Genomic DNA, 114,571 nt, shown 5'->3' on the forward strand with positions numbered 1-114,571 from the left:
GGGTCGTCACCGCCTATCTGCTGACCGGCACGGCGGTGACGCCGCTGGTGGGCAAGCTGGCCGATATTCACGGCCCCCGGCCGGTGCTGCTGGCGTCGATCGCGCTGTTTCTCATCGGCTCGGTGCTGTGCGCGCTGGCCCCCGGCATGATGTGGATGATCGCCGGGCGCGCCGTGCAGGGGCTCGGCGGGGGCGGGCTCATCGCGCTGGCGCAGACCATCATCGGGCTGCTCGTGGCCCCGCGCGAGCGTGGGCGCTACCAGGCCTATTTCGCCGCGGTGTTCATCACCTCCAGCATTGCCGGACCGATTCTCGGCGGATTCTTCGCCGAGCACCTGCACTGGTCGCTCATTTTCTGGATCAACGTTCCACTCGGCATCGGCGCGGCCGCCATGAGCGACCGGGCGCTGCGCCGGCTGCCGGCGCATCACCACCCGCACCGGCTGGACATTCTCGGTGCCGGGCTGATGTGCGTGGCGACCGTGCTGCTGCTGCTCGCTCTCACCTGGGGCGGGACGCGGTTTGCCTGGGCCTCGGCACCCATCATCGCCCTTCTGGCCGGATCGGCGGTGGTGTGGGCGGGCTTCGCCGTGCGCGTCGTCACGGCGGCCGAGCCGCTGCTGCCGGTCGCCGTGCTGTCCAACCAGGTGGTGCGCACCGGGGTGCCGGCGGCGGCCTTCGCGATGGGAACGCTGATCGGCCTGTCGATCCAGCTGCCGCTTTATCTCGAGGGTGTGCTGCGCCTCAGCGCCTCGGCCTCGGGCATGGCGCTGATTCCGCTGATGGGCGGCGTGGTGGTGGGGGCGACCGGCGCGGGCCGGATGATGAGCCGCGCAGTGCACTACAAGCGCCTGTCGTTCGTGGGGCTGCTGGCGGCGATCGCCGCGCTGCTGGTTCTGGCGGTGTGGCCGATCGGCCTGCACGTCTTCACGGTGTGCGCGGCGATGGGTGTGGTGGGCATCGGGCTTGGCACGGTGCTGCCGGTCTCCACCGTCGCCATCCAGAACGCCGTCCCGCTGCCGCAGATGGGCACGGCGACGGGGGTGGTCAATTTCTTCCGCTCGCTCGGCGGCGCGGTGCTGACGGCCGGATTCGGCGCCATCGTCATCGGCATGTCCGGCATCGAGGGCGGCTCGCTGCTGGAGGCTCTGCTGGCCGGGGAGACGCGGGTCGGCCCGCTCGCCGGCGCATTTCGCTGGGTGTTCGCCGCCGCCGCCGCCGCGCTGTCGATCTCGCTGGTCGCGCTGCTGCTGATGGAGGAGCGCCCGCTGCGCTCGGGCCATGCGCCGGCACCGACGCTGACCGAATAGCGCACCCGCTCCCGATCTCATTCCCGCGCAGGCCTTCGCGGGGAACGCTCCCGTGAAGGCGCTGGCGCGAGGCGCGGTGAAGGACGCTAGGCGCCCTTCACCGCCTTCTTGGCGGGAGCCTTGGTGGCTGCGGTTTTCGTTGCCGCGGTTTTGGTTGCCGTTTTCGTTGCCGTCTTGGCGGCGGTCTTCTTGGCCGCCGCTTTCTTCGCGGGAGCCTTCGAGGCCTTGCCCTCCGTCGCGCCGGTCGCGGCCTTGGCAGCCGCCGCGCGGCGCGGCGCCTTGGCCGGCACGGCGCCGCCCTTGGCGGTGATCATCTCCACTGCCTGATCCAGCGTGACGGTTTCGGGATCCATGTCCTTGGGCAGAGTCGCGTTGACCTTGCCGTGGTTGACATAGGCACCGAACCGCCCCGGACGCACCGTGATCGCCCCGCCAAGCGTGGGATGATCGCCCAGCGCCCGCCCGCCGGTGGCCCCGCGGCCGCGGCCCGGGCCCTTGTTCTGCTTGTCCGCGATCAGCGCCACGGCCCGGTTGATGCCGACCGACAGCACGTCGTCATCGGCTTCCAGATTGGCGTAGATCTTTCCGTACTGCACATAGGGACCGAACTTGCCGATGCCCGCCAGGATCGGGTCGCCGCTGTCGGGATGCCGGCCGATCTCGCGCGGCAGGGACAGCAGGGACAACGCGGTGGCGAGATCGACATCGGCCGGCGCGAGCCCCTTGGGCAGGCTGGAGCGCTTGGGCTTTTCCCCGTCCTTGGCCTCGCCAAGCTGAAGATAGGTGCCGAAGCGGCCATCGCGCACCGTCACTTCGAGACCCGTCGCCGGATCGGTGCCGAGCACGCGGGTGCCGTTCCCCTCCGCCGGCTTGTCGGGATCGCCGTTCTGCACCGCCAGCGGGCGGGTGTATTTGCATTCGGGATAGTTCGAGCAGCCGATGAAGGCGCCGTACTTGCCGACTTTCAGCGACAGCCGGCCGGTGCCGCAATGCGGGCACAGGCGCGGGTCGGTGCCGTCTTCCTTGGGCGGGAACATGTGCGCGGTCAGCAACTCGTCGAGCCGGTCGATCACCTCGGAGACGCGCAGGTCCTTGGTCTCGCCCACGGCGGCGGCGAAATCGCGCCAGAAGTCGCGCAGCACGTCCTTCCAGTCGAGTTCGCCGGCCGAGATCTTGTCCAGCTTTTCCTCGAGATCGGCCGTGAAGTCATATTCCACATAGCGGTCGAAGAAACTCTCCAGGAAGGCGGTGACCAGCCGGCCCTTGTCCTCGGGTACCAGCCGGCGCTTGTCGAGCCGCACATATTCGCGGTCGCGCAGCACGGCGAGCACGGACGCATAGGTCGAGGGGCGGCCGATGCCCAGTTCTTCCATGCGCTTGACCAGCGACGCCTCGGAATAGCGCGGCGGCGGCTCGGTGAAGTGCTGCTCGGCCTTGATGCCCTTGTTGGCGAGGCGCTCGCCGGCCGACATTCCGGGCAGGCGGCGATTCTCCTCCTCTTCCTCTTCGTCGTCGCGGCTCTCGCGATAGAGGGTGAGGAAGCCGTCGAACTTGATCACCGTGCCGGTGGCGCGCAGTTCCAGCGTCCGTCCGGCCGCCACGGCGTCGATGTCGACCGTGGTGCGCTCCATCTCGGCCGATTCCATCTGGCTCGCGATGGTGCGCAGCCAGATCAGCTCATAAAGCTTGGCCTGCTCGGGTTCGAGGTGGCGCATCACGTCCCGGGGCAGACGCGACATTTCGGTCGGGCGGATCGCCTCATGCGCTTCCTGCGCGTTCTTGGCCTTGGCGGTGTATTTGCGCGGGGCCGAGGGCAGGTAGCGATCGCCATAATCGCGCCCGATGAGCGAACGCGCCGCGGCGATGGCTTCCGGTGCCATGTCGACGCCGTCGGTTCGCATATAGGTGATCAGGCCGACCGTCTCGCCGCCCACATCCACGCCTTCATAGAGGCGCTGGGCGATGCGCATGGTGATGGCCGGCGCGAAGCCGAGCTTGCGGCTGGCTTCCTGCTGCAGGGTGGACGTGGTGAAGGGCGGGTAGGGGTGGCGCCGCGCGGGCTTGGCCTCGACGCTGCGCACCTTGTAATCGGCCGCCTCCAGCGCCTGACGGAAGGCGCCGGCCTCCTCGGCTGTGCCGACATCCAGCCGGGTGATCTTCTTGCCGTCGGCACCGACCAGCCGCGCCTCGAAGGTCTCGCTCCGAGGGGTGGCGAGCAGGGCCGCGATCGACCAGTACTCGCGCTGGACGAAGGTTTCGATCTCGCGTTCGCGGTCGCAGACGAGGCGCAGCGCCACCGATTGCACGCGCCCCGCGGAGCGCGCCCCGGGCAGCTTGCGCCACAGCACCGGCGAGAGCGTGAAGCCGACGAGATAGTCGAGCGCGCGCCGGGCGAGATAGGCGTCCACCAGCGCCGCGTCGATGGTGCGCGGATGCTTCATCGCCTCCAGCACCGACTGTTTGGTGATGGCGTTGAAGACCACGCGCGAAACCGGCGTGTCCTTGAGGGCGCGCTTTTCCTTCAGCACCTCCAGCACATGCCAGGAAATCGCCTCGCCTTCCCGATCCGGGTCGGTGGCGAGGATGAGACCATCGGCATCCTTCACGGCTCGGGCGATGTCGGAAAGCCGCTTCTGCGACTTGGGATCGACATCCCACAGCATGGTGAAATCCGTTTCGGGGTCGACAGAGCCGTCCTTCGCTGGAAGGTCGCGCACATGCCCATACGAGGCGAAAACCTCGTAGCCCGATCCAAGGTATTTATTGATCGTCTTCGCCTTTGCAGGCGATTCAACGATGACGACCTGCATGCGTCCGCCGCGTTCGTTATATGTTCATCCCAAAGCGGCCCGGAAAATGGGGTAGCTGTCCCGCCCTGTCAAATAGGGCGTCGCCGCTCCCCGGCCGAACAGGGCCTTTCGCCGTCATCGCCGATGACGATTTGCGGTTTCGCACGGCTTTTGGGACACACCTTTTGGCCGCGAGACTTCCGACGAATGACAATTAATGATAATTTATATCGACCATTTTGCACCTAAAGGTTGCACACATTGGTCGTCGGCCTGGCTGACGATCGTCCTCCCGATCCTCAGCGACAGGCGCCCCGTGCACGATATTGATCGCGATTTCCAACCGAAGCGCGAAGTCGTGAGCTATATCGCCGATATAGCTCACGAACTCGCGACATTGGCTGCGGGACACAACCTGCACGTTCTACGCTATCTGCTGGAGATGGCGCGGGACGAAGCCCGCGGACTGAAAAACCCGCGGCACGAGGACACGGAGGTCGATCGCTCCTGAAGCGGGCGCGCGCGGACGATCCACGCAATCACATGGCGGGAGCATCCGCCCGCGCGCATTCAGGGGAGCTCACGCAAGCAGCGAGACGCGCCCGCCGGCGTGGCGCTCCAGCCGCCCGGCAAGCTCAAGTTCGAGCAGCACGATCTGCGCCTCGGCGGCGCTGCAGCCGGCCATCGAGACGAGGTCGTCGACCGGCAGCGGAGTCGTGCCCAGAAGGCCGAGCAGCCGGCTGCGCGCATCGTCGCTCGGCTCGAACATGTCGAGCGCCATGTCGGGCTCCTCCTCGGCCCGGAAGGCCGGCGGGCGCCCACGCAGCGAGGACAGCACCTCGATCACGTCGTCGGCGCCCGTCACCAGCGCCGCCCCCTGCTTGATGAGGCCGTTGGTGCCGGCCGCGCGCGGATCGAGCGGCGAGCCGGGCACGGCCAGCACCTCGCGCCCCTGTTCGCCCGCCAGCCGGGCGGTGATGAGCGAGCCGGAGCGTTCCGCCGCCTCTACCACGACCACGCCGAGCGACATGCCCGACACCAGCCGGTTGCGGCGGGGGAAATCGCGCGCGCGCGGCTCCCAGCCCATCGGCATTTCGGTGAGCACCACGCCCTGCTCGACGATCCGGGCGTGCAGCGCGTCGTTCTCGCGCGGGTAGGGGCGATCGAGTCCACCGGCGATGACCGCTGCCGTGCCGGTGGCCAGGCTTGCCGCGTGGGCATCCGCGTCGATGCCGCGCGCCAGTCCGGACACCACCAGCCAGCCGGCCTCGCCAAGCCCGCGGGCGATCCGCGCGGTCATGGTCCGCCCGGCCCCGGAGGCATTGCGCGAGCCGACAATGGCCACTGCCGGCCGGGACAGGAGTTCGATCCGCCCGCGCAAGGCAATCAGCGGCGGCGCGTCGTCGATCTCGCGCAGCAGGGCAGGATATTCCGGCTCGCCAAGCGCCACCAGCCGCGCACCGATGCGCTCCAGCGCGGCGATCTCGGCCTCGACCTCGGCCAGGGTGGGAATGCGCGGGGGAATGAGCCGCCCGCCGCGCCGCGCCATGCCCGGCAGCGCCTCCAGCGCGGCAGCCGCGCCACCGAATCGGTTGATCAGGCCACGAAAGGCGCGCGGGCCGACATTTTCGGTGCGGATGAGGCGAAGCCAGTCGCGGCGCTGGTCGGGATCGAGGTGAACGCCGCGACCGGACAATGGCTCAGCCCTTCTTGCCGATCTTGCCTTCGGTGCCCGCGAGCAGCCGCGCGATGTTGGCACGGTGCATGAACCACAGCAGCACCGTGAGGATGCCCAGCACCAGCGCGGTGTGCGACGCGCCGAACATGAGCGCCGCCAGCGTCGTGAGCACGCTGGCGATCAGCGCGGAGAGCGAGGAATAGCGGGTGACGAAAGCGATCGCGATCCAGGACACGGCGAAGACCAGCGCGGCCTGCCAGATCAGCGCCAGCGTCACGCCGAGAAAGGTCGCCACGCCCTTGCCGCCCTTGAAACCCAGCCAGACCGGGAAGAGATGGCCCAGAAAGGCGCCGAAGGCCGCGGGGTAGGCCGCCTCGGGGCCGATGAGATAGCGGGCCAGCAGCACCGCCACCGTGCCTTTCAGCGCGTCGCCCAGCAGCGTGGCGGCGGCAAGGCCCTTGCGGCCGGTGCGCAGCACGTTGGTCGCGCCGATATTGCCCGAGCCGATGCTGCGAATATCCTGCGTGCCGGCCGCCCGCGTCAGCAGGAGGCCGAACGGTATGGAGCCGAGAAGATAGCCGAGCAGCAGCGCGGCATAGCTCGACAGCGTGGGCAGGGACCAGCTCATGCCTCGACCTTAATGGGTTTCGCGCGAAAGTGAATGACGCGGCGGCGCGCGCCGCCGCGTGGTTCACACGTATTCGAACACCGTCCGCCCGGCCACCAGCGTGCGCACCACCCGGCCCTCGAAACGGGCCTCGTGGAAGGGCGTGTTGCGGCTGCGCGACTTCAGCGTCGCGGCATCGAGCAGCCACGCCGCGTCCGGGTCGATGAGGGCGATGTCGGCCGCGCGGCCCGGCCGCAGCGTGCCGGCGGGCAGGCCGAGCAACTCGGCGGGCCGCGTGGACATGGCGCGGATGAGCGTCATCAGCTCCACGCTGCCGTCATTCACCAGCCGCAGGCCGGCCGCCAGCATGGTTTCCAGCCCGATCGCGCCGAACGCCGCCTCCGAGAAGGGCAGGCGCTTGACGTCGACATCCTGCGGGTCGTGATCGGAGACGATGACGTCGATCAGCCCGTCCGCCACCGCCTCGACCAGCGCGCGACGGTCCGGCTCGGCGCGCAGCGGCGGGGTCAGCTTGAAGAAGGTGCGGTAGCCGACCACGTCGCGCTCGTTGAGCGTCAGGTGGTTGATGGAGGCGGAGGCCGTCACCGGCAGGCCGGCTTGCTTGGCGCGGCGCAGCACGTCCAGCGATTCGGCGCAGGTCAGCGAGGCCGCGTGGTAGCGCCCGCCGGTCATGGCGGCGAGGCGCACGTCGCGCTCCAGCACGATCGCCTCGGCTGCTTTGGGCACGCCGGCAAGGCCCAGCCGCGAGGCGAGTTCGCCCTCGTTCATCACCCCTTCGCCGGCCAGCGAGGCGTCCTGCGTGTGATGCACGATCAGCGCGTCGAAATGGCGCCCGTAGACGAGGGCGCGGCGCAGCACCTGCGCGGTGGGCACCGAGCGCGTGCCATCGGTGAAGGCGACCGCGCCGGCCTCCCGCAGCAGGCCGATCTCGGTCATCTCGCGCCCTTCCAGCCCCTTGGTGAGGGCGGCCATGGGATGCACGTTGACGATGGCGGTGTCGCGCGCGCGGCGCAGCACGAAATCGACGATGGCCGGCTCGTCGATGATCGGGTCGGTATCGGGCTGGCAGATGATGGTGGTGACGCCGCCGGCCGCCGCCGCCTGGCTGGCCGAGGCCAGCGTCTCGCGGTGCTCGGCGCCGGGCTCGCCGACGAAGGCGCGCATGTCGACGAGGCCGGGCACGGCGATGAGGCCACGGCACTCGACGATCTCGGTGCCGTCGGGCAGGCCGGCATCGCGCAGGCTGCCGGCCATGTCCTTGATCACGCCGTCGGCGACCAGGATATCGCCATGGGTATCGAGGTCGCGCGAGGGGTCGAGGATGCGCGCGCCGGCGAGGAGAACGGGGCGAGGGTCACGCATTCGGCAGGTTCCCGGGCAATGTGCGCGACAGCGCGTCCAGCACGGCCATGCGGACGGCTACGCCCATCTCGACCTGCTCGCGAATCAGTGACTGGGCGCCGTCGGCCACCGCCGAATCGATCTCCACGCCCCGGTTCATCGGGCCGGGATGCATCACCAGTGCGTCGGGCTTGGCAAAGCGCAGCTTGGCCTCGTCGAGGCCCCAGAAGTGGAAATATTCCTTCACCGAGGGCACGAAGGAGCCGTTCATGCGCTCGCGCTGCAGGCGCAGCATCATGACGATGTCGACATCGGCGAGGCCGGCGCGCATGTCGTGGAACACGCCGACGCCGAAGCGCTCGATATCGCCCGGCAGCAGGGTGGGCGGGGCGATGACGCGCACCTGCGCGCCCAATGCCTGCAGCAGCAGGATGTTGGAGCGGGCGACGCGCGAATGGGTGATGTCGCCGCAGATGGCCACCGTGAGCCCCTGGATCCGCCCCTTGTTGCGGCGGATGGTGAGCGCGTCAAGCAGCGCCTGCGTCGGGTGCTCATGCGCGCCGTCGCCGGCATTCACCACCGAGCAGTCGACCTTGCGGGCGAGCAGTTCCACGGCGCCGGAAGCGCTGTGGCGCACGATCAGTACGTCCGGATGCATGGCGTTGAGCGTCGCCGCCGTGTCGATCAGCGTCTCGCCCTTCTTCAGCGAGGAATTGCCGACCGCCATGTTCATCACGTCCGCCCCGAGCCGCTTGCCGGCGATCTCGAAGGAGGACTGGGTGCGCGTCGACGCCTCGAAGAACAGGTTGATCTGCGTGCGGCCGCGCAGGGTCGCCCGCTTCTTCTCGACCTGGCGATTGAGGATCACGAACTCTTCGGCGAGGTCGAGCAGCCCGACGATTTCCTCGGGCGAAAGCCCCTCGATGCCGAGCAGGTGCCGGCGGGAGAGGGTGAAACTGGATGTGGGGTTCGATGTCATATCGAAGTCGGCTGGATAGACGCAGCGCGCCCGCGCCGCAAGCGATTTGGCACGCTTTCCCGCCCTTTCCGTGCGCCATGCCCGATCGCCGCCGGGGAACCCGCAGGAGGCTGGCGCGTTGCTTCCCCGATCATTCCGATCGCAGGACAGGAGCACAATGCGATGACGGAGACGACCTTTCACAAGGCCGGAATCGGCAAGCTTGCCGCTTTGGGCCTCGCCGCCGCCCTCACGATCGCCGCCGTTCCGGCCTCGGCCCTGCCGCTGGGCGGCGCCGGGGTAAACCGCGCCGCGACGGCAGCCCCCGCGCTGCCGGTGGAAAACGTAAAGTGCAACACGGGCTGCGCCGCGGCCATCGGCATCGGTGCCGGCGTCGTCACCGGCGCGATCATCGCCAACCAGGCACAGCGCAACCGTTCTTACGATGACGGTTATCGCGGCGGCTACCAGGGCGGCTATGATTCCGGGCCGGGCTATTACGGCGGGCGCCCCGCCTATCAGCGTTCGTCCGGCTATGGCCGCTGCTGGGTCGAGGTGAACCCCCATCGCGGCACCGGCTACTGGACGCAGTGCTGATCGATCCTTGGACGTGATCAGACCTGACGGGCGGCCGCGTGCCGCCCGTTTCGCGTGTCAGAGATGGCTGACGATGGCGATCACCACCGGCATGGTGAGCGCGGCGAGCAGCGTCTGCACGGTGAGCATTTCAGCCAGCAGCGGCGCGTCACCGCCCATCTGGCGGGCGAGCACATAGCCGTTCGGCGCTGAGGGCACCGAAGCTCCGACCGCGACGATCATCAGGTCGACATCCTTCAGCCCGAGCGCGAAGCCGATCGCCACCGCCACCGCCGGCAGGGCGATGAGCTTGACAAGGCAGGTGAACCAGGTGGCCGGGCGCGGGCGCCGCAGGTCGCCCAGCCGAAGCCCCGCGCCCACCACCAGCAGCCCCAGCGCCAACGAGGCGCGCCCGAGAATGTCGCCGAATGTGACGATCACCGGCGGGATGGGCACGGCCAGGGCGTTGATCGCCGCGCCGATGGCGCAGGACCAGATGAAGGGGTTGCGCGCCAGTTGCAGCAGCAGGCTGCGGGTGCCCGCCACGCTGTTTTCGCCATGGCGGGCCAGCACCAGCACGCTCATGGCATTGAGCGAGGGAATCAGCACCGCCAGCCCCACCGCCGCGACGGCGAGCCCCGCCGGCCCCGCGAGCGTGCCGGAGACGGCGAGCGCGATATAGGTGTTCCAGCGCAGCGCGCCCTGGAACAGTGACGTGTAGCCCGGCCCGGTCAAACCCAGCCCACGCGTGAGCGGCCGACGCAGGAGGCTCACCACGAGGCCGAGCAGGCAAACCGAGCCGAGCAGGGCGATCGACACTTCCAGCACCGCGACATTGCCGAGGCTCGCCCGCGAGATGCTGACGATGAGCAGCGCCGGGAACAGCACGTAATAGGTCAGCCGCTCTAGCGCGATCCAGTGCGAGGCCTCGGGCAGCAGCCCGCGCTTGAGCGCCGCGCCGAGCGCGATGATGAGGAACACCGGAACCAGCGCACCGAGCACCGCCGACATATTGGGTTCTCCGTGGTCAGCCGAGTTTGCCGTCGTCCTGGCCGGCCCTATCGGGAGCGGCGCCACCTTGCCCGGCGATGTGCCGCAGCCGGTCCAGCGCGCCCTGCAGGATGAAGGTGGCGGCCTGCTGGTCCACCACTTCCGCCCGGCGCGCGCGGCTCATGTCCATGGCGATCATGTCCCGCTCGACGGCGGCGGTGGAGAGCCGCTCGTCCCACAGGATGATCGGCAGTTCGGTGAGCCGCGCGAAATTGCGGGCGAAGGCGCGCGAGGACTGCGCGCGCGGCCCCTCGCTGCCATCCATGTTGACCGGCAGGCCGATGACGAAGCCCGCCGCCCCCCGCGCCGCGCCCAGCGCGAGGATGCGCGCGGCATCGGGGGTGAACTGCTTGCGGGTGATGGTTTCCACCGGCGCGGCGAGGCGGCGCTCGGGATCGCAACTGGCCACCCCGATGGTCTTGGTGCCGAGGTCGAGCCCGATCAGGCCTCCGCGCGGGGGCAGGAGAGGGGCGGCGTCGGTGACGGAAAGGATGGGGGCTGGCATGGCGCGAGCGCCTAGCACGCCTGCCGCGGCAAAGCCACTTCTCCGGCAATTGCAACGGGCGGGCCGGTGCAACGGGCGGGTCGGCAAGGCGCGCCTTGTGCGGCGAGGGAGCCGCATTATCTTGCCGCCGACTCTCCGCCGACATTCGCGAGGAAATGGCAATGAAGATCACGTGGTTCGGGCATGCGGCCTTTCGGCTGGAATTCGCGCAGAAGGTCGTGCTGATCGACCCTTTCCTCACGGGTAATCCGGCCTTCACCGGCAGTGTCGAGGCGGCCACCGCTGGCGTGACGCATATCCTGCTGACGCATGGCCATGGCGACCATGTCGGCGACACGGTGGCCATTGCCGAGCGGACGGGCGCCACCGTGGTGGCCAATGCGGACCTCGCCAGCTGGCTCGGCACGCAGGGCGTCGCCAAGCTGGAAATGATGAACACCGGCGGCACCATCCATCTCGACGGCTTCGCCATCAGCATGGTGCGGGCGGATCACTCCTCGGGGATGATCGTCAACGGCGCGTCGGTCTATCTCGGCAATGCCAACGGTCTCGTCGTGAAGGCGCCGGGCGAGCCGACCGTGTGGCACATGGGCGATACCGACCTGTTCTCGGACATGGCGCTGATCGCCGAACTGCACAAGCCGGACGTGGTGATCGTGCCGATCGGCGACCGTTTCACCATGGGCCCGGAATCGGCGGCGCTGGCGGTGACGCGCTATCTCGGCGGGCTGACCATCATTCCCGCGCATTACGCCACGTTCGGCCTGCTGGAGGCCAATGCCGACCGCTTCACGACGCTGGTAGGCGGCGAGGCGACGGTGGTGGTGCCGGAGAAGAACGTCGCGACGCCCTTCGCCCGGCTCTGACCGGCCGGCGGGACGGGTGCGTCCGATCGGAAAACCGGACGTGTTTCCCGACCCGGTAATGTGCGGCGATCGGGAAATGCTCTAACACTCCCGATCGAAGCCGCCGACCCGGAGACCGCCATGGACATCGCGACCGCCCTGCTGGCCTTCTCGTTCGCGGCCGCCCTGCTCACCCTCACGCCGGGCCTCGATACGGCGCTGGTGCTGCGCACGGCGGCGGTGGAGGGCGGGCGGCCGGCCTTTCAGGCCGGGCTCGGCATCTCCACCGGCTCGGTGCTGTGGGGAGCGATGGCCGGGCTGGGGCTCGGCGCGGTGCTCGCCGTTTCCGAACTTGCCTACACGATCCTTCAGTTCGCCGGCACCATCTATCTATTCTATCTCGGCATCGGCCTGCTGGCGAACGCGGTGCGCGGCGGCGCCCCCGGCCTTGCCGCCCCCGCCGGGCCATCCGTAAGCGGATCGGGAAACGGGTCGGCCAATGGGTTGGCCAACTGGTTCCTGCGCGGGCTGATGACCAATCTGCTCAACCCGAAGGTCGGCGTCTTCTATGTGAGCTTCCTGCCACAATTCATGCCGGCGGGCGTCAACGTGCCGCTCATGAGTGTCATCATGGCGTCCATCCATGCGGTGATGGGCATTGCGTGGTTTGCCGCATTGATCCTCGCGACCCGGCCGCTGTCGCGTCTGCTGCGCCGGCCCGGCGTGGCGCGGGGGCTGGATGCGCTCACCGGCGGCATCCTCATCGCCTTCGGCCTGCGGCTGGCGCTGGAGAAGCGGCTGGGCTGAGCCGGGGCGTTGGACCCACGCCCCGCGCTTATTCCGCCGCGTCGGCGTCGGGTTCTTCGAGCCGGGCGGGCTGGGCATCGCCGCTGAACGCCATGGCTTCGCGCACCGCGATGACCTGTATCGCCAATACGGTGGCAACGAAGGTTTCGATGCCCTCGACGAGCGCCGGCGTCGCCATCTGCCCCCCCGATCGTCCGAGGGGGCCCGAATCGCAGCGCGTCACCAGCCCGGCCGCCGCAGCTTTGACCAGTATGTCGGCGACGTGCGAGCGCGAGAGGCGGTAGGCGCGGGCGAGATGGGCAGCGGTGAGGGCCTCGCCGGTATGGGCGGCCTCGAACAGGGCGAAGGCGATCGCCAGCCCGCCGTCGCGCTCAATGAACGATTCCAGGACGGGCGCGTCGTGGACGAGGCGCCAGCCGCGGCGGAAGGGGCGCAGCAGCACGGCGACGTAGGGGGCGAGGAACGCCCGATCGTCGAGTCGGGCCAGCCCGATGGCGCCCTCGGGGGCAAGGGCGGCCAGGGCGTTCATCATGACGCGCCAGCGGTCACGGTGGAGGTTGAGCAGGCGATCGGTCACGTTGAGCCGTTTGCGCCGTCGGTCCGAATCGAGCGCGGGTTCCACCAGTCGCCGCAGGCGGCACAAGGCGAGGACCGCGGCGACCCGTCCCGGGCTGCACAGCCCGAGTCGCACCGCCTCGTCCTTGAGCCGACCCGCCGTCAGGCCCGGTGCGTCCGCCGGTTCGAAATGCATGTCGAGCATGAGCATGGCGAGCGTGATGCGGGCCCGGTCGTTCAGCAGCCGCGCCAGCAGGAACTGCCGGCGGTAGCCGCTCTCGAGGGCGGCGACGGTCCGGCGCGCGATCTCGGGAAACTGCGCATGCGCCCGTAGCCGGGCACACTCGTCCAGCTGCTCCGGCGGGGTCCTGCCCGGAGCAATCGTGGTATGTGTTGAATATGACGCCGTGCCGATGGAAATCATGGCCTCACGTTAGGCGAAATGAGACCAAAAATCGACATTGCGCCCGAACCTCGCCCCCCGAATATGCGCACCACTTGCGGTGCGGAGCAGTTGAAGGAAAAGCCCAGATGACCCTTTCCGACGTCGTTACGGTTCGTCCGGTTCGTGCGATGCGGTGGTTTGCCGGTGCGCTGCTGCTGACCGCAACGGCCCTGTCTTTCGCCGATACGCCCGCCGAGGCGGCGGTGATCTACTGCACGCGCCCGGGCTACCCGGCAGGCTGCGTGGCGGTGGCCACCCGGGCGCCGGCAGCTCGCGCCGTTGTCTATTGCACGCGGCCCGGTTTCCCCGTCGGCTGCGTTGCCGGCGCGGGCGCCCCGGCGGCGCGCGCGGCGGTCGCCTGCACGCGGCCGGGATTCCCGGCGGGCTGCGTGGCCGGTCCCGCCGGCGTCAATGCCAATGCCCGCGCCGTGGCACGGCCGGGTCCCGGAGTGAATGGCGGAGGCCCGGTCAACGGCCCCGGACTGCGCTGAGTTTTTCGACCCCAAGGGAGTGAACATCGTGAACGACATGCATACCCGTCTTGCCCGCCGCGTCCTCGGCGCAACCTGCCTCGCCGCGCTGCTGGCTGCCGGCTCGGCCGCCTATGCCAACCGCGCCGCCGGCGATGCCTGCGCCGCCGCGCTGCCGCCCGGCGCGCAGAGCATCTATGCCGCCGCCGTTGATCAGGTCGTTGCGGGCGGCGACCCGCGCACCGTCGTCACCGATGTGGTGAAGCCGATGGTCATGTCCGGCCAGATGGACCGCAACACCGCTCGCGCCAATGCCGAAGCGGCCGCCCCGTGCCTGAAGCAGGCGAAGTCCTGACGCGCGATCGGTCCTTGAATCGGGTGAATACTCGACGGGGACCGGACTGATGCGGGTTCCGGCCTGAACCGGGCCGGGCCCGTCGTCGAATCCAGCCTGTGCCGGGATGTTTTTGCCCCCGGCCCAGGCTCTCCCCGCATCGATCTCCACCGAAGCCCGGCGCTGCGCGTTGCGGGGCGCCGTGCCCGCCTGCTATAGGGCGCGTCTGTTTTCAGATGAACTGGGATTTCGGATGTCGGTGGATCAGGCGACGGTCCGGCGGGTGGCGCATCTGGCGCGCATCGCCGTGACGGAGGACGAGGTGGCCCATCTCCAGGGCGAGCTCAACGCCATTCTCGCCTTCGTGGACGAGCTCGGCGAGGTGGACACCACCGATGTCGAGCCGATGACCAGCGTCATCCCCATGCAGCTGCCGCTGCGGGCGGACGTGGTCGATGACGGCTTTTATCCCGATCGCGTGCTGGCCAACGCCCCGCTCGCCGAAGACGGCTTCTTCGCCGTTCCCAAGGTGGTGGAGTGAGCCCCATGTCGGATCTGACCCGTCTCACCGTCACCGCCGCCCGCGAGGGGCTGGCGCAGGGCCACTTCACCGCCACCGAACTGACCCGCGCCTATGTCGAGGCGGTCGAGGCCGCCGGCGCGCTCAACGCCTTTGTGCTCGCCACGCCCGAGAGGGCGCTGGACATGGCGCGGGCGAGCGATGAGCGCATCGCCAAGGGCGAGGCCGGCCGGCTGGAGGGCATTCCGCTCGGTATCAAGGACATGTTCGCGACCAATGGCGTGCGCACCACGGCCTGCTCGAACATCATCGGCAATTTCGTTCCGCCCTATGAGTCGACCGTCACCTCGCAGCTGTGGCGCGATGGCGCGGTGCTGCTCGGCAAGCTGAACCAGGACGAGTTCGCCATGGGCTCGTCCAACGAATCGAGCGCCTTCGGCCCGGTGGTGAACCCGTGGCGGCGTGGCGGGTCGACCCAGCCGCTGGTACCCGGCGGCTCCTCCGGCGGTTCGGCGGCGGCGGTGGCGGCGCATATCTGCGCGGCGGCGGCCGGCACGGACACCGGCGGCTCCATCCGCCAGCCGGCGGCCTTCACCGGCACGGTCGGCATTAAGCCGACCTATGGCCGCTGCTCGCGCTGGGGCATCATCGCCTATGCCTCCTCGCTCGATCAGGCCGGCCCCATTGCCCGCTCGGTGAACGACGCGGCGCTGCTGCTGGGCTCCATGGCCGGGCACGACCCCAAGGATTCGACCAGCGCCAACCTCGCCGTGCCCGATTACGAGGCGGCGGTGGGCGCCTCGGTGAAGGGCAAGCGCATCGGCATCCCGCGCGAATACCGCGTCGAGGGCATGTCGTCCGAGATCGTCAGCCTGTGGGACAAGGGCGCGCAGATGCTGCGCGACGCCGGGGCGGAAGTGGTCGAGATCAGCCTGCCGCACACCAAATACGCGCTGCCGGCCTATTACATCGTGGCGCTGGCGGAAGCCTCCTCCAATCTCGCGCGCTATGACGGCGTGCGCTATGGCGAGCGCGTGCCGGGCCGGGACATTGCCGAGCTGTACGAGAAGACCCGCGCGAGCGGCTTTGGTGCCGAGGTGCGGCGGCGCATCATGATCGGCACCTATGTGCTCTCGGCGGGCTATTACGACGCCTATTACCTCAAAGCCCAGAAGGTGCGCACGCTGATCAAGCGCGACTTCGAGAACGCCTTCGCCGAAGGCATCGACGCCGTGCTCGCCCCGGCGACGCCATCGGCTGCCTTCGGCATCGGCGAGAAGTCGAGCGGCGATCCGGTGGAGATGTATCTGCAGGACGTGTTCACCGTGACGCTGAACATGGCCGGCCTGCCGGGCATCGCCGTGCCGGCGGGGCTTTCCTCGGAAGGGCTGCCGCTCGGCCTGCAGCTGATCGGCCGCCCGTTCGGCGAGGAGAGCCTGTTCTCGCTGGCGCAGGTGATCGAGGACGCCGCCGGCCGCTTCGACGTGACGGACAAGTGGTGGCGGTGATGGCCCGCGTGCTGCCCGATAACGAGCGCTGCCTCGCCCCCTTCCGGGCGGAGATCGATATCATCGACGCGCAACTGGTGGATCTGCTCGCGCGCCGCTTCGAGGTGGTGAAGCACGTCATCGCCGTGAAACAGGCGGAAGGCCTCGCCGCGCTTCTGCCCGAGCGCGTCGAGGACGTGGTCGAGAAGGTGATGGCAACGGCCGAGACCAGGGGCGTGCCGCCCGAGCTGGTGGAAAAGCTCTGGCGCGTGCTGATCGAATGGGTGATCGCCTACGAGAACGAGCGGCTCGGCTGAGGCTGCCCGGTCTGCCGCGCTACACGGCGATCCCGTCCCGGTCTTCCGCGGCGCGGGCGGCTTCGAGCCGTCCGATGGAATCGTCGAGATAGGCGACTTCCGCCGCCACCTGCCGGCACACCCAGTCCCGGAAAGGCTCGGCATTGCGGCAGAAGCCGGGGAGCGGCTGCTCCGGCGGAACATCGCCGAGCCAGGAGCGACACTCGCCCGCCACGCGGCAGCCGAGGCAGCGCTGGGCGGCTGCGGCGAGTTCATCGGCCGCCAGCGAGGGCTCCTCCGGCGTCAGGCCGGCGTGCTCCATCATGTGGCGGAAAAGAGCCAGACGTTCGTCGATCGTGTCCACGCGCATGGGTGCCTCCTGTGTCCGATGCAGAATGGACGGGGGCGTCGCCCGCGCCTTGATCTGGCGCAAGCCGGCTAGGGAGCGGGGTGCCCGTTCGCCACCCAGTCCCGGAAGACGGCGAGGTCGATATTCCCGCCCGACAGCACGACGCCCACCCGCTTGCCGGCGAGACGGTGCTTTTCCTGGAGGAGCGCGGCGAGCGGCGCGGCGCCGGCGCCCTCCGCCAGATTGTGGGTGTCGGTCCAATAGATGCGGATGGCCTCCGCCACCTCGTCATCCTTCACCGTGACCATGCGCGCCACGCCCGCCCGTATCATGTCGAGGGCTGCCGAATCAGGAATGCGCACCGCGAGCCCGTCGGCCTTCGTGTCGGCGCTGGCGGTCTCGATCAGCCGGCCGGCCGCCACCGAGAGCGCATAGGCCGGCGCATGGGCACTCTGCACGCCGATGATCTCGGTGCTCAGCCCGAGCAGGTCGCGGGTGCGGATTGCGCCGCAGATGCCGGAGCCCAGGCCGATGGGCACATAGAGCACGTCGAGCGGCGGCGCGGCGCGGAACAGTTCCAGTGCCCAGGTCGCCACGCCGACAACGAGGTCGGGATGGAAGGACGGCGCGAAGGCGAGCCCGTCCCGCGCGGCGAGCGCCTTGGCGTGCTGGCGCGCGGCATCGAAATCCTCGCCATGTTCGATGAGGCGGGCTCCGAGCGCGACCATCGCGGCGTTCTTCTCCGCGCTGTTGCCGTGTGGCACGACGATGGTGACGGGCATTCCGAAGCGGCGACCGGCGAAGGCCAGGGACTGCCCATGATTGCCGCGCGTGGCGGAGATGATTCCGTGCGGCGCTCCGCCCTCGCGCGCCAGCCGGGCGAGATGGACCAGCCCGCCACGCACCTTGAAGGCGCCGGTCGGCGCGTGGTTCTCGTGTTTCACCCAGACATCCGCGCCAGCGCGCTGGCCCAGCAGCGGCCAGGCATATTGGTTTGTGCCGGGGAAAACCTCGTGGACCTGCCGGAGGGCGTCCTCCAGCGCGTCGAGACTGAACATGCACGGCTCCTTCGCGGAATTTCACGCAGCGCGCCGGGATCGATACGCCATCGCGACGCCCCGGCACAGCGCGAAGGAGCGGCGGCGGTTGCGGCTGTGCGGTGCACGGAGTAGGGAAACGGTCGACAAACCGCGTTCTGACGAGGCCCGCCCCATGAACATGCACGCCCGCCCCGCCGACCCGAAGAAGCTGATCAAGGGCGCGACCGGCGACTGGGAAGTGGTTATCGGCATGGAGATCCATGCGCAGGTGACCTCCAATTCCAAGCTGTTCTCCGGCGCTTCCACCGAATTCGGCGGTGAGCCGAACAGCCATGTCTCGCTGGTCGACGCGGCCATGCCGGGCATGCTGCCCGTCATCAACGCCGAATGCGTGAAGCAGGCGGTGCGCACCGGCCTCGGCCTGAAGGCGCAGATCAACAACCGCTCGGTGTTCGACCGGAAGAACTATTTCTACCCCGACCTGCCGCAGGGCTACCAGATCAGCCAGTTCAAGGACCCGATCGTCGGCGAGGGCGTGGTGCTGGTCGATACGGCGGACGGCCAGATCGAGGTCGGCATCGAGCGCCTGCATCTGGAGCAGGATGCCGGCAAGTCGATCCACGACCTGCACCCGACACAGTCTCTGGTCGACCTCAACCGCTCGGGCGTCGCGCTGATGGAGATCGTGTCGCGCCCGGATCTGCGCTCGTCGGAAGAAGCCAAGGCCTATGTGACCAAGCTGCGCACCATCCTGCGCTATCTCGGCACCTGCGACGGCGACATGGAAAAGGGCTCGCTGCGCGCGGACGTCAACGTCTCCGTGCGCAAGCCCGGCGATGATTTCGGCACGCGCTGCGAGATCAAGAACGTCAATTCCATCCGCTTCATCGGGCAGGCGATCGAGACCGAGGCGCGCCGGCAGATCGGCATCCTCGAGGATGGTGGGAAGATCGACCAGGAAACACGCCTGTTCGACCCTGGCCGTGGCGAGACGCGCTCCATGCGCTCCAAGGAAGAGGCGCACGACTACCGCTATTTCCCCGATCCCGACCTGCTGCCGCTCGAATTCGACGACGCCTTCGTCGCCGAGCTCGCCGCGCACCTGCCGGAGCTGCCGGACGAGAAGAAGGCGCGCTTCGTGACCCAGTATGGCCTGTCGGCCTATGACGCGGACGTGCTGGTCGCCGAGAAGGCGACGGCCGATTATTACGAGGCGGCGGTGGCTCATGCCGGCGCCACGCGCGACGCCAAGGCGGTAGCGAACTGGATTATGGGCGACGTGTCGGCCTATGCCAACTCGGTCGGCCTCCCGCTGGCCGAGACGCATATCCGCCCGGCGCAGATCGCCAGCCTTGTCGACCTCATCGCCGACCAGACCATCTCCGGCAAGATCGCCAAGGATGTGCTTCTCCTCATCATCGGCGAGGAAAAGGACGGCGACCCGCGCGCGATCGTCGAGGCCCGCGGCATGCGCCAGGTCACCGATACCGGAGCCATCGAGGCGGCGGTGGACGCCATCATCAAAGCCAACCCCGACAAGGTGGCGCAGGTGCAGGCCAAGCCGACCATGCTGGGCTGGTTCGTCGGCCAGGTAATGAAGCAGACCGGCGGCAAGGCCAATCCGCAGGCGGTGAACGACCTGCTCAAGGCCAAGCTCGGCATCTAGGCGCGTTCGGGCGCGGATTGCGGTTCGCGTCGGGAAAACATTTTTGAACAACAGGTTGGAGCCTTTCCGTGAGCGGTAGTTCAGCGGAAAGGCTCCAGCCTTCGGGCCGGGGTCGCGTCGTGTCGCTTTCCGTATGCATCGAGGAGGCCCGGTGGGACGACCTGCCGGCCATTGTCGGCATCCTCGCGCTCGAAACCAGGTTCGGCGTGCGCGACAGCGCGGACCCGGCCGACCGACCCGATTACGAGCGAGCCTTCGCGGAGATCGCGGAGGATCCGCGCACGACCCTCTACGTGGCGCGCGTGGGCGGGCGCGTGCTCGGCACCTTCCAGATCACCCTCATGCGCGCGCTGACCCGCCACGGCGCATTGCTGGCCATTGCCGAGGCGGTGCAGGTGCACCCGGATGCGCGGGGGCAGGGCGTGGGCAGCGCGATGATGGCCTTTGCCATCGAGGAGGCGCGGCGGCGCGGTGCCGGCTCGCTGCAGCTTGCCTCGAACAAGCAGCGCCTCGACGCTCACCGTTTCTATGAGCGCGCCGGCTTCGAGAAGCGGCTCGACGGCTTCAAGATCGACCTCGCGGACAAGGGCTGAGGGCCAGCCCGCCGGCTCACGGCAGGCAGCGCGCCATGAAGACGTGCCACGCCTTGGCGCCGGAGAGATTGTACCGCGCCTTGTAGGCCTGCCATTCGCCATTGCAGCGCTCGAGCGCCGCGCGGTCATTCTCGCCGGGCGGCTGCTGGAGCGCGGGCGGCGGCGCCGGAGCCGGCGTCGCGGCCGGGCGCGTGCCCACGCTGGGCACCGAGCTGCGCGTCCGGGCGGCCTCGGGAGGCTGCTGTTCGGCGCCCGGCGAACCGGCGAGGCACTGCTGGGCGAATTCGCGATAGGTGAGGCGGCCGGTCTGGTTCTTCGTCTTCATCTCGTTCCACAGGTCGGCGCACTGCTTCATCGAGGGTTGCGCCGCGGCCGCGGCCGGGCCGGTGGGCGGGCGTTGCCCGCCGGTGGACGGCGGATGGGCGGAGGAAGCGCCGGGCGGCGGGGCACTACCCCCCGCATCAGGCTTCGCGTCTCCCTGATTGACCTGCGCCATGCAGGTCTGCGCGAAATCGCGATAGGTCTGGTCGCCGGTCTGGCCCTTGGCCTTCATCTCGTTCCAGCGGTCGGCGCACAGCTTGGCCGGGGAGGGCGCCTGCGCCTGCGCGCCGGGTGCCAAAAGCGGCAGGCTGGCGAGAATCAGTGCCGCAAGCGCGAGGCGCGGCGCGGGGCGGCGGCGGGCCGAAGGGGGAACCGGGCGTTTCACAGCGACATCTGCTCCCTGGGGCGCTGGCCCCGTCCCCCGCGGCCGGGCGGCGACAAGGCCGGAAAATCACGGGGTTGGCGGCGGCTCGGGCCATCCTGGCGCGGCAAACCCTAACCCGTCCGGCACCATTGGGCGAGGCCGGAACATGCCGCTCCGGTGGGTCGGCTTGCCAGTGGGCCGCAGCGGTCCTAGTTCTGATGTAAAGACGCCCCGAGGGGTGTGGCGGCGGAAGGCTAACCCATGGCTCAGCTTCAGACCAAACCGATCCAGCTCTACTATTGGCCGACACCCAATGGGTGGAAGATCAGCATCATGCTGGAGGAGTGCGGGCTGCCCTACGAGGTGGTGCCGGTGAATATCGCCCGGGGCGAGCAGTTCAAGCCGGACTTCCTCGCCATCTCGCCGAACAACAAGGTGCCGGCGATCGTCGATCCGGAAGGGCCGGACGGCCTGCCGATCTCGATCTTCGAATCCGGCGCCATCCTGCAATATCTCGGGCGCAAGACCGGCCTGTTCTATCCCGCCGACGAGCGCGGCCGGGTCGAGGTGGACCAGTGGCTGTTCTGGCAGATGGGCGGCCTCGGGCCGATGGCGGGTCAGGCGCATCATTTCCGCATCTACGCGCCGGAAAAGATTGCCTACGCCATCGACCGCTACACCAACGAGGTGCACCGGCTCTACGCCGTGCTGAACAAGCGCCTGGCCGACCGCCCCTTCATCGCCGGCGACTACTCGATCGCCGACATGGCCTGCATCGGCTGGGCGAAGCTGTGGGAGCGGCAGGGGCAGACTATCGCCGAATTTCCCCATTTCGCGGCCTGGCTGGAGCGCGTGCTGGCGCGCCCCGGCGTCCGGCGCGGCATGTCGGTGAATGCCGAGGATCGTGGCCGGATCGACATCGCCACGGACAAGGAAGCGCAGAAGGTGATGTTCGGCCAGCGCGGGCAAGCGTGAGCGCTGTCACAATGGGCAGTGGGTGCCGCTGCCTTTGCCCTTGACCCGGGGGCGTCGGAAACCTAGACAGAGCGCCGCTGGATGACGCCCTTGGGCAACCAAGGGAGAGTCCCCCAGCTGGAGACGTGGCCGAGAGGCTGAAGGCACTCGTTTGCTAAATGAGCAGGCCCCCAAAAGGGCCTCGAGGGTTCGAATCCCTCCGTCTCCGCCATTTCAGTCCCAAACTGGGCGCCGAGTTTACACCATCACCCGATGCCGGCGTCTGGAGCAGCCGGGATTTCGATCCGATGTCTGTACAAGGCGACATCGATGATCCGGCAATCGGTGTCGCGAAGCCGCTGGCTCGCATTCTCGTACGTGGAGGTGTCGAGTATGTCCGAATAGGACAGGCCGACCGGGGCGAGCCTGCGTTGAAGCGCGGCGTGCTGACACCGGCGATCTCCGCAACGTCGGCAAGGGCTGTGGTGCCCTCGTCGAAATAGGCCGGTAGCATCGGCTTGAGCAGCTCGACGATGTTGTAGCCCGAAAGACCGTCCTCGGTGTCGCGCGGCGGCGCAAAACTGGCGGTCGAGCGGTTGGTGAGGCTGAGCAGCTTGATCGGCAGGCGGATCCAGGCGGTATGCGGGCCCGACAGAAACGGCATGTTCGGCCAGCAGGATGCCGGTCTGCGAGCCGGGCCGCACGACGCTCACCAGGGATGAGATCGGCACCCGCTACGGGCTTCGAGCGGCCCGTCTCCTCGTCGCCCCCAACGACGCCAAGGACCTCGCGCAGTTTCACGCCCTGCGGGATGCCTTGAAGGTGGAGCAGACGTCCGTCGGAAGGTTCGAAACCCCGAACTTGGGCCTTGCTCGACAGACGAAGATCCGCGAGGCGCTTGAAGCGCTGTCCGCTGCTTCCGGCAGCTTCACCCACGCTTTCGGCCCGAAGGGAGAGGTCGATCCGGTCAAGCATCGGATCGGTATGGCAGCCGGCTGGGGCGGCAACCCCGACAGGGACGCCTCCTAGCCCTCCGTGACCCCGGACAAGAACGACGGCAAGACGGTCGACACGCTCGTCAGGATGGAATTGTCGAGCTTGTGCCGCGTTCATGCCGGCGTCGCAGGCCGGCAGCGCGGCAATGTGGGCGTTGGCCGCCGGGCCCGTTGGAGACCGATTCGTTCCGCATCACCGGGCGCCTTCTGTCGTGCGTTGGCCGGCGAGGGCCGGGGCCGCCACCTTCCCGCTGGAAAGCAGGGCCTCGATAGCGGCCTCATCGAAATGCAATGCTCGAAGAACATCCCTGGAATGTTCCCCTACCGTTGGGGCAGGCGTCGTGCCGGTCAGGCGCTGGCCGTCGAGGATAAGCGGCAGGGCGGGCAGCTTGGACGCGATACCGCTCTGCAGTTGCATCGGAATCATGGCCCCGGACTCGTTGAGATGGACGTCATCGAGCAGGTCGATCGGCGTGCGAAGAGGCGCGAAGGGCAGCCCGATACGCTCGACGGTGGAGGCGACGTCCGCGGCGTCGCGGGACAGGAAGGCCTCGCGGATTGCGGGCAGAATGCGCGAGCGCGCCTTCTGGCGGAGATGGTTGGTCGCGAAGTCAGGGTCGGACAGCCAGGCCTCGAAGCCGAAGGCCTGACAGAAGGCACGCCATTGCTCATCGCCGACAATGCCGACAAACAGCTTCGAGCCATCCGCCAGATCGAAGAGGTCGTAGGCCGGCCAGGGGCGCTCGGTGATCGCAAACGGCGTGGCAGGCTCGCCGGTGATCACCTCGGCCAGCATGGCCGGAGCCATCAGGAAGGCGGTGTTCTCGAACAGCGAGGACTGCACCTGTTGGCCATTGCCCGTCCGGCGGCGTTCGAGGAGCGCGTTCTGAATGCCGATGACCCCGAACATCGCTCCCATGATGTCGTTGACCGACGCCCCGGTGCGTAGCGGGCGGCCGGGCAACCCTGTCATGTAGGCGAGGCCGCCCATCATCTGCACAACTTCATCGAGCGCGGTGCGGTGTTCATAGGGGCCCGGCAGGAAGCCCTTCAGCGAGCAATAGATCAGCCCCGGATTGAACTCCCGCAAATCGTCGTAGCCGAGGCCGAGATCGGCCATCATCCCCGGACGGAAATTTTCGATCACAACGTCGCAGTCGCTGACGAGCTTGCGCACGATGTCCATTCCTTCCTCGGATTTCATGTCGAGGGCGATTGACCGCTTGTTGCGGCTGAACGTGTCGAAGAAGCCGGCGGCCAGTCCGGGGAGATAGCGCGTGCGGTCACCCTTGACCGGCTCGACCTTCACGACATCGGCGCCGAGATCGGCGAGGATCAGGCCGGTGCACGGCCCCATGATCATCTGGGAGAATTCGATAACCTTTAGTCCCTTGAGGGCTCCCACGGTCATCGGTGCGCTCCATAGCTCTTGGGAAGGCCGGATTTGAACAGGTGACTGGCCAGCGGCTCAGCGGGAAGACCTGCGTGCAGAAGCGCGGTGACCGCGAGCAGCGCCTCGAGATCGATGCCGGTGGAGATGCCGGATCGCTCCATCAGGTAGACAAGATCTTCCGTCGAGATGTTGCCGGAGGCCCCCGCCGCGAAGGGGCAGCCGCCCAATCCGCCAAGGGATGCATCGAAAAGGGTGATGCCCTCTTCCATGGCCGCGAAGGCGCAGGCCATGCCGGTTCCGGTGGTGTCGTGCAGGTGCAGGCGAAGCGGGATATCGGTTCCCACCGCCGCGCGCACGGCGGAGATCACCTGCCGCACCCTCACCGGGTCGGCGTAGCCCACCGTATCGGAAAGGCAAATCTCGTCGGCGCCGGCCGCGCGCGCCTCGACGGCAAGGCGAGCGACCGCGTCGACGGCTATTTCGCCCTCGATCGAGCAGCCGAACACTGTCGCCAGCGCCAGGACGAGCCGTACCGGCTCTCCGTCGCGGCCGTTCAGAAAGGCGCGAACCTCGCGGGCCGCGGCGATCTGCTCGTCCGTGGTGCGGTTCACATTCGCCCGGTTGTGGCTCTCGCTCACCGACACCACGAAGCTGATCGCATTCACGCCAGCCGCTGCGGCGCGCTCGGCGCCCTTCGGGTTTGGTGCGAAGGCCGACAGGTCGAGGTCGGTGTAGCGGCGGGCATGGGCGACGATCTCGGACGCATCGGCGAACTGCGGAAAGCGCGCCGGCGGCACGAAACTGGTGATGTCGAGGTGACGCAGCCCGGCCCCGTAGAGGGCGTCGACGATGCGCTTCTTGTCCTCCGTCGGGAGGACCGAGCGGACGAGTTGCAACCCATCGCGAAGGATGACGTCGCTGATCTGCACGTGCGGGTAGGGCATGAGATTAGGCCACTCTAGAAGTCGTTGCGCTCGTGATAGGTCTGCAGGAATTGCCGCAGCCTCGGCTCGTCGCTCTTGCGCAGGATGTCGGGTGGGCCGCACTGGACGATGCGGCCTTTGTCGAGGAAGGCGATCTTGTCGGCGGCGCCCGCCGCGAAACCCATCTCGTGGGTAACGACCACCATCGTCATGCCCTCACTGGCGAGGGCCCGCATGACCTGGAGGACCTCGCCGACCAGTTCGGGATCGAGCGCGGAGGTCGGCTCGTCGAACAGCATGAGATGCGGCTCCATCGCCAGCGCGCGGGCGATGGCGACACGCTGCTGCTGGCCGCCGGACAGGTTCGCCGGATAGGAGGCCGCCTTGGCGGCCAGCCCGACCTTTTCCAGCACCGCAAGCGCCCTTTCGCGGGCCTGCGCCTTGGAGAACCCGCGCACGCGGATCAGCGGGTCGGCAACATTTCCGATGGCGGTCATGTGCGGCCAGAGATTGAATTGCTGGAACACCATGCCGATCTTGCGCCGCTGCTGCCGGAGCTTCGCGCCCGATGCCAATCGCCGCTGGCCTCCGCGCTCCTCGTAGCCGACGAGTTCGCCCTCCACGCGAACGTCGCCGGCCTCATAGCGCTCCAGAAAATTTATGCAGCGCAGCAGGGTGCTCTTGCCCGATCCGCTCGGCCCGATCAGGCACAGCACCTTGGAAGTCTCCGCGGTGAGCGAGACGTCGCTGAGGACCTCCACGGCGCCGAAGCGCTTGTGGAGATGGCGTATCTCAACCATGTGCTGGGTCATTGGGATCTCGCCGCATGGATGTGGAAGGTGACGCGCCGCTCGAACGCCGCGCCCAGCGTGCTGATGACGCTCACGAGCGCCCAGTAGCCAATGGCCAGGGCAAACAGGGATTCGAAGGACGCGAAGGTTTCGATGCCCATCTTCTGGACCTCGTAGGTCAGATCCGGGACCGAGATGATCGACAGGATCGAGGTTTCCTTGCTGAGCACGACCAGCGCATTCACCATGGACGGCGTGACCGCGACGAGGGCTTCGGGAAGCTGGACGCGCAGGAATGTGGCCACCGGGGACATGCCCAGGCTCGCCGCCGCCTCGACATGGCCGCGCGGCACGGCGTTGAAGCCGACCCGGTAGATCTCGGCGAAATAGGCGCTTGCATGAAGGGCAAGCGCGAGGATCCCGGCCGGCAGCGGCTCGAGCAGGAGGCCGAAGGCAGGCCCTCCGCCATAGATCAGGAAGGCGATCAGCAAGAGCGGGGTGCCGCGAATGGCCTCGATGTACAGCACGGCGGGGATGCGCAGCCACCGCACGGGCGACATCCGCAACAGGGCGATGGGCAGGCCGAGCGCCATCGCGCCGAGCGCCCCGGCCAGCCAGCAGAACACGGTATAGCCGAACCCGCTGGCGAGCAGGCCGAGATAGGGGACGACAATGGAAAGATCCATGGCTCAACGCCTCGCCCAGTGGCGCTCGAGCAGCCGCCCGGCCGTAAGAAGAATCTGGCTCATGACGATGTAGATGCCGGCGGCCACGAGATAGATTTCCACCGGACGAAACGTGGTCGCCACGATGTTCTGGCTGACGCGGGTAAGCTCGGCGATGCCGACGACCGAGATCAGTGAGGACGACTTCAGAAGCAGCGTTAATTCATTGAAAAGTGCTGGAATGGAAAGGCGGATTACCTGCGGAAGCAAAATATATTGCCACGTCGCGCGCGGGCCATAACCCAGGGCCGCGGCCGCCTCGCTTTGTCCGGGGGGAATGGAATGAAGCGTGCCGCGCAGAATCTCCGAGACATAGGCCGCCGTTATCAGGCCGAGCGCGGTGACGGCGGCGGCGGTCGCCGAGATGTCGAACTTTATCCAGGGCAGGAAATTGAACAGGACCAGCAACTGCACCAGCAGCGGGACACCGCGGAAATAGCTGACATAGATCTTCGTGAAGAGACGGCCCGCCGTGCCCAGCGTTCCGGTGATGAGAACCAGGATTCCGATCGGAACGCCGACCAGCACGCCCAGAAGCGAGACGTAGACCGTCATGAGCGCCCCTTCGAAAAGAAGGGGCGCCGAACTGAGGATGGCTGACATGAAGCGGCGCGCTCCGATGCCGACTCAGATCTGCGGCGGCGGCAGGACCGCGGGCAGCGTGTAGGAGGCGCCGAACCACTTCTCCTGGATCTTGGCGAGACGGCCGTCGGCGATGATGGCGGCCAGCGCCTTGTTGACCTCCTCGATCAGCCGCTTGCTGTCGTCATCTTTGCGCGCGATCCAGCAATAATAGGTCGGTACCCCGAAATTGGGCTGCACCACATCGAACGCCTCGGGGCGCTGCTTGGCGGCGTAGGAGACGTTGGCGTGCGAGCTTGCCGCGGCGTCCACCCGGCCGATCGCGAGGTCGGCATAGAGCTGGTTGTTGTCGGTATATTCGCGGATCGTGACCGGGGTCGTCTCGTTGAAGAGCTGAACCTGCTTCAGGATCGCGCTGGCCTTCACGACGCCGACGGTCTTGCCCTTCAGGTCTTCCGGCTTGCTGATCGTGGCATCGCCCTTGCGCTTCATGAAGGCGCTACCGGAATAGGCGAACGGATTGGTGAAGGCATAGCGTTCGAGCCGCGCCTTGGTCGCGTTGATCGGCGCGGAGACGAAATCATACTTGCCGGATTCGAGGCCGGGCAGGACGCTGGTCCAGGGCAGGTCGACATAGACCATCTCGACTTTCAGCTCCTTGCCGATCTCGTCGAGAATGTCCCTGTTCACGCCGGTATATTTACCGTCCACCAGCATGTCGAACGGGGCGAACTGCATCTCCGTCACCGCGGTGAGCTTGCCGGAACTCTTGACCTTGTCCCAGGCGTCCGCCGAAGCCGGACCCGCCGCAAAAACCGCCGAGGCGACCAGCGCTGAAGCCGTCAGGCGCTTGAGCAAGCTGCGTATATCGACCGCATATGTCTTGAACATCGAAACGAGTCCTTCTTCCGCGACTTTGCCGCGCCTCTGGATTTTTGTGGAGCCTGCGCCCCTGCCTAAAAACATAGCGATACAATTTGTGTTGACGAAGTGGGCATGGGCTGCTTTCTCATTTAGCTCAGCTAAAGGAGTAGCCCGGTGAAGGATCTGCCCTACCTTCGCGCCATGCTGGCTTTCGAATGGTTCGGGCGCACCGGCAGCATGACCGACGCGGCGGTCGCGCTCGGTGTGACGACCGGCGCGATCAGCCAGCATATCCGCCATCTTGAAGAGGTGCTGGGCGTGAAGCTGGTGCATCGCCATGGCAATTCGGTGCGCCTCACCTTGCTCGGCCATACCTATCACGCGCAACTAGCCACCGGATTCGGCGCGCTGCGGAGCGCGCAGGATATCATCCGCGCAGCCAAGTCGAGTGCGGTACTCACCGTCAGCAGCCTTCGCTCGCTCGCCACGAAATGGCTCGGACCCAGGGTTTTCGACTGGCAGGGACAGAACAAGGACGCCAAGGTCCGACTGATCGGCGACGCCGCCGAACCGGATCTGGACCGCGAGGACATCGACTATCGGGTCACCTATGGCCCGAACGCCGCCCGGCACGCCCAGACGGCCGTCCTGTTCACCGACTACGTCGTGCCGGTCTGCACGCCGCAATTGTTGCGCGACAGCGCGCCCCGCAACCCCGCTGAACTGCTGCACGTCCTGCCACTGATCGGCATCGAGTGGCCCAATCCCGCAGGCCAGTCGCCGAACTGGACCCAATGGAGCCGTCATGTCGGGCTGGAGATGGGCGAGGTCGTACCGCACATGACCTTTTCCTTCTCCAACGCCGCGCTCGATGCCACGCTCTACGGCAAGGGTTGCGCGCTCGGGCAATTCTCCATGGTATCCGACGACATCGCGGCGGGACGGCTGATCGTCCCCTTCGACATTCGGATGCGCATGCCCGAGCCCTACTATCTGGCCTGGTCCGCCTCCGCCTTTGAGAAGCCGCACAGCCGCACCTTTCACCGCTGGCTCACCGCCCTCGGCAAGGCGCAGGACGAGGCCTATGGCGCTGGAAAAAGCGGAACGCCCGACCGCCAAGCGACCGCCACGAGATCTCTGACTTAGGAGATTTCTGATTTAGATTTACTAAATCAGACGTCAGCTTTCATCGGATTGTCGGCCTACGAGGCCAACCATATCGTCGGCCCCTGCAAGAAGTGCGCGGCAAGCACGCAGAGGGACTATCGATGGCCAGAACCGACAAGATGAAGCTCGGCACGTTCTGTTATACTTACGGCTTTCATGCCGCTGCTTGGCGACATCCGGCCAGCGATGTCCATGCGGCCAACGAGTTCGATCATTTTCGCGATATTGCCAAGAAATCGGAAGCGGCGAAATTCGATTTCATGTTCCTGGCCGATTCTGCGGCCGCCGGCGTGGGCGATCCCGACGCCCTGGCGCGGAGCCCCACCAAGGCCAACCGCTTCGAGCCGCTCTCGCTGATCTCCGCACTTGCGGTCGCGACCGAGCGCCTCGGCCTCGTGGCCACCGTCTCGACCAGCTATTACGAGCCGTACAACGTCGCGCGCATCTTCGCCTCCATCGACCAGCTCAGCAAGGGACGGGCCTGCTGGAACGTCGTCACGTCGGATCACGACGAGACCGGCTACAATTTCAACCGCGAGGGCCTCGACCCGCACGCACTTCGCTATGCGCGCGGCGCCGAGTTCGTCGACGTGGTTTTCGGCCTGTGGGACTCCTTCGAGCGCGATGCGTTGGTGCTCGATCGGGAAAGCGGGGTCTATTACGACAAGGATAAGGTTCACACGCTGAACCACAAGGGAACGCATTTCCAGGTGCGAGGGCCGCTCAATATCGCGCCGTCCGCGCAGGGCCGGCCCGTCATTGCGCAGGCCGGCGCCTCGGATCCGGGCATGCAACTTGCCGCCCGCACCGCCGAGATCGTCTTCTCGCTCGCGTCCAATATCGACCGAAATCGCGCCTTCTACCAAAACGTCAAAGGGCGAATGCCGGCCTTCGGCCGCAACCCCGACGATCTGAAGATCATGCCCGGCGTCGTCATCAATGTCGGCGAGACCCGCGCGGAGGCGCAGGCAAAGGTCGATTTCCTGATCGACCAGCTGCACCCCGATGTCGGTCGATTGATGCTCGGCGAATTCCTCGAAGCCGACCTTTCGGGGGTGCCGCTCGACAAGCCCTTCCCGATGGAACGCCTGCCGGAATCGCCGAAGGGCTCCAAGGCGATGTTCGAGGAACTGGTCGACTTCGTGAAGCAGGGCCGGACGGTCGGCGAACTGGTGCGGCACTATGCCGAGAAGCACACCGGCAACGGCATCACGGGCACGCCAACGGAGATCGCCGATTTCATGGAGGAATGGTTCGAGACCCGCGCCGCCGACGGCTTCATCCTCATGTTCCCCACGCTGCCCGCGAGCCTCGACGACTTCGTGAAGCTGGTCCTGCCGGAATTGCGCCGCCGCGGTCTGTTCCGCGAAGAATATGAAGGTGCCACGCTGCGCGAGAATCTCGGCCTTTCCATGCCCGAGAACCGCTACGCCGCGCGGCGTCGCCTCGCCGCGCCTTCCCCCTGATCGGGATGGACAGTTTCCCTCACGCCTCGCCGGAGTCGGTCGATTCGGACCGGTTCCGGCACGCCATGGCCTGCTTGCCGGCCATGTCTGCGTCATGACGGTGGGCAAGGGCACGGACCGCACGGGTTCTACCGCAAGCTCGGTTGCCGCGTTGTCCGTCGACGGGCCCACCGGCAAGCATGCACGGAACGCTGTCACCCCTCGAGTTCGCACGCCAGCACAAAGCGAAAGCCGACGGCGTCTGGAAAACTCGGGGCGGTTCAGATGGTGAGAAGCTTCACGCGGTTCTTCGCCAGCTTGCGGACGTAGAGTTCCAGATCGAAATGATCGCGGAAGAAGCCGCTGACGCGCGGGCTGTTCAAGGGATGTCACGCGGGACGTGGATGCGTTGCGGCTGCCGGATGTGCGCTCTTCCACCGCACCGCGCGCAGCGATGTGACGGCAGAATATGTGCAGCGGACCCGCCGAGTCGGTGCACGTGGTTTGCTGTGCAACAGGAGATTGTTGTTAAAACTAAACTGTTTCAATAATCTGATCGTCTTATGGGGGGAGTTCTATGGTCGGTCGGTGGGGTGTCGTTACTCCTTTTTGGGGGTATCCGGTCTCGTGGGCGCGTCGATGTGGCCAGTATCTGGCTCTTCTTTCAGCTCTGGCGGTCACCTCTGCCGCGCTGGCCGATATGGGGGCTTCCTTCTACCTCCAGTCGCCCTATCGCGCCGTGCCTGCACTGGTGCTGGAGACGGACGAGCAGCTTGCCGCGGCGATCTCCGCGTTGACCACCTTTCCAGCGACGCTCAATCCGCGCCTGTGGAACGCCGACGGAACGTTTCGCCAGGATGTGCGCGAGCGCACCCTTGCCTTGGTCCGATCGATGTTCGACCGCTTGGCGTTCCCCCCGGAGACGGTCCGCATCACCGACATTGACCTGCTCGGCAGCAATATTTCAAGGGAATGGGACGAGAAGGGGGATCTGGACGTCCACGTCTTCCTCGCGGCACCGGCCTCCGTCGCGCCGGCGGATTTCGAGAAGCTGCTCAGCTTCTACAACCGGTTGACCAAACTCGAACAGCAGGGCCAGATCACCTTCAACGGGGTTGCCGTCGAAGTGTTGTTCCGCGGCTCCCGCCGCCCCAGCGAGGCCGACGAGGGCGGCGTTCCCCATTTCGCCCTGTGGTCGCAGGACCCGGCCCGGGTCAATCGCTGGTTCTCCATGCCTGGCACGATCGAGGACCGTTTCGACCGCACGGACATGCAGGTGAAGACGAAGGAGGTCGTCGGAAAATACAATGCGCTGATGGTCACCTATTTCGCCGACAAGCCGGCCTTCCGCTGCGCGAATTTTTCGGACCTGCTCGCGCAGTTGCGGACCTATCGCAGCGGCGAGATCGTCGCGGCGGGCCAGCGCTCGACGGGTAATCTGGTCTATCGCTTGCTTCACCGGCTCAGTATGGACGTGCAGGAGGAGACCGATGCCGCCTACCGCGAATGCACCAATATTCAGTGGTCGCTGAGATAGCCGGTGCGCGCGCGTGGTGGCGTTCCACCGGACGCCGCCGAAAAGGCGTCGGCGCGTAGTACCTCGCTCGAAGGCCATCGCATCCCGTGGCGCAGGACGGAGGACGGGCCAGGCCATGCCCCCCGTAGCGCTCCGAGGCGCCTCGGAGAGAGGGCGCGTGGCAAGGGAGCCTCGCCACGCGCCGCCGCGATTGCGTTAGAACCGAACCGAGAAGCGCAGGCTGGCCTCCTGGCCGAGATAGTCGCTGCCGATCTGGGCGCGATACTCGCCGCGCAGCTCATAGGTATCGTTGGACATGAATTGCAGACCGGCTCCGATATCGAACAGCGTGTCGGGAAGCGGGGACTGGGTCGTGAAATCGATGCCCTGCGCCAGCGCCGTATCGAAGCTGGCCGTGACGCTGGTGTCATTCTCGAACAGGAAGGTCATGCCGGCCATGGCATAGGGCCGGAGCCATGAGCCGTCATCGAGGTCGATGCGCGCGCCGAATTCGAGCGCCGGGGTCAGTGCGAACGTCCAGTCCTGCAAGGTGCCGACGTTGAGATGGCTGCCGGCAGACAGTCCGACCTGATAGCCCGGCATGTGGGTGTAGATGGCATCGAGGTCGACATAGGGCCGCAGATAGAAGCTCTCATTGGGCAGGGGCAGTTCGTAGGCGGCGCGCAGACGCAGTCCCGCGGTCCAGATGTTGGATGTGCTGGTGTCGCTGGGGCTGGCCGATTCAAAGTTGAAATAACGCGTGGTGTCGAACACGCCGAAGCTGGCCTCGGCCGATGCCGCGAAGAGCCACGGCCCCACCTGGTGTTTGATGGAGACGGCGAGGTCGCCGCTGTCGCCGTCTGTGCGGGTATAGCCGTCATTGCTGTCGAGGCTTGTATTGGTGTAGGCGCCGGTGACGCCCATGAACCAGTTGTCGGCGACTTCCCACTGCGCGCCCAGCCGCATGGTGACGCCGGTCTGGGTGAAGCCGTCGGCAACCGCATTGTCCGAGGCATGGATGCGCGAGCCGGTCACACGGGCCCAGGCGCATTCGCTCTCGGTGATCATGACGCTGTTGTCGACGAAGATCGGGCAACTCAGCGCCGCATTCATCGCGCCGCGCGCGGCAAGCGTCTGCGTGGTCGCGGGGGACAGCTGTTCCTCGCTGGACAGGCTGTCCATGGCCTGACGATAGCTCCCGGCGGAGGTCAGATTGGCGAGCTGGGCGAAAACCGGCGCCTCGCCGGACGAGCTGGCGTTCCACGCCGTCTGATAGGTGGCGGCGAGATTGCGCTCGTTCGCGTTCCAGTTCGCCGTATCGGGGGTGAGGAAATTGGCGGACGGCGTCAGGATGACCGCGTTGCGCTGGATGCCCGAGTTCCAGGAGATGGGCACCCCACCATAATTGGTGACGGTCGGGGCGCCGCTGCCGCTCTTCATGAGCCATTCGATGACCCGGTAGCTCCCCGGCAGAAGCCCGTCCACCGCGCTGGGCCGGATGTTCACGCCATCGAAGGTCAGGTTATAGACCGAAAGGAGATCGGCGCTGGTGATGCCCTTGGCGGTGCTGCGGACATCGGCCAGCATCTGGCCCCCCAGCAGCGCGCGGCTGCTAACGGAGAGGTCGGAGACGCGACCGATTCCGCCGATATCGAGCGTCCCGCGATTGGTGAACAGGCCGGTCAGGCCCAGATCGAGCGTGCCCTTGCCGGCGCGGCTGCGATAGGTGCCGTTCGCCTCGTTGACGAACGGATTCGACGCGGAGCTCGACAGGAGCACATCGCCCTCGATCAGCCCGGCATTGGTGATCGTGGTCGTTCCGAGCCTGGAGATGATCGCGACGCCCGATTTCGCCCCCAGCGCCGAATTCCATGGCACGGTGATGCTGTTGCTGCCGGCGCCGTCGATGCGGATGCCGGCACCCGTGCCGGAGCCGCCCCAGATCGTTCCCTCGTTGCGGATCGAGACGGTGCCGCTCCAACCGGGCACGCGCGGATCGATCGAACCATCCGTCTTCTGGCGGCCATTCTGGACGAAGATGCCATAGGCATCCCGGCCGGTCGCGTTGATCGTGCCCTGGGTATCGATGCTCACCCGGCCGGCATGCCCGACGCCGAGGAGAGAGGCGGCGACCCCGTAAACGGCACCGGGATCATAGACATAGGGGCTGCCGTTCGCGGTAAAGGGAGCGTAGATATAATCAACCACGGCGGGTTGGCCGGCCGTGTCGGTCACGGGAGCCACGTTGGCGCCGTTCACGTCGAAGGCGGCACCGCCGCCTCCGGCGAGGCTCTGGATGTAGAGCCCGTGCGCACGCGCGCCGCTTGTTTCAATGGACATCGGGCCGTTCGGCCACCGTGCCATGCCGACCGAAATGTCGCCGCCGTTTCCGTAGGAAGCCGTCCGCAGACCGACATCCCGCCAATCGACGTCGGCGACGCTCTCGGCAAGGGACGCGCGGCTTATGGTGCCCGTGCCGACGCCGCCATAGCCGCCGCCGCCGCCGATCGACTGCAGCAGCACGCCATGGGCGCCGGCGCCCTTCGTGACGATCGACGCGCCCTTGCCGAAAGACAGGCTCACCGAACCCCCATCGCCGCTGGCCGGTGTGTCGTTTACCGCCAGCGGCACGCCTCCGAAGCTCAGTTCGAAGTGAACCGGCGTGGACAAGCCGCTCGCGTCCGCGCCAAGACCGCCGCCGCCGCCGATGCTCTGCCCGACGATGCCGATCGCACCCACTCCCGTCGTGCGGATCGAACCCAGATACTCGACGCTGACATTCGCGCCTGAGCCGCCGAAAGCATCCGTCCGATTGGCGCCGATGCCGCCAAACTGGGCCTTGACCGATGCCGACGGGACTTCGGAGGCAGCCGCCGCGGCAAGGGAGGCTCGCAGGTCGATATCCGCGTTACCCGTGCGCTCCGCCGCAAGGGCGAGAATATCCTCGAGATCGCTCAGCGCCTGTGCCTCGGTTTCACTCGTCGCGAGGGCTTCGGCACCCAGCACGCTCTGGCGGTTCACGATATACATGCCGCCTCCGCCACCGATACTTTGCGCAACAATGCCGTGCGCGTCCCGACCTGAGGTGGCAATGGCTCCGGTATTGGACACGGCGACGTCGCCGCCATTCGCCATTGCCGTGCTGGTCGAGCCGAGGGTCATGGTTACATTCATGGTCCCGGTCATGGCGGCATTGGACACCGCCGTCACGATGCCGCCACCGCCGCCGATGCTCTGGGCCACCATGCCGAAAGAGGCATTGCCCGATGTGCGCAGCAAGCCGGTGTTGTTCACCGTGACGCGGCCGCCATTGCCATCGGCACCCGCGGAACGACTGCCCAGCGTTCCCTTGACATCGAGCATGTCCGGCCCGAGCGTCACGCCGCCGCCCGCGGTGCCGCCGCCGCCGCCGATCGACTGAGCCAGCATGGCGGCGGCCGCGGCACCGCTCGTCTCGATGCCGCCATCGTTGCGCGCGGCAGCCGGGCCACCGTTTCCGCCATCGCCGCCGGTGCCGCCAACCTGCATGTCGAGCGTCAGGGGCAGGGGGATAGGGGACTTGAGCCGCCGGCTGCCGATCGCGCTCTTGAGCGCATTCTTGGCCCGGCTGGCGAAGTCGCCGATAATGTATTCCATGGCAGCCGCGCGAGATGACTCGCGTATGGAATCCAGGAAAATCTCAGCGGTGCTCTTCGCGCTGACGGTAGCGTCGTCGTCGTTGTCACGGGCGGCGGCAAAGGTCGATGGCGGCTTCACCGGGACGGGTCTGGCGGTCGCGTCCGCCGCCGAGCTAAGTGCCGACTTGATCGTCTTGACCGCGAAAGCCGCGTCGCTGACGCGCTGCTGGAAGAGGCTGTCGGAATCGAGGAAGGAGACCTTCTTGCCGAAGAGCTTGGCGGCGAGGTCATTTCCCTTGATCAGCGCGTCGGCCATCTTGAGCAGGAAACTGCCGCTCGCACTCGCGCCGGCACTCTTTTCCGTCTTCTGCGGCGTCGCGGCGCCATAGGCCCCGCCATTTCCGCCGCCGCCGCCGATGCTCTGGGCGTGAAGTCCGACCGAACCGTCTCCGCTCGTGGAGATGACGGCGCCGGTCGCGTTCGTCGCCGTGACAGCGCCGCCGTCTCCGCCCTTGCCGCCGCTGCCGCCGACGCCAATCCTTGCGGAGAACGACGTCTTGCCGCCCGAGACATAACCACCGCCGTTGCCACCGCCGCCGCCGACGCTTTGTGCCAGCATGCCTGTCGAGGATTCGCGCCGCGTGGTGATGCTGCCGAGGTTGTCGGCCGTCACCTCGCCGCCGTTTCCGCCGCCGCCGCCGCTGCCGCCCACGCTAACGTTGATGCCCAGCGAGGCGCCCGTCGGAACCGCGTCGGAAAGCGTCGAGAGGATCTCGCCCTGCTTGATGCCGGTGGACGAGGTGGCCTTTCCGGACCCGCCATTGCCACCGCCGCCGCCGATGCTGACCGCCTGGACACCGGGCGCGAACTCACCGGAGGTTTCGATCTTGCCGCCATTGCTGACGCGGACGGCTCCGCCGCCGCCGCCGCCGCCTCCCGAGCCGCCGACCCCGATGGTGACCCCGACATTCGCCGTGACCCCGAGCATTTCCGCGAGTGCGCTGGCCGTCGCGCCGTTGCCGCCGCCGCCGCCGATGCTGCTGGCGAGCAGGCCGATGGAGTTGTCGCCGGAGGTGGTCACGTCGGCGAGATTGAGCAGGTTGACCCCGCCGCCGGAGCCGCCATTGCCGCCGGCGCCGCCAATGGCGAATGTCACGCCCCCGGCCACTACGCCGGGCAGCCCGACGGCGGCGGTATAGGACGAGGCGTCGCCGCCGCGTCCGCCGCCGCCGCCGATGCTGCTCGCCTCGATGCCATGAGACGTATTTCCGGCGGTGCTTATGTCCGAGGTGTTGATGACACTGACCAGATCGCCTCTGCCGCCGTCGCCACCGCTTCCGCCGATGCCGATGGTGATGGCGATAGGCGCGCCCGGCGCCTTCGCGGCGGCGATTCCGCCCACGCCGCCGCCCCCACCGATGCTCTGGGCGACGATGCCGCTGGCATTGTCGCCGGTCGTCTCGATTTGTCCGCGGCTGTCGTAGGAGGGAAGGATCTCGACGACCCCGCCATTGCCGCCGGCCCCGCCCGCGCCGGCCCCGCCCCCGCCGGCGCCGCCCGAACTGGAGCCGGATGTGACGCGCGTGGCGGCCCCGAGCAGCACGGAGAAGGCCGTCGCGGAATCGCCGCCCGCACCGCCGCCGCCGCCCACGCTCTGCGCCAGAATGCCATGCGCACTGGCTCCCGACGTGGAGATCGTGCCCGCATTCCTGATCTGGACGTTGCCCCCGTTGCCGCCGGAGCCGCCTTGGCCGGCCTCGCCGTCGAGCGACAGGCCGATCAGCGAACCGCCGGCGCCGCCGCCGGTATAAGAGCCGGGCCTTATGTCCTCCGTCTGCAGCGCTCCAAGGGCCGAGCCGCCGCCGAGGCTTTGGGCGGCAATGCCAACGGAGCCCTTGCCGGCCGTCCTTACCTCGCCCGTATTGACGACGTCCACCTTGCCGCCATTTCCCGCATTGCCGCCATTTCCGGCGGAACCGACATGAATGCCCGTGGAATCGTTGCCGACACCGCCGACACCGCCCATCGACGCTGCGGAGACGCCGAAGGAATAGTCCTGCCGGGTGTCGATCGAGCCGGCCTGACCGACGCTGACGCGGCCGCCATTGCCGCCATTCGCGCCGGACCCGCCCGTGGCGTCGCCGATCTGGATGCCGAGCGGGACGTAGACCTGATCGCCGCCGTGACCGCCCACCGACTGAAGCAGCAATCCGGCCGAGCCGCTGCCGTTCGTGGCGATGAGGCCGGAATTGGCGAGCCGGACCTCCCCGCCATCGCCGCCGCGGGTGAGAACCTCGTCATGCTTGCGGCCGCCGTCGAGCCCCGATCCACCGATGGATTCGAGCACCACGGCGTGGGCGCCCTTGCCATGGGTGATCACGGACGCCTCCGCCCGGATGGTGACGTCCACCTTATTGCCGTTGGCACCGGCATATTCGCCGGCATCGGCGGGCTTCGCGAAGGCGAAGGGGACATAGAACTGGCCGTCATACGGCTGGTTGCGACCCGACTGTCCGCCCTTGGAGCGTGCCCAGACACCAAAGAAATTGTCTCCCTTGGTGCTGATATCCGCACCAAGGTCGAGCGTGACCGTTCCGGCTCGGCCTCCCTTGCCAATCCCCGGGGTTCCGACCCGCCCGTCGCCGCCGATCGAATAGAGGTAAACGAGCGCGGCGTTCTGCGACTGGCTACCGTCGCCCTTGAACGTGCCGAGAAGGGCCAGCCAGACGTTGCCGGCATTGCCGCCCGCCTTGCCCGCCGATGCGAAACTCGACGCGTAGATACCGCTGCTGGTGAGGGGAGCGCCCAAGGCTCCGTTGCCGCCTCGCGAGCCTATTTCCACCGCCGTGGTGGACGCAGGCGACAGCATTCGGAACGCCAGCCCTCGCGTCAGTGACCCGGCAGATGCGCCCTCCGTGGAATCGACCGGCTGGCCTGCAAGGATGGTAAATTCCCTGCCGTCCGCTCCGCTGACAACATCGCGAAGGACTGGATCCGCAGCGTGGGCGACCCGCCAGGGTGTCAAACAGGCGGACAGCGCGATAACGCTGACGCAGACGAGAAAGTTGGTGCGGGTGAGTTTATGAGAGCCACTCATCACCAGCCATTCCTCCATCTTCGCCATTGGCGGACACAGGATGCCCTTCATGGGCTCCCTTGGGTGACGTCTCATGATGTGATTGCATTCGCAAGACTGATGATCTTCAAGAGCGCGATTCTCTGGAGCCTTGCAATCGAAGTGCCACAGGCGCAGCATTCTGCGTGTCCGCAGGTGCGGCTTGTTGTTCGCGATGCATGGCCGATCATTGTGGGGTAAAGTTCCACCCGGCAGTTCGGGTGGACTACACTAGAAGGATCCTTAGCGGCGGAGTTTAACCATAGGTCTGACCATCGGACCTTCTCGGACCGTCCGCCCAGCGAATACGACCGGGCCGACATGAACAGGCTTTTACAGCTTGGGTAGCGGCCTGCGACCGCACGCCTTTAGCCGGCTGTCTTTATGTTCGATTCTTCCGCAATTCTATCGACGAGGCGCCGTGCCGTGCCGCAGCGCGATGTCGAGCCGTTCCGGGGCGGCTTCCAGCGCCGCGATCCGGTCGATCGGCGGCGGCATCGGCGAGATGTCGTGGCCGTTCGCGTCGGGCGTCGCCAATATGAGTTCGCCCGAGGGCACGAAGATCGCGCAGCACCCGCCATGGAGCCCGCCGCTGCGTGCCCGCGGCACATCGCTATGCCCCTCGCTTGCGCCCTCGCCCTGTTGCAGGATGGGGATGCCGCCCTGCGCGGCGGGCTCCCAAAGCCGCAGCCGCACATCGTTGGGACCATCGAAGACCGCCTGCTTCTGTAACGGCATGCCCCGGCTCACCCTCCAAATGTCTCACCTCTGGCGCATGAATGGCGGGGCCGGGCGCAGGGGTTCATGTTGGATTTCGGCCAACCTCTTTTCGTTTCCGCCATACCCGCCGGCTCAGGCCTATGGGCCAGGCGGCAGGCGCGGAAAACCGCGACGCGGCAGTCCCTTCGCGGCACAGATCGCCTCCATTCCGATCACGGTCTCGATCTTCGCAGCGACCGGCTGGATCGATGACGCATCGGCAACAGCACGGATGGCGACAGGCGTTCCGCGCGGCGTAGACTTGGCGGGTGAGCATACACTTGCTGACCTGTTCCATTGACGGGGTGTCGCCCAGCTTTGCACGAGCGCGGGCTGGACGGTGGTTCGAAACCCGTTCGGTTTCCGAGCGTGTGGCTTGATTGCGGGATACACGCCTGATGAAACCCTTGCTGCTCGATCGCCTCAACATCGCGCTTCTGGCCATTGCCGGGCTCGGCCTCGTCGCGGGCCTTGCCCTGCTGCTCGGCGGGCAGGCCCATCTCGCCAAACTGGCATGGACGGCGGGCGTCGCCCCGGTGCTGGCGGCGCTGGTGGTCGAGATCGTTCGTAGCCTTGCAAAGGGCGAGGTCGGGCTGGACATCGTCGCCGCCCTGTCGATGTCGGCCGCCTTGCTGGTCGGCGAGACGCTCGCGGCGGCCGTGGTCGCGCTGATGTATTCCGGCGGCACCTTCCTGGAGAGCTTCGCCGAGGGCCGTGCGCGGCGCGAGATGACCGATCTTCTGTCGCGCGTGCCAAGGACCGCGACGCGCAAGCGCGGCGGGGCGCTTGAGGACGTGCCGCTTGACGAGATCGAGCCCGGCGACCTTGTTCTGATCCGGCAGGGCGACATCGCGCCCGTCGACGGCACGGTCGAGAACGACCGCGCGATGCTCGACCAGTCGGCACTGACGGGCGAATCCATGCCCGTGCGGCTGGAGCGTGGCCAGGAGGTGATGAGCGGCTCGACCAATGCGGGTGACGCGTTCGATCTCCGGGTCAGCCGCCGCGCGGCCAACAGCACCTATGCCGGCATCGTCCGGCTGGTCGAGGCGGCACAGCATTCCAAGGCGCCGATGGCCCGGCTGGCGGACCGTTACTCGCTGCTGTTTCTGGCCGTCACGCTGGCGCTGGCAACGGCGGCCTGGTGGTTCACCGGCGATCCGATCCGCGCGGTGGCGGTTCTGGTGGTCGCCACCCCCTGTCCGCTGATCCTCGCCGTTCCTGTCGCGCTGGTGGCCGGCCTGTCGCGTGCCGCCCATTTCGGGGTGCTGATCAAGGGCGCGAAGCCGCTGGAATCGCTGGCGCGGATCCGGACGCTGATCCTCGACAAGACCGGCACCTTGACCGACGGGCGGCCGCAGGTGGTCTCGATCGACACGCTCGGCGCCTTGACCGAGGACGAGGTTCTGGCTTTCGCCGCCGCGCTGGATCAGGCCTCGAAACATCCCATCGCGCAGGCCATCGTTGCGGCGGCCCGGGCGCGCGGTGCCGTGCTGCCGCTCCCGGAGCAGATCGTGGAGACCGCGGGAGACGGCGTCAGCGGCATCATCAACGGCCGCAGGGTCGTGGTCGGCGGCGTGGGTTTCGTCGCCTCGCAGATCGGCACGGCCGAACCTGAAGGCGCGATCCGCAATGCTGGATCGGTCGTGGTGGCGCTCGCGGTAGACGGCAAGCTGATGGGCCATCTGGTCATGGCCGATGCGCTGCGGGCCGGCATCGCCGACCTGTTCGCCGAGCTGCGCCGACTGGGCATCCGCCGTATCCTGCTGGCGACGGGGGATCGCCGGGCGGTGGCGGAAGCCGTCACCGCCGGGCTTCGCCTCGACGCCATCCGCGCGGACCTGGCTCCGGACGAGAAGGTTGGGGTGGTCCTCGCCGAGCGCGCGAATGGCCCGGTCATGATGGTGGGCGACGGGGTCAACGATGCTCCCGCGCTGGCCGCCGCCGATATCGGGGTCGCCATGGGCGCGCGCGGTGCGGCCGCCTCGGCCGAGGCGGCCGATGTCGTCCTGCTGGTCGATCAGTTGGACCGGCTGCTGCCGGGGATGGACATCGCCCAGCGCTCTCGCCGCATCGCGCTCCAAAGCGTCGTGGTCGGGATTGGGCTGTCGATACTGGGCATGGTGGCGGCGGCGCTGGGATATCTCACCCCCGTGCAGGGCGCCCTGCTGCAGGAAGTGATCGACGTCGCGGTCATCCTCAACGCGCTGCGGGCGCTCCGGATCGTGCCGGAACCGGCCGGGCGACCCGCGCCCGCGCTTCCCGAGGCCTCATCCCGCTGACCCGTCCGCCCCGGACCCGGATCCACGCCCCTCATCGATGGTGTCCGGGTTGCCTCGCAGCGCAGGATGCGGCCGTGGGCGCGCGAGCGTGAGCGGGGCGCCGAGCCGACGTCTTGAAACTCTCTCGCGTTCTTGCCATGTCACGGCCTGAGTTTCCCTCGAACAGCGTGCCGCCATGACGACAGAGACCACCGAGAACCGCCCTTTCGAGGCCGATGTTTCCCGCCTGCTGCACATGATGGTGCACTCGGTCTATTCCGACCGCGACGTGTTCCTGCGCGAACTCGTCTCCAACGCCGCCGATGCCTGCGAGAAGCTGCGCTACGAGGCGATCGCCAGCCCCGCGCTGCTGGGCGACGATCCCAGGCTCGCCATCACCATCGCCGCCGACCCGGAGGCCAACACGCTCGCCATCGCCGATAACGGCATCGGCATGAGCCGGGACGAGATGATCGAGGCGCTCGGCACTATCGCCCGCTCCGGCACGCGCGGCTTCATGGATCGCATCGCGGAGGTCGAGGGCCAGGACGGCGCCAAGCGGGGCGCGCAGCTCATCGGCCAGTTCGGCGTGGGCTTCTATTCCGCCTTCATGGTGGCCTCGAAAGTCGAGGTCGTCAGCCGCCGCGCCGGCGCCTCGGAGGCCTGGGTGTGGGCCTCGGATGGCAAGGGCGAATATTCCGTCGCCCCCGTCGCTCTGGAGGAGGCCCCCGTGCGCGGCACGCGGGTGCTGCTGCACCTCACCGACGACGCCAAATCTTATGCCGAGCGCTGGACGCTGGAGCGCATCGTCAAGGAACAGTCCGGCCATGTGCCGGTGCCGATCACGCTGGTCGAGAAGCCGGGCGCGGAAGCCGCCTCGCTCTCCGACGGCGCCGCGCTGTGGACCAAGTCCAAGTCGGACATCAGCGCGCAGGACTACACCGATTTCTACCGCAGCGTTGCCGGCCAGTATGACGAGCCGGCACTCACCGTGCATTTCCGCGCGGAGGGCCGTTTCGAGTACACCGCGCTTGCCTTCATCCCCGGTGCGCGGCCGTTCGACCTGTTCGATGCCGACCGCAAGGGTCGCATCAAGCTTTATGTGAAGCGCGTCTTCATCACCGACGATGCCGAATTGCTGCCGCGTTACCTGCGCTTCGTGCGCGGCGTGGTCGACAGCGCCGACCTGCCGCTCAACGTCTCGCGCGAGATGATTCAGGACAGCCCGCTGCTCGGCGCGATCAAGAAGGGCGTGACCAACCGCGTGATTTCCGAACTCGCCAAGCTGGCCGAGCAGGATGGCGAGGCCTTCGGCAAGGTTTGGGAGAATTTCGGCGCGGTCATCAAGGAAGGCCTCTACGAGGATTTCGAGCGCCGCGAGCAACTGCTCGGCCTTGCCCGCTTCAAGACCACCGCCTCGGGCGAGGGCACGCGCAGCCTCAAGGATTATGTGGCCGTGCTGCGCGAGAACCAGACGGCGATCTATTACATAGCCGGCGACGATGCCGCCCGCATTGCCAGCTCGCCGCATCTGGAAGGCTTCCGCGCCCGCGGCATCGAGGTTCTGCTGCTGGCCGATCCGGTCGATGCCTTCTGGGTGGCGAGCGGGCTCGACCATGAGGGCAAGCCGTTCAAGTCGGTGACGCAGGGCGCCGCCGATCTCGGCCTCATACCGCTGCTGGACAGCGATACGCCGCCCCCGGCCGAGGCCAGCGCGGAAGTGACGGCGCTCATCGCGGCGATCAAGGAAACGCTCGCGGAAGACGTGGCGGATGTGCGCGCCTCCGACCGCCTGACCGACAGCGCGGTGTGCCTCATCGCCGCCGAGAGCGGGCCGGACCGGCAGTTCGAGCGCATGCTCGCCGCCGCCGGCCGCATCGGCAGCGCCGCCAAGCCGATCCTCGAGGTGAACCCCCGTCACGCCATGATCGCGAGCCTCGCGGCGACGTCGGACGAGGCGGTGAAGGCCGATGTCGCGCATCTGCTGCTCGACACCGCCCGGGTGCTCGACGGCGAGAAGCCGACCGACGCCAATGCCTTCGCCACGAGACTTGGCCGGCTGATCGCCCGCGGCCTCACGGCCTCCTGAAGCCGGGCCCGATCCGCCTGGAGTGGGCGGATCGGGCCTTCTTGTCCAGCGGGGAGGGGGCTCCGCCGGATATCGGCTCGCCAGGGCGCACGGGCGGCAACAGCCCGATGGGCGGCGGCGGGGTAGGTCAGATTTTGCCGTCGAGGCCCATCTGGTAATATTTGTGGATGATCTTGTCCTGGTTCTCCAGCAGCCAGTCGATCGAGGGCTCGCCGGTCATCGCCTTGCGGATCGCCTCGGTGGTTCCCCGGCGGTGCAGGTCGAACAGGATCTTGTGGTCGAGATTGGGTTCGGTCACGACGGAAGGCGCGAGCCAGACCGAGCAGATGATGCCGAGATCATTGGCCTGTTCCTTCGGGATATAGCCCGCGCGCACCGCGTCGAGCACACCGTTGGCGATGGCGAACTGCACCGTGCCCATGAGGATGCTGGTGTAGCGGTTGTCCTCCACCGTCACCTTGGAAACGCACAGCGTGACCGGGCGCACCATGATATCGGTGTTGAGCAGCGCGAACACCTTGGTATGGCCGGCGACCTGCGAGCCGGTCAGCGTCGCCAGCGCGGTGCCGACCGGCCCGTCGAGCGCGCCGATCACCACTTCGGGCTCGGCGGCCGTGCCGGGCGGGCCGCCGGCGACAAGCGCCTCACCCGCGCGCAGAATGATGCGGTCGGTCATGTCGATCTTCCTCGTTGCTGAATAAGCCGGACGCGCTCAGGACGCGCCGCGACGCTGGAAAAGCTGGAGATAATTACCCGACGGATCGACCAGCGTCACCGTGCGACCGTGGCTGCCCATGTCGCGCGCGGCAAGGATGCGGATGCCGGCCGCGCTCAGCTCGGTCTGCCGAGCGTCGAGGTCGTCCACCTCGAACACCGCGACCGCGCCCGCCGCGCCGCCGGGATATTCGGCCGACGAGCCGATGGCGAAGTTCACCCCGCCCGCATCATATTGCACCCAGCGCTCCCCATCGGCGAATTTCGGGGTCAGGCCCAGCACCTGCTCGTAGAATTGGCGGCTCGCCGCCATGTCGCCGGCACCGACATAGACATTATGCAGTTTCTTGACGGTCATTGTCGTGTTTCCTCGCGGGGCGCCCGCGGCGGAGCCCCGCTCCTTTTGCCGCGTGCGTGCGCGCTCGTCCCCTCGGTCCTGTCGTGATGGCCGTCAGTTCGCTGGGGCGAACGCGCCGGCGCGGTAGAGCAGCGCGGCGCGCTGCGGCGAGACCGTGGTGGCCGTGACGGCACCGAGAAACACCGTATGCGTGCCGGCGTCGATCGCCTGGATCACCTGGCAGTCGAAGGCGGCGACGGCGTCCGCCAGCACCGGCGCGCCGGTGGCCAGCGAGCGCCATTCGCCATGCTCGAAGCGCTCCGCGCCGCGCGCCCCGTCCCGGCCGGCGAAGCGCTCCGCCAGGCATTGGTGCTCGGCGGCGATGACATTGACGCAGAAGGCACCGCTCTCGCGGATCGCCGCGTGCCCCTCGGCGCTGCGGTTGATGCAGACGAGGAGCGTCGGCGGGTCGGCCGATACCGAGCACACCGCGGTGGCGGTCAGTCCGCGGCGCCCACCGTCGCGTCCGGCGGTGATGATGGTGACGCCGGCGGCAAGCTCGCGCATCGCCGCGCGGAAGCCGGCCGAGTCCGGCGCCTGGGCCGAAGGGGCCGGTATTGTGGGGTCCGTGGGTGAGGGCATCATGCGTCATATCCCAGATAGGCACTGCGCACGCGCGGGTGGGTGATGAGGTCGGGTCCGTTGCCGGTGAGCGTGATCTCGCCCGATTCCAGCACGAAGGCACGGTCGGCGATTTCCAGCGCGCTATAGGCGTTCTGCTCCACCAGCAACACCGTCACGCCCTCGCCATTCACCCGGCGCACCGCATCGATGACGAGGTCGACGATCTGCGGCGCCAGCCCCATGGTCGGCTCGTCGAGGAGCAGCACCTTGGGCGCGGTCATCAGGGCGCGTCCCATCGCCACCATCTGCTGCTCGCCGCCCGAGAGCGTGCCGGCCAGCTGGCGGTAGCGCTCGCGCAGGCGCGGGAACAGCTCCAGCACATGGTCGAGGTCGTGCCGGCGCGCGGCGTGGTCGCGCCGGGCATAGGCGCCGATCTCGAGGTTCTCCGCCACGCTCATGCGGCCGAACAGCCGGCGCCCCTCGGGCACCTGCGAGAGCCCGTGGCGCACCCGCTCATGCGGGGGCAGGGCGGTGATGTCGTCCTCGCCGAGTCGGATGGAGCCGGAGCGAACGTCGCGCAGGCCGCACAACGCGTTGAGGATGGTCGTCTTGCCCGCGCCATTGGCGCCGATGATGGTGGCGATCTCGCCGGCTTCGACGGTGAAGCTCACCTCGCGCACGGCGGCGATCTCGCCATAGGCGATGGTGAGGTTGGAGACGTCCAGCGCCTTGCTCATGCGATGCGGGCCTCCATCTGGCGCTGCGGTTCGGGGGACGCGGCAGGGGCGGCGATCTGCCCGCTGCGGCGGCCGAGATAGGCCTCGATCACCCGCTCATCCGCCTGGATCTCACCCGGCGTGCCCTCGGTGAGGATGGCGCCGCGATTGAACACGGTGATCCGCTCGGCCACCGCCATCACCACGCGCATGTGATGCTCGATCAGCACGACGGTGACGCCCAGCTCGGTGCGGATGCGCTCGATCAGCTCGACCAGCGCGCGGCCCTCGGCCGGGTTCATGCCGGCCGCTGGTTCGTCGAGCATCAGGATGCGCGGCCCGGCCACCAGCGCACGGGCGATCTCCAGCCGACGCTGGTCGCCATAGGGCATGTGGCGGGCAAGATCGCCGGCCCGCTGCGGGATGCCGACAAAGGCGAGGTAGTGGTGCGCCCGCGCGCGTGCCTCCGCCTCCTCGCGGCGGAAGCGCCCGCTGCCCAGGATGGCTTCCCAGAACGTGGCGTGCAGCCGGCGGTGCTGGCCGACCAGCACGTTCTCCAACGCCGTCATGTTGGGGAACAGCCGGACATTCTGGTAGGTGCGCGCCACGCCATGCCGCGCCACCACATGCGCCGGCAATCCATCGATACGCTCGCCGCCGAGGTAGATCGTGCCGGCCGTGGGTTGCACGAAGGCGGTGATGCAGTTGAAGGCGGTGGTCTTGCCCGCGCCGTTCGGCCCGATAATGGCGTGAACGCTGCCCTCGGCAATGCGGAGATCGACATTCTGGATGGCGATCATGCCACCGAACGCCTTCTTCAGGCCATGCACGTCCAAGAGCGGCGCGCGCGGGGGGATGGCGAGCGGGAGATTGGGGGGGAGGACGTCAGGCACGGGCGTTCTCCTGGGTCTGGGTCGTGGCCGGCCACAGGCCTTCGGCCCGCACATGCATCATCGCCACCAGCGCGATGCCGTAGAACAGGTAGCGGAACTCGCCGAACTCGCGCAGCAGCTCCGGAAGTCCGATCAGCACGATCGCCCCCACCAGCACGCCGGGAAGCGAGCCGAGACCCCCGATGACCAGGATGGCCAGAACGTTGATCGACACCAGCAGCTGGAAGGAATGGGGATAGACCGACCCGACCAGCGCCGCGAACACCGCGCCCGCCGCCCCGGCGAAGGCCGCGCCGATCGTGTAGGCGAGCAGCTTGGACGCCACGGGATCGATGCCGAGCGCCTGCGCCACGTCCTCGTCCTCGCGCATGGCGAGCCACGCCCGGCCGATACGGGCGTGCTGCAGCCGCCAGGATATGAAGGCGACCACGCCGGCCAGCGCCAGGGCGAGGTAGTAGAGCGCGGCCGGCGATTGCAGCGAGACGCCGAAGATGCGCGGATGGTCGATCTCGATGATGCCCTGCGAGCCCCCGAGATAGGGCGCCAGCGCATCGGACAGCACCAGCACGCGGATGATTTCGCCAAGCCCCAGCGTCGCCATGGCGAGGTAGTCGCCGCGCACCCGCAGAACCGGCAGGCCGAACAGCATGCCCGCGCCGGCGGCAAGTACCACCGCCACCGGCAGCGCCACCCAGAACGACACGTCGGCGACGGCCAGCGGGCCGGACGAGCACATGAGCGCGACCGTGTAGGCGCCAACCGCGAAGAAGGCGACGAAGCCGAGATCGACCAGCCCGGCAAGGCCCAGCTCGATGTTCAGCCCCATGCCCATCAGCATGTAGAGCGCCACCAGCATGGCGACCTGCGCCACGAAATCGTTGGTGACCAGCGGCAGGACGAGAACGCCCACCAGCAGCAAGGCGAGCCCGGCTTTCGAGGAGCGCGCCCGGCGTGCCGGATCGATCTGTGCGTTCCAGCGATCCCGAACCAGGCAGAACAGCGCGCCCCCCACCAGCAACAGCAGCGCCGAGCCGCGATTGAGCCCGCCGGGGCCGAACACCTCCCAATCCGGCCCGTTCAGGTCGGGCAGGTTGTCCAGCACGCTGACGAAGACATCGCGGAACAGGCCGGCGATGAGGACGAATGCAAAGCCATAGGTCAGCGCACGGCGGTAGCGGCTGGGCATGGCCGCGAACAGCCCGCCGATCACCCCGAGAAGGGCGCCGAGCGCGGGCAGTTGCACCAGCGCCTGCAGCGAGCCGATGGGCGCGCCAAGGCTCAGCGCCTTGATCAGCATCGGGCTGGCCGCCACCAGCGTGGCGCGCAGGCTGACGGACCCCATGAGCAGAACGAGAGCCGAGACGCACAGCCCCGCCGTGAGCCCCGCCACCGCGCCGTGAACGACGACGCGGGTGCCCGAGGGTCGGCCTTGCCGGTCACGCCCGGCGACATAGCCGGCGGCGATGGCCATCAGCGCGAAGGCGATCTGCGACAGGGTCAGCGTGTCTTCCACCACATGGCGCTTGTCCATCGCCACATAGGCACCGATCAGCGCGAAGCCGATCGCTGCAAAGCCGGCGAGGGCACCGACCTGAAGGGTCTCGGCCAGCGGCGTCTTGCGCCGCCGCGTGACCTTGAAGGAGCTGGTAACGGCGTTGAAGGACATGGCGTCAGGCCCGCTTCGAGGCGAGTCGCTCGCCGAGCAACCCCTGGGGACGGAAGATCAGGATCATCACCAGCATGCCGTAGCCGATCACGTCCTTGAGCTGGTAGGGCGCGGGCAGGCCGAAGCCTTCCAGCACCAGCGCCGGGCCGAGCGCCTCGGCCAGCCCCAGCACCAGCCCGCCGAGCAGCGCGCCGCCCAGATTGCCGATGCCGCCGAGAATGGCCGCCGCGAAGCCCTTGACGCCGAGCGCGAAGCCCATGAAGACGGTGATCTGCTTGAACACCAGCGCGTAGAGCACGCCGGCGACCCCGGCCATGGCGCCGCCAATGGCGAAGGTGGCGACGATGACGGCGCCGACATTGATGCCGACCAGCGCCGCCGCATCGCGATCCTCCGCCACCGCCCGCATCGCCTTGCCCAGCGGGCTCAGCTTCACCAGCGCCAGCAGGCCGGCCAGCACAATGAGCGCGGCGATGAAGGCGACGATCTGCGGGATCGGCACGATGAGCCCGAACAGGCTCACCGTCCCCTCCATCCAGCCGAAGCCGGGATAGGCGCGGTTACGCGTGCCGAACAGGCCGCGCGCGGCATATTGCAGGACAAAGGACATGCCGATGGCGCAGATGAGCGGCGCCAGCGAGCGCACATGCAGGAAAGGCCGGTAGGCGATGCGCTCGATGATGAGCGACATCGTCGCGCCCCCCGCCATGCCGGCGGCAAGCACCAAGGGCAGCGCCAGCAGCGGCAGGGCGTTGAGCAGCCCCGCATCGTTCAGCGCTCCCGCCGCGAACAGCCCGGCGAAGGACCCGATCATCATCACGTCGCCATGGGCGAAGTTGATCATGCGCAGGATGCCGTAGACCATGGTGTAGCCCAGCGCGATCAGCGCGTAGATGCTGCCAATGGTGAGGCCGAACATCGTGAAGGACACGAAATCGGCGGCGGAGTAGGTGCCGGCGGTGAGACCGCCGGCAAGACCCACCAGGACGAGAGCCGCGACACTGATCCGGATGGCGAGAAGCACATGATCGACCCAGGTCGACCGGCGCAGCCATTCGGAGAATGCCCCCGGCTCCGTCGCGGAGCGCGGGACCTCGCTCACGGAAAGATCCGCTTGGGGTTGGTGCCGGGCGCGAAGGACGACTGGTCGTCGCTGGTGAACTCCCAGATCGCGTAGGTCGCGGCACCGCAATCGCCGTAGGTGTCGCAGGTCAGCGCGCCGGTGAGGCCGGGCAGGGCCTTGGTCGCCATCATCGCGTCGTGCAGCGCCTGGCGGCCGATATAGAGATTGCCCTCGGCATCCGTCTTGCCGACTTCCTTGATGGCCGCCATGGTCAGCAGCGCGGCGTCATAGCCATAGGCGCTGAAGCCGCCGATCGGCGCCTCGCCATATTCCGCGGTGAAGTTCTTCACGAACACCGGGAACCGCTCGGAGAACAGGTCGGTCGAGGGACCGACAATGTGGAAGCCGATGATCTTCGGGCCGACCGCCTCGATCACGTTGGCGCTGAACACGCCTTCGCCGCCGATCACCTTGGTCCCGGCAAGCCCGGCCACTTCGTCCTTCTGGCGCATCAGGAAGCCGACGGTGGAGGTGAAGACCGGGGTGAAGATGAGTTCCGGCTTCTTGGTGGCGATGCGCGTCAGCACCGGGCGCAGGTCGGTGTCGGTCGGGGAGACCGCCTCGCTGGCGACGATGGTGCCGCCCTTGGCGATGAAGTCTTTCTCGAAGGCGCGCACCAGCTGCTCGGTATAGGGGCTGCCGTCATGGATGGTGGCGGCGGTCTTCACGCCCAGCTTGTCATGGGCGTAGCTGGCGGTGAAGGCCGCGCTCTTGAGGTCGTTCGGCACCACGCGCAGGAAGCCCTTGAACCCGTCCGGCCGGTCGGCGGCGGTCAGCGCCGGCGCGGTGGCTCCGATCGCGACGCTCGGAATGCCGAGCTTCCACAGGATGGGGGCGCCGACGCGCGCGCCCGAGGAGCAGCTCGGGCCGAGCACGGCGACGATCTGCTTGTTGCCCGCGAGCTTGGTGGCGGCGGTCTGGCCGCCCTCGGCGGTGCACTGGGCATCCTCGCCGAGCAGCTTCACCGGGAAGCCGAGCACCTTGCCGCCGGCGTCCTTGATGGCGATCTCGGCGCCGCGCAGCTCGTCGATGCCCTGGTTGGTGTCGCCGCCCGACTGGGAGGAATAGCCGCCGATCTGGATCGGCTGGCCCTTGGTGATCTTCACCACGCCGAGCGCGTCGGTAACGGGGCCGAGCGTTTCCGCCCGGCTGCCGGATGCGGCGAGAAGCACCGCGGCGAGGGTCGCCGCGGAGAAGAATACCTTGTTCATCGTCGTCCATCCTCTGGTTGGCGCGCGGCCTTTTGCCGGCCGCGTCGTTCGAAAGATCGGTTGGGGCTACACCTCTCCGAAGCGGTTCCGGAGTGAATGGCCGGTCACTCGGCCGCGACCGGGACAGGCTTTCCGATGGCCGACAGCGGGCCTACCTCGCGCTCGACGAGGGGCAGCACCTCGGCGCCGAAGCGCTCCAGCGCGCGCCGCGCGCGGGCCACCGGCATGTCGCCGAACTGGAAGAAGCAGTTATAGTGCTGCGGGTTGAGCCGGCGGATTTCCGAGACCAGCCGCTCGGCCACATGATGCGGATCGCCGATCAGCAGGTTGTCGCGGAAGGTCTCCAGCGGCGGCTCGTCGGGAATGGGGGCCGCTTCCACGAAGGAGCCGTTCAGCGTCAGCACGTTGCTGCGCAGGCCGTGCACCATGCGCCCGACATAGCGCGCGCGCTCGGCCGCCTCCAGCGCTTCGCTCGCGCTGTCGGTGACGTGGATATATTGCTGCAGCGCCACCGGCATGGTCGGGCCGTCCAGCCCGCCCTGCACCCAGGAGGCGCGCACCTGCTCGGCAATGCCGAACAGCGCCTCCGAGCCGCGCCAGCCGGCCGTGATGAAGGGCACGCCGCCCCATTTCGACAGCGCCTTGAGGATCGGCGGGTGCGGCGAGGTGCAATAGACCGGCGGCATGGGCTGCTGCACCGGGCGCACGGTGATGGCGGTCTCGGGCACGGTGATATGCTTGCCCTCGAACGCGACGCGGCCCTCCGCCAGCACCTGCTCGACCACCGACCAGTATTCGAGGAAGATCTCGGTCTTCTTGGCGACCTCGGCGCCGTAGCGCTCGAATTCATAGGCCTGGTAGCCGGTGCCGACGCCGAGCACCGCCCGCCCGCCGCTGATCTGGTCGAGCAGGCCGATCTCCTGCGCCACCCGCAGCGGATGATAGAGCGGTAGCACCACCACGCCGGCCCCGAGCCGGATGCGGCTGGTGTGGCCGGCCATGTGCGCCGCCACCATCAGGGGCGACACGCTGACGGAATAATTGGTGAAGTGATGCTCGGCGAACCAGGCGATCTCGAAGCCGATATCCTCGGCGAGCGTCACCATGCTGCGCGTATCGTCGATGACGCCCGCGACCCCGCCGGGATTATCGCGCAGGCCCATCAGGTTGAATATGCCGAAGTGCATGTTCGTACTCTTGTTCTCAAATAAAGGGCGAAAGATCAGGCGATGAAGTAACCGCCGCTGATCGCGACCGTCTCGCCGACCATGTATCTGTTCTTTTCCGAGACCAGGAAGATCACCACGTCGGCGACATCTTCCGGCTCCGCGGCGCGGCCCAGCGCGGTCTGCGCCGCCAGTTCCGGCAGGAAGCCGGCGGCGCGCGCCTTCTCGGTGGCGATGCCGGCCGGCGCCACGCCGTTGATGAGGATGTTGTCGGGCGCCACGGCCAGCGCCATGCTCTTGGTGAGGCTGACCACCGCCGCCTTCATCGCCGCGTAATGCGCGTTCTTCGGGTGCGCCTTCAGCGCGTCGATCGAGGCGATGTTGACGATGCGCCCGCCGCCCTGCGCCTGCATGTGGGTGATGGCGGCCACCGAGACATTGTAGAGCCCGCGCACATTCACCGCGAAGCTGAAGTCCCAGTCGGCGTCGGTGATCTCGAGGATCGGCCGGCGCGGATACACCCCGGCGCAGTTGATCAGGCCGTGCACGCGCCCGGCCGTCGCGATCGCGCTGTCCACCAGCGCCTTCGCGCTGTCGCGGGTGGTGATGTCGCCGATCACCGAGAAGGCCTTCCCGCCCTTGGCCGTGATTTCGTCGACCACGACCTGCGCGGATTCGGCGTTGATCTCGAGGATGGCCACCTGCGCGCCGGCATCGGCGAGGCCCAGACAGATGGCGCGGCCCAGGCCGCTGCCCCCACCGGTGACGATAATGGTTTGACCCTGCATGGAGGCTCCGATGTCTGGAAAGGTGGCATCGCCGCTTGAGGCATGACGACGTTCTTGTGACGGAGTGTTCCCGACCGGGGGCACCGATCACAAACGATGAATTCTCATGGAACGATAAGGAAAGACGCCGCCGGCCCGGGCCGCCAAGTCCGGCTTGGCCAAGCATAAGAACAGCTAATTTGCCGGGCGCCGGAGCTGTTCCTATGCTTTGAGATAACGAGCGCCATGCCTTGAGATGACGGGCATGCGAGCCACATGACAAGCCTGCGACGGATAGCGGGACAGGCGGCGGAAGGCGCGTGTCCGCATCGGCATCCGTGGCAATGGGGGAACGCCATGACCAAACTCGGCCTCTTCAACCTCATGGGCCTGTATGACCGAAATACCTCCCCCGCCTCGGTGCTGCGCACGACGGTCGACACGGTGAAGATGGCGGAGGATTTCGGCTTCGATGTCGCGTGGTTTGCCGAGCACCACTTCACCAATCACTCGATCTGCCCGTCATCCCTCGTGATGGTGGCCCATTGCGCGGCGGAGACGACGCATATCCGCCTTGGCCCCGCCGTTCTGGCGCTGCCCTTCTACGAGCCGCTGCGGCTGGTGCAGGAGGCCGCCTTCGCCGACCTGCTGACGCGTGGCCGGCTGATCCTCGGGCTGGGCTGTGGCTATCAGCCCTATGAGTTCGACCGCTTCCGCGTCGATCCGAACTATCGCTACCAGAAGATGCTGGAGACCTGGGACATATTGGAACAGGGGCTGACCAGCGGCGTGGTCGAGTATGCGGGCCAGTTCCACCGCATCCCGCGCACCGAGTTGTCGATGCGCCCGTTCGGGCTGGCCATGCCGGAAGTCTTCGTGGCCAGCAGCCATCCCGAAATCCTCGCCCGCATGGCGACGCGCGGCCACACGCCGTTCATGAGCTTCGGCCATCGCGGGCTGACGGCGGCGCAGGCGTTTCGCGACGTCATCGCCGAGCGCTGGGAGGCGGGCGGGGGCGATGCCGCCCACATGCCGCTGGCGGTGCAGCGCTATGTCTATGTCACCGACAATCCGGACGAAGCCCGCCACGCCGCCCAGTGCGTGCGCGACCTCGCCCGCGCCGCCGTGCCGCTCTCCACCGCGCAGCCCAGCAAGGATGGCCCGTTCCTGCGGCTCATGCCGCTCAATGACGAGCCGCCGCTCGACAATTTCCTCGACAACGCGGTGATCGGCTCGGCAAGCTACTGCGCCGACAAGCTGGCCGAGGAACTCGACAGCCTTCGCCCGACGCATCTGTCCTGTTTCATGGGTTTCGCCGGCATCGGCCGCCGCGAGACTCTGGCCTCGCTGGAGCGCTTCGGCTGCGATGTGATTCCTCAGCTCGACGGCCTCGTCGAACTGAGGGACATGGGCCTGCAGGATGCCGCATGAGATGACGAAGCCCCCGGACGAGCCCCTCCTGAGTGACGCCGCGGCCCTGGTGTCCGAGGCCGTCGCGCCGCGTGTTGCCCCGTCCGATCCGCGTCCCCTCCGCCGGGCCGCCCGGCTGCCGCCGCTCAATCTTTTCCGGGTGTTCGACGCCGCCGCGCGCAATGGCAATTTCACCACCGCCGCCGAGGAACTCTGCGTCACGCAATCGGCGGTGAGCCAGCAGATCCGCCAGCTGGAGGAGTTGCTGGAAGTGCGCCTGTTCCGGCGCATGCCGCGCCGGGTGGAGCTGACGCGCGAGGGCACCGCGCTCGCCAGCGCGGTGGGCGAATCCATGGCGCTGCTGGTGCGCGCCTGCGAGCGCATCGCCGACCCCAAGGCGCCGGTCGTGCTGTGCGTCAACGCGCCTCCCGCCATCGCCTCGCGCTGGCTGGTGTCGCGGCTGAAGCGCTTCATGCAGTTGCACCCGCAATTCAAGGTTACGCTGCTCGCCTCCAACGATCCCGTCGATTTCGACCGTCAGGACATCGATGTCGCCATCCGCTGGGGCCATGGCGACTGGCCCAATGCGCGCATCGAACTGCTGGCGCCCGACCGGCTGTTCCCGGTGTGCAGCCCGGCGCTGCTGCGCGAGGGGCCCCCGCTGCTGGTGCCGAGCGACATCATCCGCCACACGCTGCTGCAAGTGGTGAATGGCAGTTTCTGGGGCGCGTGGTTCGGCGCTGCCGGGGCGGGCGGCCTCGCCTTCGACGAGACGCTCTATTTCAACGATGCCGGCCTCATGCTCGATGCCGCCGTGCAGGGGCAGGGCGTGGCGCTGGCCAGCCGGCTGCTGGCGGAGAGCGACCTCAAGGCCGGGCGGCTGGTGCGGCCGTTCGATCTGGAGATCGAAACCGGCGCCGGCTTCCATGTGCTGACCAGCCCGGATTTCTCGGAGAAGCCGGCCGTGGCCGAATTCCGCCGCTGGATCGGCTTCGAGGGACGCGAAAGCGCCTGACGCAGGCTCGCCTCCCGCACGCATCTCACCCCCCCTATCCCCTCCGTTCAGCCCTCATCAGGAGCATGGTCATGTTGCGTCTCGGTTTCGTCGGTACGGGTACGCTGGTCAGCGCGGTGATCGACGGCCTTCAGGCGACCCATGGCGACCGCTGCACCATTCTGGTCTCGCCGCGTTCGCAGGAGACCTCGCAGGCGCTCGCCGCGCGCTACGCCAATGTCACGCGCGCGCCAAGCAGCGCGGCGGTGGTGGAGGGCAGCGACGTGGTGTTCCTCGGCATGCGCCCCAACCAGTTGGACGAGGCCACAGCCGGACTTCCCTTCCGCCCCGACCAGACGGTCGTCAGCTTCCTCGCCGGCGTGCCCCATGCGCGGGTGAGCGAGACGGTGCGGCCGGCGGGCCATGTGGTACGGGTCAACCCGCTGCCGCCGATCCGCCTGCGCAAGGGGCCGGTGGTCATCTATCCCGCCAACCCGATCGTCGAGGATCTGTTCGGCGGCCTCGGCGACCTCATCGTGGCGAGCAAGGAGAGCGACCTCGCGGCCATCGCGCATGGCAGCGCGATGATGTCCTCGCATTACGCGCTGCAGAACGCCATCATCGACTGGCTGGTGTCGCGCGAGATGGCGCCCGACACCGCGACGCATTATGTGCGCTCCATGTTCAGCGGCCTCGCCGCCGTCGGGCTCGATGCCTTCGCCAAGGGCGAGGCGGTCGATCCCGCCCATCACGAGACGAAGGGCGGGCTGAACGAGCGCGGGCGGCGCTATCTCACCGAAATCGGCTGGTTCGACGAGGTCGGCCGGGCGCTGGACGTGATCGAGGCCCACGTGCTCACCGCACGCCCGAAGAGCTGAGGTCATCCGCGCCTCGGGCTTACCGCGGCGGGCGCTCAGAGAAGCGACTTGCGCAGCATCATGTGCACGCCTTTGTTGCCGTCCACCATCTGCGTCACGCGCAGGTTGCCCGCCAGCGAGCACAGCATGTAGGCCTGGTTGCGCGAGAGGTTGGTGCGCTCGCATACATGCTTCACCATTTCGCGTGTTGCCTGCTTGGCGGCATCGTCGAGATCCTCGTCGAGGCCGATGGAGATCAGGTGCGTCGCGCTCTCGGCGAACGGCCAGGCGAGGTCCATGTCCTTGCGGACCGTCAGGCGGAACGTGCCAGTGACGCCGGTTTCCAGCGCGGTGATGCAGACCTCGCCGTCGCCCTGCACGCCGTGGCCATCGCCGGCGAAGAACAGCGCGCCCTCGTTGAACACCGGCAGGTACAGCGTGGTGCCGGCGCGCAGCTCCTTGTTGTCCATGTTGCCGCCGAAGGCACGCGGCACCGGCGAGCCGCAGCGGCCCCAGGCCGGGGGCGGGGCGGTGGCGATGATGCCGAAGAACGGGTCCAGCGGAATCTCCGTGCCCCACGGCATCACGCAGACATTCTTCGCGTGGTCGACCACGGGGTGGATGGTCTCGTAATCGGTGAACTCGTCGGGCAGCGTGCCGAGCAGTGGCAGGATGGAGACGAAGCCCCAGTCCTGTCGCACCTTCACGTCGAGAATGTCGACCTGCAGCACGTCGCCGGGCTTGGCGCCGGCCACATGGACTGGCCCGGTGATGAAGTGGGGGCCCGCACCCTGCGGCATCGTGTCGAGCGCCAGCTGGTAGTCTGCCGGCACCGGCAGCGTGTCGGGCAGCGTCTCCTTGCCGCCGGCGGGGAAGGAATGCAGCGTCACCACATCGCCCGAGGCGACTTCGAGGACGGGCGGGGTCGAGCTGTCGAGATAGCCCCAGACCATGTTTTCCGGTGTGGCGGGGATTTCAAAGCGGCGCGACATGCTGAACTCCTGATGCTGGCGCGGGTACGAAATCAGACGGCGATGAAACGGGTGAGATGTTCCCGGCTCATCGCTTCGGCGCGGCCGGTCTCGACGATCGAGCCACGCGAGAGAATGACGAAGGCGTCGGCGGTGTCGATGGCAAAATCGAGATACTGCTCCACCAGCAGGATCGACAGCCGGCCCTTGAGCATGCGCAGCACCTCGCCGATCAGCGCCACGATATTGGGCTGGATGCCCTCGGTCGGCTCGTCGAGGATAAGCAGGCGCGGCTGCGTGACCAGCGCGCGGGCGATGGCGAGTTGCTGCTGCTGGCCGCCCGAGAGCGCTCCGCCCGAGCGTTTCCACATTTCGCGCAACACGGGAAACAGGCTTACCGTCTCATCCGTCGCCGCGGTGCCGTAGGTGCCGTGGGCGCGGGCCGCGGCCTCGATATTCTCGCCCACCGTCAACTCGGCGAAGATCTCCCGCCCCTGCGGTACATAGGCGAGACCGGCCCGCGAACGGCGGTTCGGCGACCAGCCGGTGGCGTCGGTCTCATCGAGCAGGATCCGGCCCGCGCTCGGCGCGAGCAGGCCCATGATGCATTTGAGCAGGGTGGACTTCCCGGCGCCGTTGCGGCCGAGCACCGCCAGGCACTCGCCGGGCGCAATCTCGAAGCCGACATGGCGCAGAACCTGCGCCGAACCGTAATACTGGTCGAGATCCTCGACACGAAACCGCATGATCAGCGCCCCAGATAGACCTCGACGACCGCCTTGTCGGCCCGGACCTTGTCCATGGAGCCCTCGAACAGTGTACGGCCCTCGTGCAGCACGGTGACGCGGTCGGCGATGCGTTCGACGAAATCCATGTCGTGCTCGACCACGACGATGGCGCGGTCGGGGCGCACCAGCGCGCGCACGAGGCGGGCGGTGCGCTCGGTTTCCTCATCGGTCAGCCCCGCCACCGGCTCGTCCAGCATCAGCACGCGGGGATCGGACGCCAGCACCATGCCGATCTCCAGCCACTGCTTGTGCCCATGGCCGAGCTCCCCGGCCAGCCGCTCGCCCTGCTCGGTGAGGCCTACGGTCTCCAGTACCTCACTGATGCGGTCTTCCAACGCGGGTGCGTCGAGCCTGGAGCGGAAGCCGACATCGGCGCCGATGGCGATGTGCTGACGCACGGTGAGACCCTCGAACACGCTCGGCTTCTGGAACTTGCGGCGCAGACCGGCGCGGGCAATGGCGGATTCGCTCCAGCGGGTGATGTCGTGGGCGCCGTCGAACAGCACGCGCCCCTGCTTCGGCCGGGTAATGCCCGAAATTACGTCGAGCAGCGTGGTCTTGCCGGCACCGTTCGGGCCGATCACCGCGCGCACCTCGCCATAATCGATGGCGAGCGACAGGTCGTCGATGGCGCGGAAACTGCCGAAACGGACGGTGAGCCCATCGACCAGCAGGGCGGTGAGGCTCATGACCGGGCCTCCCCGATCCCGCGCGCCATACGCTTGGTCTCCATGCGCTTGGGCCCCATCGGGCGGGCCAGCCGGAACTTCGCGAGGTCCATCAGCCCGTTGGGGAATACCAGCACGACGAGGACGATGAGGCCGGAAAGAATGAAGGGCCACACGTCCGGCGCGGCGGAGGAGAGCCAGAATTTGAGGGCATTCACCAGCAGCGCGCCGATGACCGCGCCGACCAGATGGCCGCGCCCTCCAATGGCGACCCATACCGCGATTTCCAGCGACAGTTCGGGCGAGAGCACGCGCGGGTTGATGATGCCGACCTGCGGCACGTAGAGCATGCCGGCCAGCATGGCGAGGAGCGCGGAGAGGCACCACACGATGAGCTTCAGCCGCAGCGTCTCGTAGCCGAGCGTGCGCAGGCGGGTCTCGTCGTCGCGCGTCGCCAGCATCAGCGCGCCGAAGCGGCTGCCGACCAGCCAGCGGCACCCCACCAGCACCAGCGCGAGCGTCACCAGCGAGGCGACCGCCAGCGCGGTGATCATGCCGCTCGTTCCCATCGGCCAGCCGAGGATGACGGAAAACCCGGTCATGCCGTTATTGCCGCCGAAGCCGGTGTCGTTTCGGAACATCAGCAGCATGGCGACATAGACCAGCGCCTGGGTGATGATGGCGAAATACACGCCGCCCACACGCGAGCGGAACGAGACATAGCCGAACACGCCGGAGATCAGCAGCGTGACCGCCACCGCGACGCCAAACGCATAGGGAAAGAACTCGAACCCCGCCCAGTAGAACGGAAATTCCTTCCAGCCCATGAACTGGAGGAAATCCGGCACCGTGCCCGTGACCACGAAGGAGTGCTTGAGCAGGTACATGGCGACGACATAGCCGCCAATGGCGAAGAACAGCCCGTGGCCGAGCGAGAGGATGCCGAGATAGCCCCAGATCAGGTCGAGCGAGAGGGCGAGCACGGCGAAGGCGGCCAGCTGGCCGATGGCGTTGGTGAGGTAGCGCGACGGCGCCAGCCCCGTGCCGGACAGTAGCGGCATCGCCACCGAAAGCATCACGAGCAGCGCGACGAGAAGGAGGAAGGGGCGGTCTCGGGTGATGGGCGTCATTTGCGGCGGCCCTTCACGGCGAACAGGCCCTCGGGCCGCCATTGCAGGAAGGCGATGATCATCAGCAGCACGATGACCTTCGCGGCCACGGCGCCCCAGAGCGGCTCGATCAGCACGTTGATCTGGCCGATGCCCAAGGCCGCGACCACGGTGCCCGCGATGGTGCCGACACCGCCGAGCACCACCACCATGAAACTGTCGATGATGAAGTTCTGCCCCATTTGCGGGTTCACGCTGTAGATCGGCGAGAGCGCGAGGCCGGCGAGGCCGGCAAGTCCGGAGCCGAGCCCGAAGGCCATCCTGTCGACGCTGCGGGTGGGAATGCCGATGCAGGCGGCCATATCGCGGTTCTGCGTCACGGCGCGGATGTTGAGCCCGAGCGGGGTCTTGCGCACGATCGCCCAGGTCAGCGCCAGCGTGACCACCGCGAAGGCAATCGCGAACATGCGGTTCCAGGTGAAGATGAAGTCGCCGATGACCGGCACGCCGCCGGAAACGTAGAACGGCGTCTCGAATTGCATGTTCTGCGTGCCGAACACCACTCGCACCAGATTGACCAGGAACAGGCTCACCGCCCAGGTGGCCAGCAGGCTCATCAGCGGGCGCTTGTAGAGATGGCGCAGCAGCAGCGCTTCAAGCGCGATGCCGATCGCCGCCGTCACCACGAAGGCGACGGGGATGGCGAGGATCAGATACCAGTCGAGCAGGGCCGGGGCGACGGCGCGCAGGCCCTGCTGCACCATCCAGGTGACATAGGCGCCGATCATGATCAGCTCGCCCTGCGCCAGATTGATCACCCCCATCAGCCCGAAGATGATGGCGAGGCCGATCGCCGCCATGAACAGGATGGAGGCGAAGCTCAGTCCGTTATAGAGGGCGGCCAGCACGTCCCCGATGGCGATGCCGCGCTCGATGCGTCGCGTGGCGGCGTCAATGGCGGCGCGGAAGTCGGCATTCGTCGCATAGGCGGGGTCGCGGGTCAGTTCGGCCATCTGCGCCAGCGCCCGGCGGCTGGGATTCTCCGCGATGCGGCCGATGGCGCGCAGGCGGGCTGTCGGGTCGGAGGCGTTGAGAGCCGCCGTCTGCGCCAGCCCCTCGATCTGCGCCTTGAGGGCGGGATCGCTCTCGCGCGCGGCCGCGGCGTCCAGCAGGCCTTCCGGGATGGTGGCGGGGCGGCGCTCCAGCATCCTGAGCGCGGCCGCGCGCGCGCCGGCATCCGGCGTGCTGCGCAGGGCGAGGGCGGCGTCGGCCTGCTCGAACACGGCGCGGTTCTTCAGGCTCAGCACGGGCGCGCGGGCGTCGGGGGCGGGCTCGCGCACCACGCGGGAGACGGCATCGAGGCGGCCATTGCCCAGCACGGCGCCCGCGGCGTCGCAAGCGAGCGTCTTCTCGATCAGCGCACGCGGCAGCGCCAATGCCCAGGCGCGGTCCTCGTCGCTGCCAGTCGCCGCCGTGGCGGTGAGCGCGGCGGCGGCCTCGAACATCTGTCCGGCATTGCCGCACAGGCCGGCGACGACGGCCGCGCGGTCAAGCGCCGCCGCCGCGCCGGGTGTGGCCAGCACGGCGGAAACGAGAAGCCCGGCGAGGAAGGTCGGCAGGTGCCTGAATGTCATCAGCGGGATCACGACGGCCGCCCGGCGGGACGGCCGTCACTCATGCGAGAACGCGGGTGGAGCGGGGACGGCGCGGGCGATCAGCCGTAGGGGCTGAACGGCACCGGCTTGGGCGTGTCCTTGGACTGCCACAGGATGTCGAAGCCCTGCTTGTCGTTCACCGAGCCGATGAACACGCCGCGGGACACGTAATTGTTCTCGCCGGTCATGGCGATCTTGTAGCCCGACGGGCAATCGAAGGTGAGGCCGGCAAAGGCCTTGGAGACTTCCGGCACCTCGAACGAGCCCGCCTTCTGCGCCGCCATCGCCCAGAGGTGCACGGAATCATAGGCCGACACCATCGGGTCGATCGAGACGTCACCCTTGAAGGGCACGTTCTTCGCGGTCACGTAGCCGGCCCAGTTCTTCAGGAAGGTCTCGTTCGCCGGCCCCTTGGCGTTTTGCAGATAGGCCCAGCAATTGAGGTGGCCGACCAGCTTCGAGGTGTCGAGGCCTTCGAGATCGGCCTCCACCATGTCGAGGCCGAGCACCGGGATATCGGTGGCGAGAATGCCCTGGTTGGCGAATTCGCGCATGAAATCCGGGATCGAGTTACCCACCACGGTGAGCACCACCACCGGCTGCCCGCCACCCTGGTCGGCGAAGGCGCGGATCTGGTTCACCAGCGTCTGGAAATTGGAGAAGCCGAAGGGGACATATTCCTCCTTCCACGCGCTTTCGGGGATGCCCTTGGACTTCCAGTAGCCCTTGAGCTGCTTGTTGATGGTGCGCGGCCACACATAATCCGAACCGAGCATGAAGAAGCGCTTGGCCGAGACGCCTTCCTCGCTCATGAGGTAGTCCACGGCGGGCAGCACGGAGCTGGCTGGCGGCGAGTTCACGTAGACGACGTTCTTGGAGTTCTCGTCACCCTCGAAATGCAGGGGGTAATAGAGCAGGCCCTTCTCCTGCTCGACCACCGGCAGCACCGTCTTGCGCGAGACCGAGGTCCAGCAGCCGAACAGCGCCGATACCTTCTCCTGCTGCAGCATCTGCTTCGCGGTCTGGGCGTAGAGCGGCCAGTCGGAGGCGGGGTCGGAGACCAGCACGTCGATGGTGCGCCCGTTGACGCCGCCCTTCGCGTTGATCTCGTCGGCTGCCATCTTCACCACATAGTTCAGCCGGCCCTCGAGATTGGCCATGGTGCCGGAGGACGAGAACAGGCAGCCGAGCTTCACGGGGCCGGACTGCGCCTGCGCGCTGCGCAGCAGGGCGGGCATGCCGATGGGGGAGGCCAGACCGGCGGCGGCAACACCGCTCGCCTGTAGGAAGGAACGCCGCGTGAACTTGACCATGGCCGACACCTCAAGGTTCCAGGATGTCGCGAATTCTGTTGAGCGCGGGCTCGCGCGCAACTTCATATAATGCACAGCGCTGCCCAAACCCGCGCCAACCCGCCGGCCGGTCCGCGCTTTCTGGCACTATTGTCATATGCCCCGGCCAGCCCGGCCTCGCCGTGCCGCTCGCCCCCGCGCCGAGGCCGGGCGGCAAGAATCGGCATTCACGCGCGGGCCTGATGGGCTATAGTGCTGCCCACAATAAACGCATGCCTAGACGATGTGCGGCTGGCGGCCGCCGCGCGTTACGGGTCCGTGAGATAAGCCCAGGGGGAATGGCTCCTGCCCCACGGGAATGGACCGTCATCCGATCCGTCAACACATGCTGAGGACGATCCGATGCGACGTTCGCAATTCACCGACAACGAGATCATCCAGCTCATCCGCGAAGCCGATGCCGGTGTTCCGGTCGACGAAATCTGCCGCACCGCGCGGGTGTCGCTGCGCACCTTCTATCGCTGGCGCCGGCGCTTCGGCAGCCTGAGCGAGCCCGCCGTGCTGCAGATGAAGGAACTGGAGGCCGAGAATCGCCGGCTCCGCTCGCTGGTGAGCAACCTCTCCGAACGCCTGCACGCGCCTGCCGGCGAAGCGCCGCATCGGCCGGAGCATCCCACGGCTGGAGCGGCTGCCAGCCTTCCGCCCGGCCGGGCTTCCCTCCTGGCGGCGGAACGCTGCGGCGGCGCGGTGGTCGGGCGGTTCGCCTCGGTCCGCATCACCCGCTGAACGCTCGCGCGTCAGCGCCCGGCTGGCCTGCGAAGCGGCCCTTGGCGGAAAAGACCTCTGGCGGCCATCGGGGAGGCGGTCCAGAAAGGGGCGTCGGCACGCCTCGCGCCGGCGCGTTTTGGTAGTCAGTGGCGGACGTCCATGGATATCAGTGATCTCTACGAATCGAGCGACGCCGTCGCTCTGGCCGAGCATGTGCACAAGGGCGATGTCCGCCCGGGCGAACTGCTGGATGAAGCGCTGCGGCGTGTCGAGGCGCTCAATCCGCGCCTCAACGCCGTGACGCTGCTGCGCGAGGGCGTGGCGCGCCGGCTGATCGAGGAGGGGCTCCCGGAAGGACCGCTCAAGGGCGTGCCGTTCCTGCTGAAGGATCTCGGCGCCGAGGCCATCGACTTCCCGTCCAATAACGGCTCGAAACTGTTCGCCGACACGCATTACGGGCAGGATTCCTCGATCTATGCCCGGCTGCGGTCTGCCGGCCTCGTCACCTTCGGCCGCACCACCTCGCCGGAAGGCGGCGTCGGCCCCACCACCGAATCGGCGGTCTATGGCGGACCGACCCGCAACCCGTGGAATCTCGACCACACTCCCGGTGGCTCCTCCGGCGGCGCGGCGGCGGCGGTGGCGTCCGGGATCCTGCCCGCCGCGCATGGCTCGGATGGCGGCGGCTCGGTGCGCATCCCCGCCTCCAGCTGCGGGCTGTTCGGCTTCAAGGCCACGCGCGCCCGCACGCCCGATGGCCCCTATGTCGGCGAGGGCTGGGCGGGCATGGCGATCGACGGCTTCCTCACCCGCTCGGTGCGCGATACCGCCATGCTGCTCGACATCACCCAGGGCCCCGATCTCGGCGCGCCCTATGTCGCCCCGCCGCTGGAAGACTCCTACCGGGCGGCGCTGGCGCGGCGCGACAGCCCGCTGCACATCGCCTTCACCACCACCACGCTGACCGGCGAGCCGATTGCCCCCGAATGCCGCGCCGCGGTGGAAGAAGCCGCCCGGCTGCTGGAGAGCCTCGGCCACCGGCTGGAGGAGAAGCGCCCCACCGCCGACACGTCGGGCATGATGGCCGCGTGGACCAAGATCGTCGGCTGCGGCACCGCCCTGTCGGTGGAGAGCGCGGTGCGGCGGCGTGGCCGGCCGCTGGGCGATGACGAGATCGAGAGCGTGGCGCGCACCGCCATCGACTATGCCCGCACGGTGAGCGGGGCGGATTATCTCGAAGCCATCAACAAGGTGCACGCCTATGGCCGGGAGATGGCGGCGTTCTTCCAGCCCTACGACATCCTGCTGACGGCAACGCTGGCCGAGCCGCCGGCGAAGCTGGGGCGGTTCGACCATGTCGGCAAGGACTATGTCGACTACCGGATGGGGCCCGATGGCGTGTTCGCCTATTCGCCGTTCACCGCCGCCTTCAACGCCTCCGGCCAGCCGGCGGCCTCGCTGCCGCTGCACTGGACGGCGGACGGCCTGCCGGTCGGTGTGCACCTCGCCGCCGCGTTCGGGCGCGACGAACTGCTGATCGGGCTGTGCGCGCGCATCGAGGAGGCGGCGCCCTGGGCCGCCCGCCGCCCGCCCGTGAGCGCGTTCCGCAAAAGTTGAAGACTTTTGCGGAACGTACATGCTCAGCCAGAAGGGCACTTTCTCGTCGATCCGGCACATCGCCGGATCGAAAGGGGCCCTACGCTGCGTTGCGCTCGTAAGTGACGTGGCCGCCGCAGATCGTGGTGGCCACCTTGAGCGTGTCGATATCCTGCGGCGCCGTCGCCTCGATATCGCCGGTCAGGATGACGATATCGGCGGCAAGGCCCGGCGCCAGCCGTCCCTTGCTCGCCTCCGCGAACTCGGTGAAGGCCCCGTCGAGGGTGAAGCCCGCGATCGAATCGGCAAGGCTCTGGCGTTCGTCCGGGGCACCCTCGAAGACCGGCCCGCGCGTCATCGCCGTCTTGATGCCGAGCAGCGGGTCGAGCGGCGCCACCGGCCAGTCGCTGGCGAAGACAACGCGGGCGCCGCTGTTGCGCAGCGTCTGCCAGGGATAGGCGAGCCGCATCCGCTCGCGGCCGACCATGGAGAGGATCGGCTCGGGGGGATAATAGCCGCCCGGCGCGTGGGTCGGCTGCATCGAGGCGATGACGCCGAGTTCCGCGAAACGGGGCAGGTCGGCGGGCGCCAGGATTTCGATATGCTCGATGCGATGGCGGCTGTCGCGCACGCCATTGGCCCGCCGCGCCGCCTCATAGCCGTTCAGCGTGCGGTTGACGGCGGCATCGCCGATGGCATGGACGGTGATCTGGAAGCCGAGACGGTCGATCTCCGTGGCGATGGCGTCGAATTCCGCCGGCTCGAAATAGGAGGAGCCGCGCACGCCGGGCGCGGTGTCGTAATCGGCGAGCATGTGGGCGGTGGTGGATTCCACCACGCCATCCATGAAGATCTTGACGAAATCGGCCTTCAGCCGGTCGGAGTTCCAGCGCCGGCGCATCTCCACCGCCTTCTCCAGCTCGGACAGCGCCATGCCGGGGATGAAGCGGAACGGGACGCGGCCGCGCACGGTCAACTCGCCCGCCGCCTCGATCTCGCCCAGCAGCTCCAGCTGGTAGAAATTGCCGTCCATGTTGTGGAAGCTGGTAATGCCGAGCGAGGCGCAATAGGCGAGGGCCTGCTTGATGATGCCCTTGTCGATGGCGCGCTGCGCGGGCGTCGGCGGGAATGAGGGCTCGACGCCCTGCAGGCCGAGCATCTCGCGCCCGCCGGCCGGGGTGAGGCGGGCCACCGGCGCGAAACCCTCGAACTCGCGCAGCTCGCCGGTGGCGAGCCCGTCCGCGCCCATGACGATCTCGTTGCCGGGCGGCACCTGCCGGCCGTGCAGGATGCCAGCGAGCTTCAAGGCCGGTGTGTTCGCCCACATGGTGTGGTGGTCGCTGGCGAAGAAGGCGAGCGGCCGGTCCGGCAGCACGCGGTCGAGCACATGGCGGGTGATCGGCTCCTGCTCGCCGAACATGAAATAGGCTGCCTGCTCGACCACCAGCAGATCGTTCGACGGCTCCGCCGCTGCGCGCTCGCGCACCGCCCGGGCGATGGAATCGAAGCCGGTGACGCCGGCCAGCGAGAGGCTGTTCAGCTGCGCGCCGCCGGTGAACAGATGGATATGGCTGTCGATGAAGCCGGGCAGCACGGAGGCGCCGCCGGCATCGATGCGCCGGCGGGCGGTGGGCGCCGCTGCGGCAATGTCGGCACGGGAGCCGACCGCGAGTATGACCCCATCCTTCAGCGCAATCGCCTCGGCGAAGGGCTGGGCGGGGTTCATCGTGACGATGCGGGCGTTCTCGATGATGAGGTCGGCGGTCGACACGGGATGCTCCCAAATATGGCGGGCCAAAAATATGATCACATTCTTAGCCTCCCGCCTTGCCGGAAGCCAACCCGTCACATAGGCTCAGCGAAATCAGAAATGTGGACGCGCGGGTTCCCGCGTGTCTTCCAGAGATCGGCACTACAGCAACGGGTGAATGATGCCGGAGCCTGCCGCGGTACAGGGTAAGCGCATCGCCATTGAAGCCAGGGGTATCGTCAAGCAATTCGGTCAAGGACCGAGTGCGCTTCGTGCGCTCGACAATGTCTCGGTATCCATTCGCGAAAACGAATTCTTCACGTTGCTTGGCCCCTCTGGTTGCGGCAAGACGACGCTTCTAAGAATGATCGCTGGGTTCGAATACCCCACGGAAGGCGCGATCCTGCTCCATGGCGAGGACATTGCCGGCCTGCCGCCCTTCAAGCGGCCGATCAACACCGTGTTCCAGAGCTATGCGCTGTTTCCCCATCTGAGCGTCTGGGAGAATGTCGCGTTTGGCCTGCAGATGCTGGGGCGGCCCTCGGCGGAGATCGGCCCGCGCGTCGCCGAGATGCTCAAGCTGGTCCACATGGAGGAGCTGGCGCAGCGCCGCACCGACCAGATTTCCGGCGGCCAGGCCCAGCGCGTGGCGTTGGCCCGGGCGCTCGCCCCCGCGCCAAAGGTGCTGCTGCTCGACGAGCCGCTCTCGGCGCTGGACTACAAGCTGCGCAAGGAAATGCAGATCGAACTCAAGCGCATGCAGAGCGAGACCGGCATCACCTTCGTGTTCGTCACGCACGACCAGGAGGAGGCGCTGACCATGTCCGACCGCATCGCCGTGATGTCGAAGGGCAAGGTTCTGCAGATCGGCTCGCCCTGGGACATCTACGACAAGCCGGCCGAGCGCTTCGTCGCCGACTTCATCGGCGAGACCAACTTCCTCACCGCAGAAATGGTCGGCATCGGGGGTGGCACCGCGCGGGTGCGGCTCCGGTCCGGCATCGAGATCCCCGCCACCATCGCGGAGGGCTACACGCCCGGTCGCGAGGCGACCATCGTGGTGCGCCCCGAGCATGCGCGGGCGGTCAAGACCGGCGGTCAGCTGGCCGGCAAGGTCGAGAACGTCGTCTATTTCGGCACCGATACCCACATCTACATCGTCCTCGACGAGGGCGGCCCCTTCATGGTGCGCCAGCAGAACTCGCGCAGCCAGTCCTGCGGCTTCGAGGTCGGCGATCGCGTGGGCATCGACATCGCGGCGGATGCCGCGCAAGTGTTGCGGGACTGATCATGGCGAGCGCAGCAGACGTCGCGCGTCAGGAGGAGGGGCGGAAGATCCGGTCGCGCTGGCTGCTCTCGGCGCCGGCGCTGGTCATCGTCTTCATCGCCGCCATCGGGCCGCTTCTGGTGATGCTGGCCTATTCCTTCATGACCAAGGGCGATTATGGCGACGTGAAGCCGGCCTTCTCGCTGGATGGCTGGTTCTCCGTACTCTTTCAGCGCGACATGTTCGACGACACGCTCTCGCTGGCGGATGCCCACCTGTCGATCGTCTGGCGCTCGGTCCGGCTGTCGGTGATTACCACCTTCGCGACGCTGGTGCTGGGTTTTCCGACCGCCTATTTCATCGCCACAAGGCCGCGCAACACCCGCGAGGTATGGGTGTTCCTGGTGACGATCCCGTTCTGGACCAACCTGCTGATCCGCACCTTCGCGATGCAGCAGGTCATCCGCAACGAGGGTATCCTCAATTCCCTGCTGATCTGGCTCGGTATCATCCGAGAGCCGCTGCAGATCATGTATACCGACTGGGCGATCCTGTTCGGCATGGTCTATGTCTACCTGCCGCTCATGGTTCTGCCGCTCTATGCGAGCCTGGAGAAGCTGGATTTCCGGCTGATCGAGGCGGGGTACGATCTCTATGCCGGCCGGCTCGCCGTGCTGCGACGCATTATCCTGCCGCTGGTGAAGCCGGGCATCGTCGCCGGCTCGATCCTCGTGTTCATCCCCTCGCTCGGCGCCTATGTCATTCCGCGCGTGCTGGGCGGGGGCAAGAACCTGATGCTCGGCAATCTCATCGAGCTGCAGTTCGGCTCGGGCCGCAACTGGCCGCTGGGCGCGGCGCTGTCGATCACGCTGATGGTGCTGGTGATGGTCGCCATGCTGTTCTATGTCCGCAACGCCGCGCGTTCGGGAGGCGGGCATGGCTAGGGCACGCTTCGACGTCCGCTCGCAGCCGGGTTTCGGCACCATCGCGCTGTTCACCTTCGTGGTGCTCTACCTGCCGATCATCACGCTGGTGGCCTACGCGTTCAACGCCAGCGAATCGCTCACCGCGTGGGGCGGCTTCTCGCTGCACTGGTTTGGCGAGGCGGCGCGCAACACCGCCGTGCAGGATGCGGCCTGGCGCTCGCTGGTCATCGCGCTGAGCGCGGCCAGCGTGGCCACCGTTGCTGCCACCATGGCGGCGATCGCCACCACCCGCACCGCCCCCTATCGCGGCCTCGGCTTCAAATATGCCTTCATCAACCTGCCGCTGATGGTGCCCGAGATCGTCACCGCCGTGGCGCTGCTCATCGTCTTCGCGCGGGTGAAGGTGTGGACCGGCTATTCGGGCCTCGGCTATCTCATCCTCGCGCACACGGCCTTCTGCATCCCCTTCGCCTATCTGCCGATCCGCGCGCGGCTCGAGGGCATGGACGAGGCGCTGGAGCGCGCCGCGGCCGACCTTTACGCCCCGCCGTGGCAGGTGTTCCGAAGGGTGACGCTGCCTCTGCTGCGGCCGGGCATCATTGCCGGCTTCATGCTCGCCTTCGTCATCTCGCTCGACGACGTGGTCATTTCCGAGTTCGTGAAGTCGGGCGGTCAGGATACGCTGCCGACCTACATGCTCGGCCAGATGCGGCGCGAGATAACGCCGGAGGTCAACGCCATCGCGGCGGCTTTCCTGGCGCTGTCGGTGGTGCTCGTCACCATCTTCTTCTTCATCAACCGCAAGAAGACGTAGGCCAGAACGACGATCCGGCATCCAATAGCGAAGATCTCGAACCGAAAACGGACGGAGTGGGAACATGAACTGGAAATTGACGGCAGTCGCCTCGGCGATGGCCATTGTGGCGAGCGTCGGTGGCGCCTCGGCCGCAGGCTCGCTCAATATCTATAACTGGGGCGATTATACCAGCCCCGAGCTGATCAAGAAGTTCGAGCAGAAGTACGACGTCAAGGTAACGGTCACCGACTACGATTCGAACGATACCGCGCTGGCCAAGGTGCGCGCCGGCGGTCATGGCTTCGACATCGTGGTTCCCTCGGCCAATTACGTGCCGATCTGGGTGAAGGAGGGTCTGCTGCTGGAGGCCCGGCCGGACCAGATGTCCAACTTCAAGAATGTCGACGAGCGCTGGGTCAACGTTCCCTGGGATCCCGGCCGTCACTATTCGGTGCCGTGGCAGTGGGGCCTCACCGGCATCGGCGTGAACAAGAAGGTCTATGGCGGCGACATCAACACCTCCGCCATCTTCCTCGATCCGCCGAAGGAACTGGTCGGCAAGATCAACGTCGCGCCGGAAATGAACGACGTGCTGTTCGCCACGATCAAGTATTTCGGTGGCAATTGGTGCACGTCCGACAAGGAAGTGCTGAAGAAGGTGCGCGACAAGCTGGTCGAGGCCAAGCCGAAATGGCTGGCCATGGACTATAGCGTGACCGAGAAGCTGCCGGCCGGCGACTATGCGGGCGTGTATTACTGGAACGGCGCCATCATGCGCTCGCGCCTGAAGAATCCGGATATCGCCTTCGGCTATCCCAAGGAGGGTTTTCCCTTCTTCATGGACAGCGTCACCATCCTCAAGGATGCCAAGAACGTCGAGAACGCCAAGCTGTTCATGAACTTCATCATGGAGCCGGAGAACGCGGCGCTGATCTCGTCCTTCGCGAAATATGCGAACGGCATCAAGGGTTCGGCCGAATTCCTGCCGCCCGAGATGAAGACCGCTCCGGAGCTCTCCGTGCCGGCGCAGTTCGAGAAGGCCGGCGAGTTCCTCACCGCCTGCCCGCCGGAGGTCTCCCAGCTCTATACCCGCATCTGGACCGACGTGAACAAGTGATGCCATCTGCCGCCGCGCGCGGATAGGGTGCGCGGCGGTGAGGTTCCGTTTGTCATCCCCGGTCGGGCGCCGGGGGTGGCGAGGGGAGGCAAACCCTGACGGGGCGGCCTCTGCGCCACCGACCGAGACCGAGGCTTGTCCATGCACCTCATGGATCTGACGGCGACCGAGCTGTCCCGGCTGATCGCCACGCGCGCCATCAGCCCGTCCGAGACCATGGCGGCCTATCTTGAGCGGCTGCCGGCGGTGAATGGCGCCATTAACGCCATCGTCTCCCCGTGCGATCCCGATGCGCTGATGTCGCAGGCGCGGGCGATGGATGACGCGCCGCGTCGCGGCTGGCTGCATGGCTTGCCCTTCGCGGTGAAGGACCTCGTCGCGGTGCGCGGCGTGCGCACCACCTATGGCTCGCCGCTCCACCGCGACAACGTGCCGGAATATGACGACCTGCTGGCGGCGCGGCTGCGCGCGGCGGGCGCGATCTTTACCGGCAAGACCAACACCCCGGAATGGGGCCATGGCAGCCACAGTTTCAATCCTGTGTTCGGCGTGACCCGCAATCCGTACGACACGACGCGCAGCGCCGGCGGCTCCTCCGGGGGCGCGGCGGCGGCGCTGGCCGCCCGGCTGGTGCCGGTGGCCGACGGCTCCGACATGATGGGCAGCCTGCGCAACCCCGCCGCCTTCTGCAATGTCTACGGCTTTCGGCCGAGCTATGGGCGCGTGCCCGGCGATGCGGACGGCGACACGTTTCTCGCGACGCTGGCGACCGACGGGCCGATGGCGCGCACGGTCGAGGATCTGGCGCGGCTGCTCGACGTGCTGGCGGGCGAGAACCCCCAAGTGCCGTTCGGCCGGCCGGCCGGCGATTTCGCCGGACAGCTGAAGCGCGATGGGCGGCGCGACCTGCGCGGCCTGAGGGTCGGCTGGCTGGGCGACTGGGGCGGCGCCTATGGCTGCGAGCCCGGCATACTCGACCTCTGCGAAGAGGGGCTGGGCGTGCTGGAATCCCTCGGTGCCCGGGTGGAAAGGCTCGCGCCGCCCTTCCCGGCGGAAGACCTGTGGACGGCGTGGATCCACCTGCGCGGCTTCCTCAACGCGGGCGCGAAGGGCGCGCAGGCCGCGGATCCGGCCGTGTTCGCGCAGCTCAAACCGGAGACGCAGTGGGAAATCCGCACCGGCCAGGCCGTGAGCGCCGCGCAGGTTTACGCGGCGAGCGTCGTGCGCTCGCGCTGGTACGCGACTGCCGCAAACCTCTTCCGGCGCTTCGACATTCTGGCCATGCCGGCCGCGCAGGTGTGGCCGTTCCCCGCCGAGTGGCGCTGGCCGCAGGCCATTAACGGGCGCGCCATGGATACCTATCACCGCTGGATGGAGGTAGTGGTGCCGGTGAGCCTGCTCGGGCTGCCTTCACTGGCGGTGCCCTGCGGCTTCGGCCCGGGCGGACTGCCCACCGGCATGCAACTCATCGGGCCGGATGGCGGCGATGAAGCGGTTCTGGCGGTCGGCGCGCATTATCATCGCGCCACCGACTGGCCCGCGCGACGGCCGCCCCCATAGGCGGATCCCGCCGTGGGCAGGGCGTTCTGCCCGGCTCACGCGCCGAGCGTTGCGCTCCGCGCCTTGTCGTCGCGCCGGAGCCGGGACACGTCGTGCTGCAGCGTGAGCGCCCGCAGGGTCGGGTGATCCCATATCGTGCCGCCCGGCGCCGGCGCGAGCGGGGCGGCTGGCAATGGCAGGGCCTCGATCAGCGCATCGGCATCCGGCAGGTCGACCGGGTTCCAGTGCCTGTCGATGGCCCGCATCACCGCCGGCCAGTCGGTCAGTGCCTCGCGCGGCTGGGCATAGGCATGCAGCCGTGCGCGACCGAGGCCGCGATAGAGATCGATGATCCTGAGGTCGAGGGTCGGATCCGCGCCGAGATCGAGATCGACCACGCCCGCCTCCGTGCTGGCCGGCGAGAAATAGAGGCAGGGAATGCCGTAGCTCTCGGCGACGACCATGCCATGCAGGCTCATCGAAACGATGCGCTCGCAGGCGCGGATTTCATCGAGCTTGTCACGCAGACCATCGAGCGCGATCGGGGTCACGGTGGTGATCAGGCGAATGTCGTCGCGCAGTTCGTCGGGAATGAGATAGCGCGCATAGGCCTCCAGCGGATGGGCCTCCATCTCGCGGTCGGCCAGTTCCGACAAATGCAGGATGCAGCCAAGCTTCCATTTCTTCGCCACCGGACGGCTGTCGAAGCGCGGCAGCAGCCACACCGGATCGCCATAGATGCCGGTGCCACCGCTGCCACCGGTCAGCAACCGCTCGGACACCGGGCCGCGCGTGGCGCGCACATGGAAACGGGAGCCGGCCGGCGGCACGAACGGCTCGCGCTCCGCCTCTGGCCGGGTGGGGTTGCGCCAGTTCGAGCAGCCGGTGCCCCAGAACCAGACATCGCCGCCGGAAAATCCATGGCCGATCGTGCCGACCGCGGCCATGCGGGGCGTCATCGACTGGCTCGGCACGCGATGCACGGCAAGGCCGCTGATCAATGAAACCATGACCGGGCTCAAAGCATCGCCAAAATTGAGATAATTCATCTGCAATGTCGAACCGGCCCAGCCTAAGGGTATGCTGCCGGTGCGGGAGATGATGTCGTCCAGTATGTTCGGCATCAAATCGCCGGCTCCATTGTCCCGATGTTCGAGGGGGAGCAGGGTATAGCCTTCAGCCGCGATGTACAGCGGGTTCAATTCGTCGGGGCAGGGAAGGGGGATGCCTCAGCGCTCGCGCAGCATCTCGATCATCGAGCAGAGGCTTTGCTTGATCGTGATGAATCGCGGACGAAACGCGGGCGGCGCGATGAAAGCCGCCAGCTGAATCAGGATCAGCGACATATGGTAGCGAATTAGTTCCATTTTGCCCCCCAGCGGCGGGGACAATGGACAAGCTTTGCGGGTGGCTCAAGAGCGTTCCGCACTTTTTTACCGATAGGCGGCTGTGCCGGCCCGCTCTGCGCGAGCGGCCCGGCGGGGCCTGCTTGCGGCCGGATGGGGCTTCCCGCTCCATGCGCGCAGCTTGTTAAGCCAAAGTAGATGGGCGCTTCGGAGCGGAATATAGCCTGAAAGCCCGTCAGGATACCGTTGGTTACATTCGGAAACATTAGACAATATGAAGAAACTCGATATCCGGATCAAGTTCTGTTTATCTGCGCCCGTCTGGACCGATCCCTGCCCGGACGCGGCCAGGCCGGGCCGGCGCTGCCCTCACGGGTCCGCTGCCGGCCCGTTTTCTCGCTCCGTCGAAATGGCGGGGCTCCGCGGCGCCCACCGGACGGGCCGCCGCATCGGGCATGTGGGCGCTCCCTCCGCGCTCGGATCCACCCGCAGCTTGTCGCCGGCGCGGGCGGATGACCGACTCACCCCGGCCGGGTTCTGCCCGACCGGGCCGCTTCAGGCTTCACGTCTACGGCGTCACGCCTCCATGTCGACGTCGCGCGTCTCGGTGCCGAGCAGCAGCGCGATGAGCGTCAGCACCGCCATGGCGGAGAGATAGACGCCAACCCAGAACGGACTGCCCCCGCCCCAGGCCCATAGCGCCACGGCGATGAACGGGGCGACCGCCGCGCCGAGGATCGAGGACACGTTGTAGGAAATGCCCGAGCCGGTGTAGCGCACGCTGGCGGGGAACAGTTCCGGCAGCAGCGCGCCCATCGGGCCGAAGGTCATGCCCATCAGGCTGAAGCCGACGATGAGCCATGCCATGACGCCGACCGGGCCGGAGGCGAGGATCGGCACCCAGGCGAGGCCGAAGACGATGATGGCGCTGGTCACGCAGATCAGCGTGCGACGACGGCCCCAGCGGTCCGCCCACGGGCCGGAGAGCATGGTGAAGATGCCGAAAAACACCACGCCGAAGATCATCATCAGCACGAAGGTCGTGTAGTCGTAGCCAAGGCCGGGCAGCTTCGCCGTGGCGGCCGCGCGGCCATAGCTGAGCGAGAAGGTCGTCATCAGGTAGAACAGCACATAGGTCGCCAGCATATAGAAGGTGCCGAGTACCAGCTGACGCGTATGGGTGCGGAATACCGAAAACAGCGGCACGCTGTGCACCTTGCCGGCCTTCACCGTCTTCTTGAACGCCTCGCTCTCCACCAGGTTCAGCCGCACCCACAGGCCGACCACCACCATGACGACGGAGAACAGGAAGGGGATGCGCCAGCCCCATTGCAGGAAGGCGTCCGAGGGGCGCGAGGGATCGCTGGAGGGCAGGCCCGCGGCGATGAGGAGGAACAGCCCGTTGGCCAGGATGAAGCCGAGCGGCGCGCCGAGCTGGGGAAAGGTGCCGAACAGCGCGCGCTTGCCAGCGGGGGCGTTCTCGGTGGCGACCAGCGCCGCTCCGCTCCATTCCCCGCCGAGCGCGAAGCCCTGGGCGAGGCGCAGGATCACCAGCAGTGCCGGCGCCAGCCAGCCCACCTGCTCATAGGTCGGCAACGCGCCGATGAGGAAGGTGGCGATGCCCATGGTGAGCAGCGCGCCGACCAGCGTGACCTTCCGCCCGCGCCGGTCGCCCAGATGGCCGAAGAAGATGGCGCCGAGCGGCCGCGCCACCATGGCGGCGCCGAACACCGCGAAGGAGGCGAGCAGGGCCGTCGTGTCGTTGCCGGAGGGGAAGAACAGATGCGGGAATACCAGCACCGCTGCCGTGGCATAGACGTAGAAATCATAGAATTCGATGGTAGTGCCGATCAGGCTGGCGAGGATGACGCGCGAGCGCGGATTGGCAATGGCGGCGCCGGCGGGCGCGGCAAGACTGGACGACATCGATTGGCTGCTCCGATGGCGATCGGGCGGCCGCGGCCGGCCCGACGACCGAATATGTCTCGAGCGGCCCTTTTAGAGCAGGATCCGTTCCGGCGCAGCCGGGCTGTCTCATACTTTCGTAGTGGCGTGATCGGGATTTGTCTTTGGCCAGGCTCGCCTTTGCTCGCCGGCTCCGGGGAGGCCGGCCCGGCCGACGCTGCCGCGCGTCAACCGGCGATGCGAGTCGCGGGCCTTCCCGTTCTTGTGACCGGCCGGGCACCGCCGCGATGGCCGCGCGCCTCATCATCCGCCGCCAATCCGGCTCGCGACCGGAAGGATGCCGCAGAGTCCGACAGACGTCACATGGCCGGGAGCAATGTCCGGGGTGACACACGCTGGGGAAGCTGGGTGCGTCTCAGTGTCATTAGGGTGTCATACGTTGCGTAATTCATCGCTCGAAAATCAAAAATACCCTATCGACAGCAACGTCATTCGTGCGAATGGAAAACAATAATATTCAATACGTCTTGTATATGCCGCCGGATATTAATTGGAATATGAAATGGTAAGAGTCATTCCTCTAGGGGATATACATTGGTATATTAGATATTGAATCTTGATCGAGAGGTGATATCTATCGATTGCGGATTGATGACGTAGCTTTCGTGAAATGTTGGCCTTACCGAACGTCAGTTACTGATGTTGAGCAAGGCGAAAGATCGATCGCGAAGGCCGGCACGTTTCCTGTCCGGTCTCGGAGTTGGCGTCGCTCTTCGCAGAGATAGGTGCATGGCATCGAAGTCCGAAACGGCCGTGAAGAGCCGTGCGGTTGTGCAACAGGTCGAGGAAATTTCAATGGAAGCGAGCACTGCGACACCGCAGACGTCGACGCGCGCCTGGGAACCCTGGTTCCAGCTGGCATGCGGCATTGTCTGCATGGCAATGATTGCCAATCTTCAGTACGGATGGACCCTCTTCGTCGATCCCATCGACCAGGCGCATGGCTGGGGCCGCGCGGCGATCCAGACCGCCTTCACCATCTTCGTTCTCACCGAGACATGGCTGGTGCCGATCGAGGCGTGGTTCGTTGATCGCTACGGCCCGCGGATCGTGCTGTCCTTCGGCGCGGTCATGATCGCGCTGGCCTGGGTGGTGAATTCCTACGCCTCCTCGCTGACCATGCTCTATGCCGGCGCGGTGCTGGGTGGCATTGGCGCCGGTTCGGTCTACGGCACCTGCGTGGGTAACGCGCTGAAGTGGTTCCCCTATCGGCGCGGCCTCGCGGCGGGCGCCACGGCGGCGGGCTTCGGTGCGGGCGCGGCGCTCACCGTCGTGCCGATCGCCAACATGATCGCCACCTCGGGCTACCAGTCGGCGTTCCTGTGGTTCGGCATCGGCCAGGGCGTCATCGTGCTGGTTGCCGCGCAGTTCCTCTATCCGCCCAAGTTCAAGATCGCCGCCCCGAAAAAGGCGCTGAGCCTGCCGCAGAGCAAGGTCGACTACCAGCCCTCGCAGACGCTCAGCAAGCCGGTGTTCTGGCTGCTCTACGCGATGTTCGTCATGGTCGCCTCGGGCGGCCTGATGGCAGCGGCGCAGATCGGCCCGATCGCCCATGATCTCGGCGTGGCCAACGTGCCGGTGAACATTCTGGGCCTGCAGGCCGTGGCACTCACCCTCGCCATTTCGCTGGACCGCATCTTCGACGGCTTCGGCCGCCCGATCTTCGGTTATGTCTCCGACCGTATCGGCCGCGAGAACACCATGTTCATCGCCTTCGGCACGGCGGCGGTGATGCTGCTCTTGCTCGTCTATCACGGCTCCAACCCGGTCGTGTTCGTCGTCGCCACGGCCTGCTTCTTCGGTGTGTTCGGCGAAATCTACTCGCTGTTCCCCGCCACCGCGGGCGATACGTTCGGGTCGAAGTTCGCCGCCACCAATGCCGGCATGCTCTACACCGCCAAGGGTACCGCGGCGCTGCTGGTGCCGATCGCCAGCATCGTCGCGGCGGCCTATGGCTGGTATGCGGTGTTCGCCATCGCGGTGGGCCTGAACGCCAGCGCCGCCTTCCTGGCCCTGTTCGTGCTGAAGCCTCTGCGTTCGCGCTTCATCGCCCGTTCGGCGGTCGAGGCGCAGAGCGGCACGGCGACGATCACCGGTCGCCAGTCGCCAGCGCACTGAGCGTCATCTGCCGAAAAGACCAAACGCGCCGGGAGCCTCCTCCGGGCGCGTTTTTCTTTGTCGATCAATTGCTTGTTATGCGCTCTAGCGTCAGCCGCCCGGTATCAGCCGCCGATACACGTCCGGCCGCCGGTCGGGCAGATGGGTGCTGAGAGCCCGCGCCGTCTTCAGCCGCTCGGGGTCGAGATCGGCGAGAACCAGTTCCTCGCCATCGCCGGCCAGCACCAGATTGCCCCCCTGGGGGTCGCCGACGCAGGACAGGCCCATATAGTCCAGCTCGCCCTCGCGACCGCAGCGATTGGCATAGGCGACGAACAGCTCGTTCTCGAAGGAGCGCGCCGGCACGACGAAGAGCGAGACGGCGTCATAGGGCTTCATGTTGGCGGTTGGCACGAGGACGAGGTCGGCACCGCCCAGAGCCAGCGCGCGGACCACTTCGGGGAATTCCACGTCGTAGCAGATCAGCAGGCCGATCTTGAGCCCGTCGATCTCCGCCAATTCGGCGGTGCCCTCGCCGGGGGCGAACATCGCCCGGTCGATATCGCCGAACAGATGCGTCTTGCGGAAGTTCAGCAGGGTCCTGCCGTCCCGGTCGAGCAGCAGGGCGGAATTGTAGATGACCCCGCCCTCGCCGATCTCGGGGTAGCCATAGGCGAGGGCGATCCCGTGATGGCGCGCGATGTCCGCGGCGCGGCGGGCGCTCGGCCCGTCGCTGGGTTCGGCGGCGGCCAGCGCCGCCTCGCGGCCGATATTGTAGCCGGACAGAAACATTTCCGGGGCCACCAGCAAGCGAGCACCGGCTGCCGCGGCGCGGGCGGCGGCGGCGTCGAGCCGGTCGAGATTGGCGGCGGGGCGATTCTCGGGATCGCCCGCCGTCTGCAGCAACGCGATCCGCATCAGCCGCCGCGCCGTGCCTTGAGCGAGGTGACCGCCATGCAGAAGATCTCGAACAGCACCTGCGCCGCCGCCTGCGCCGTGTTGGAGGTCGGGTCATATTGCGGGGCGACCTCGACGACATCGCCGCCGATCACGTCGAGCCCGTTGAGGCCGCGCAGGATCTCCAGCACCTCGCGGGAGGTGAGGCCGCCGATTTCCGGCGTGCCGGTACCGGGCGCGAAGGCGGGATCGAGGCTGTCGACATCGAACGAGACATAGACCGGGCCGGTGCCGAGAATCGCCTTCGCCTTCTCGATGATGGCGGGCACGCCCATGCCGGTGACCTCCTCGGCGTGGATCACCGTCATGCCGCTCTCATAGGAGAACTCCCACAGGAACTCGGCGCCGCCGCGAATGCCGATCTGGATCACGCGGCCGGGGTCGAGCGTGCCATCCAGTACCGCCTTGCGGAACGGTCCGCCGTGATGGAACTTCGAGCCTTCATAGACGCCGCTCGTGTCGCAATGGGCGTCGATGTGCAGCATGCCGACCGGACGCGTCTCGCCGACCGCCTTGAGGATGGAGCCGGTGATCGAATGGTCGCCGCCCACCGAGAGCGGAACGACGCCGGCCGCCACCACCTTCTTGTAGAAGGCTTCGATATCGGCATGGCAGGTGTCGAGGCTGAAGCGGCTGGTGAAGGGCACGTCGCCGATATCGGCCACCTTGGCATCGGCGGCGGGCACCATGCCGAGCACATGCTCATAGGGCCCGACGCGCTCGATGGCGCGCACCGCACGCGGCCCGAGCCGGGCGCCGGCGCGGTTGGTCACGCCCAGATCCATCGGTACGCCGATCAAGGCGACGTCGAGGCCACCGAAATCGGCGAGGTCCTGCACGTCGGGGCGATAGGGCGCGTCGAGCAGCGTGGCGGCATTGGCCCACGGCCACACGCGCCGGTCGCCCCCCTTGAACTGCAGTTCGGCCACGCGCTTGAAAGTGGGGTCGAAGATCACCCCGCCGGCGATGGCGCCATATTTCGCCCGGAGCTTCTCGAGCTTTTCCTGATCGGACATTCGTGCCTCACGCTTGTTCGGAAGTCGGCCCAGCCTAGCCGGGCCGGGCGGCGGCGGGGAGGGGGTATGTGGCGGTGTCCCGTGCTGCTTCGCCGGATGCGCGGGGCGGCGACGGGGAGGGGGGAGCGTCATTCTCGGCCGGCCCCGCCGGAGACGGGATCGGGCGTGCCGTTCAGCGCCAACACTTTCCCTCGCCACGATGGGGAAAGGTGGCCCGCGAAGCGGGTCGGTGAGGGTCGTCGCCTCGGCGGAGCGTCGAAGACCCTCACCCCGCCGCTCTCCGCGACGGGGAGAGGGACCCGTCGGGCTCACGGTCTCGCGGTCCGCTCGGCTATACGGCGGTTCCTCGGTGGCGAAGGCAGCCTGCTCAGATATCCAGCAGTTCCTCATTGGCGAAGGCGGCGCGTTCGGAGATGAAGGCGAAGCGGCTTTCGGGCTTGTTGCCCATCAGCCGCTCCACCACATCGGCGGTGGCGGCGCTCTCGGCTTCCGCGATGGTGACGCGCAGCAGCATGCGCGACTTCGGGCTCATCGTGGTTTCCTTCAGCTGCGCCGGCATCATTTCGCCGAGGCCCTTGAAGCGGCCGATATCCACCTTGCCGCGGCCGGTGAACTCCTTCTTCAGCAGCTGGTCGCGATGCGCCTCGTCGCGCGCATAGAGCGTCTTGGCGCCCTGGCTGATGCGGTAGAGCGGGGGAACGGCGAGGAAGAGATGGCCTTTCTCGATCAGCTTGGGCATCTGCCGGAAGAAGAAAGTGACGAGCAGCGAAGCGATATGCGCGCCGTCGACATCGGCATCCGTCATGATGATCACGCGCTCATAGCGCAGGTCCTCGTCGCGATATTGCGCACCGGTGCCGACGCCCAGCGCCTGGATCAGGTCGGCGAGCTGCTGGTTCTGCGCGAGCTTGTCGCGCCCGGCATTGGCGACGTTGAGGATCTTGCCACGCAGCGGCAGCACGGCCTGGGTCTGGCGCTCGCGCGCCTGCTTGGCCGAGCCGCCGGCCGAATCGCCCTCGACGATGAACAGTTCCGAGCCGGCGGCGGAATTGTTGGAGCAGTCGGCCAGCTTGCCCGGGAGGCGCAGCTTGCGCACCGCGCTCTTGCGGGAGATTTCCTTTTCCTGACGGCGGCGCAGGCGCTCGTCCGCGCGCTCGATCACCCAGTCGAGCAGCCGGCTCGCCTGGGTCGGGTTGCCGGTCAGCCAGTGGTCGAACGGGTCGCGCAGCGCGCCCTCGACAATGCGCGTGGCTTCCGCCGTGGCGAGCTTCTCCTTGGTCTGGCCCTGGAATTCCGGCTCGCGCACGAAGACCGACAGCATGGCGGCGCAGCCCGACATGACGTCGTCGCTGGTGATGATGGAGGCGCGCTTGGCATTGCCGATCCGCTCGGCATGGTCGCGCAGGCCCTTCAGCAGCACCGCGCGCAGGCCGGCCTCGTGCGTGCCGCCCTCCGCGGTGGGGATGGTGTTGCAATAGGAGGAGATGGAGCCGTCCGCGTCGCCCAGCCACGCCACCGCCCATTCGGCGGAGCCATGGCCGCCGGGACGCGATGTCTTGCCAGCAAATATGTCCGTATGGACCAGCGCGTGGCCTTCGATATCGGCGGCGAGATAGTCCTTGAGGCCGCCGGGGAAGCGGAACACCGCCTTTTCCGGGATCTCGGTGCCGGCGACCAGCGCGGGATCGCAGGTCCAGCGGATTTCGACGCCGCCGAACAGATAGGCCTTGGAACGCGCCATCTTGAAGACGCGGGCCGGCTTGAAACGCGCGCTCTCGCCGAAGATCTGCGCATCGGGATGGAAGCGCACGCGCGTGCCGCGCCGGTTCTGCACCCGGCCCACCTCGACGATGGGCCCCTGCGGCACGCCGCGCGAATAGGTCTGCCGGTAGAGCACCTGCCCGCGCGCCACCTCGACCTCCAGCATGTCCGACAGCGCGTTGACCACGGAAACGCCGACGCCATGCAGGCCGCCGGAGGTCTCGTAGACCTTGCTGTCGAACTTGCCGCCGGCGTGCAGCGTCGTGAGAATGACCTCCAGCGCCGACTTGCCGGGATATTTCGGGTGATTCTCGATCGGGATGCCGCGCCCGTTATCGGTCACGATCAGGCAGCCATCCGCTGTCAGTTCCACCTCGATGAAGCTGGCGTGCCCCGCCACCGCCTCGTCCATCGAATTGTCGATGACCTCGGCGAACAGATGGTGCAGCGCCTTCTCGTCGGTGCCGCCAATATACATGCCGGGCCGGCGCCGCACCGGCTCCAGCCCCTCCAGCACCTCGATATCGGCGGCGGTGTAGCCGCTCTCGCCCGGCGTTCCATTGGCGTGCGTCCCGTTGGCCGGCGCGCCGCGCGTGGCAACAGGCGCCGCGCTCGGCGCCTTGGCGGCCGGGCGCGGCTGAGGAGGCGTGGAGGCAAACAGGTCGTCGGCGTTCGACATCGAGCGTTGCGGCCTTCGGCTGGCGATGGGGCGATTCGACCGGACACGGTCTTCGACCATCACCTGTAGCAGGAACAGGGCGTGAACGCAGCCCCCCGCTATGTCGGCCGCTTGCGCGCCAGGCGGCGGCGGTTGGCGCCGACCTTGCGGCCATACATGGCGATGATCTCCGGGCCCACCTGTTCCAGCCGCCCGGAGGCCGCTGCCTGCGCGAGCCGGGCCTGCACCTCACCGGCTGCCAGCATTTTCTCGCTGACCATGCGCACCGCCTCGGCGCCGGCGCCCACATCGCCGCGCGACATCAGGCTCAGGCGTTCGGCGATGACGATCTGCGAATCGAGCCCCAGGCGCGCGAGGCGCATGCCCAGGGAAAAGGCGTGAAGCGGATGCATCATGGAAGGGGGTTCCCGGCGGGAGGGGGAAGCGAGGCGCGCGCTCGGCCTGGCCTTGGGGATGAGCGAGGCGTTCGACGCTCATCCTGGGCAACCAAGTCTTGGCAATCGTGGCCGGTTCCCTTCGCCACTCGCTTATCGGCCATGCGTGTCCGGCGTGCATCGCGTCTTTCACCCGACATGCATCCGGTGTAATGCGCGGGCTCCACACACGCGGTGCCTGCCCGGCGCCGCGCGGGCAGCGACAAGGGATCGCCACCATGACGGACAGCAAGGCACGGATCGCCATCCTCGGAGCCTCGGGCTACACCGGCGCTGAGCTGGTGCGACTGCTGGTCCGTCATCCGCGCGTCGAGATCGTCGCGCTCACCGCCGACCGCAAGGCCGGCCAGACCATGGCCGAGGTGTTCCCGCAATTCGCCCCGCTGAGCCTGCCGACCCTGATCACCATCGACGAGGTTGACTGGTCGGGGGTCGATCTCGCCTTCTGCGCGCTGCCGCACGGCACCACCCAGCAGGTGATCAAGCGCGTGTTCGAAACCGCGCCTCACATCAAGATCGTCGACCTCTCCGCCGATTTCCGCCTCACCGATGCCGGCGCCTACGAGCAGTGGTACGGCCATCCGCATCAGGCGCTGGAACTGCAGCAGGAAGCGGTCTACGGCCTCGCCGAGCTGTATCGCGACGATATCCGGAAGGCGCGGCTCGTCGCCAATCCCGGCTGCTACACCACGACGGCGATCCTGCCGGTGGTGCCGCTGATCGAGGCGGGCGCCATCGAGCCCGACCATATCGTGATCGACGCCAAGAGCGGCGTCACCGGCGCCGGCCGTTCCGCCAAGGAATCGCTGCTGTTCACCGAGGTGGCGGACGGCATGAACGCCTACGGCGTCGGCGGCCACCGCCATATGGCCGAGCTTGACCAGGAGTTCTCCAAGGCGGCGGGACGCACCATCGTGCCGAGCTTCACGCCGCATCTCATTCCCATGAGCCGGGGTATCTACAACACCATCTATCTCAAGACCGGCGCGGGCGTGGGGGCCGAAGGCGTGCACCGCGTGCTGGCGGATTTCTATCGCGGCGAGACCTTCGTGCATGTGCTGCCGCTCGGCCAGGTGCCGCATTCGCGCTTCGTGAAGGGCTCCAACATGGCCTTTATCGGCGTGATCAAGGACCGCGCGCCCGACCGCGTCATCGTCATCGCGACCACGGACAATCTGGTGAAGGGCGCCTCCGGCCAGGCGGTGCAGAACATGAACCTCGTGCTCGGCTTCCCCGAGGCGACGGGGCTGGAGCAGATCGCGCTGTTCCCGTAGGGCCCCCGGTTATATTACCGTCGAGAGTTTCTGAATACCTCTCGACGCGTTGCATCGGAGAGGAGTGTGACGGATGGTTCTTCGCTGATCGCTTCGATCAGGCGGGGGAGCACTCTCATGGCGATGTCCGGCCTCTTGTCTCGTCGTAATCTCCTTCACGCGGCTGCATGCGGCTGCGCGGCCGCCGCCGCGGGCGTGGGCGCCACGCTGGCGGGCGGCAGTGGCGCCTTCGCGGCGACCTATGCCGAAAAGACCACGCTGACCGCGACCCAGGCGCTCGATCGCCTGAAGGCGGGCAATGCCGCCTTCGTCAAGGGCGGCGCCTGCGTGCCGGTGGGCGGCCCCGAGGCGATCGCCCGGCTCGCCTCGGGCCAGGCCCCCTTCGCCGTCGTCGTCGCGTGTTCGGATTCACGCACGCCTCCCGAGCATCTCTTCGACGCCCGGCTCGGCGAACTCTTCGTCATCCGCGTCGCCGGCAACACCGTGGACGATACGGCGCTCGGCTCCATCGAATACGGTGTCGTCGTGCTCGGTGCGCCGTTGGTGCTCGTGCTGGGGCATAGCGAGTGCGGCGCGGTTGCCGCGGCCGTCAGCATGGTGACGGAAAAGGCGCGGTTTCCCGGCTCGATCAGCACGATGGTCGAACCCATCCTGCCCGCGGTTCTGCGGGCGCAGGGCACGACGGGCGACCTCGTCGCCAACGCGGTGCGCGAGAACGTGGAACTGGTGCTCGACCATGTCGGGCAGGCCAGCGTGCTCATCTCGGACGCCGTGCGGGCGGGCAAGGCGCGTCTGGCGGGCGGTGTCTATGATCTCAAGACCGGCGAGGTCGGCTTCCTGAGCTGACCGGCCGGCCCGCTTTCACGGCGGCGGCATCCCGGCGATGAAGGCCACGATCTGCTGCTTCAGCGCCGCGATGCGTGCCTGATAGAGGCCTGTCAGGCATCCGGCATCGGCACCGCACCGGCCGCGCGCGGCGAGAAAATCGCGAGCGGCCTCATGGCGCGCGCCATTGCCGCCCATCAGCATGGGCAAACGGCTATAGGCAAACCACAAACCGCCCATCTCGCTGTCCATCGCCGAAAGAGCGGGATCGGCGCATACCGCCCGCTCGTCCGGCGCCGATGCCCGCGCGCAGTCGAAGCTCGCGGCATCCGCAGGCCGCATGGCGAGAGGGCCGAGCGACGCGAAAGCGAGCGCGGCCACCATCACGGCTCCGCGATGTGCGCGGCTCACGACTTGACCTTCACATAGCGGCCGGGGGCATCCTCGATCGGCGAGAACACGCCGCCGCCCGGCTCGCGGGCCGGCAGGCGGTGCGTATCCTGCTGCTCCAGCCATTGCAGCCAGTCCGGCCACCAGGAGCCGGGGTGCTGCTCCGCCGTGTCGATCCAGCCTTCCAGCGTCCCCTCGGGTGGGCCGCCGGTCCAGTACTGGTATTTGCCGCGTGCCGGCGGGTTGATGACGCCGGCAATGTGGCCGGAGCCGGCCAGAACGAAGCGCGCGCGCGCCCCGAACAGCTGCAGCCCGTTGAACACCGAGGTGGCCGGGGCGATGTGATCCTCGCGCGTTGCCACGCTGTACATCGGCAGGTCGATCGCCCTCAGGTTCAGCGGCAGGCCGGCGAGCAGCAGCTTTCCCTGCGCCAGCTTGTTGTCGAGATAGCAGTTGCGCAGGTAAAATGAGTGATTGGCCGCCGGCAGCCGGGTCGAATCCGAGTTCCAGTACAGGATATCGAACGGGAAGGGCGCCTGCCCCTTGAGGTAGTTGTTGACGACATAGGGCCAGATCAGGTCGTTGGCGCGCAACATGTTGAAGGCGTTGGCCATCTTGCGGCCTTCCATCACGCCGGTCTCCAGCATCTTGCGCTCGAGATTGGCGATCTGCTCCTCGTCGATGAACACCTTGAGGTCGCCGGCCTGGGCGAAGTCGACCTGCGTGGTGAGGAAGCTGACCGTGCGCACGCCGACATCCTTGCGCCCCGCCGCCAGCCAGGCCAGCGTGATGGCCAGCATGGTGCCGCCCACGCAATAGCCCAGCGCGTGGAAATGCTCCACATGCGCGGCCTTCTTGGCGACCTCGAAGGCTTTCAGCACGCCGTCGCGCATGTAGTCCTCGAATCCCTTGCCGGCGAGTTCCGGCCCGGGATTGACCCAGGACACCATGAAGACCGTGATGCCGTGCTCCACCGCCCAGCGCACGAAGGATTTCTCCGCCGTGAGGTCCAGCACGTAGAACTTGTTGATCCAGGGCGGGATGATCACCAGCGGCAGCGCCAGCACGTCTTCGGTCTGCGGCGCGTACTGAATGAGCTGCATCAGCTCGTTTTCGAAGATCACCTTGCCCGGCGTGGTCGCGAGGTTCTCGCCGACCTGGAATTTCGAGGAATCGGTCTGGCGGATCTTCAGGTCGCCGCCGCCCGCCTCGATATCCTCGGCGAGCATCTTCATGCCACGCACCAGGTTTTCGCCATTGGAGGCGAGCGTGGTGCGCAGCAGCTCGGGATTGGTCAGCACGAAATTGGAGGGCGACACCGCGCTGGCGATCTGGCGGACATAGAACTCCGCCTTGTGCTTGGTGTGGGCGTCGATCTCGGCTTCCTCGACCATGTTCTCCGCCCAGTTGGACGTGAGCAGATAGGTCTGCTTGAGCGCGTCGAAGAACGGGTTGTTGTTCCATTCCGGGTCCATGAACCGGCCATCGCGCGGGGGCGGGGCTGCCACCGGCTTGGTTTCCTGCCCGCTCAGGCGCTTCAGCGTGGACGACCACAATTCGAGATAGCCGCCGATCAGCCGCGACTGCGCGTCCAGCGTGCGCTGGGGGTCGGCGAGCCAGTATTCCGCGACATTGCCGATGGTCTTCATCACGTCCGCGATGTCCTCGGCGACGTCATCCTGCACCAGCCCTTCCTCGCGCGGGCGCATATAGGCCGCCATCGCCTTGCCGCTCTCCTCGACCAGTCGGGCGAGATTACCGGCGAAGGTGGGCAGGTCGATCGGGCCGGCCGGCGGCGGGCTCGCCGCCTCCGGCGCGCTTCGGGACGCGGGGGAGGAGGAGGCGGATGTGGGCTTGGGCTCGGTGGGCGGCACCGTCGCGGCCCTGGCCTGCTCCCTTTCCTGTGTCCGGGAGGCCTCGGCCCGACGCTGCGAGGGGCGCAACGCGTAACGCGGCTGGCCCGCAGCGCCCGTGCCTTGCGCGGGGTTTTTCGCGGCGGTCTTGCGCGTTGCAGCCTTGACTGGCTCCGGCTTTGCCGGCGCGGGGGTGGCGATGACGGCCGGCGGCGCGGCTTTGGCCTGTCGGGTCGCGCGTCCGGTGGCCGGCGCGGCTGCGGTGGCGCGGGCATTCCCGGCGTCCTTGGCCTGCGATCTGACGCTGCGGGACTTTGCCGCAGCGTCTTTGCCGGTGGTGGACGGTGTCGCGGAGGATTTCAACGCGGCGTTCGGTGACGCGGCCTTTCGCCGAGACCGACCGACCGTGGCCGCCTCCGCGATGGGCGCTGCCGTGATGGCGGGCTCCGGCGAATGTTGCGCGACGACGGCGGGCGCCTTCGCTTGAACCTTCGCCTGGGCCTTGGCGGGCGACAAGCGCGAACGCGGCGGTTTGCCGCCGTTGCGCGGCGCGGAGGCTTGCGGCGCCGGGTCGGCGGCTGTTTCCTTCCGCACAGCTACCTGCGCTGGCTTGGTGGCCGCGCGGGCGCGGCTCTCCCGGGCCTGAGCGGCCGGTGGCGATTCGCTCGCAACCGGTGGTGCGGCGGGGGCTGCCGCCGGTGGAACAGAATTCGCCGACGCCCTGGGGGTTCTCGCCCGTGCCGGGGAGACGACAGGAGCCGCGACCTGCTGAATCGGTTCGGTCGTGGCGGTGGCGGCCGGTTTCCGGGTCGTGGGTCGTTTACTCACCGCTTGTCCCCGCGGGTACGTGCGTTCATAGGTGAGTGATCATAGACGCGCCGCACGACGGTAGCGAGTGCGTATGAGGCCGGAGGAACGTCTTGCTGAAGCTGTGGGTGAAAGCTGACCAGGAAATGACGCGGGCGCCGGCGGCTCCGCTGCTCGCCGCCGTGGCGCTGGGCCTCGCGCTGGCCGGCTGCGCGCCGCCCGGCTGGCCAGAAACGCCACCCTCGACAGCCCCCGGCGCCGCCGCGCCGCCGGCCCAGGGCGCGAAGAGCACGTCGCCCTTCGCCCCCAAGGGGCCGGATTTCCTGCATTATGGCGCGCCCAAGCAGATTGGCGACCGTCCGGTCATGACGCCCGAGCAGACCGCCAAGATGCAGACGGACCTTGAAAACACCGCGAAGAAGCGCGAGCAGCAGCTGAAGCAGGCCACCGATCCGGAAGGGCAGGCCGGGCAGTAGCCGGTGGGCCGCTGCCCGCCGGATCCTCACGCCTCCGCCGGTTTGGCGGGCATCCCACGCTGTGCGTGGGCGTGAACAATGTTATGAAGCGCAGTTACGCCGTCCTTGGTTGAATCGGGACGGTATGGAGCTTGAGACCGATGACCGACTTCCACCGTATCCGCCGGCTGCCACCCTACGTGTTCGAGCAGGTCAACCGTGTGAAGGCCGCCGCCCGCAATGGCGGCAGCGACATCGTGGATCTCGGCATGGGCAATCCGGACCTCGATGCCCCCGCGCACGTGGTCGAAAAGCTCAAGGACACCATCGGCAAGCCCCATACCGATCGTTACTCGGCCTCCAAGGGCATTCCGGGACTGCGCCGCGCGCAGGCCGCCTATTACGCGCGCCGCTTCGGCGTGTCGCTCAATCCCGATACGCAGGTCGTGGCGACGCTCGGCTCCAAGGAGGGCTTCGCCAACATGGCGCAGGCCATCACCGCGCCCGGCGACGTGATCCTGGTGCCGAACCCGTCCTACCCGATCCACGCCTTCGGGTTCCTCATGGCGGGCGCGGCCATCCGCTCGGTGCCGTGCGAGCCGGGTCCGGAATTCTTCCACGCGCTGGAGCGGGCGGTGGTTCATTCCATTCCCTCGCCACTCGCGCTGGTGCTCTGTTATCCGTCCAACCCGACGGCGCAGGTCGCCGACCTCGACTTTTATCGCGACGTCGTCGCCTTCGCGAAGAAGCACGACCTCATCATCCTGTCCGACCTTGCCTATTCCGAGGTGTATTTCGACGACAACCCGCCGCCCTCGGTGCTGCAGGTGCCCGGCGCGATGGATGTGACGGTGGAGTTCACCTCCATGTCCAAGACCTTCTCCATGGCCGGCTGGCGCATGGGATTCGCGGTGGGCAACGAGCGGCTGATCGCGGCGCTTGCGCGTGTGAAGTCCTATCTCGACTATGGCGCCTACACGCCGATCCAGGTGGCGGCGGCGGCGGCGCTCAACGGGCCGCAGGACTGCATCGCCGAGATGCGGTCGGTCTACAAGAAGCGCCGCGACGTGCTGGTGGACAGCTTCGCCAAAGCCGGCTGGGAGATTCCCGTGCCGACCGCGTCGATGTTCGCCTGGGTGCCGATCCCGGAAAAATTCCGCCATATGGGCAGCGTGGAATTCGCCAAGCTGCTGATCGAGAAGGCCGATGTCGCGGTGGCGCCGGGCGTCGGCTTCGGCGAGCATGGCGACGAGTATGTGCGTATCGCGCTTGTGGAGAACGAGCAGCGCATCCGGCAGGCGGGACGGAATGTCCGGCGCTTCCTTGAAACGGGCGCCGAAACATTGCACAACGTCGTCCCTCTCGCCGCGGCGCGCTGACGCCTGGATGTCTCCGGGCGGCGTCGCTTTCCAGGTCTTTTGTTGAGTTCGGACAAGATATGGCGCCGCCGCTGAAAATTGGCATCGCCGGCCTCGGTACGGTCGGGGCCGGAGTGGTGCGTATGCTGGCCCGCCGCAAGGATGAGATCGCCTTGCGGGTCGGCCGCCCGGTCGAGGTCGTGGCCGTGAGCGCCCGTGATCGCACCCGCAACCGCGATTGCGATCTGTCGGGTGTGCGCTGGTTCGAGGATGCGGTCGAACTCGCCCGTGATCCCGACATCGATGTGTTCGTGGAACTGATCGGCGGTCATGACGGCATCGCCCGTGACGCGGTCGAGGCGGCCATCGCCAGCGGCCACGAGGTGATCACCGCCAACAAGGCGCTGCTCGCCCATCATGGCGTGTCGCTGGCCAGCGGCGCCGAGGCGAACGGCTGCAACATCTATTTCGAGGCCGCGGTCGCTGGCGGCATCCCGGTCATCAAGGCGCTTCGCGAGGCCCTGCTGGGCAACGAGATCGCCCGCGTTTCGGGCATTCTCAACGGCACCTGCAATTACATCCTGACGCGGATGCACGAGGAGGGGCTGTCCTTCGACGCCTGCCTCGAACAGGCGCAGCTTCTGGGTTACGCCGAGGCGGACCCGACCTTCGACGTCGACGGCTTCGACACCGCGCACAAGCTCTCGCTGCTCGCCGCGCTCGCCTTCGGCGTGCAACCGGATCCGGATGCCATCCATGTCGAGGGCATCCGCTCGATCACGCTGGCCGATCTCGAAGCGGCGGACGAACTCGGCTACCGCATCAAGCTGCTCGGCGTGGCCGCGCGGGCGGGCGCGGCGGTGGAACTGCGCGTTCATCCCACCATGGTGCCCAAGCACTGGCCGATCGCGCAGGTTTCGGGCGTTACCAATGCGGTGGCGATCGATGGCGACGCGGTGGCTCTGACGCTGGTCGGCCCCGGCGCCGGCGGCGATGCCACCGCTTCCGCCGTGGTGGGCGACATCTGCGACATCGCGGCCGGAAAATCGGGCACGCCGTTCGGCTGGAAGGCGCGTGACCTGCGTGCCGCCGGCAAGGCGGCAATCCAGCGCCACGAAGGTGGGTATTATATCCGCCTCGCGGCGGTCGACCGGCCGGGAACGGCGGCGGCCATCGCGCGGCATATGGCGGAGCAGAACATCTCGCTCGAGTCCATCATGCAGCATCGACGCGGCCGTCCGCATGGCGGCGAGCGGGCGGAAAGCGCGGAGGCTCCGGCACCGGTGGTGCTGGTCACCTACGCCACAACCGAGGACGCGGTCCGCCGCGCCATTGCCGCCATCGAGATCGACGGCGTGATCGCATCGCCGCCGCAGGTGATTCGGATCGAGAAGGACTGAGAGGGGCTGGGACGATGGCGGAAGAGATTACGGTCAAGGCAGGCCAGGCGCTCGAGCGCATCCTGACGCTGGAACTGGTGCGCGTGACCGAGCGCGCGGCGGTGGCCTCCGCCAGCCTGCGCGGGCGCGGCGACGAGAAGGCGGCCGACAAGGCCGCCGTGGACGCGATGCGCCGCGAACTGAACCGCCTGCCGATCGCGGGCCGGATCGTCATCGGCGAAGGCGAGCGCGACGAGGCGCCGATGCTGTTCATCGGCGAGGAAGTCGGCACCGGCAAGGGCCCGGCGGTCGATATCGCCGTCGACCCGCTGGAAGGCACCACGCTGTGCGCCAAGAACATGCCGGGCTCCATCGCCGTGATGGCCATGGCCGAGGGCGGCACGCTGCTCTACGCGCCCGACGTCTACATGGACAAGATCGCCATCGGCCCGGGCTACCCGAAGGGCACGATCGATATTGACGGCTCCCCGGCCGACAACATCCATTCGCTGGCCAAGGCCAAGGGCGTGAAGCCTTCCGAGATCACCGCGCTCATCCTCGATCGTCCGCGCCATGCGGCGATCATCGAGGCGGTGCGCAAGACCGGCGCGGCGGTGCAGCTGATCACCGATGGCGACGTGGCCGGGGTGATCCACACCACCGATCCCGATGAGACCGGCATCGACATCTATATGGGCACGGGCGGCGCCCCCGAGGGCGTGCTCGCCGCGGCGGCGCTGCGCTGCATCGGTGGCGAGATGTACACCCGGCTTATTCTCGATAGCGAGGAGAAGCGCGAGCGTGCCAAGCTGATGGGCGTCACCGACCCGAAGAAGATCTACACCATCACGGACATGGTGCGGGGCGACTGCCTGATCGCGGCGACCGGCGTGACCACCGGCAACCTGCTCAAGGGCGTGAAGTACCGCAAGGACGTGGTGACCACGCACACTGTCGTCATGCGGTCGGCCTCCGGCACGGTGCGCTGGATCGAGGCCGAGCATCGCGATCTCTCCAAGTTCCATCTCGGCTGATTGCGGAGGACGGGCCCTTCCGCCTGTCCAGGCCGCCCTTGGCTGCGGCTCCCTCCATGCACTTGTCTGAGGGAGCTTGCCTCTGCCAGCTTGCGGCAGTCTTTGCGGATCGAAAGGGGCACCACGGTGCCCCTTTCCTTGCGCGAAACCGCCGTCGGCGGGTTTCCATAGCGCCGGAGATGAGCCACGCGCGGGTGGCAACCTCGCGGACGCGGCCCTCCCTGTGGGCTCGGCTCTCCCTTGTCGCCATCCTCGCGCTGCTGATGCTGGCTCCGCCCGGCGCAAGCGCCGCCTCGCAAGCACCGCCTCGCAAGCGCCCTGCATCGGGGTCATCCGCCTTGCCGTCCGGGATGAGGCCGGCGCCTTCGATATAGGGGTGTGGTATCCAAGTGCTGATCCGGTGATCTCGTGGTAGGTGGGGGGCCTTCACCTTCGCCGCCAGTCAGGCCCATCTCTGAACGCCCGGAACGTGCCGGCGATGGGGAGGCGGGGAGGGTGAGCCGTGGTTTTGGCCACGAGGCTCTTTGGAACCGCGTCGGTGTGCTGTATACCAAGGACATCGCCGACAGGCATTCCGCAAGAATGCAACGCCAATTGCAAAGGGAACGACCCATGCCCGCTCCTCATTCGCTCCTTCCGCCCCTGCTGGCCCAGATCGATGCGCTCATCGCGGCCGAGAAGTATCAGGAGGTCGCCGAGACCTATGCGGCCTTCGTGACGGAGCACGCGACAACCAGCTACCTCGCTTCCGAGCCGATCCCGTTCAAGCTGAGCGTGGCGTTCTCGAACAAGTACGGCTCCTCGGCCACCACCACCTTCACCCTGCGCAACACCACCTGGGCGTCGGACGTGAAGGGCGCGCTCAAAGCCGGCCCGGCCGACTTCGCCGTGCTGGTCGCTAAGTATGAGGCGGAAGTCGCCGAGATCGCCAAGTCGGTCAAGAAGGTCGCCTGAGGCGCCCCTGCCGCTGGACAAAGCTGAAAGGCCGGCCTCGTGCCGGCCTTTTTCGTCTCAAGCGGCGCTCTCTCAGGCCTGCCGCAGGTCCTTGAGGAAATGGTCGACGCCAAGTTGCACCATGGCTGGCTGCGAGGCATGCGGGCCGGGATGCTCGACATAGGTCAGCTCATAACCCGCCCCCCGCAGCTTGGCGGCATGGGCGCGCCCGGCGCTGTCGATCGGCGTCTGCGTGTCGGCCTGGCCATGGGCGATGAACACCTTGGGGGCTCCCTCCTGCGCCAGCACGGTCATGAAGCCGGCCGAGAAGGCCAGGATATGCGTGACGATCTGCCCGTTGCTCAGCCCGGTCGAGAGCGAGTAGCTGCCGCCGTCGGAATGGCCGGCAAAGGCCACATGCGCCGGGTCCAGCGCGAAGCGTGAGGCCACCTCGCGCAGGCCGATGTCGAGCCGCTCGCGATCGGGCCCGTTGCCGGCGATCACGATGTCCCAGGTGGGAAACAGCGATTGCGGCACCAGCAGCAGGAAGCCGCGCTCAAGCGCGTGCCGGTGCAGGATCGGCAGGATCTTCTCCGCACTGCCGCCGCCGCCGTGAAACAGCACCATCAAGGGCGTGGGATGCGCCGGGTCGATTCCCTCCGGCACGATCAGCACATAGTCGCGCTCGGCGAACAGGCCGAGATCGTGCCGGCCGGGCGGCAGCGGCGGCCTGGTCGGCGCGGCATGGCGGAACTCGAGGCGGCCGAGCAGGGAGAGGTCGAGCATGGCAAGCACCGTAGGTGTTCCCCACGACGACGGCGCGGCGCGCGGGAACGGGGAGAAAACAGGCGCCGGCGGCCTGGGGAGCCGGGACGCAGGCAAGACATTGGCGGGCCTCTCCATTTTCACGGAGGGGCGCCGCAATCTAGTGGGTTTCGCGGTGAAGGGGAATCCGGTTCGCGCGCGAAAACCGCGTCGAATCAACCAGCTGGTGCGTGCATCGACCGCGGAATGCCCCGGATGAGCCCTCGGCCGCGGGGGTGGCAGAGCCGCGCTTTGCGCGTGCCTGCCATGTTTGGCGCGCAAGGCAGGCATCGGCTGGGCGGCCTTTGCGCGTCCGCGACGAGGGGGTATGTCCGGCTGTCTCGGGCGGGACGGCTCGACTCGTCCGTGACGTGCGTTCCGCCACGGGCCGCACCGCTGCCTCTCGTCCTTCGTGGTGCATAATGCCTTTCCGGGACCAGCTGCTCGCCGTCGCCATCGTGTGCGTGTGGGCGCTCAACATGATTGCGATCAAGCTCGGTGTCGCGGAAATCCCACCCGTGCTGACGACGGCACTCCGCTTCATGGTCGTCTCGCTGCTGGTGGTGCCCTTCACGCGCATCACCTGGCGCCAGCTTCCCGGAGTGATGCTGGTATCCGTCACCTTTGGCTCGATCCATTTCGGCATGTTGTTCGCCGCGCTGGAACATGCGGAGGCGGGCACCAGTTCCGTCATCATCCAGATCGGCGCGCCCATCGCCACGCTGCTGGCCTGCCTGTGGCTGCGAGAACCGCTGGGAGCGGTGAGAATGCTCGGCCTCGTCATATCGGTGGCGGGCATCGCCCTGCTGGCGATGGGGCCAACCATGCCGCCGCCGATCGGGCTCGCGCTGCTGGTGATGAGCGCGACCGGCTGGGCCATCACCAATCTCGTCGTCAAGCAGGTGCCGGGCATTTCGCCGATGGCGATGATGGGCTGGTCGTCGCTGTTCTCCGTGCCGCAGCTGCTTCTGGCCTCGTGGCTGTTGGAGGGCGAGCGCTGGGGCATGGTGGCCACGGCCGGGTGGAATGGCTGGGTGTCGGTGTTCTACAGCGCGATCGGGTCCTCGATCCTGGCCTATGGCGGCTGGTACTGGCTGTTGCGGCGTCATTCGGTGAGCGCGGTGGTTCCCTATTCGATGCTGAATCCGCCGCTCACCGTGCTGTTCGGCATCGTGCTCATCGGCGACGATCCTTCGCCGGCGAAGATTGCCGGCACGCTGGTCATGGTTGCCGGCGTCGCGCTCATCCTGCGCAAACCGGCCGTGAGCCTGCCCGATACCGCCTGAGACGGAAGCGGCCGGGGCATCGCCTCCCCGGCCGCATTCGCTCGTCAGCCCGATTGGCCGTTCGGCGGGCCCTTTACTTGGCCTTCAGGAAGTCTCCGACCTCGAGCAGGATGAGCTCGTTGTCATCGGCCTTGGCCGGGTCGCGCGAGGAGGAGAAGGGCAGGTTGTTGTCGTTGCCCACCACGATATGGCTGGCATCGACTACGTCGACATTCTCGATGGTGAAGAAGGGGAAGGTCAGCACGCCGTCATTGAGCGGCTTGCGCGCCTTCTTGTCCGGGTCGGCGATCTTCATCAGGTCGATATGGCCGATCTTGCGTACCGGCTGACCGACAGTGGCGTCGGTGAGTTCGATCTTGTAGACGCGCTTGAACTTCGCGAGATCGTGGAAGCAGTCCGGCCCCTTGGTGCCGGCCGCGCAGGCCTTGTCGGGCGTGCCTTCGCCATTGTCGCGCTCGATGATCAGGCCGGTGGTGCCGTCGATCATGTTGAAGTCGCCGATGGCGTTGCCGTTCTGCTCCAGCACATACTGCCAGGCACGGCCGGTCCACTTCTGGGCGGCGACGTCGAATTCGAGGATCTGCAGATATTCGCGCCCGTCGGCGGTCTTCTGCCAATCCTTCTTCGCGCCGTCCCACAGCGGGCCTTCGAGCAGGGGATAGAGGAACTTGCCGTCCTTGGAGGCGGCCATGCCCTCGAAGCCCTTGGAGCGGCGGGCGTTGAACTCGGCGGTCTGGTTGGGCGCCCCAGCCGAGGCGACGAGATAATTGTCCGGCGAGCGCACCGGCGTCTGGCCGGCGAGCGTGTCGAACACCTGCTTCACCGTGCCCTTCATGTCGGCCTTGATGAGGAAGGGCCCGAACTCCTCGCCGATCCACAAATCGTCGCCGATGATCTGGAAACTTTCGAGGTCGAAATCGGCGCCCGTGAGGTAGCGCTCGCGCGTGCCCTCATGGACGATACGGAACGGCACCTTCTTGTCGGGATCGGTGAGGAAGATGGTCTCGACGCGCTCGAAGCCACCCGTCTGCCAGTCGATCCGGTAGCGGTTGAGGTAGAGCGCGGAATCGGGGCTGTTGGCCTTGGAGCCGAAGCCGTTATCGGTGAGAATCCAGAACGTGCCGTCCGGCATCACCTTGATGCCCGAATGGCCCTGCAGCGGCTGGCCCTTGAAGGGAACTGAGATGCCCGTCGGGCGGCCGGCGGACTTGCCTTCCACCGTGCCGGCCGCCTCGACCCGCGTGCCCGTGGTGAACTTGCCGGACAGCTTGAGATCCTCCGGCGCATCCGCCGGCAGCTGGATGAAGCTGGCGGCCGGCAACACGGCATGGCCAGCGAGCGTGGCGGGATAGGCCTGGTCGGCGCGAACGCCGGCGCTGGTGCCGGCGAGGCCGATGAGCGCGAGCGCGGCGCTCGCGAGCAGGCAATGACGGATGCGGGGGCGGACCATGGCGGTTCTCCGTTCGGAAAAGGGGCGGTGCCGAAGCCGCCTTCCTGACCGTCCCACGTGTCGCTCACGCTACGGAATGGTGACGCCGGGATGACGTTTCGTCATCCCCGGGGTGACGGCTTGTCATCCCTGGGGTGACGTCTTGTCATCCCCGGGATGACCGCTTGTCCTCCGTCGGTCCGTCCGCCCCGGCCTCCGCCCCGGCCTCCGCCCGGCGTCATGCACCGCGATCCCTCATGTTGCCGGGCGGTTGCCGCACCTGTCACTCGACGCGGGCCCGCGCTTCGGGCTTATCCTGCGAATCATGAGCCTCACTCTTCCCAAAGCCGCGCCGCCGCCACGCGCCTTTCTCGGCGTCACGAACTCGGCCACCGGCCGTTTCTGGCGCGAGCGCCTCGATCTACGCGGCGCGCAGACCACGCTCGCCATCGTCCAGCGCCACGGCGTGCCGGAAATCCTCGCGCGTGTGCTGGCGGCGCGGGGCGTCGGCATCGACGAGGTGGCGGGCTGGCTCGACCCGACCGTGCGCGACCTGCTGCCCGATCCGGACACGCTGACCGACATGGGTGCCGCGGTGGCGCGCCTCGCCGACGCGGTGGTGTCCGGCGAACCGGTCGCCGTGTTCGGCGATTATGATGTGGATGGCGCGACCTCGACCGCGCTGCTGGTGGAAGTGCTGCGCGCCGGCGGGCTCGACCCAGCCTTCTATATCCCGGACCGTATCTTCGAAGGCTACGGCCCCAATATCCCGGCTATCGAGGGGCTGGCGGCACAGGGCGCCCGGCTGCTGGTGACGGTCGATTGCGGCACGATGAGCTTCGCGCCCTTCGCCCGCGCCCGCGAACTGGGCCTCGACGTGCTGGTCATCGATCATCACCAGGCCGGTGAGGAACTTCCCGCGGTCGCGGCGCTGGTGAATCCGAACCGCGTGGACGATCTCTCCGGCCTCGGGCACCTGTGCGCCGTGGGGCTGGTCTTCGTGGTGGCGGTGGGGCTGGTGCGGGAGCTTGGCCGGCGCGGCTGGTGGAACGAGGCGCGGCCCAAGCCCGATCTGCTGGCCTCGCTGGATCTGGTCGCCCTCGGCACGGTGGCGGATGTGGTGCCGCTCATAGGCCTCAACCGGGCCTTCGTCACCAAGGGGCTCATCGTGCTGCGCCAGCGCCAGCGCCCGGGCCTCACCGCGCTGATGGACGCGGCGCGGCTGTCCGGTCCGCCCAAGGCGTGGCATCTGGGCTTCCTGCTGGGCCCACGCATCAACGCGGGCGGACGCATCGGCAATGCCGCGCTCGGCACGCGCCTGCTGCTCACGCGCGATGCCATCGAGGCCGGGGGCATCGCCGCCGAGCTGGACCGGCTGAACACCGAGCGCCAGCAGGTGGAACGCGCCATCGTCGCGCAGGCGGAGGCCGAGGCGGAAGCCGCCCTCGGCCACGCCGGGGCGGGGGCGGTCATCCTCTCCTCCGGGCAAGGCTGGCACCCCGGCGTGGTCGGCCTCGTCGCGGCGCGGCTGAAGGAGAAGTTCGGCCGGCCGGCCTTCGCCATCGCCTTTACCGGGGAGACCGGCTCCGGCTCCGCCCGCTCCATTCCCGGCGTCGATGTCGGCAAGGCGGTGCGTGGCGCGGTGGATCGCGGGCTGCTGGTCAAGGGTGGTGGCCACGCCATGGCGGCCGGCCTCACCATCGCCCGCGACCGCCTCGGCGAGTTGCGCGCCTATCTCGAGGAGGTGCTGGCGCAGACCGTGGAGGAGGTGCGCGCGGTGGACGAGACGATGATCGACGCCGCCCTCTCCGCCGCCGGCGCGACGCCGGAACTCGTCGAGATGGTGGAGCGCGCCGGGCCGTTCGGTGCCGGAAATCCGCAGCCGGTCTTCGCCTTTCCCGCCCACCGCATCGTCTATGCCGAGGCCGGAAGCGCCGATCAGGTGCGGGTGCGGCTGCGTGGCAGCGATGGCACCGTGCTTCCGGCCGTCGCCTTCCGCGCCGCCAATACCGAACTCGGTCGGGCGCTTATGGAGGCGCGCGGCCAGCAGGTGCACGTGGCGGGCATGCTGGACCTCGATTCCTGGCAGGGCCGCACTCAGGTGAACCTGCGCATCAGCGATGTCGCGCGGATGGAAAATCGTTGAACATCAAAGGTATGGACGCTCATGCGGAATCGGTTTCCCAATCCGCACTGACCGTCATGCCATGCTGAATCGGATCCTCGGCCCGTGAGTGCAACGCCCCGCCACGATTCAAAGAAACCCCACGCGGCCATCCTCGGTGCCGGGCCTGCCGGCCTTATCGCCGCCGAGACGCTGGCGCAGGCCGGCTGTCGCGTCACCGTGTACGAGCGCATGGCCTCGCCGGCGCGCAAGTTCCTCATCGCCGGGCGCGGCGGCCTCAACCTCACCCATTCCGAGCCGCGTGAGCGGTTCCTGCCCCGCTACGGCACCAGCGCCGAATGGCTCGCCCCGCTCATCGACGCTTTCCCGCCCGGCCGCCTGCGGCACTGGGCCGAGGGGCTGGGCGAGGCGACCTTTGTCGGCTCCAGCGGACGGGTGTTCCCGACCCGCTTCAAGGCTTCGCCGCTGCTGCGGGCCTGGCTTGGCAGGCTGGATGCGCTCGGCGTGCGGCTGGCCGCCCGGCATTGCTGGCTCGGCTGGGGCGAGGGCGGCGCGCTACGCTTCGAGACGCTGGAGGGCGAGGTCGCGATCTCGCCAGACATCACCCTCCTCGCGCTCGGCGGCGCCAGCTGGCCGCGCCTCGGCAGCGATGGCGGCTGGTTCGGGATGCTGGCCGCGAAGGGCATCCGCGTCGCTCCGCTGCGCCCCGCCAATAGCGGCGCACGGATCACATGGTCGGAAGGCTTCCGTTCCCGCTTCGCCGGGCAGCCGCTCAAGCGCATCGCTCTCACGGTGCAGGGCGTGCGGGTGCGCGGCGAGGCGATGGTCGATCCCGGCGGGCTGGAGGGCGGCGCGGTCTATGCGCTGTCCGCCAGGCTGCGCGAGGCGGTGGAGTGGGAGGGGCGGGCGGGCCTGCTGGTCGATCTCCGGCCGGATCTCTCGGTGGAGGCGCTGGCAGAGCGGCTCGGCAAGAGCCGCAAAGGCGAATCGACGGCCAACCGCCTGCGCAAGGCCGCCGGTCTCTCCCCGGTTGCCGCCGGCCTGCTGCGGGAAGCGGCGGGCCCGCTGCCGGTGGAGGCGGCGCCGCTCGCCGCGCTCATCAAGGCGGCGCCGCTGGAGGTGAACGCCATGGCGCCGCTGGAGCGGGCGATTTCCTCCGCCGGCGGCGTGATGCGCGGCGCTCTCGATGCGCGGCTGATGCTGCGGGCCGGCCCGGACGTGCCGCCGAACACCTTTGTCGCCGGTGAAATGCTGGATTGGGAAGCCCCGACGGGAGGCTATCTGCTGCAGGCCTGCTTTGCCACCGGCCATGCCGCGGCATGCGGCGGGCTCGCTCATCTCGGCCTTCCCGAACCGGCGGCCTGGCAAGGTCCATGGTCGGCGAGCACCGGGGAGGAGATGGCGCGGGACGACGGCTGAGGGAGCGCGTGCCGTCGTCCCGCGCGTCTCGCGAGACCTGCCGGGAAGTCGGCCTCGCGAAGCGTGTGCCGGCGACTGCGATGGCTGGGAATCTGTTCTTCGCGTTCATCGTCGGCGTTGGGCGACTGAATACGCTCGTTCTCCGACGAGGACAATGACTATCTTCCGTTATTATTATAGTTCCAAACTACAGTGACGTTTTTATACTTGCTATTTCCCTCCATTCGAGAGCGGCTTGCGCCGTGCCGGCGGCGGGCGTACCTCCTTGGGCGCGGGACGGCTGGGCGATCCGCGAGGTGAGCGATGGCACGATTGTTCTTCCGCCGGGGAGCGGCCACGGAGGCCGCGCCCGATGCCGCGCGCGAACTGGCCGACAAGGCGAGGGCGCTGCTCGGCGTGGGCGAGGAAACCACGGTTTCCATCACCGAGATCGCCTGCGGCGACCCCGCTTGCGGCGGCGCCGAGACGGTGGTGCTGGTGATGCGTCCGGGCCGGCGCACCGAGGCGGCCAAGCTCTACCGACCGCTGGCGACCGTCTCCGACGAGGAACTGCGCGAGGCCCTGCAGCCGCTGCTTGACGCTGGGGCATGAATGTGTCGCGCAGGGAAAGTATTCGCGAATATCATTTCAATGAAATTCACGAAATTCGCGATATCGCTACCGTAAAATCATTCTAATGTAGCCCTGAACACTTGCGACTGCTTGAGGCATGGGCGTAGAAGTCCCTTTCACGGATGCCGCGTAGGCGCTGGGAGGAGATATCATGCGAGCCAGGTCGTTGTTTGCCACGCCGCTGCTGGCGGCCGTTGCGCTGGGAGCCCTTGTTGCCGCCGGTCCGGCACGGGCCGACACGGCCCCGCCGAAGGTGCACGACATCGTCGTCACCTATGCCAACATCGCCGAGGCGATCTATGGCGACAGCCTCGCCACCGCCAAGGATCTGCAGAAGGCCGTCGAGGCCTTCCTCGCCGAGCCGACCCAGGCCAATCTCGACAAGGCGCGGGTGGCCTGGAAGGCCGCGCGCGTACCCTACCAGCAGAGCGAGGGCTTTCGCTTCGGCAACAAGATCGTCGATGAGTGGGAAGGCAATGTGAATGCGTGGCCGCTCGACGAGGGGCTGATCGACTATGTGGACAAGAAGAGCTACGGCGAGACCTCCGACGAGAACCCGCTCTACACCGCCAACGTGATCGCCAATACCAAGATCCGCGTCGGCAAGAAGACCATCGACGCCACGAAGATCACGCCCAAGCTGCTGCGCAGCCTGCAGGAGGCGGGCGGCGTCGAATCCAACGTCGCCATCGGCTACCACGCGATCGAATTCCTGCTCTGGGGGCAGGATCTCAACGGCACCGGCCCGGGCGCGGGCAACCGGCCGGCTAGCGACTACGACCTGAAAAACTGCAGCAACGGCCATTGCGACCGCCGCGCCGCGTATCTCAAGGCCGCCACCGAACTACTGGTCGCCGATCTCGAAGAAATGTCCAAGGCGTGGGCCGCCAAGGGCAAGGCGCGGGCGGCCGTGCTGAAGCAGAAGGACAATGCCGCGCTCGGCACCATCCTCACCGGCCTCGGCTCGCTCTCCTATGGCGAACTGGCGGGCGAGCGGATGAAGCTCGGTCTCATCCTGCACGACCCCGAGGAGGAGCATGACTGCTTCTCCGACAACACCCACAACTCGCATTATTACGACGAACTCGGCATCGCCTCGATCTATCGCGGCAAATATACCCGCGTGGATGGCAGCGTGGTCGAGGGCCCTTCGGTCGACGCGCTCGCCACGGCCAAGGCGCCGAAGGCCGCCGAGGAAGCCAATGCCAAGATCGACGCCGCGCTCGCCGCGCTGAAGGCAATCAAGGACGAGGCCGACAGCGGCAAGGAGGCCTATGACCAGATGATCGGCGAGGGCAACACCGAGGGCAACGCGCTGGTGCAGAAGGGCGTCGATTCGCTCGTCGCCCAGACCCGCGCCATCGAGGGCGTCGTCGCCGGCCTGAAGCTGAAGATCAAGGTCGAGGGTTCGGACAGCCTGGACGATCCGTCCAAGGTTTCGGAATAGGGCGTCGATCGTGGCCGGTGGCGTGAGGCTCTCGCGCCGCGCCCTCTTGGCCGCGGGCGCGGCATGGGGTGTCGGGGCGGTGCTCGCCCCGGCGCGCACCGGTTTCGCCCGCGCGCCGGCCGCGTTCGAGCCCACCGCCCGCCTCACGCTGGCGGCAGGCGAGACCGATTTGCGATTGCTCGGCGCGGACAAGCCCGCGTCGCGCATCTATGCCTATGACGGCCAGCCCTTCCGACAGCTGCGCTACCCGCGCGGCACGCGGCTGGAAGCGACCTATGTGAACGGGCTGAGCGAGGGCAGTTCGCTGCATTTTCACGGCATCCGCATGCCGAACGAATATGACGGCGTGCCCCCGCTGACCCAGCCGCTGGTGGAGCCGGGCGGGCGCTTCGTCCACCGCCTGCCGCTGGACGATCCCGGCACGTTCTTCTTCCATCCCCATTGCGACGAGACCGGCCAGGCCGGGCGCGGGCTGGTCGGCGTGCTCATCGTCGAGGACCCGCGCGACCCCATTTTCGATGCGGAGGAGGTGCTCTGCCTCAAGGACTGGCGGCTTGGCGAGGATGGCGGCTACCTGCCGCTGACCGAGCCGGACGGGGCCTCCAAGGCCGGCACTTTCGGCGCCACCCGCACGGTGAACGGTTTGCCGCATCTCGACCTCACCGCGCCGGCGGGCGGGGATGTGCGGCTGCGCATCCTCAATGTCGATTCCACCCGCATCATGGATATCGGCGTGGAAGGGGGCGAGGCCTGGCTCATCGCGGTGGATGGCCACGCGCTGCCCCCCGTGGCGCTCGACAGTCTGCCGGACGGCATCTGGCGCATGGGGCCGGCGCAGCGCATCGACCTGCATCTGCGCATGCCGGCCAAGGGCGGGCCGGTGACGCTGGGCGATTATCGCGCGGCGGATGTGTACAGCTTCGCGACGATCACGCCGAAGGGCCGGCGCGCCGGCAAGCCGCGCAAGGCGCCGCTCGCGCTGCCCGCGCCGGAGCTGCCGATGCCGGATGTGGAGGCGGCGGAATTTCACTCCTTCACCCTGCAGCAGGCGACCGATGCCGCGGTGAAGGAACTCGGCCTGCCGCCCGATGATCCGCTGGCCAAGGCGCTGGTGGCGAGCTTCTGCGTCGGCCGGGCGACCTACTGGTCGATCGGGCAGGTGTCCTGGGCGGCCGGCGACCGGCTCGGGCTGCCCCCGCCGCTGGTGGCGATGGCGGAAGGCCGCAGCTATCGCATCGAGATCAAGAACGAGACGCGTTTCCCCCATCCCATCCACCTGCACGGCCATGCCTTCGCCGTGCTGCGCTCCAGCAAGGGCCGGTTGCCGCGTCATTTCGCCGACACGGTGCTGGTGCAACCCGGAGAGGCGGTGGAGATCGCCTTTGTCGCCGCGCCAGGAGACTGGGTGTTTCACTGCCACATACTGGAGCACATGGAGACCGGCATGATGGGCTGGTTCCGGATCCTGTGATGGCAGAGCCCCGCTTTCGCGCGTGCGCGCCGCGCCTTGTCCTGCGGACAGCCGCCTTCGCGATGGCGCTGCTGGCCGGCCTTGCCGCGATGCCGGTGCGGGCCGACGAGGCGGGCCTGGACGCCGCCATCGGCAAGGCGCTGTTCAAGCGCCCCTGGGTGCCGGCGCCCAGTTCCACCCGCGCCAATGACGGCCTCGGCCCGCTATTCGATGCACGTTCCTGCGCCGCCTGCCATCCCGGATCGGGGCGCGGGTCGAGCGCGCTCGACGCCACAGGGCGGCCGGAGGGGCTCGGCCTCGTGCTGTCGCTGTTCCGCGAGGATGGCAGCGGCGATCCGGTCTATGGCCACCGGCTGGAGACCATGACGCTGCCCGGCGTGCCGGCGGAGGGCGTCCTCGTGGCGGATGTGGAACAGGCCGGCCGGCGAGTGCCGCGCATCGTTGAGCCTGGTTATGGCCCGCTTGATCCCGCGACCCATGTCTCGCTGCGCCTCGCGCCGGACCTGCGCGGGCGGGGCGGGCTGGAACGGGTGGACGATGCCACCATCCTCGCGCTGGAAGACCCGCAGGACCGGGACCGCGATGGCGTGCGCGGCCATGCCCGGCGGCTGGATCACCCGGAAGGCGGCTCCTCCATCGGCCGCTTCGGCTGGAAGGCGAGCCATGCCACGCTGGAGAGCCAGACCTCGGAGGCGTTTTCGCTCGACCTCGGCCTCTCCACCCCGCTGCGGCTGGAACCCTGGGGCGATTGCACGGCGGCACAGGCGGCCTGCCGCAACGCGCCGCATGGTCAGGACGCGGAAGGCGCGCCGGAAATTCCCCATGCCATCGTAAGCCGCATTGTCACCTATCTGCGCGATGTCGAGGCCCCCAACCCGCCGCGCGATGCGCGCGGGGAGCGGCTGTTCGCGGCGACGGGCTGCGCCGCCTGCCATCGCCCCTCCCTGCCGACGCGCGACGGCGGGAGCGTGGCGCTGTTCACCGATGTGCTACTGCACGACATGGGCGCAGGGCTGGCGGATAGCGGCGGCGTGCCCGGCGCGGAGGCTGGCGAATGGCGCACCGCCCCGCTCGCCGGCCTGTCGCAGGCGCTGGCGCAGGGCGGCGGCCTGCTGCACGATGGCCGCGCCGCCGATGTCACTGAGGCGGTGCGCTGGCATGACGGCGAGGCCGCGGGCGCCCGCGCGCGCTTCGATGCCCTCGACCCCGGCGCGAAACGGGCGCTTATCGACTATGTCTCATCCCTCTAGCGAGGTTGCGGAATGAACCGCTCTCCATTCGCGCTGGCGCTTGCGCTGGCAGGCCAGATCGGACAGGCGGCGCAGGGCGTGCCGGCCATTGCGGCGGCAACTGCGCTGATCTCCAACATCTTCGTCGGCCGCGCCTATGCCGCCGCGATCGTGGCGCCCGACGTGGTGGCGGATTGGCTGCTGCCGCGCTACGACACGCTCGCCGCCAGCACGGCCGCCCAGCGCACGGCGTGGGAGGGGTTCTGCAAGGCTCCCTCCATGGAGGGGGTAGCGGAGCTGAAGGCGCGCTTCGCCGCTGTGTCCGATGCCTGGACCTCGGTGGAGTTCATCACCTTCGGGCCGGTCATGCTGTCGCTGCGGGCGGATCGCTTCAACCTGTTCCCGGAGCGGCGCAACGCGGTCGGGCGCTCGGTGGCGGAGATCGTCGCCGATCCGACCGACGAGCGGCTGCAGCCGCAGCGCTTCTTCCGTCTCAGCGCGGCGGTGCAGGGCCTGCCGGCGCTGGAGCGCGTGCTCTATGACGAGGGCGCGGCGGCGGCGCTGGTGGCCGGGCCGGAGGCGGCGCGGCGCTGCCAGCTGGGCCTCGCCATCGCCGACAATCTCGCCGGGATCGCGCAGGACATCCGCACCGGCTGGGGCGACCGCGGTTCCGGCCTGCTCGGTCAGCTGGTCGCCGGCAAATCCGATCCGGTCTATTTCCCCGATCCCGACTCGCTGCTCAGCCGGCTGGTGACCGACCTCGCCGGCGCCTATCAGCGCGCGGTGGACCAGCGCCTGCTCATCGTGCTGGGCAAGAGCCCGGAGGAGGCCAAGCCCCTGCTGGCCGACCGACGCCGCAGCGGCCTCGCGAAGGAAACCATCGTCGCCGAGATCGCCAGCGCCGGCGATCTCGCCGGGCTGCTCGCCAAGGGCCTCGGCACCGGCGACCAGGCCGTGCTCGCCCGCACCATGGCCGCGGCGCGCACCGCCGCGGACGCGCTGCCGGCCGATATCAGCGCGGCGGCGACGAGCGCGAAGGGGCGCAAGCAGCTGGAGGCCGCGGCGGCGGCGTTCAAGGCGGCGCAGGCCAGCGTCGCCACGGCGCTGGCGGCCGGGCTTGGCGTGCCGCTCGGCTTCAACGCGCTGGACGGCGACTGAGGAGGCGGGCATGGGCATTTTCGATCTCTCCCGCCGTTCGCTGCTCCGCCGGCTCGGCGGGCTTGCGGTCACCCCGCGCGTGTTGTTCGGCGGTGCGGCGCACGCGCAAGACCACGCGCAAGACCACGCATTGGAGGCGGAGTGGCTGGCCACCGCCGGTGTCGCGGGCGGCTTCGCCCCGGTCGTGCTCGCGCCCGATCGCACCGCCACCGCCGTGGGCAGCGGCACGCAACGCATGCACTGGGTGGAGCCGAGCCCGGACGGGCGCACCGCGGTGGCGGTGGCGCGCCGGCCCGGCACGAGCGCCGTGCTGTTCGATCGCCGCGCCGGCACGGTGCTGGCCGAATTCGAGCCGGGCGAGGGGCGGGTTTTCTCCGGCCATGGCCGCTTCATCGAGGGCGGCCGGCGCTTTCTTGCCGTTGAAATCGAGCGGGCGAGCGGGCAGGGGATCGTGACCCGCCGTGTCGTCGAGGCCGATTTCGCCATCGAGGCCGAATGGGCCTCCGCCGGCATCGGCCCGCATGACATGCTCCCCGTCGGCGACGCGCTGATCGTGGCCAATGGCGGCATCGAGCCGCATACGCCGGAGGCGCTGGGCGCCGAGGTCGCGGGCGCCAGCGTCGCCCTCATCGATGCTCTGAGCGGTGCGACCCGCGCGGTGATCGCATTGGAGGAGGATCTCGCCTCGCTGTCGCTGCGCCATCTCGCCGGCACACCGGACGGGCTCACCGTCCTCGCCGCGCAGGACCTCTTGGCCGATGGCGTGGCGCGGCCGCTGGTCTATGCGGTGGAGGAGGGCCGGCTGCGCGCCTTCGACGCGCCGGAGGAGGAGTGGCGTGGGCTCAGGACCTATGTCGGCTCGGTGGCCGTGGATGCCTCCGGCGCCTATGTCGCCGCCGCCAGCCCGCGCGGCAACCGCGTGGCGGTGTGGCGGCGCGACGGGCGCTTCATCGGCTCGCTCACCCTGGTCGATGGCTGCGGCCTCGCGCCCACCCGCGCAGCGGGGCAGTTCCTCGCGACCAGCGGTCTGGGCGAAGTGGCGCTGATCGGGGTGGATGACGAGGGCGTCGGCGTCATCGCCCGGCGTCAGCAGCCGATGCGCTTCGATAACCACGCGACGCTGGTTCTGATGTAGGTCGGCGCGGGCAACGGGCGGATAGCGCGCGCTCTTTTCTTTTGCGGTGGCGGGGAGGATAAGGACGAGCCCATGCCGTTCGATATCTTTTTATCCGCGCCGAGATCGTGAAATGAACTCCCTGTTCGCGTCCCTGCCCACCACCGTGTTCGAGACCATGTCGGCATTGGCCCGCGCGCATGACGCGGTGAATCTCGGCCAGGGCTTTCCCGATGATCCCGGCCCGCTGGACGTGCGCCAGAAGGCGGCCGAGGCGGTTCTGAACGGGTGGAACCAGTACCCGCCGATGATGGGCGTGCCGGAACTGCGCCGCGCGGTCGCTGCCCATTACCGGGACTGGCAGGGGCTCGATCTCGATCCCGAGGCCGAGGTGATGATCACCTCCGGCGCCACCGAGGCGATTGCCGGCGCGCTGTTCTCGCTGATCGAGCCGGGCGACGAGGTGGTGCTGTTCCAGCCGCTTTACGACGCCTATCTGCCGCTGGTGCGGCGCGCCGGCGGCGTGCCGAAGCTGGTGCGCCTCGTTCCCCCGCACTGGCGCCTGACCGAGGAAGCGCTGGCGCAGGCCTTCTCGCCGCGCACCCGGCTGGTGCTGTTCAACAACCCGCACAACCCCACCGGGCGGGTGTTCGACCACGAGGAACTGGAGCGGCTGGCGCGCTTCTGCACCCGCTCGGATGCCGTGCTGGTGAGCGACGAGGTGTGGGAGCACGTGATCTTCGACGGGCGCGAGCATCTCAGCGTGCTGGCGCTGCCCGGGATGCGCGAGCGCGCGGTGAAGATCGGCTCGGCCGGCAAGATCTTCGGCATGACAGGGTGGAAGGTCGGCTTCGTCTGCGCCGCTCCCGCGCTCATGCGCGTGCTTTCCAAGGCGCACCAGTTCCTCACCTTCACCACGCCGCCGGCGTTGCAGCACGCGGTGGCCTATGGGCTGGCCAAGGAGCGCGACTGGTTTCTATCCACCCGCGCCGGCCTGCAGCGCTCGCGCGACCGGCTGGCGGCGGGGCTGAGTTCGATCGGATTCAATGTGCTGCCCTCGGCCGGCACCTATTTCCTAAATGTCGATCTCGCCCCGCTCGACGCCGCGCTGCGCGACGAAGCCTTCTGCCGCACGCTGGTGGAGCGCTTCGGCGTCGCCGCCATTCCGGTCTCGGCCTTCTATGCGGAAGAGGCGATCGACACGGTGATCCGCTTCTGCTTCGCCAAGGCGGATTCCACGCTCGATCGCGCGGTGGAGCGGCTGGAGGCGGTCAGCCGGACGGCATTCGTCTAGCGCCTGCCGCGCCCTGTATGCAGATACGGCTTTCGTAGGGGCGAATTTGCCTAGTTTGGCGACAGGTCGCTCACGATTTGAGCGATTGATTGATTCGGAATTCGAAACTTTTGTTGCCGATCGGCAACCGACCCCGTCGCCGGCTTCTGGCACGCGCATTGCTAACTAACCCCCGGCACGCGGACGGGGGTCCTGCGTGCGAACTCCAGAAGGGAAGAAATATGCTCAACCTGTTCACCCAGGCGCGGCGTGCGGCCGGTCGCGCTGCGGTCGGCGCGACAGCCCTCGCGCTGGCCGGCCTCACCGTGCCGGCCCACGCGCAGGAAACGATCAAGGTCGGCGTGCTTCATTCGCTCTCGGGCACGATGGCGATCAGCGAGACGACGCTGAAGGACACCGTGCTGTTCATGGTGCAGGAGCAGAACGCCAAGGGTGGCGTGCTCGGCAAGAAGCTTGAAGCCGTCGTCGTCGACCCGGCGTCCAACTGGCCGCTCTTCGCCGAAAAGGCGCGCGAGCTGATCGCCAAGGACAAGGTCGCCGTGGTGTTCGGCTGCTGGACCTCGGTCTCGCGCAAGTCGGTTCTGCCGGTGTTCAAGGAGCTCAACAGCATCCTGTTCTATCCCGTCCAGTACGAGGGCGAGGAGAGCGAGCGCAACGTGTTCTACACCGGCGCCGCCCCGAACCAGCAGGCGATCCCGGCGGTCGACTACCTCATGGAGAATGAGGGCGTGAAGCGCTGGGTGCTCGCGGGCACCGACTATGTCTACCCGCGCACCACCAACAAGATTCTCGAAGCCTACCTGAAGTCCAAGGGCGTTCCCGCCGAGGACATCATGATCAACTATACGCCGTTCGGTCATTCCGACTGGCAGACCATCGTCGCCGACATCAAGAAGTTCGGTTCGGCCGGCAAGAAGACCGCCGTCGTCTCGACCATCAACGGCGATGCCAACGTTCCCTTCTACAAGGAACTCGGCAACCAGGGCATCAAGGCGACCGACATTCCGGTCGTGGCCTTCTCCGTGGGCGAGGAAGAACTCGCCGGCATTGACACCAAGCCGCTGGTCGGCCATCTCGCCGCGTGGAATTACTTCCAGTCGGTCGATACGCCCGCCAACAAGGACTTCATCGCGAAGTGGCAGGCCTATACCAAGAACCCGAAGCGCGTGACCAACGACCCGATGGAAGCCACCGTCATCGGCTTCAACATGTGGGTCAAGGCGGTCGAGAAGGCCGGCACCACCGAGCCGGACAAGGTCATCCCGGCGCTGATCGGCGTCGCGGTGCCGAACCTGTCGGGCGGCTTCTCGGCCATGATGCCGAACCACCACATCACCAAGCCGGTGCTGATCGGCGAGATCAAGGATGACGGCCAGTTCGACATCGTCGAGCAGACCCCGGGCCTGATCGTCGCCGAAGAGTGGTCGCCCCACCTCGAAGGCTCCAAGGACCTGATCTCCGATTGGCGCTCGCCGCTGAACTGCGGCAACTTCAACGTCAAGACCGGCAAGTGCGGCGGCGCGGGCAACTGATCGCCCGATCCTGAAACGATGGGGACCGGCGCTCATGGCGGCCGGTTCTCATCAGCCACCGCGCCGTGTCGTGGCCCGCTACGAGGGAAGGCGGTCTTCCGCCTTCCGCTTCGCCGCCGGAACGAGGCTCCGGTCGTCCGCATCGCAGCTTGACGGATGATGATGATTTCCAGCGCTCGACTTCGCCGCCTGTCCTGTGCGCTGTTGCTCGCCCTGTATGGGCTGTGTGGCGCGCTCTTTTCCCAGCCTGCGCTGGCGCAGGACATCAGCGCCCCGCTCGCCCAACTGGCGACCGACAATTATGCCGACACCGAGGCCGCCCTCGGCGCACTGGCCCTGAGCGGCAGCCCGGCCGCGGCCGGCATCGTGGCGGCGCTGGCCGACGGCAAGCTCGTCTTTTCGGCCGCGCCGCGCCAGGTGTTTCTGCGCACGGAGACCGGCCTCGTCGATCCTCTGACGCTCCAGCCGGTGGCCGATCCGCCGGCGGTGAAGCCGGTCCGGGTCAATAACCGCGTGCGCCGCGCCATCGAGGCCGCCAATGGCACGCTCTCTCTCGTCAGTCCCGATCCCGCCAAGCGGCTGGAGGCGGCCACGGCGGTGGCCCGTTCGCGCGACACGGCGGCGCTGCCGGCGCTCGATCTTGCGCTTTCCAAGGAAGCCGATCCGAAGGTGAAGACCGCGCTGACGCTGGCGCGCGCGTCCATTGTCATGGGCCAGCCCGGCGTCTCGGATGCCGAGCGCATCGCCGCCATCGGCCTGGTAGGCGCCGAGGGCAATCAGGACGCGCTGGCGATCCTGCAAGGCGTGCCGGCCGATTCCTCGCCGGCGGTGAAGCAGGCGGCGGCCGACGCCATTGCCGGCATCGAGCGCAGCCTCGCCATGTGGAGCATGGCGCAGAACGTGTGGTACGGGCTCTCGCTCGGCTCCGTGCTGCTGCTCGCCGCCATCGGCCTCGCCATCACCTTCGGCGTGATGGGCGTCATCAACATGGCGCATGGCGAGATGGTGATGCTCGGCGCCTACACCACTTTCGTCGTGCAGGACGCGATCCGCACCTATAATCCCGGCCTGTTCGACTGGTCGCTGATCATCGCCATCCCGCTCGCCTTCCTGTTCACCGGGCTGATCGGCGTCATCATCGAGCGCACGGTCATCCGGTTCCTGTATGGCCGCGCGCTGGAGACCCTGCTCGCCACCTGGGGTATCTCGCTGATCCTGCAGCAGGCGATCCGCACCATCTTCGGCCCCACCAACCGCGAGGTCGGCGCACCGAGCTGGATGTCCGGCTCCTTCGACATCGGCCAGCTGGCCATCACCTCCGGCCGGCTGTGGATCATCGTTTTCGCCATCCTCGTCTTCGTCGCCCTGCTGGCGACGCTGCGCATGACCCGCATCGGCCTTGAAATGCGGGCCGTGACGCAGAACCGCCGCATGGCCGCCTCCATGGGCATCCGCACCAATTGGGTGGACGCCATGACTTTCGGCCTCGGCTCCGGCATTGCCGGCATCGCTGGCGTGGCGCTCAGCCAGATCGACAATGTCTCGCCAAATCTCGGCCAGAGCTACATCATCGACAGCTTCCTCGTCGTGGTGTTCGGCGGGGTGGGCAATCTGTGGGGCACGCTGGTCGGGGCGATGTCGCTCGGCATCGCCAACAAGCTGTTGGAGCCCTATGCCGGCGCGGTGCTCGGCAAGATCGCGCTGCTCGTCATCGTCATCCTCTTCATCCAGAAGCGCCCGCGTGGCCTCTTCGCCCTCAAGGGGAGGTCGATCGAAGCATGAGCCCGTCCGATACCCGTCCGCCGACCCTCATCCCCACCAATGGCCTCGTCTTCCTCGGCGTGCTCGCCGCGGTCGCCGTGCTGGTGCCGCTGCTCAACCTGGCCACCTCGCCCGACGCCGCGGTGCACGTGCCGACCTATGTCGTCTCGCTGCTCGGCAAATATCTCACCTACGCGCTGCTCGCGCTCTCGGTGGATCTCATCTGGGGCTATGTCGGCATTCTCTCGCTCGGCCAGGGCGCGTTCTTCGCGCTCGGCGGCTACGCGATGGGCATGTACCTGATGCGCCAGATCGGCACGCGCGGCGTCTATGGCGACCCCATGCTGCCCGATTTCATGGTGTTCCTCAACTGGAAGGAACTGCCCTGGTTCTGGTACGGCTTCGATCTGTTCCCCTTCGCCCTGGTGATGGTGCTGCTGGCGCCGGGCCTGCTCGCCCTGGTGTTCGGCTGGTTCGCCTTCCGCTCGCGCGTCACCGGCGTCTATCTGTCGATCATCACCCAGGCGATGACCTTCGCCCTGCTGCTCGCCTTCTTCCGCAACGACATGGGGTTCGGCGGCAATAACGGGCTGACCGACTTCAAGGACATTCTCGGTTTCAACATCCAGTCGGATGGCACGCGGGCGGTACTGTTCTTCCTGTCGGCGCTGGCGCTGGGGCTCGGCTATGTGCTCTGCCGTTTCCTCGTGCGCTCGCATTTCGGCAAGGTGCTGATCGCCATCCGCGATGCCGAGACGCGGGTGCGCTTTACCGGCTATCGCGCGGAAAACTACAAGCTGGTCGCCTTCGTGGTCTCGGCCATGCTGGCGGGCATTGCCGGCGCGCTCTACGTGCCGCAGGTCGGCATCATCAACCCGTCAGAATTCTCGCCGGCCAATTCGATCGAGATCATCGTGTGGGTGGCGGTCGGCGGGCGCGGCACGCTGGTGGGCGCGGCGCTCGGCGCGGTGCTGGTGAACTACGCCAAGACCTATTTCACCTCTGGCTTCCTCGCCCCGTACTGGCTGTTCATGCTCGGCGGGTTGTTCGTCGCCGTCACGCTGTTCCTGCCCAAGGGCATTGTCGGCACCTTCTACGACTGGCGCGAGAAGCGGCGTCCTTCGCCCGACGCTTTGGGCGAGCCGCTGCCCGAACCGAAGCCGGCCGAGTGAGGAGCACGCGATGACCGCAACCGATACGCTGGATCCGCCCGTCGCGGCCGGAGAGGGCGCCGCGAAGAAGACGCTGACCGAGGCGCTTCTGTACCTCGACGGCGTGACCGTCACCTTCGACGGCTTCCGCGCGCTGAACGCGCTGTCCTTCACCATCGATCCCGGCGAGATGCGCGCCATCATCGGCCCCAACGGCGCCGGCAAGACCACGATGATGGACGTCATCACCGGCAAGACGCGGCCCGACAAGGGCGACGTCTTCTTCGACGGCGGCACCACCGACCTCACCAAGCTCGACGAGACGCAGATCGCCACGCTGGGCATCGGCCGCAAGTTCCAGAAGCCGACCGTGTTCGAAAGCCACACGGTGCTCGACAATCTGCGCCTCGCGCTCAAGGGCCAGCGGCGCGCGCTGCCCAACATCTTCCGCCGCGAGACCGCCGCCGCGCGCGAGCGCATCGACGAGATCTTCGAGACCATCAAGCTCACCGAGCATCGCGGCCGCCTCGGCGGGGCGCTCTCGCACGGCCAGAAGCAGTGGCTGGAAATCGGCATGCTGCTGGCGCAGGACCCGCGCCTGCTTCTGGTCGACGAGCCGGTGGCGGGCATGACCGACGCGGAAACCGCGCAGACCGCCGAATTGCTGCGCGCGATCAACGCCAACGGCCATTCGGTGGTTGTCGTGGAGCACGACATGACTTTCGTGCGCGACCTCGGCGTACGGGTCATGTGCCTGCACGAGGGCTCGGTGCTGGCCGAAGGCACGCTCGATCAGGTCAGCGCCAATGAGCGCGTCATCGAAGTCTATCTGGGACGCTGAAGGCATGCTCGAGGTTCAGGACGTCAATCTGTTCTACGGCGCGGCGCAGGCCCTGCGCGGGGTGTCGCTCAAGGCGGAGCCGGGCAAGGTGACCTGCGTGCTCGGGCGCAACGGGGTGGGCAAGACGAGCCTGATGCGCGCCATCGTCGGGCAGGCGCCGGTGGCGAAGGGATCGATCCGCTTCAACGGCGAGGACATCACCACCATGGCGCCCTCCGAGCGGGCGCGGCGCGGCATCGCCTTCGTGCCGCAGGGGCGCGAGATCTTCCCCCTGCTCACCGTGGCGGAAAACCTTCAGACCGGCTTCGCGCCGCTGAAGCGGGCGGATCGTTTCATCCCCGATGACGTGTTCTCGCTGTTCCCGGTGCTGGACAGCATGATGCGCCGGCGCGGCGGCGACCTCTCGGGCGGGCAGCAGCAGCAGCTGGCCATCGGCCGCGCGCTGACCATGCGGCCCAAGGTTCTGGTGCTGGACGAGCCAACCGAGGGCAT

General features: G+C 67.7%; 100 protein-coding genes and 1 tRNA gene (2 of these 101 cut by a window edge). 54 read left to right on the forward strand and 47 right to left on the reverse strand.

The genetic code is table 11. The features are described 5' to 3' along the window. Positions 1 to 1,310 carry the 3' portion of an MDR family MFS transporter gene (locus FHS55_RS08660; RefSeq protein ID WP_183189338.1) on the forward strand. Its footprint begins 172 nt before the window's first position, so the window shows 1,310 of its 1,482 coding nt (coding positions 173–1,482); its start codon lies off the left edge, out of view; the stop codon is at positions 1,308 to 1,310. A gap of 86 nt (positions 1,311 to 1,396) precedes the next feature. On the opposite strand, the gene topA is transcribed toward FHS55_RS08660, so the two are convergent. Beyond that, the gene (gene topA / locus FHS55_RS08665; protein ID WP_183189339.1) at positions 1,397 to 4,120 is read right to left on the reverse strand and encodes a type I DNA topoisomerase; all 2,724 of its coding nucleotides are present in this window, start codon (positions 4,118 to 4,120) and stop codon (positions 1,397 to 1,399) included. Between the two features lie 196 nt (positions 4,121 to 4,316). Here topA and FHS55_RS08670 point away from each other — a divergent pair, with 196 nt between their 5' ends. Then, positions 4,317 to 4,610 (forward strand): hypothetical protein, encoded by a 294-nt coding sequence (locus FHS55_RS08670; RefSeq protein WP_183189340.1) that lies wholly within the window; start codon positions 4,317 to 4,319, stop codon positions 4,608 to 4,610. A 69-nt stretch (positions 4,611 to 4,679) separates the two neighbouring features. On the opposite strand, the gene dprA is transcribed toward FHS55_RS08670, so the two are convergent. The 4 genes from dprA to FHS55_RS08690 all read right to left on the reverse strand — a co-directional run bounded on the left by dprA (position 4,680) and on the right by FHS55_RS08690 (position 8,725). After that, positions 4,680 to 5,795: a DNA-processing protein DprA gene (dprA, locus tag FHS55_RS08675; RefSeq protein ID WP_183189341.1), complete on the reverse strand. Its 1,116-nt coding sequence runs from the start codon at positions 5,793 to 5,795 to the stop codon at positions 4,680 to 4,682. A 4-nt stretch (positions 5,796 to 5,799) separates the two neighbouring features. Beyond that, positions 5,800 to 6,405 carry a glycerol-3-phosphate 1-O-acyltransferase PlsY gene (plsY, locus tag FHS55_RS08680; RefSeq protein ID WP_183189342.1) on the reverse strand — a complete coding sequence of 202 codons (606 nt, stop codon included), beginning with the start codon at positions 6,403 to 6,405 and terminating at the stop codon, positions 5,800 to 5,802. Between the two features lie 63 nt (positions 6,406 to 6,468). Beyond that, complete coding sequence (locus FHS55_RS08685; protein ID WP_183189343.1) at positions 6,469 to 7,767, reverse strand: dihydroorotase; 1,299 nt, start codon at positions 7,765 to 7,767, stop codon at positions 6,469 to 6,471. Beyond that, on the reverse strand, positions 7,760 to 8,725 hold the full coding sequence (locus FHS55_RS08690; protein WP_183189344.1) for an aspartate carbamoyltransferase catalytic subunit: 966 nt from the start codon (positions 8,723 to 8,725) through the stop codon (positions 7,760 to 7,762). Before FHS55_RS08690 ends, FHS55_RS08685 begins: the two co-directional genes overlap by 8 nt. 162 nt (positions 8,726 to 8,887) lie before the next feature. Here FHS55_RS08690 and FHS55_RS08695 point away from each other — a divergent pair, with 162 nt between their 5' ends. Continuing rightward, a complete protein-coding gene (locus FHS55_RS08695) occupies positions 8,888 to 9,301 on the forward strand; it encodes a hypothetical protein (protein WP_183189345.1) in 414 nt (137 codons plus the stop codon). A gap of 57 nt (positions 9,302 to 9,358) precedes the next feature. Here the strand turns inward: FHS55_RS08695 and FHS55_RS08700 are convergent, their stop codons facing one another. Then, entirely contained in the window at positions 9,359 to 10,291 is a 933-nt protein-coding gene (locus FHS55_RS08700) for an AEC family transporter (RefSeq protein ID WP_183189346.1), read from the reverse strand. 16 nt (positions 10,292 to 10,307) lie between these two features. Beyond that, on the reverse strand, positions 10,308 to 10,835 hold the full coding sequence (gene ruvX, locus FHS55_RS08705) for a Holliday junction resolvase RuvX (RefSeq protein WP_183189347.1): 528 nt from the start codon (positions 10,833 to 10,835) through the stop codon (positions 10,308 to 10,310). 161 nt (positions 10,836 to 10,996) lie between these two features. Between ruvX and FHS55_RS08710 the strand changes: the two genes are divergently transcribed. Further along, a complete protein-coding gene (locus tag FHS55_RS08710; RefSeq protein ID WP_183189348.1) occupies positions 10,997 to 11,701 on the forward strand; it encodes a metal-dependent hydrolase in 705 nt (234 codons plus the stop codon). Positions 11,702 to 11,821: 120 nt separating this feature from the next. After that, positions 11,822 to 12,487: a LysE family translocator gene (locus tag FHS55_RS08715; protein WP_183189349.1), complete on the forward strand. Its 666-nt coding sequence runs from the start codon at positions 11,822 to 11,824 to the stop codon at positions 12,485 to 12,487. A gap of 28 nt (positions 12,488 to 12,515) precedes the next feature. Here the strand turns inward: FHS55_RS08715 and FHS55_RS08720 are convergent, their stop codons facing one another. Further along, a complete protein-coding gene (locus FHS55_RS08720; RefSeq protein WP_246339995.1) occupies positions 12,516 to 13,466 on the reverse strand; it encodes a hypothetical protein in 951 nt (316 codons plus the stop codon). 107 nt (positions 13,467 to 13,573) lie between these two features. Between FHS55_RS08720 and FHS55_RS23420 the strand changes: the two genes are divergently transcribed. The 5 genes from FHS55_RS23420 (at position 13,574) to FHS55_RS08745 (ending at position 16,615) form a co-directional block, all read left to right on the forward strand. Then, positions 13,574 to 13,978 carry a hypothetical protein gene (locus tag FHS55_RS23420; RefSeq protein ID WP_246339996.1) on the forward strand — a complete coding sequence of 135 codons (405 nt, stop codon included), beginning with the start codon at positions 13,574 to 13,576 and terminating at the stop codon, positions 13,976 to 13,978. Positions 13,979 to 14,015: 37 nt separating this feature from the next. Beyond that, positions 14,016 to 14,312: a hypothetical protein gene (locus tag FHS55_RS08730; protein WP_183189783.1), complete on the forward strand. Its 297-nt coding sequence runs from the start codon at positions 14,016 to 14,018 to the stop codon at positions 14,310 to 14,312. 232 nt (positions 14,313 to 14,544) lie between these two features. Continuing rightward, the gene (gene gatC / locus FHS55_RS08735; protein WP_183189350.1) at positions 14,545 to 14,832 is read left to right on the forward strand and encodes an Asp-tRNA(Asn)/Glu-tRNA(Gln) amidotransferase subunit GatC; all 288 of its coding nucleotides are present in this window, start codon (positions 14,545 to 14,547) and stop codon (positions 14,830 to 14,832) included. Between the two features lie 5 nt (positions 14,833 to 14,837). Beyond that, a complete protein-coding gene (gatA, locus tag FHS55_RS08740) occupies positions 14,838 to 16,319 on the forward strand; it encodes an Asp-tRNA(Asn)/Glu-tRNA(Gln) amidotransferase subunit GatA (protein WP_183189351.1) in 1,482 nt (493 codons plus the stop codon). Further along, a complete protein-coding gene (locus FHS55_RS08745; protein ID WP_183189352.1) occupies positions 16,319 to 16,615 on the forward strand; it encodes a chorismate mutase in 297 nt (98 codons plus the stop codon). Before gatA ends, FHS55_RS08745 begins: the two co-directional genes overlap by 1 nt. 19 nt (positions 16,616 to 16,634) lie before the next feature. Here the strand turns inward: FHS55_RS08745 and FHS55_RS08750 are convergent, their stop codons facing one another. Continuing rightward, positions 16,635 to 16,964, reverse strand: a complete 330-nt coding sequence (locus FHS55_RS08750; protein WP_183189353.1) for a DUF6455 family protein — start codon at positions 16,962 to 16,964, stop codon at positions 16,635 to 16,637. 68 nt (positions 16,965 to 17,032) lie between these two features. After that, the gene (locus FHS55_RS08755; RefSeq protein WP_183189354.1) at positions 17,033 to 18,001 is read right to left on the reverse strand and encodes a threonine dehydratase; all 969 of its coding nucleotides are present in this window, start codon (positions 17,999 to 18,001) and stop codon (positions 17,033 to 17,035) included. Between the two features lie 154 nt (positions 18,002 to 18,155). On the opposite strand from FHS55_RS08755, the gene gatB reads away from it, so the two are divergent. Both gatB and FHS55_RS08765 read left to right on the forward strand, forming a co-directional pair. Then, on the forward strand, positions 18,156 to 19,649 hold the full coding sequence (gene gatB / locus FHS55_RS08760) for an Asp-tRNA(Asn)/Glu-tRNA(Gln) amidotransferase subunit GatB (RefSeq protein WP_183189355.1): 1,494 nt from the start codon (positions 18,156 to 18,158) through the stop codon (positions 19,647 to 19,649). 119 nt (positions 19,650 to 19,768) lie between these two features. Then, positions 19,769 to 20,242: a GNAT family N-acetyltransferase gene (locus FHS55_RS08765; RefSeq protein WP_343056077.1), complete on the forward strand. Its 474-nt coding sequence runs from the start codon at positions 19,769 to 19,771 to the stop codon at positions 20,240 to 20,242. A 16-nt stretch (positions 20,243 to 20,258) separates the two neighbouring features. Here FHS55_RS08765 and FHS55_RS08770 read toward each other — a convergent pair whose 3' ends face one another. After that, positions 20,259 to 20,948: a hypothetical protein gene (locus FHS55_RS08770; RefSeq protein ID WP_183189357.1), complete on the reverse strand. Its 690-nt coding sequence runs from the start codon at positions 20,946 to 20,948 to the stop codon at positions 20,259 to 20,261. Positions 20,949 to 21,188: 240 nt separating this feature from the next. Here FHS55_RS08770 and FHS55_RS08775 point away from each other — a divergent pair, with 240 nt between their 5' ends. The 3 genes from FHS55_RS08775 to FHS55_RS08785 all read left to right on the forward strand — a co-directional run bounded on the left by FHS55_RS08775 (position 21,189) and on the right by FHS55_RS08785 (position 22,910). Further along, positions 21,189 to 21,902: a glutathione S-transferase family protein gene (locus FHS55_RS08775; protein WP_183189358.1), complete on the forward strand. Its 714-nt coding sequence runs from the start codon at positions 21,189 to 21,191 to the stop codon at positions 21,900 to 21,902. Between the two features lie 119 nt (positions 21,903 to 22,021). Continuing rightward, positions 22,022 to 22,113, forward strand: a tRNA-Ser gene (locus FHS55_RS08780). Between the two features lie 446 nt (positions 22,114 to 22,559). Continuing rightward, the gene (locus FHS55_RS08785) at positions 22,560 to 22,910 is read left to right on the forward strand and encodes a hypothetical protein (protein WP_183189359.1); all 351 of its coding nucleotides are present in this window, start codon (positions 22,560 to 22,562) and stop codon (positions 22,908 to 22,910) included. Between the two features lie 159 nt (positions 22,911 to 23,069). On the opposite strand, the gene FHS55_RS08790 is transcribed toward FHS55_RS08785, so the two are convergent. The 6 genes from FHS55_RS08790 to FHS55_RS08815 are packed head-to-tail and all read right to left on the reverse strand — an operon-like array spanning position 23,070 to position 28,181. Further along, a complete protein-coding gene (locus tag FHS55_RS08790; protein WP_183189360.1) occupies positions 23,070 to 24,287 on the reverse strand; it encodes a CaiB/BaiF CoA transferase family protein in 1,218 nt (405 codons plus the stop codon). Further along, positions 24,284 to 25,213 carry a hydroxymethylglutaryl-CoA lyase gene (locus FHS55_RS08795; RefSeq protein ID WP_183189361.1) on the reverse strand — a complete coding sequence of 310 codons (930 nt, stop codon included), beginning with the start codon at positions 25,211 to 25,213 and terminating at the stop codon, positions 24,284 to 24,286. The genes FHS55_RS08790 and FHS55_RS08795 overlap by 4 nt, the downstream gene beginning before the upstream one ends. 14 nt (positions 25,214 to 25,227) lie before the next feature. After that, entirely contained in the window at positions 25,228 to 26,004 is a 777-nt protein-coding gene (locus FHS55_RS08800) for an amino acid ABC transporter ATP-binding protein (RefSeq protein WP_183189362.1), read from the reverse strand. Continuing rightward, a complete protein-coding gene (locus FHS55_RS08805) occupies positions 26,001 to 26,669 on the reverse strand; it encodes an amino acid ABC transporter permease (RefSeq protein WP_183189363.1) in 669 nt (222 codons plus the stop codon). The genes FHS55_RS08800 and FHS55_RS08805 overlap by 4 nt, the downstream gene beginning before the upstream one ends. A 3-nt stretch (positions 26,670 to 26,672) precedes the next feature. Continuing rightward, positions 26,673 to 27,311, reverse strand: coding sequence for an amino acid ABC transporter permease (locus FHS55_RS08810; protein WP_183189364.1), 639 nt, complete (start codon positions 27,309 to 27,311; stop codon positions 26,673 to 26,675). 24 nt (positions 27,312 to 27,335) lie between these two features. Continuing rightward, positions 27,336 to 28,181 (reverse strand): transporter substrate-binding domain-containing protein, encoded by an 846-nt coding sequence (locus FHS55_RS08815; RefSeq protein ID WP_183189365.1) that lies wholly within the window; start codon positions 28,179 to 28,181, stop codon positions 27,336 to 27,338. Positions 28,182 to 28,328: 147 nt separating this feature from the next. Here FHS55_RS08815 and FHS55_RS08820 point away from each other — a divergent pair, with 147 nt between their 5' ends. The 3 genes from FHS55_RS08820 (at position 28,329) to FHS55_RS08830 (ending at position 32,303) form a co-directional block, all read left to right on the forward strand. Further along, entirely contained in the window at positions 28,329 to 29,300 is a 972-nt protein-coding gene (locus FHS55_RS08820) for a LysR substrate-binding domain-containing protein (RefSeq protein ID WP_183189366.1), read from the forward strand. A gap of 122 nt (positions 29,301 to 29,422) precedes the next feature. Beyond that, positions 29,423 to 30,787, forward strand: coding sequence for an LLM class flavin-dependent oxidoreductase (locus FHS55_RS08825; protein ID WP_183189367.1), 1,365 nt, complete (start codon positions 29,423 to 29,425; stop codon positions 30,785 to 30,787). A 556-nt stretch (positions 30,788 to 31,343) separates the two neighbouring features. Next, complete coding sequence (locus FHS55_RS08830; protein ID WP_183189368.1) at positions 31,344 to 32,303, forward strand: hypothetical protein; 960 nt, start codon at positions 31,344 to 31,346, stop codon at positions 32,301 to 32,303. A gap of 195 nt (positions 32,304 to 32,498) precedes the next feature. On the opposite strand, the gene FHS55_RS08835 is transcribed toward FHS55_RS08830, so the two are convergent. Then, a complete protein-coding gene (locus FHS55_RS08835) occupies positions 32,499 to 38,708 on the reverse strand; it encodes an autotransporter outer membrane beta-barrel domain-containing protein (RefSeq protein WP_210286914.1) in 6,210 nt (2,069 codons plus the stop codon). 711 nt (positions 38,709 to 39,419) lie between these two features. Next, complete coding sequence (locus FHS55_RS08840; protein ID WP_183189370.1) at positions 39,420 to 39,752, reverse strand: membrane dipeptidase; 333 nt, start codon at positions 39,750 to 39,752, stop codon at positions 39,420 to 39,422. Positions 39,753 to 40,171: 419 nt separating this feature from the next. On the opposite strand from FHS55_RS08840, the gene FHS55_RS08845 reads away from it, so the two are divergent. After that, positions 40,172 to 42,055 carry a heavy metal translocating P-type ATPase gene (locus tag FHS55_RS08845; protein WP_183189371.1) on the forward strand — a complete coding sequence of 628 codons (1,884 nt, stop codon included), beginning with the start codon at positions 40,172 to 40,174 and terminating at the stop codon, positions 42,053 to 42,055. A gap of 175 nt (positions 42,056 to 42,230) precedes the next feature. Further along, complete coding sequence (gene htpG / locus FHS55_RS08850) at positions 42,231 to 44,123, forward strand: molecular chaperone HtpG (RefSeq protein ID WP_183189372.1); 1,893 nt, start codon at positions 42,231 to 42,233, stop codon at positions 44,121 to 44,123. Positions 44,124 to 44,250: 127 nt separating this feature from the next. On the opposite strand, the gene FHS55_RS08855 is transcribed toward htpG, so the two are convergent. From FHS55_RS08855 to FHS55_RS08900, 10 genes are all read right to left on the reverse strand, one after another. Continuing rightward, positions 44,251 to 44,799 (reverse strand): formaldehyde-activating enzyme, encoded by a 549-nt coding sequence (locus FHS55_RS08855; protein ID WP_183189373.1) that lies wholly within the window; start codon positions 44,797 to 44,799, stop codon positions 44,251 to 44,253. A 36-nt stretch (positions 44,800 to 44,835) separates the two neighbouring features. Then, entirely contained in the window at positions 44,836 to 45,195 is a 360-nt protein-coding gene (locus FHS55_RS08860; RefSeq protein WP_183189374.1) for a VOC family protein, read from the reverse strand. A 93-nt stretch (positions 45,196 to 45,288) separates the two neighbouring features. Further along, complete coding sequence (locus tag FHS55_RS08865; protein WP_246339997.1) at positions 45,289 to 45,819, reverse strand: flavin reductase family protein; 531 nt, start codon at positions 45,817 to 45,819, stop codon at positions 45,289 to 45,291. Continuing rightward, on the reverse strand, positions 45,816 to 46,535 hold the full coding sequence (locus tag FHS55_RS08870; protein ID WP_183189375.1) for an ABC transporter ATP-binding protein: 720 nt from the start codon (positions 46,533 to 46,535) through the stop codon (positions 45,816 to 45,818). Before FHS55_RS08870 ends, FHS55_RS08865 begins: the two co-directional genes overlap by 4 nt. Further along, the gene (locus FHS55_RS08875; RefSeq protein ID WP_183189376.1) at positions 46,532 to 47,407 is read right to left on the reverse strand and encodes an ABC transporter ATP-binding protein; all 876 of its coding nucleotides are present in this window, start codon (positions 47,405 to 47,407) and stop codon (positions 46,532 to 46,534) included. The genes FHS55_RS08870 and FHS55_RS08875 overlap by 4 nt, the downstream gene beginning before the upstream one ends. Continuing rightward, complete coding sequence (locus tag FHS55_RS08880) at positions 47,400 to 49,073, reverse strand: branched-chain amino acid ABC transporter permease (RefSeq protein WP_183189377.1); 1,674 nt, start codon at positions 49,071 to 49,073, stop codon at positions 47,400 to 47,402. The genes FHS55_RS08875 and FHS55_RS08880 overlap by 8 nt, the downstream gene beginning before the upstream one ends. Positions 49,074 to 49,077: 4 nt before the next feature. Next, positions 49,078 to 50,175, reverse strand: a complete 1,098-nt coding sequence (locus FHS55_RS08885) for an ABC transporter permease subunit (RefSeq protein ID WP_183189378.1) — start codon at positions 50,173 to 50,175, stop codon at positions 49,078 to 49,080. Then, entirely contained in the window at positions 50,172 to 51,407 is a 1,236-nt protein-coding gene (locus FHS55_RS08890; protein ID WP_183189379.1) for a branched-chain amino acid ABC transporter substrate-binding protein, read from the reverse strand. Before FHS55_RS08890 ends, FHS55_RS08885 begins: the two co-directional genes overlap by 4 nt. Positions 51,408 to 51,511: 104 nt before the next feature. Continuing rightward, positions 51,512 to 52,594: an LLM class flavin-dependent oxidoreductase gene (locus FHS55_RS08895; protein ID WP_183189380.1), complete on the reverse strand. Its 1,083-nt coding sequence runs from the start codon at positions 52,592 to 52,594 to the stop codon at positions 51,512 to 51,514. A gap of 35 nt (positions 52,595 to 52,629) precedes the next feature. After that, positions 52,630 to 53,361 (reverse strand): SDR family NAD(P)-dependent oxidoreductase, encoded by a 732-nt coding sequence (locus tag FHS55_RS08900; protein WP_183189381.1) that lies wholly within the window; start codon positions 53,359 to 53,361, stop codon positions 52,630 to 52,632. Positions 53,362 to 53,697: 336 nt separating this feature from the next. On the opposite strand from FHS55_RS08900, the gene FHS55_RS08905 reads away from it, so the two are divergent. The 3 genes from FHS55_RS08905 to FHS55_RS08915 all read left to right on the forward strand — a co-directional run bounded on the left by FHS55_RS08905 (position 53,698) and on the right by FHS55_RS08915 (position 56,622). Next, positions 53,698 to 54,771 carry an LLM class flavin-dependent oxidoreductase gene (locus FHS55_RS08905; protein WP_183189382.1) on the forward strand — a complete coding sequence of 358 codons (1,074 nt, stop codon included), beginning with the start codon at positions 53,698 to 53,700 and terminating at the stop codon, positions 54,769 to 54,771. Position 54,772: 1 nt separating this feature from the next. Further along, the gene (gene gcvA / locus FHS55_RS08910) at positions 54,773 to 55,765 is read left to right on the forward strand and encodes a transcriptional regulator GcvA (protein WP_246339998.1); all 993 of its coding nucleotides are present in this window, start codon (positions 54,773 to 54,775) and stop codon (positions 55,763 to 55,765) included. 71 nt (positions 55,766 to 55,836) lie between these two features. Beyond that, entirely contained in the window at positions 55,837 to 56,622 is a 786-nt protein-coding gene (locus FHS55_RS08915; protein WP_183189384.1) for an NAD(P)-binding domain-containing protein, read from the forward strand. Positions 56,623 to 56,657: 35 nt separating this feature from the next. Here the strand turns inward: FHS55_RS08915 and FHS55_RS08920 are convergent, their stop codons facing one another. From FHS55_RS08920 to FHS55_RS08945, 6 genes are all read right to left on the reverse strand, one after another. Continuing rightward, positions 56,658 to 57,593, reverse strand: a complete 936-nt coding sequence (locus FHS55_RS08920) for an acetamidase/formamidase family protein (RefSeq protein ID WP_183189385.1) — start codon at positions 57,591 to 57,593, stop codon at positions 56,658 to 56,660. A 32-nt stretch (positions 57,594 to 57,625) separates the two neighbouring features. Then, entirely contained in the window at positions 57,626 to 58,318 is a 693-nt protein-coding gene (urtE, locus tag FHS55_RS08925) for an urea ABC transporter ATP-binding subunit UrtE (RefSeq protein ID WP_183189386.1), read from the reverse strand. A 2-nt stretch (positions 58,319 to 58,320) separates the two neighbouring features. After that, positions 58,321 to 59,049 (reverse strand): urea ABC transporter ATP-binding protein UrtD, encoded by a 729-nt coding sequence (urtD, locus tag FHS55_RS08930; protein ID WP_183189387.1) that lies wholly within the window; start codon positions 59,047 to 59,049, stop codon positions 58,321 to 58,323. After that, positions 59,046 to 60,158, reverse strand: a complete 1,113-nt coding sequence (gene urtC, locus FHS55_RS08935) for an urea ABC transporter permease subunit UrtC (protein ID WP_183189388.1) — start codon at positions 60,156 to 60,158, stop codon at positions 59,046 to 59,048. Before urtC (FHS55_RS08935) ends, urtD (FHS55_RS08930) begins: the two co-directional genes overlap by 4 nt. After that, entirely contained in the window at positions 60,155 to 61,771 is a 1,617-nt protein-coding gene (gene urtB / locus FHS55_RS08940; protein ID WP_183189389.1) for an urea ABC transporter permease subunit UrtB, read from the reverse strand. Before urtB (FHS55_RS08940) ends, urtC (FHS55_RS08935) begins: the two co-directional genes overlap by 4 nt. Before the next feature lie 80 nt (positions 61,772 to 61,851). After that, positions 61,852 to 63,105 carry a substrate-binding domain-containing protein gene (locus FHS55_RS08945; RefSeq protein ID WP_183189390.1) on the reverse strand — a complete coding sequence of 418 codons (1,254 nt, stop codon included), beginning with the start codon at positions 63,103 to 63,105 and terminating at the stop codon, positions 61,852 to 61,854. A 381-nt stretch (positions 63,106 to 63,486) separates the two neighbouring features. Here FHS55_RS08945 and FHS55_RS08950 point away from each other — a divergent pair, with 381 nt between their 5' ends. Further along, complete coding sequence (locus tag FHS55_RS08950) at positions 63,487 to 63,870, forward strand: transposase (RefSeq protein WP_183189391.1); 384 nt, start codon at positions 63,487 to 63,489, stop codon at positions 63,868 to 63,870. A gap of 141 nt (positions 63,871 to 64,011) precedes the next feature. Continuing rightward, positions 64,012 to 65,469 (forward strand): amidase, encoded by a 1,458-nt coding sequence (locus tag FHS55_RS08955; protein WP_183189392.1) that lies wholly within the window; start codon positions 64,012 to 64,014, stop codon positions 65,467 to 65,469. A gap of 79 nt (positions 65,470 to 65,548) precedes the next feature. Here FHS55_RS08955 and FHS55_RS08960 read toward each other — a convergent pair whose 3' ends face one another. After that, entirely contained in the window at positions 65,549 to 67,219 is a 1,671-nt protein-coding gene (locus FHS55_RS08960; protein ID WP_343056081.1) for an amidohydrolase, read from the reverse strand. 160 nt (positions 67,220 to 67,379) lie between these two features. On the opposite strand from FHS55_RS08960, the gene FHS55_RS08965 reads away from it, so the two are divergent. From FHS55_RS08965 to FHS55_RS08985, 5 genes are all read left to right on the forward strand, one after another. Then, the gene (locus FHS55_RS08965) at positions 67,380 to 68,486 is read left to right on the forward strand and encodes an ABC transporter ATP-binding protein (protein ID WP_183189786.1); all 1,107 of its coding nucleotides are present in this window, start codon (positions 67,380 to 67,382) and stop codon (positions 68,484 to 68,486) included. A gap of 2 nt (positions 68,487 to 68,488) precedes the next feature. Next, positions 68,489 to 69,409 (forward strand): ABC transporter permease, encoded by a 921-nt coding sequence (locus FHS55_RS08970; RefSeq protein ID WP_183189393.1) that lies wholly within the window; start codon positions 68,489 to 68,491, stop codon positions 69,407 to 69,409. Further along, positions 69,402 to 70,205, forward strand: coding sequence for an ABC transporter permease (locus tag FHS55_RS08975; RefSeq protein WP_183189394.1), 804 nt, complete (start codon positions 69,402 to 69,404; stop codon positions 70,203 to 70,205). Before FHS55_RS08970 ends, FHS55_RS08975 begins: the two co-directional genes overlap by 8 nt. Before the next feature lie 64 nt (positions 70,206 to 70,269). Beyond that, the gene (locus FHS55_RS08980) at positions 70,270 to 71,304 is read left to right on the forward strand and encodes an extracellular solute-binding protein (protein ID WP_183189395.1); all 1,035 of its coding nucleotides are present in this window, start codon (positions 70,270 to 70,272) and stop codon (positions 71,302 to 71,304) included. Positions 71,305 to 71,445: 141 nt separating this feature from the next. Next, positions 71,446 to 72,864, forward strand: coding sequence for an amidase (locus FHS55_RS08985; RefSeq protein ID WP_183189396.1), 1,419 nt, complete (start codon positions 71,446 to 71,448; stop codon positions 72,862 to 72,864). A gap of 35 nt (positions 72,865 to 72,899) precedes the next feature. Here FHS55_RS08985 and FHS55_RS08990 read toward each other — a convergent pair whose 3' ends face one another. From FHS55_RS08990 to FHS55_RS09000, 3 genes are all read right to left on the reverse strand, one after another. Further along, entirely contained in the window at positions 72,900 to 73,967 is a 1,068-nt protein-coding gene (locus tag FHS55_RS08990; protein WP_246339999.1) for a polysaccharide pyruvyl transferase family protein, read from the reverse strand. 105 nt (positions 73,968 to 74,072) lie between these two features. After that, the gene (locus tag FHS55_RS08995; RefSeq protein ID WP_183189397.1) at positions 74,073 to 74,210 is read right to left on the reverse strand and encodes a hypothetical protein; all 138 of its coding nucleotides are present in this window, start codon (positions 74,208 to 74,210) and stop codon (positions 74,073 to 74,075) included. A gap of 555 nt (positions 74,211 to 74,765) precedes the next feature. After that, on the reverse strand, positions 74,766 to 76,115 hold the full coding sequence (locus tag FHS55_RS09000; protein WP_183189398.1) for an MFS transporter: 1,350 nt from the start codon (positions 76,113 to 76,115) through the stop codon (positions 74,766 to 74,768). 834 nt (positions 76,116 to 76,949) lie between these two features. Between FHS55_RS09000 and oxlT the strand changes: the two genes are divergently transcribed. After that, positions 76,950 to 78,272 carry an oxalate/formate MFS antiporter gene (oxlT, locus tag FHS55_RS09005; RefSeq protein ID WP_183189399.1) on the forward strand — a complete coding sequence of 441 codons (1,323 nt, stop codon included), beginning with the start codon at positions 76,950 to 76,952 and terminating at the stop codon, positions 78,270 to 78,272. A 90-nt stretch (positions 78,273 to 78,362) separates the two neighbouring features. Here the strand turns inward: oxlT and FHS55_RS09010 are convergent, their stop codons facing one another. The 4 genes from FHS55_RS09010 to FHS55_RS09025 form a co-directional block, all read right to left on the reverse strand. Then, on the reverse strand, positions 78,363 to 79,169 hold the full coding sequence (locus tag FHS55_RS09010) for a carbon-nitrogen hydrolase family protein (RefSeq protein ID WP_183189400.1): 807 nt from the start codon (positions 79,167 to 79,169) through the stop codon (positions 78,363 to 78,365). Further along, positions 79,169 to 80,224, reverse strand: a complete 1,056-nt coding sequence (speB, locus tag FHS55_RS09015) for an agmatinase (protein ID WP_183189401.1) — start codon at positions 80,222 to 80,224, stop codon at positions 79,169 to 79,171. Before speB ends, FHS55_RS09010 begins: the two co-directional genes overlap by 1 nt. Before the next feature lie 367 nt (positions 80,225 to 80,591). Beyond that, positions 80,592 to 82,664, reverse strand: coding sequence for a DNA topoisomerase IV subunit B (gene parE / locus FHS55_RS09020; protein ID WP_183189402.1), 2,073 nt, complete (start codon positions 82,662 to 82,664; stop codon positions 80,592 to 80,594). Between the two features lie 98 nt (positions 82,665 to 82,762). Further along, a complete protein-coding gene (locus FHS55_RS09025) occupies positions 82,763 to 83,059 on the reverse strand; it encodes a hypothetical protein (RefSeq protein WP_183189403.1) in 297 nt (98 codons plus the stop codon). Between the two features lie 257 nt (positions 83,060 to 83,316). Between FHS55_RS09025 and argC the strand changes: the two genes are divergently transcribed. Continuing rightward, a complete protein-coding gene (gene argC, locus FHS55_RS09030) occupies positions 83,317 to 84,372 on the forward strand; it encodes an N-acetyl-gamma-glutamyl-phosphate reductase (protein ID WP_183189404.1) in 1,056 nt (351 codons plus the stop codon). A gap of 117 nt (positions 84,373 to 84,489) precedes the next feature. Beyond that, positions 84,490 to 85,218, forward strand: coding sequence for a carbonic anhydrase (locus tag FHS55_RS09035; RefSeq protein WP_246340000.1), 729 nt, complete (start codon positions 84,490 to 84,492; stop codon positions 85,216 to 85,218). 15 nt (positions 85,219 to 85,233) lie between these two features. Here the strand turns inward: FHS55_RS09035 and FHS55_RS09040 are convergent, their stop codons facing one another. Further along, entirely contained in the window at positions 85,234 to 85,581 is a 348-nt protein-coding gene (locus FHS55_RS09040) for a lysozyme inhibitor LprI family protein (protein ID WP_183189789.1), read from the reverse strand. Positions 85,582 to 85,604: 23 nt separating this feature from the next. Beyond that, entirely contained in the window at positions 85,605 to 87,461 is a 1,857-nt protein-coding gene (gene phaC / locus FHS55_RS09045; RefSeq protein ID WP_343056084.1) for a class I poly(R)-hydroxyalkanoic acid synthase, read from the reverse strand. Positions 87,462 to 87,639: 178 nt separating this feature from the next. On the opposite strand from phaC, the gene FHS55_RS09050 reads away from it, so the two are divergent. The 6 genes from FHS55_RS09050 to FHS55_RS09075 all read left to right on the forward strand — a co-directional run bounded on the left by FHS55_RS09050 (position 87,640) and on the right by FHS55_RS09075 (position 93,427). Further along, positions 87,640 to 87,927 carry a hypothetical protein gene (locus tag FHS55_RS09050; protein ID WP_183189405.1) on the forward strand — a complete coding sequence of 96 codons (288 nt, stop codon included), beginning with the start codon at positions 87,640 to 87,642 and terminating at the stop codon, positions 87,925 to 87,927. 433 nt (positions 87,928 to 88,360) lie between these two features. After that, positions 88,361 to 88,723: a hypothetical protein gene (locus FHS55_RS09055; protein WP_183189406.1), complete on the forward strand. Its 363-nt coding sequence runs from the start codon at positions 88,361 to 88,363 to the stop codon at positions 88,721 to 88,723. 140 nt (positions 88,724 to 88,863) lie between these two features. Then, the gene (locus FHS55_RS09060; RefSeq protein WP_183189407.1) at positions 88,864 to 90,081 is read left to right on the forward strand and encodes an LL-diaminopimelate aminotransferase; all 1,218 of its coding nucleotides are present in this window, start codon (positions 88,864 to 88,866) and stop codon (positions 90,079 to 90,081) included. A 59-nt stretch (positions 90,082 to 90,140) separates the two neighbouring features. Then, the gene (locus tag FHS55_RS09065) at positions 90,141 to 91,460 is read left to right on the forward strand and encodes a homoserine dehydrogenase (protein ID WP_183189408.1); all 1,320 of its coding nucleotides are present in this window, start codon (positions 90,141 to 90,143) and stop codon (positions 91,458 to 91,460) included. A gap of 14 nt (positions 91,461 to 91,474) precedes the next feature. Then, complete coding sequence (gene glpX, locus FHS55_RS09070; protein ID WP_183189409.1) at positions 91,475 to 92,473, forward strand: class II fructose-bisphosphatase; 999 nt, start codon at positions 91,475 to 91,477, stop codon at positions 92,471 to 92,473. 612 nt (positions 92,474 to 93,085) lie between these two features. Then, positions 93,086 to 93,427 carry a hypothetical protein gene (locus FHS55_RS09075; protein WP_183189410.1) on the forward strand — a complete coding sequence of 114 codons (342 nt, stop codon included), beginning with the start codon at positions 93,086 to 93,088 and terminating at the stop codon, positions 93,425 to 93,427. Between the two features lie 72 nt (positions 93,428 to 93,499). Here FHS55_RS09075 and FHS55_RS09080 read toward each other — a convergent pair whose 3' ends face one another. Beyond that, complete coding sequence (locus tag FHS55_RS09080; RefSeq protein ID WP_183189411.1) at positions 93,500 to 94,192, reverse strand: alpha/beta hydrolase; 693 nt, start codon at positions 94,190 to 94,192, stop codon at positions 93,500 to 93,502. A gap of 440 nt (positions 94,193 to 94,632) precedes the next feature. On the opposite strand from FHS55_RS09080, the gene FHS55_RS09085 reads away from it, so the two are divergent. After that, on the forward strand, positions 94,633 to 95,496 hold the full coding sequence (locus FHS55_RS09085; RefSeq protein ID WP_183189412.1) for a DMT family transporter: 864 nt from the start codon (positions 94,633 to 94,635) through the stop codon (positions 95,494 to 95,496). A 73-nt stretch (positions 95,497 to 95,569) separates the two neighbouring features. On the opposite strand, the gene FHS55_RS09090 is transcribed toward FHS55_RS09085, so the two are convergent. After that, positions 95,570 to 96,946, reverse strand: a complete 1,377-nt coding sequence (locus FHS55_RS09090) for an esterase-like activity of phytase family protein (RefSeq protein WP_210286915.1) — start codon at positions 96,944 to 96,946, stop codon at positions 95,570 to 95,572. A gap of 304 nt (positions 96,947 to 97,250) precedes the next feature. Between FHS55_RS09090 and recJ the strand changes: the two genes are divergently transcribed. From recJ to urtE (FHS55_RS09160), 14 genes are all read left to right on the forward strand, one after another. Then, positions 97,251 to 99,071: a single-stranded-DNA-specific exonuclease RecJ gene (gene recJ / locus FHS55_RS09095; protein WP_183189413.1), complete on the forward strand. Its 1,821-nt coding sequence runs from the start codon at positions 97,251 to 97,253 to the stop codon at positions 99,069 to 99,071. 84 nt (positions 99,072 to 99,155) lie between these two features. Next, positions 99,156 to 100,469 carry a TIGR03862 family flavoprotein gene (locus FHS55_RS09100; protein WP_343056085.1) on the forward strand — a complete coding sequence of 438 codons (1,314 nt, stop codon included), beginning with the start codon at positions 99,156 to 99,158 and terminating at the stop codon, positions 100,467 to 100,469. A 303-nt stretch (positions 100,470 to 100,772) separates the two neighbouring features. Next, positions 100,773 to 101,060, forward strand: a complete 288-nt coding sequence (locus tag FHS55_RS09105) for a hypothetical protein (protein ID WP_183189414.1) — start codon at positions 100,773 to 100,775, stop codon at positions 101,058 to 101,060. Positions 101,061 to 101,232: 172 nt separating this feature from the next. Then, complete coding sequence (locus FHS55_RS09110) at positions 101,233 to 102,528, forward strand: imelysin family protein (RefSeq protein WP_183189415.1); 1,296 nt, start codon at positions 101,233 to 101,235, stop codon at positions 102,526 to 102,528. Positions 102,529 to 102,538: 10 nt separating this feature from the next. Further along, entirely contained in the window at positions 102,539 to 103,999 is a 1,461-nt protein-coding gene (locus FHS55_RS09115) for a multicopper oxidase family protein (protein WP_343056086.1), read from the forward strand. Continuing rightward, positions 103,999 to 105,249 (forward strand): di-heme oxidoredictase family protein, encoded by a 1,251-nt coding sequence (locus FHS55_RS09120; protein ID WP_183189416.1) that lies wholly within the window; start codon positions 103,999 to 104,001, stop codon positions 105,247 to 105,249. Before FHS55_RS09115 ends, FHS55_RS09120 begins: the two co-directional genes overlap by 1 nt. Positions 105,250 to 105,261: 12 nt before the next feature. After that, on the forward strand, positions 105,262 to 106,386 hold the full coding sequence (locus FHS55_RS09125) for an imelysin family protein (RefSeq protein ID WP_183189417.1): 1,125 nt from the start codon (positions 105,262 to 105,264) through the stop codon (positions 106,384 to 106,386). A 10-nt stretch (positions 106,387 to 106,396) separates the two neighbouring features. Then, complete coding sequence (locus FHS55_RS09130; protein ID WP_183189418.1) at positions 106,397 to 107,521, forward strand: DUF1513 domain-containing protein; 1,125 nt, start codon at positions 106,397 to 106,399, stop codon at positions 107,519 to 107,521. A gap of 112 nt (positions 107,522 to 107,633) precedes the next feature. Continuing rightward, positions 107,634 to 108,794 (forward strand): aminotransferase, encoded by a 1,161-nt coding sequence (locus FHS55_RS09135; protein ID WP_183189419.1) that lies wholly within the window; start codon positions 107,634 to 107,636, stop codon positions 108,792 to 108,794. Positions 108,795 to 109,015: 221 nt separating this feature from the next. Continuing rightward, positions 109,016 to 110,326 carry an urea ABC transporter substrate-binding protein gene (gene urtA, locus FHS55_RS09140; protein ID WP_183189420.1) on the forward strand — a complete coding sequence of 437 codons (1,311 nt, stop codon included), beginning with the start codon at positions 109,016 to 109,018 and terminating at the stop codon, positions 110,324 to 110,326. 162 nt (positions 110,327 to 110,488) lie between these two features. Then, the gene (urtB, locus tag FHS55_RS09145; protein WP_183189794.1) at positions 110,489 to 112,108 is read left to right on the forward strand and encodes an urea ABC transporter permease subunit UrtB; all 1,620 of its coding nucleotides are present in this window, start codon (positions 110,489 to 110,491) and stop codon (positions 112,106 to 112,108) included. Next, the gene (urtC, locus tag FHS55_RS09150; protein ID WP_183189421.1) at positions 112,105 to 113,259 is read left to right on the forward strand and encodes an urea ABC transporter permease subunit UrtC; all 1,155 of its coding nucleotides are present in this window, start codon (positions 112,105 to 112,107) and stop codon (positions 113,257 to 113,259) included. Before urtB (FHS55_RS09145) ends, urtC (FHS55_RS09150) begins: the two co-directional genes overlap by 4 nt. 10 nt (positions 113,260 to 113,269) lie before the next feature. Then, a complete protein-coding gene (urtD, locus tag FHS55_RS09155) occupies positions 113,270 to 114,079 on the forward strand; it encodes an urea ABC transporter ATP-binding protein UrtD (RefSeq protein ID WP_183189422.1) in 810 nt (269 codons plus the stop codon). A 4-nt stretch (positions 114,080 to 114,083) separates the two neighbouring features. Continuing rightward, positions 114,084 to 114,571, forward strand: partial view of an urea ABC transporter ATP-binding subunit UrtE gene (gene urtE / locus FHS55_RS09160; RefSeq protein ID WP_183189423.1) — the 5' portion only. It continues 208 nt past the right edge of the window; only the first 488 of its 696 coding nucleotides appear in the window; it begins with the start codon at positions 114,084 to 114,086; its stop codon lies beyond the right edge, outside the window.

The organism is Ancylobacter tetraedralis, from assembly GCF_014195655.1.
Taxonomy (GTDB): Bacteria; Pseudomonadota; Alphaproteobacteria; order Rhizobiales; family Xanthobacteraceae; genus Ancylobacter; species Ancylobacter tetraedralis.

Coding starts and splice junctions, on each gene's coding strand:
- FHS55_RS08815 (WP_183189365.1), bottom strand. CDS start 28,181: ATGTTCAAGACATATGCGGTCGATATACGCAGCTTGCTCAAGCGCCTG.
- urtD (WP_183189422.1), top strand. CDS start 113,270: ATGACCGCAACCGATACGCTGGATCCGCCCGTCGCGGCCGGAGAGGGC.
- FHS55_RS08950 (WP_183189391.1), top strand. CDS start 63,487: ATGCGACGTTCGCAATTCACCGACAACGAGATCATCCAGCTCATCCGC.
- FHS55_RS08985 (WP_183189396.1), top strand. CDS start 71,446: ATGCACCTCATGGATCTGACGGCGACCGAGCTGTCCCGGCTGATCGCC.
- FHS55_RS08800 (WP_183189362.1), bottom strand. CDS start 26,004: ATGACCCAGCACATGGTTGAGATACGCCATCTCCACAAGCGCTTCGGC.
- FHS55_RS09060 (WP_183189407.1), top strand. CDS start 88,864: ATGACCGACTTCCACCGTATCCGCCGGCTGCCACCCTACGTGTTCGAG.
- urtC (WP_183189421.1), top strand. CDS start 112,105: ATGAGCCCGTCCGATACCCGTCCGCCGACCCTCATCCCCACCAATGGC.
- FHS55_RS09040 (WP_183189789.1), bottom strand. CDS start 85,581: ATGGTGGCCGCGCTCGCTTTCGCGTCGCTCGGCCCTCTCGCCATGCGG.
- FHS55_RS08920 (WP_183189385.1), bottom strand. CDS start 57,593: ATGTCGCGCCGCTTTGAAATCCCCGCCACACCGGAAAACATGGTCTGG.
- FHS55_RS09000 (WP_183189398.1), bottom strand. CDS start 76,115: ATGTCGTCCAGTCTTGCCGCGCCCGCCGGCGCCGCCATTGCCAATCCG.
- oxlT (WP_183189399.1), top strand. CDS start 76,950: ATGGAAGCGAGCACTGCGACACCGCAGACGTCGACGCGCGCCTGGGAA.
- FHS55_RS08795 (WP_183189361.1), bottom strand. CDS start 25,213: ATGCCCTACCCGCACGTGCAGATCAGCGACGTCATCCTTCGCGATGGG.
- glpX (WP_183189409.1), top strand. CDS start 91,475: ATGGCGGAAGAGATTACGGTCAAGGCAGGCCAGGCGCTCGAGCGCATC.
- urtC (WP_183189388.1), bottom strand. CDS start 60,158: ATGACGCCCATCACCCGAGACCGCCCCTTCCTCCTTCTCGTCGCGCTG.
- FHS55_RS09135 (WP_183189419.1), top strand. CDS start 107,634: ATGAACTCCCTGTTCGCGTCCCTGCCCACCACCGTGTTCGAGACCATG.
- FHS55_RS08860 (WP_183189374.1), bottom strand. CDS start 45,195: ATGACCGTCAAGAAACTGCATAATGTCTATGTCGGTGCCGGCGACATG.
- FHS55_RS08865 (WP_246339997.1), bottom strand. CDS start 45,819: ATGATGCCCTCACCCACGGACCCCACAATACCGGCCCCTTCGGCCCAG.
- urtD (WP_183189387.1), bottom strand. CDS start 59,049: ATGAGCCTCACCGCCCTGCTGGTCGATGGGCTCACCGTCCGTTTCGGC.
- ruvX (WP_183189347.1), bottom strand. CDS start 10,835: ATGCCAGCCCCCATCCTTTCCGTCACCGACGCCGCCCCTCTCCTGCCC.
- FHS55_RS09085 (WP_183189412.1), top strand. CDS start 94,633: ATGCCTTTCCGGGACCAGCTGCTCGCCGTCGCCATCGTGTGCGTGTGG.
- FHS55_RS09120 (WP_183189416.1), top strand. CDS start 103,999: ATGGCAGAGCCCCGCTTTCGCGCGTGCGCGCCGCGCCTTGTCCTGCGG.
- gatB (WP_183189355.1), top strand. CDS start 18,156: ATGAACATGCACGCCCGCCCCGCCGACCCGAAGAAGCTGATCAAGGGC.
- FHS55_RS08720 (WP_246339995.1), bottom strand. CDS start 13,466: ATGATTTCCATCGGCACGGCGTCATATTCAACACATACCACGATTGCT.
- FHS55_RS08715 (WP_183189349.1), top strand. CDS start 11,822: ATGGACATCGCGACCGCCCTGCTGGCCTTCTCGTTCGCGGCCGCCCTG.
- FHS55_RS09025 (WP_183189403.1), bottom strand. CDS start 83,059: ATGATGCATCCGCTTCACGCCTTTTCCCTGGGCATGCGCCTCGCGCGC.
- FHS55_RS08695 (WP_183189345.1), top strand. CDS start 8,888: ATGACGGAGACGACCTTTCACAAGGCCGGAATCGGCAAGCTTGCCGCT.
- urtB (WP_183189389.1), bottom strand. CDS start 61,771: ATGACATTCAGGCACCTGCCGACCTTCCTCGCCGGGCTTCTCGTTTCC.
- FHS55_RS09080 (WP_183189411.1), bottom strand. CDS start 94,192: ATGCTCGACCTCTCCCTGCTCGGCCGCCTCGAGTTCCGCCATGCCGCG.
- recJ (WP_183189413.1), top strand. CDS start 97,251: ATGAGCCTCACTCTTCCCAAAGCCGCGCCGCCGCCACGCGCCTTTCTC.
- FHS55_RS09035 (WP_246340000.1), top strand. CDS start 84,490: ATGGCGATGTCCGGCCTCTTGTCTCGTCGTAATCTCCTTCACGCGGCT.
- urtE (WP_183189386.1), bottom strand. CDS start 58,318: ATGCGGTTTCGTGTCGAGGATCTCGACCAGTATTACGGTTCGGCGCAG.
- FHS55_RS08990 (WP_246339999.1), bottom strand. CDS start 73,967: ATGCCGAACATACTGGACGACATCATCTCCCGCACCGGCAGCATACCC.
- FHS55_RS08750 (WP_183189353.1), bottom strand. CDS start 16,964: ATGCGCGTGGACACGATCGACGAACGTCTGGCTCTTTTCCGCCACATG.
- FHS55_RS08970 (WP_183189393.1), top strand. CDS start 68,489: ATGGCGAGCGCAGCAGACGTCGCGCGTCAGGAGGAGGGGCGGAAGATC.
- FHS55_RS08965 (WP_183189786.1), top strand. CDS start 67,380: ATGCCGGAGCCTGCCGCGGTACAGGGTAAGCGCATCGCCATTGAAGCC.
- FHS55_RS08700 (WP_183189346.1), bottom strand. CDS start 10,291: ATGTCGGCGGTGCTCGGTGCGCTGGTTCCGGTGTTCCTCATCATCGCG.
- speB (WP_183189401.1), bottom strand. CDS start 80,224: ATGTCCGATCAGGAAAAGCTCGAGAAGCTCCGGGCGAAATATGGCGCC.
- FHS55_RS08790 (WP_183189360.1), bottom strand. CDS start 24,287: ATGACCGTGGGAGCCCTCAAGGGACTAAAGGTTATCGAATTCTCCCAG.
- FHS55_RS09090 (WP_210286915.1), bottom strand. CDS start 96,946: ATGGTCCGCCCCCGCATCCGTCATTGCCTGCTCGCGAGCGCCGCGCTC.
- FHS55_RS08975 (WP_183189394.1), top strand. CDS start 69,402: ATGGCTAGGGCACGCTTCGACGTCCGCTCGCAGCCGGGTTTCGGCACC.
- FHS55_RS08730 (WP_183189783.1), top strand. CDS start 14,016: ATGCATACCCGTCTTGCCCGCCGCGTCCTCGGCGCAACCTGCCTCGCC.
- FHS55_RS08825 (WP_183189367.1), top strand. CDS start 29,423: ATGGCCAGAACCGACAAGATGAAGCTCGGCACGTTCTGTTATACTTAC.
- FHS55_RS08915 (WP_183189384.1), top strand. CDS start 55,837: ATGTTGCGTCTCGGTTTCGTCGGTACGGGTACGCTGGTCAGCGCGGTG.
- FHS55_RS09010 (WP_183189400.1), bottom strand. CDS start 79,169: ATGCGGATCGCGTTGCTGCAGACGGCGGGCGATCCCGAGAATCGCCCC.
- FHS55_RS08955 (WP_183189392.1), top strand. CDS start 64,012: ATGGATATCAGTGATCTCTACGAATCGAGCGACGCCGTCGCTCTGGCC.
- htpG (WP_183189372.1), top strand. CDS start 42,231: ATGACGACAGAGACCACCGAGAACCGCCCTTTCGAGGCCGATGTTTCC.
- FHS55_RS08690 (WP_183189344.1), bottom strand. CDS start 8,725: ATGACATCGAACCCCACATCCAGTTTCACCCTCTCCCGCCGGCACCTG.
- FHS55_RS08995 (WP_183189397.1), bottom strand. CDS start 74,210: ATGGAACTAATTCGCTACCATATGTCGCTGATCCTGATTCAGCTGGCG.
- FHS55_RS08945 (WP_183189390.1), bottom strand. CDS start 63,105: ATGGTCAAGTTCACGCGGCGTTCCTTCCTACAGGCGAGCGGTGTTGCC.
- argC (WP_183189404.1), top strand. CDS start 83,317: ATGACGGACAGCAAGGCACGGATCGCCATCCTCGGAGCCTCGGGCTAC.
- parE (WP_183189402.1), bottom strand. CDS start 82,664: ATGTCGAACGCCGACGACCTGTTTGCCTCCACGCCTCCTCAGCCGCGC.
- FHS55_RS09105 (WP_183189414.1), top strand. CDS start 100,773: ATGGCACGATTGTTCTTCCGCCGGGGAGCGGCCACGGAGGCCGCGCCC.
- FHS55_RS09130 (WP_183189418.1), top strand. CDS start 106,397: ATGGGCATTTTCGATCTCTCCCGCCGTTCGCTGCTCCGCCGGCTCGGC.
- FHS55_RS08870 (WP_183189375.1), bottom strand. CDS start 46,535: ATGAGCAAGGCGCTGGACGTCTCCAACCTCACCATCGCCTATGGCGAG.
- FHS55_RS09110 (WP_183189415.1), top strand. CDS start 101,233: ATGCGAGCCAGGTCGTTGTTTGCCACGCCGCTGCTGGCGGCCGTTGCG.
- FHS55_RS08830 (WP_183189368.1), top strand. CDS start 31,344: ATGGTCGGTCGGTGGGGTGTCGTTACTCCTTTTTGGGGGTATCCGGTC.
- urtB (WP_183189794.1), top strand. CDS start 110,489: ATGATTTCCAGCGCTCGACTTCGCCGCCTGTCCTGTGCGCTGTTGCTC.
- FHS55_RS08805 (WP_183189363.1), bottom strand. CDS start 26,669: ATGGATCTTTCCATTGTCGTCCCCTATCTCGGCCTGCTCGCCAGCGGG.
- urtA (WP_183189420.1), top strand. CDS start 109,016: ATGCTCAACCTGTTCACCCAGGCGCGGCGTGCGGCCGGTCGCGCTGCG.
- FHS55_RS08900 (WP_183189381.1), bottom strand. CDS start 53,361: ATGCAGGGTCAAACCATTATCGTCACCGGTGGGGGCAGCGGCCTGGGC.
- topA (WP_183189339.1), bottom strand. CDS start 4,120: ATGCAGGTCGTCATCGTTGAATCGCCTGCAAAGGCGAAGACGATCAAT.
- FHS55_RS08810 (WP_183189364.1), bottom strand. CDS start 27,311: ATGTCAGCCATCCTCAGTTCGGCGCCCCTTCTTTTCGAAGGGGCGCTC.
- FHS55_RS08755 (WP_183189354.1), bottom strand. CDS start 18,001: ATGTTCAGTCTCGACGCGCTGGAGGACGCCCTCCGGCAGGTCCACGAG.
- FHS55_RS23420 (WP_246339996.1), top strand. CDS start 13,574: ATGACCCTTTCCGACGTCGTTACGGTTCGTCCGGTTCGTGCGATGCGG.
- plsY (WP_183189342.1), bottom strand. CDS start 6,405: ATGAGCTGGTCCCTGCCCACGCTGTCGAGCTATGCCGCGCTGCTGCTC.
- FHS55_RS08880 (WP_183189377.1), bottom strand. CDS start 49,073: ATGTCCTTCAACGCCGTTACCAGCTCCTTCAAGGTCACGCGGCGGCGC.
- FHS55_RS08775 (WP_183189358.1), top strand. CDS start 21,189: ATGGCTCAGCTTCAGACCAAACCGATCCAGCTCTACTATTGGCCGACA.
- FHS55_RS09050 (WP_183189405.1), top strand. CDS start 87,640: ATGACGGCCGGCGGCGCGGCTTTGGCCTGTCGGGTCGCGCGTCCGGTG.
- gcvA (WP_246339998.1), top strand. CDS start 54,773: ATGACGAAGCCCCCGGACGAGCCCCTCCTGAGTGACGCCGCGGCCCTG.
- FHS55_RS08980 (WP_183189395.1), top strand. CDS start 70,270: ATGAACTGGAAATTGACGGCAGTCGCCTCGGCGATGGCCATTGTGGCG.
- FHS55_RS08890 (WP_183189379.1), bottom strand. CDS start 51,407: ATGAACAAGGTATTCTTCTCCGCGGCGACCCTCGCCGCGGTGCTTCTC.
- FHS55_RS09065 (WP_183189408.1), top strand. CDS start 90,141: ATGGCGCCGCCGCTGAAAATTGGCATCGCCGGCCTCGGTACGGTCGGG.
- FHS55_RS09075 (WP_183189410.1), top strand. CDS start 93,086: ATGCCCGCTCCTCATTCGCTCCTTCCGCCCCTGCTGGCCCAGATCGAT.
- FHS55_RS08710 (WP_183189348.1), top strand. CDS start 10,997: ATGAAGATCACGTGGTTCGGGCATGCGGCCTTTCGGCTGGAATTCGCG.
- gatC (WP_183189350.1), top strand. CDS start 14,545: ATGTCGGTGGATCAGGCGACGGTCCGGCGGGTGGCGCATCTGGCGCGC.
- FHS55_RS08745 (WP_183189352.1), top strand. CDS start 16,319: ATGGCCCGCGTGCTGCCCGATAACGAGCGCTGCCTCGCCCCCTTCCGG.
- FHS55_RS08845 (WP_183189371.1), top strand. CDS start 40,172: ATGAAACCCTTGCTGCTCGATCGCCTCAACATCGCGCTTCTGGCCATT.
- FHS55_RS09125 (WP_183189417.1), top strand. CDS start 105,262: ATGAACCGCTCTCCATTCGCGCTGGCGCTTGCGCTGGCAGGCCAGATC.
- FHS55_RS08840 (WP_183189370.1), bottom strand. CDS start 39,752: ATGCCGTTACAGAAGCAGGCGGTCTTCGATGGTCCCAACGATGTGCGG.
- gatA (WP_183189351.1), top strand. CDS start 14,838: ATGTCGGATCTGACCCGTCTCACCGTCACCGCCGCCCGCGAGGGGCTG.
- FHS55_RS08905 (WP_183189382.1), top strand. CDS start 53,698: ATGACCAAACTCGGCCTCTTCAACCTCATGGGCCTGTATGACCGAAAT.
- FHS55_RS08855 (WP_183189373.1), bottom strand. CDS start 44,799: ATGACCGACCGCATCATTCTGCGCGCGGGTGAGGCGCTTGTCGCCGGC.
- FHS55_RS08895 (WP_183189380.1), bottom strand. CDS start 52,594: ATGCACTTCGGCATATTCAACCTGATGGGCCTGCGCGATAATCCCGGC.
- FHS55_RS08685 (WP_183189343.1), bottom strand. CDS start 7,767: ATGCGTGACCCTCGCCCCGTTCTCCTCGCCGGCGCGCGCATCCTCGAC.
- FHS55_RS08785 (WP_183189359.1), top strand. CDS start 22,560: ATGCCGGTCTGCGAGCCGGGCCGCACGACGCTCACCAGGGATGAGATC.
- FHS55_RS08670 (WP_183189340.1), top strand. CDS start 4,317: ATGATAATTTATATCGACCATTTTGCACCTAAAGGTTGCACACATTGG.